Origin of the sequence: Pedobacter nanyangensis (assembly GCF_003313505.1) — a bacterium.
Taxonomy (GTDB): domain Bacteria; phylum Bacteroidota; class Bacteroidia; order Sphingobacteriales; family Sphingobacteriaceae; genus Pedobacter; species Pedobacter nanyangensis.
This window is the reverse complement of the sequence record NZ_QMHO01000009.1, coordinates 57,672-173,014: the sequence shown is the minus strand read 5'-3', so window position 1 is coordinate 173,014 and position 115,343 is coordinate 57,672. Positions and strand designations below refer to the sequence as shown.

General features: G+C 42.4%; 68 protein-coding genes (2 of these 68 cut by a window edge). 51 read left to right on the top strand and 17 right to left on the bottom strand.

Annotation, left to right across the window (positions count from 1 at the left end; genetic code table 11):
- The 17 genes from DUT71_RS14980 to DUT71_RS14895 form a co-directional block, all read left to right on the top strand.
- Positions 1 to 1,390: the 3' portion of a RagB/SusD family nutrient uptake outer membrane protein gene (locus tag DUT71_RS14980; protein WP_113663352.1), read on the top strand. The gene continues 347 nt to the left of window position 1, outside the view; 1,390 of the gene's 1,737 nt are visible here — the last part of the coding sequence; its start codon lies beyond the left edge, outside the window; the stop codon is at positions 1,388 to 1,390.
- Positions 1,391 to 1,409: 19 nt separating this feature from the next.
- Entirely contained in the window at positions 1,410 to 2,927 is a 1,518-nt protein-coding gene (locus DUT71_RS14975; RefSeq protein WP_113663351.1) for a calcineurin-like phosphoesterase C-terminal domain-containing protein, read from the top strand.
- Between the two features lie 16 nt (positions 2,928 to 2,943).
- Positions 2,944 to 4,182 (top strand): MFS transporter, encoded by a 1,239-nt coding sequence (locus tag DUT71_RS14970; RefSeq protein ID WP_113663350.1) that lies wholly within the window; start codon positions 2,944 to 2,946, stop codon positions 4,180 to 4,182.
- Positions 4,179 to 5,399: a DUF4380 domain-containing protein gene (locus tag DUT71_RS14965; RefSeq protein WP_113663349.1), complete on the top strand. Its 1,221-nt coding sequence runs from the start codon at positions 4,179 to 4,181 to the stop codon at positions 5,397 to 5,399. Before DUT71_RS14970 ends, DUT71_RS14965 begins: the two co-directional genes overlap by 4 nt.
- 5 nt (positions 5,400 to 5,404) lie before the next feature.
- Complete coding sequence (locus DUT71_RS14960) at positions 5,405 to 6,157, top strand: SDR family NAD(P)-dependent oxidoreductase (RefSeq protein ID WP_113663348.1); 753 nt, start codon at positions 5,405 to 5,407, stop codon at positions 6,155 to 6,157.
- A gap of 2 nt (positions 6,158 to 6,159) precedes the next feature.
- Entirely contained in the window at positions 6,160 to 6,891 is a 732-nt protein-coding gene (locus tag DUT71_RS14955) for an MBL fold metallo-hydrolase (protein WP_113663347.1), read from the top strand.
- Between the two features lie 16 nt (positions 6,892 to 6,907).
- Entirely contained in the window at positions 6,908 to 9,115 is a 2,208-nt protein-coding gene (locus DUT71_RS14950; protein WP_162796063.1) for a DUF6259 domain-containing protein, read from the top strand.
- A 1-nt stretch (position 9,116) separates the two neighbouring features.
- Positions 9,117 to 10,280, top strand: a complete 1,164-nt coding sequence (dgoD, locus tag DUT71_RS14945) for a galactonate dehydratase (protein WP_113663345.1) — start codon at positions 9,117 to 9,119, stop codon at positions 10,278 to 10,280.
- A 6-nt stretch (positions 10,281 to 10,286) separates the two neighbouring features.
- Complete coding sequence (locus tag DUT71_RS14940) at positions 10,287 to 12,431, top strand: beta-galactosidase (RefSeq protein WP_113663344.1); 2,145 nt, start codon at positions 10,287 to 10,289, stop codon at positions 12,429 to 12,431.
- 6 nt (positions 12,432 to 12,437) lie between these two features.
- Entirely contained in the window at positions 12,438 to 13,172 is a 735-nt protein-coding gene (locus tag DUT71_RS14935) for a (Fe-S)-binding protein (RefSeq protein WP_113663365.1), read from the top strand.
- An 11-nt stretch (positions 13,173 to 13,183) separates the two neighbouring features.
- Entirely contained in the window at positions 13,184 to 14,554 is a 1,371-nt protein-coding gene (locus DUT71_RS14930) for a lactate utilization protein B (protein WP_113663343.1), read from the top strand.
- A 1-nt stretch (position 14,555) separates the two neighbouring features.
- The gene (locus DUT71_RS14925; RefSeq protein WP_113663342.1) at positions 14,556 to 15,152 is read left to right on the top strand and encodes a LutC/YkgG family protein; all 597 of its coding nucleotides are present in this window, start codon (positions 14,556 to 14,558) and stop codon (positions 15,150 to 15,152) included.
- Between the two features lie 412 nt (positions 15,153 to 15,564).
- Positions 15,565 to 17,724: a tetratricopeptide repeat-containing sensor histidine kinase gene (locus DUT71_RS14920; RefSeq protein ID WP_113663341.1), complete on the top strand. Its 2,160-nt coding sequence runs from the start codon at positions 15,565 to 15,567 to the stop codon at positions 17,722 to 17,724.
- A gap of 1 nt (position 17,725) precedes the next feature.
- The gene (locus DUT71_RS14915) at positions 17,726 to 18,376 is read left to right on the top strand and encodes a response regulator transcription factor (protein WP_113663340.1); all 651 of its coding nucleotides are present in this window, start codon (positions 17,726 to 17,728) and stop codon (positions 18,374 to 18,376) included.
- 86 nt (positions 18,377 to 18,462) lie between these two features.
- The gene (locus DUT71_RS14910; RefSeq protein WP_113663339.1) at positions 18,463 to 18,990 is read left to right on the top strand and encodes a hypothetical protein; all 528 of its coding nucleotides are present in this window, start codon (positions 18,463 to 18,465) and stop codon (positions 18,988 to 18,990) included.
- A gap of 24 nt (positions 18,991 to 19,014) precedes the next feature.
- Positions 19,015 to 21,873, top strand: coding sequence for a T9SS type A sorting domain-containing protein (locus tag DUT71_RS14905; RefSeq protein ID WP_113663338.1), 2,859 nt, complete (start codon positions 19,015 to 19,017; stop codon positions 21,871 to 21,873).
- Positions 21,874 to 22,352: 479 nt separating this feature from the next.
- A complete protein-coding gene (locus tag DUT71_RS14895) occupies positions 22,353 to 22,562 on the top strand; it encodes a DUF6965 family protein (protein ID WP_113663336.1) in 210 nt (69 codons plus the stop codon).
- Positions 22,563 to 22,594: 32 nt separating this feature from the next.
- Here the strand turns inward: DUT71_RS14895 and DUT71_RS14890 are convergent, their stop codons facing one another.
- Positions 22,595 to 23,620 carry a winged helix-turn-helix domain-containing protein gene (locus DUT71_RS14890; RefSeq protein WP_113663335.1) on the bottom strand — a complete coding sequence of 342 codons (1,026 nt, stop codon included), beginning with the start codon at positions 23,618 to 23,620 and terminating at the stop codon, positions 22,595 to 22,597.
- A 496-nt stretch (positions 23,621 to 24,116) separates the two neighbouring features.
- On the opposite strand from DUT71_RS14890, the gene DUT71_RS14885 reads away from it, so the two are divergent.
- Genes DUT71_RS14885 through DUT71_RS14840 form a run of 10 tightly spaced genes read left to right on the top strand, consistent with a single transcriptional unit; the run spans position 24,117 to position 45,972 of the window.
- Entirely contained in the window at positions 24,117 to 27,299 is a 3,183-nt protein-coding gene (locus DUT71_RS14885; protein ID WP_113663334.1) for a SusC/RagA family TonB-linked outer membrane protein, read from the top strand.
- A gap of 17 nt (positions 27,300 to 27,316) precedes the next feature.
- Positions 27,317 to 28,885: a RagB/SusD family nutrient uptake outer membrane protein gene (locus tag DUT71_RS14880; RefSeq protein WP_113663333.1), complete on the top strand. Its 1,569-nt coding sequence runs from the start codon at positions 27,317 to 27,319 to the stop codon at positions 28,883 to 28,885.
- A 17-nt stretch (positions 28,886 to 28,902) separates the two neighbouring features.
- Positions 28,903 to 29,802, top strand: a complete 900-nt coding sequence (locus DUT71_RS14875) for a DUF5017 domain-containing protein (RefSeq protein ID WP_240186952.1) — start codon at positions 28,903 to 28,905, stop codon at positions 29,800 to 29,802.
- Entirely contained in the window at positions 29,799 to 32,414 is a 2,616-nt protein-coding gene (locus DUT71_RS14870; protein WP_113663331.1) for a glycoside hydrolase family protein, read from the top strand. Before DUT71_RS14875 ends, DUT71_RS14870 begins: the two co-directional genes overlap by 4 nt.
- Before the next feature lie 11 nt (positions 32,415 to 32,425).
- Positions 32,426 to 35,839 (top strand): hypothetical protein, encoded by a 3,414-nt coding sequence (locus DUT71_RS14865; RefSeq protein ID WP_205313957.1) that lies wholly within the window; start codon positions 32,426 to 32,428, stop codon positions 35,837 to 35,839.
- 16 nt (positions 35,840 to 35,855) lie between these two features.
- Positions 35,856 to 37,247: an SGNH/GDSL hydrolase family protein gene (locus tag DUT71_RS14860; RefSeq protein WP_240186951.1), complete on the top strand. Its 1,392-nt coding sequence runs from the start codon at positions 35,856 to 35,858 to the stop codon at positions 37,245 to 37,247.
- Positions 37,235 to 39,136, top strand: a complete 1,902-nt coding sequence (locus tag DUT71_RS14855; RefSeq protein ID WP_240186950.1) for a glycoside hydrolase family 97 protein — start codon at positions 37,235 to 37,237, stop codon at positions 39,134 to 39,136. The genes DUT71_RS14860 and DUT71_RS14855 overlap by 13 nt, the downstream gene beginning before the upstream one ends.
- A 1-nt stretch (position 39,137) precedes the next feature.
- The gene (locus DUT71_RS14850) at positions 39,138 to 41,987 is read left to right on the top strand and encodes a hypothetical protein (RefSeq protein WP_240186949.1); all 2,850 of its coding nucleotides are present in this window, start codon (positions 39,138 to 39,140) and stop codon (positions 41,985 to 41,987) included.
- Between the two features lie 11 nt (positions 41,988 to 41,998).
- Entirely contained in the window at positions 41,999 to 44,293 is a 2,295-nt protein-coding gene (locus DUT71_RS14845; protein WP_113663329.1) for an FAD-dependent oxidoreductase, read from the top strand.
- A gap of 2 nt (positions 44,294 to 44,295) precedes the next feature.
- The gene (locus DUT71_RS14840) at positions 44,296 to 45,972 is read left to right on the top strand and encodes a sodium:solute symporter family protein (RefSeq protein WP_113663328.1); all 1,677 of its coding nucleotides are present in this window, start codon (positions 44,296 to 44,298) and stop codon (positions 45,970 to 45,972) included.
- A 122-nt stretch (positions 45,973 to 46,094) separates the two neighbouring features.
- On the opposite strand, the gene DUT71_RS14835 is transcribed toward DUT71_RS14840, so the two are convergent.
- Entirely contained in the window at positions 46,095 to 46,985 is an 891-nt protein-coding gene (locus tag DUT71_RS14835; protein WP_113663327.1) for an AraC family transcriptional regulator, read from the bottom strand.
- 126 nt (positions 46,986 to 47,111) lie between these two features.
- Here DUT71_RS14835 and ppsA point away from each other — a divergent pair, with 126 nt between their 5' ends.
- On the top strand, positions 47,112 to 49,559 hold the full coding sequence (gene ppsA, locus DUT71_RS14830) for a phosphoenolpyruvate synthase (protein ID WP_240186948.1): 2,448 nt from the start codon (positions 47,112 to 47,114) through the stop codon (positions 49,557 to 49,559).
- 124 nt (positions 49,560 to 49,683) lie between these two features.
- Here the strand turns inward: ppsA and DUT71_RS14825 are convergent, their stop codons facing one another.
- The 12 genes from DUT71_RS14825 to DUT71_RS14770 form a co-directional block, all read right to left on the bottom strand.
- Positions 49,684 to 51,099, bottom strand: a complete 1,416-nt coding sequence (locus tag DUT71_RS14825; RefSeq protein ID WP_113663325.1) for a sialate O-acetylesterase — start codon at positions 51,097 to 51,099, stop codon at positions 49,684 to 49,686.
- A gap of 37 nt (positions 51,100 to 51,136) precedes the next feature.
- Positions 51,137 to 52,300, bottom strand: coding sequence for a sialidase family protein (locus tag DUT71_RS14820; protein ID WP_205313956.1), 1,164 nt, complete (start codon positions 52,298 to 52,300; stop codon positions 51,137 to 51,139).
- Complete coding sequence (locus DUT71_RS14815; RefSeq protein WP_113663324.1) at positions 52,290 to 53,219, bottom strand: DUF5017 domain-containing protein; 930 nt, start codon at positions 53,217 to 53,219, stop codon at positions 52,290 to 52,292. Before DUT71_RS14815 ends, DUT71_RS14820 begins: the two co-directional genes overlap by 11 nt.
- A 12-nt stretch (positions 53,220 to 53,231) precedes the next feature.
- Positions 53,232 to 54,809 carry a RagB/SusD family nutrient uptake outer membrane protein gene (locus tag DUT71_RS14810; protein WP_113663323.1) on the bottom strand — a complete coding sequence of 526 codons (1,578 nt, stop codon included), beginning with the start codon at positions 54,807 to 54,809 and terminating at the stop codon, positions 53,232 to 53,234.
- An 11-nt stretch (positions 54,810 to 54,820) separates the two neighbouring features.
- Positions 54,821 to 58,261: a TonB-dependent receptor gene (locus DUT71_RS14805; protein WP_240186947.1), complete on the bottom strand. Its 3,441-nt coding sequence runs from the start codon at positions 58,259 to 58,261 to the stop codon at positions 54,821 to 54,823.
- A 98-nt stretch (positions 58,262 to 58,359) separates the two neighbouring features.
- Complete coding sequence (locus DUT71_RS14800) at positions 58,360 to 60,399, bottom strand: beta-N-acetylhexosaminidase (RefSeq protein WP_113663322.1); 2,040 nt, start codon at positions 60,397 to 60,399, stop codon at positions 58,360 to 58,362.
- Between the two features lie 11 nt (positions 60,400 to 60,410).
- Positions 60,411 to 61,652 (bottom strand): sialidase family protein, encoded by a 1,242-nt coding sequence (locus DUT71_RS14795; RefSeq protein WP_205313954.1) that lies wholly within the window; start codon positions 61,650 to 61,652, stop codon positions 60,411 to 60,413.
- Positions 61,653 to 61,711: 59 nt separating this feature from the next.
- Positions 61,712 to 64,132 carry a T9SS type A sorting domain-containing protein gene (locus DUT71_RS14790; RefSeq protein ID WP_113663321.1) on the bottom strand — a complete coding sequence of 807 codons (2,421 nt, stop codon included), beginning with the start codon at positions 64,130 to 64,132 and terminating at the stop codon, positions 61,712 to 61,714.
- A gap of 35 nt (positions 64,133 to 64,167) precedes the next feature.
- Entirely contained in the window at positions 64,168 to 65,475 is a 1,308-nt protein-coding gene (locus tag DUT71_RS14785) for a T9SS type A sorting domain-containing protein (protein WP_113663320.1), read from the bottom strand.
- Between the two features lie 50 nt (positions 65,476 to 65,525).
- The gene (locus tag DUT71_RS14780; RefSeq protein WP_113663319.1) at positions 65,526 to 66,278 is read right to left on the bottom strand and encodes a hypothetical protein; all 753 of its coding nucleotides are present in this window, start codon (positions 66,276 to 66,278) and stop codon (positions 65,526 to 65,528) included.
- 70 nt (positions 66,279 to 66,348) lie between these two features.
- The gene (locus DUT71_RS14775; RefSeq protein ID WP_113663318.1) at positions 66,349 to 67,482 is read right to left on the bottom strand and encodes a FecR family protein; all 1,134 of its coding nucleotides are present in this window, start codon (positions 67,480 to 67,482) and stop codon (positions 66,349 to 66,351) included.
- A gap of 43 nt (positions 67,483 to 67,525) precedes the next feature.
- On the bottom strand, positions 67,526 to 68,059 hold the full coding sequence (locus tag DUT71_RS14770; protein WP_113663317.1) for an RNA polymerase sigma factor: 534 nt from the start codon (positions 68,057 to 68,059) through the stop codon (positions 67,526 to 67,528).
- Positions 68,060 to 68,443: 384 nt separating this feature from the next.
- Here DUT71_RS14770 and DUT71_RS14765 point away from each other — a divergent pair, with 384 nt between their 5' ends.
- The 15 genes from DUT71_RS14765 (at position 68,444) to DUT71_RS14690 (ending at position 91,074) form a co-directional block, all read left to right on the top strand.
- On the top strand, positions 68,444 to 69,013 hold the full coding sequence (locus tag DUT71_RS14765) for an RNA polymerase sigma-70 factor (RefSeq protein WP_113663316.1): 570 nt from the start codon (positions 68,444 to 68,446) through the stop codon (positions 69,011 to 69,013).
- Between the two features lie 78 nt (positions 69,014 to 69,091).
- A complete protein-coding gene (locus DUT71_RS14760) occupies positions 69,092 to 70,249 on the top strand; it encodes a FecR family protein (protein ID WP_113663315.1) in 1,158 nt (385 codons plus the stop codon).
- 204 nt (positions 70,250 to 70,453) lie between these two features.
- Positions 70,454 to 73,819, top strand: a complete 3,366-nt coding sequence (locus DUT71_RS14755) for a TonB-dependent receptor (RefSeq protein WP_240186946.1) — start codon at positions 70,454 to 70,456, stop codon at positions 73,817 to 73,819.
- Between the two features lie 20 nt (positions 73,820 to 73,839).
- Complete coding sequence (locus DUT71_RS14750) at positions 73,840 to 75,438, top strand: RagB/SusD family nutrient uptake outer membrane protein (RefSeq protein WP_113663313.1); 1,599 nt, start codon at positions 73,840 to 73,842, stop codon at positions 75,436 to 75,438.
- A 28-nt stretch (positions 75,439 to 75,466) separates the two neighbouring features.
- Positions 75,467 to 76,444: a DUF5017 domain-containing protein gene (locus DUT71_RS14745; protein ID WP_113663312.1), complete on the top strand. Its 978-nt coding sequence runs from the start codon at positions 75,467 to 75,469 to the stop codon at positions 76,442 to 76,444.
- An 11-nt stretch (positions 76,445 to 76,455) separates the two neighbouring features.
- Positions 76,456 to 79,704, top strand: a complete 3,249-nt coding sequence (locus tag DUT71_RS14740) for an FG-GAP-like repeat-containing protein (RefSeq protein WP_113663311.1) — start codon at positions 76,456 to 76,458, stop codon at positions 79,702 to 79,704.
- A gap of 97 nt (positions 79,705 to 79,801) precedes the next feature.
- Positions 79,802 to 80,659 carry a sugar phosphate isomerase/epimerase family protein gene (locus DUT71_RS14735; protein ID WP_240186945.1) on the top strand — a complete coding sequence of 286 codons (858 nt, stop codon included), beginning with the start codon at positions 79,802 to 79,804 and terminating at the stop codon, positions 80,657 to 80,659.
- A 2-nt stretch (positions 80,660 to 80,661) separates the two neighbouring features.
- Positions 80,662 to 81,180, top strand: a complete 519-nt coding sequence (locus DUT71_RS14730; RefSeq protein WP_113663310.1) for a gluconate 2-dehydrogenase subunit 3 family protein — start codon at positions 80,662 to 80,664, stop codon at positions 81,178 to 81,180.
- 19 nt (positions 81,181 to 81,199) lie between these two features.
- Positions 81,200 to 82,894 carry a GMC oxidoreductase gene (locus tag DUT71_RS14725; protein ID WP_113663309.1) on the top strand — a complete coding sequence of 565 codons (1,695 nt, stop codon included), beginning with the start codon at positions 81,200 to 81,202 and terminating at the stop codon, positions 82,892 to 82,894.
- 10 nt (positions 82,895 to 82,904) lie between these two features.
- Entirely contained in the window at positions 82,905 to 83,294 is a 390-nt protein-coding gene (locus DUT71_RS14720; RefSeq protein ID WP_113663358.1) for a c-type cytochrome, read from the top strand.
- A 71-nt stretch (positions 83,295 to 83,365) separates the two neighbouring features.
- Entirely contained in the window at positions 83,366 to 83,797 is a 432-nt protein-coding gene (locus tag DUT71_RS14715; protein WP_162796062.1) for an uL10 family ribosomal protein, read from the top strand.
- 104 nt (positions 83,798 to 83,901) lie between these two features.
- Entirely contained in the window at positions 83,902 to 84,702 is an 801-nt protein-coding gene (locus DUT71_RS14710) for a GDSL-type esterase/lipase family protein (RefSeq protein WP_240186944.1), read from the top strand.
- Positions 84,703 to 85,406: 704 nt separating this feature from the next.
- Positions 85,407 to 87,248, top strand: coding sequence for a carbon starvation CstA family protein (locus tag DUT71_RS14700; protein ID WP_113663306.1), 1,842 nt, complete (start codon positions 85,407 to 85,409; stop codon positions 87,246 to 87,248).
- 187 nt (positions 87,249 to 87,435) lie between these two features.
- The gene (locus DUT71_RS14695; RefSeq protein ID WP_113663305.1) at positions 87,436 to 87,810 is read left to right on the top strand and encodes a response regulator; all 375 of its coding nucleotides are present in this window, start codon (positions 87,436 to 87,438) and stop codon (positions 87,808 to 87,810) included.
- A 54-nt stretch (positions 87,811 to 87,864) separates the two neighbouring features.
- Positions 87,865 to 91,074 carry a PAS domain-containing sensor histidine kinase gene (locus DUT71_RS14690; protein ID WP_113663304.1) on the top strand — a complete coding sequence of 1,070 codons (3,210 nt, stop codon included), beginning with the start codon at positions 87,865 to 87,867 and terminating at the stop codon, positions 91,072 to 91,074.
- Between the two features lie 9 nt (positions 91,075 to 91,083).
- On the opposite strand, the gene DUT71_RS14685 is transcribed toward DUT71_RS14690, so the two are convergent.
- Complete coding sequence (locus DUT71_RS14685) at positions 91,084 to 93,627, bottom strand: NACHT domain-containing protein (protein WP_113663303.1); 2,544 nt, start codon at positions 93,625 to 93,627, stop codon at positions 91,084 to 91,086.
- Between the two features lie 293 nt (positions 93,628 to 93,920).
- On the opposite strand from DUT71_RS14685, the gene DUT71_RS14680 reads away from it, so the two are divergent.
- From DUT71_RS14680 to DUT71_RS14670, 3 genes are read left to right on the top strand one after another with little or no spacing between them, the layout of a single operon-like run.
- Positions 93,921 to 103,490 carry an Ig-like domain-containing protein gene (locus DUT71_RS14680; RefSeq protein WP_113663302.1) on the top strand — a complete coding sequence of 3,190 codons (9,570 nt, stop codon included), beginning with the start codon at positions 93,921 to 93,923 and terminating at the stop codon, positions 103,488 to 103,490.
- A gap of 44 nt (positions 103,491 to 103,534) precedes the next feature.
- The gene (locus tag DUT71_RS14675) at positions 103,535 to 104,530 is read left to right on the top strand and encodes a PorP/SprF family type IX secretion system membrane protein (RefSeq protein ID WP_113663301.1); all 996 of its coding nucleotides are present in this window, start codon (positions 103,535 to 103,537) and stop codon (positions 104,528 to 104,530) included.
- Positions 104,531 to 104,541: 11 nt separating this feature from the next.
- Positions 104,542 to 106,560 carry an OmpA family protein gene (locus DUT71_RS14670; protein ID WP_113663300.1) on the top strand — a complete coding sequence of 673 codons (2,019 nt, stop codon included), beginning with the start codon at positions 104,542 to 104,544 and terminating at the stop codon, positions 106,558 to 106,560.
- Positions 106,561 to 107,276: 716 nt separating this feature from the next.
- On the opposite strand, the gene DUT71_RS14660 is transcribed toward DUT71_RS14670, so the two are convergent.
- Both DUT71_RS14660 and DUT71_RS14655 read right to left on the bottom strand, forming a co-directional pair.
- Positions 107,277 to 107,822, bottom strand: coding sequence for a M15 family metallopeptidase domain-containing protein (locus tag DUT71_RS14660; protein ID WP_162796060.1), 546 nt, complete (start codon positions 107,820 to 107,822; stop codon positions 107,277 to 107,279).
- Between the two features lie 166 nt (positions 107,823 to 107,988).
- On the bottom strand, positions 107,989 to 108,660 hold the full coding sequence (locus DUT71_RS14655; RefSeq protein WP_113663297.1) for a response regulator transcription factor: 672 nt from the start codon (positions 108,658 to 108,660) through the stop codon (positions 107,989 to 107,991).
- Between the two features lie 188 nt (positions 108,661 to 108,848).
- On the opposite strand from DUT71_RS14655, the gene DUT71_RS14650 reads away from it, so the two are divergent.
- From DUT71_RS14650 to DUT71_RS14630, 5 genes are all read left to right on the top strand, one after another.
- Positions 108,849 to 109,271 (top strand): hypothetical protein, encoded by a 423-nt coding sequence (locus tag DUT71_RS14650; protein ID WP_113663296.1) that lies wholly within the window; start codon positions 108,849 to 108,851, stop codon positions 109,269 to 109,271.
- Between the two features lie 456 nt (positions 109,272 to 109,727).
- The gene (locus DUT71_RS14645; RefSeq protein WP_113663295.1) at positions 109,728 to 110,372 is read left to right on the top strand and encodes a hypothetical protein; all 645 of its coding nucleotides are present in this window, start codon (positions 109,728 to 109,730) and stop codon (positions 110,370 to 110,372) included.
- A complete protein-coding gene (locus tag DUT71_RS14640; RefSeq protein ID WP_113663294.1) occupies positions 110,362 to 111,153 on the top strand; it encodes a sensor histidine kinase in 792 nt (263 codons plus the stop codon). The genes DUT71_RS14645 and DUT71_RS14640 overlap by 11 nt, the downstream gene beginning before the upstream one ends.
- A 289-nt stretch (positions 111,154 to 111,442) precedes the next feature.
- Positions 111,443 to 114,439, top strand: a complete 2,997-nt coding sequence (locus DUT71_RS14635) for a TonB-dependent receptor (RefSeq protein WP_113663293.1) — start codon at positions 111,443 to 111,445, stop codon at positions 114,437 to 114,439.
- Between the two features lie 32 nt (positions 114,440 to 114,471).
- Positions 114,472 to 115,343, top strand: the 5' portion of a protein-coding gene (locus tag DUT71_RS14630; RefSeq protein ID WP_113663292.1) for a DUF4876 domain-containing protein. It continues 457 nt past the right edge of the window; the window shows 872 of its 1,329 coding nt (coding positions 1-872); its start codon is at positions 114,472 to 114,474; its stop codon lies off the right edge, out of view.

Below are 115,343 nucleotides of genomic sequence, written 5' to 3'. Positions count from 1 at the left end.
TATTGACAGGGCAAAAGCCAACCTTAGCGACCAAGATTATCGCAAATATATAGCTACTGCTCGATTTGTTAGGGCTTGTCAATATTCAAGAATCATTACACTTTTTGGAGATCCGGTATATTTTAATGAGGAACTAGAATTAGAGGAAGCCTTTAAAATGGGCAGAACAGCAAAGGCCGTGGCCCTACAGAAAGTATATGAAGATTTTGATTATGCCATCCAAAACCTTCCTGTTGATTTTAGTGGAAATGAGATACAAAGGGTGTCAAAAGGAGCGGCCTATGCAATGAAAGCAAGAATTGCTTTGTACATGGAAGATTGGGAAACCGCAAAAAATGCCGCCGATGAATGTATCAAGTTGCAGAAATATCGTTTATATCCCTCATACCCGGAACTTTTTTTGTCGAAAACAAAAAATTCAGTTGAATCTGTGTTTATCATTCCGCGTGCCGTGGAGCTAAGTGCCGATTTCAATGCCGCTTTAAGGGGAGGGAATATCACTGCCTACTTGCCAAGAACGGTAGGAGGAACCAGTACAGGTAATCCATCGTGGGATCTTTTCTGTTCCTATCTGTGCACAGATGGCAAACCTATTGATGAATCGCCTCTTTACAATCCACGTAAACCATTTTTAAACAGAGACCCTAGATGTACGGCAACTATTGCAGAGTTTGATAAGCCACATCTAGGTTTCACTTATTCGCCACATCCAGATTCTTCTAAAGTATGGAGCTATACCAGTGGGATCTATATCGCCAATAAAGACTCAAAAGCTGGCGATCAGTATGCTTCCTATAACGGACTGGTATTGAAAAAAGGTATAGATGGCGATTGGACCGATGATTTGCAGGCCGCACCAGATAAAATATTGATGCGATACGCAGATGTACTGCTCATGTATGCCGAAGCTAAAATTGAGCTTAATGACATTGATGCTTCTGTACTGGACGCCATTAACCAGGTAAGGGCAAGAGCCTATGGTGTAAATGTTTCGCAAACTTCAAGTTATCCGGCGGTTACCGTAACGGCACAAGCGGCGCTAAGGAAGCAGCTAAGAATGGAAAGAAGAATGGAAATGGCTTTCGAAGGATTGAGATATTTTGATATAAGACGTTGGAAACTGGCAGAAAAGGTAATGAATAGGCCCAATTATGGATTGTTGGCAGCTAATAGCGATTTGCGTACTAAATTGGTCGTACCTGGTTTATGGTTTTTTCCGGGCACTCCCGACATTGATGACGATGGCACACCAAATTTTGCTACAATGAACCAATCGTTAATAAGAAAGCTATCAACCAGGGTTTTTGATAAGAACAAGCACTATTTGTGGCCTATTCCTGCATCAGATATATTGATCAACCCTAATTTGAAGCAAAATCCTAATTATTAACCTATCAGCCGGAATAGTCATGATGAATACTTTAAAATTTAGCTTGCTGATACTTTTTTGCTGCGGCTTAACCGCCTGCTCTAAAAAGAAAGACCCAGTGGTTGAACCAACAAAGCCACTTCAAACAAATTTAGAGGGCATAGATCTTAAATTGGGAATGAACCTAGTTGGGATCATTACCGATGCAAAAACAAAGCAGCCTCTTAAGGGCGTTGCTGTAAGTGATGGTTACAGCGTAGTACAAACTGATGAAAAGGGCGTTTATCAGCTTAGCCGTTCCGCTAATGCCAGGTTTGTTCACTATGTTATTCCAGCTATAGCAAAAGTGCAGATGAAAGACGGCCTGCCCGATTTTTATGCGAAAATTGATAAGCAGCAAGCTATCTTTAGGCAAGATTTCGCTTTAGAGATGCTGGAAAACGGCATTGAAAAAGATTTCACGCTTTATGCCATTGCCGATCCACAGGTAAGAACTAACACAGATTTGGGACGTTTTCAAAAAGAGTCGATGGCAGATATCAACAACTCGGCAAAAACCCACAGCAACGTTTATGGATTGATGTTGGGCGATATCATCTATGATGCGCCTTCGTTACTGCAGCCCATGAAAACCTCAGTAAAATCAGACCATATCAAACTATTTCCGGTAATTGGCAACCACGATCATCTGCAGACCACCAATAACGACTTTGATGCAATAATGGGTTATGAGGACGTTTTTGGTCCGGTGAATTATTCTTTTGATAGGGGCAATGCGCATATTGTGGTGATGGATGATGTGTTGTACACCGGTCAGCAGAACTATACGGCAGGCTTTACAGAGCAGCAAATTAAATGGTTAAGGGACGATTTGAAATTTGTGGATAAAGAAAAGCTCTTGATTTTGGCGGTACATATTCCTTTACGTAATGGTAGCAGTGTAGCCAGGCTAAAAGATGCACAGGCACTGATGTCAGAATTTAAAGAAGTACACGTCATGTCGGGGCATACGCATTATAATGAAAATGTACTGGTTTCTGCCAATACCTATGAACACGTACATGCTGCTGCTTGTGGCGCTTGGTGGACAGGAACTATCAACGCCGATGGAACGCCAAATGGTTATGGTGTATATCAAATTTCCGATAAAACCATTAGCAATTGGTACTACAAGTCAACCAATTTCGATAAAAACTATCAGATAAGAATGTATCCTGCCTTTTCATTTGGCGATCTTTCTGGCTATGTTACTGCCAATATATGGAATGTAGACGATACATGGAAAGTGGAATTTTTTGAGAACGATGTAAAAACCGGAGATATGAGTAGAATGGAAGATTATGATAAAGCAGCTTATCAGTTTTTTAAAGGACTAGGCAAGACAGAACCAGCAACGCCAAACACTTCAACTACATGGTTTAGAAGACCAGACCATATTTTCCACTACAGACCGCAAAATGCCAGCGCAAAATACATGGTTAAAGCAACAGATCGGTTTGGAAATGTGTACCAGCAAACGCAGATGATTTCGGGTTTAAGCGCATTCCTAAACTATTAACCACCTAATATTAAAGATGAACACTAGCAAGAGATACAAGTGGGAAGTGCTTTTCCTTTTATGGATGGCATTTTTCCTAAATCAGGCAGATAGGCAGATATTCAACGTGGTATTGCCCTCTATCAAGGCCGACATGCACCTAACCGATGTAGAAATTGGATTGATAGCCACGGTATTTAATTTGGTATTTGCATTGTTTGTTCCCATTTCAGGTATTCTTGGAAATCGCTGGAGCAAGAAATGGATCATCGTTTTTAGTATCATTTTATGGAGTGGGGCAACCATGCTTACGGGGATTAGCACCACTTTGTTGATGTTCATCTTGTTTAGAAGTACGGCTACGGGACTGGGCGAAGCCATGTTTGGACCCGCAAACTATTCCCTGTTGGCGGGCTACCATAAAGAAACCAGGGCATTTGCCATGTCTGTTCACCAAACTGCTTACTATGTGGGTATTATTGCCAGTGGCTTTTTAGCTGGCTACATTGCCGAAAATTGGGGCTGGCGAAACGCATTCTATGTTTTTGGGGCTGTGGGGGTTGTGCATGGTATCTATATGATTTTTAGGTTGAAGGATAAACAGCCTGAACCAACAATCGAAGAAGAGAAACCTAAATTGACAGAAGCCATATTAATCCTGTTTAAAACCCCTACAGCACTCATTCTTACCATCGCTTTTAGCGGATTGATATTTGTTCTGGTGGGTTACCTTACTTGGACACCTACTTATCTTTATGAAAATTTTTCCCTATCACTTTCTAAAGCGGGTTTTATGTCGATGTTTTTTACACACATTGCCGCTTTTACGGGCATTTTCTTTGCCGGGAAATTTTCTGATAAACTGGCCCAACAATATCCGCAGAAAAGAATGTTGCTACAGGCAATAGGTTTGTTGGCCGCTATACCGTTCATTTTGTTGGTGGGACAGTCTACCAACTTGCTGCCCGTTTACATCGGTTTAGCAGGTTTTGGTTTTGCAAGGGCATTTTTCGATGCCAATACCTACTCCGTGCTATTCGATGTCATTCCAGAAAAGTACCATTCTTCAGCTTCGGGTATGATGCAGATGATCGGATTTTCCGTAGGCTCGCTGTCACCTCTGGTGCTGGGCTATTTAAAGCCGCACATAGGTTTGGCTTCGGGTATTTCTCTGCTGTCGGTAGTTTGGTTGATTTGCGCTATTATATTGTTTGTAGGATACCGCAGGTTTTATAAAAAGGATTTCGAAAAATTACAATTAACACTGAAAAAATGAGTTTTCGAGATTATTTCAAGGTAGTAGAAGGTGGCAATAAATGGCTTCAGGTTCAGTTTGTGCCCGAAATTGGCGGAAGGATCATGCAAATCAGCCTAGATAGCTATTCATTCTTGTTCAATAATCCATCAAATATCATTGCCGAAAACTATAGCGATAAAGCAGCTGAGGGACAATGGATTAACTATGGCGGTGAAAAGCTTTGGCCTGCCCCACAAGGATGGGGTAATAAAACGCTTTGGCCGGGTCCGCCAGATGTGGTTTTGGATGGAGGCATATTTACCTTAGAGAAAAATGGGAATGAGTTTTATCTGGAAAGTGAGATAGACACCTACACGGGGCTACAGGTTTCAAGAACAGTAGCTATCAATGATCGTAGCACGATTATTCAGGTAGATTGTGTATTTGAGAATAAAAGCGAGGAAGTGAAACAATGGGCCATTTGGCCAGTAGCTCAGTTGCATGCCGAAAATTTTGAAGATAAATCTTACGAACTTGTTTTGCCATTGGCAGAAAAAAGTACTTATCCAGCAGGGTTTCAAGTAATGCACGGGCTAGTTAACAACCCGCAAATAAGAATAGAAAATAAACACCTGAAACTCAATTTCCAATACCTGATTGGAAAGATCGCTGCCGATAGCGACCAGGGATGGGTAGCTTATTTGAACAAGGAAAATGGAAAGATATATGTCAATTTTTTTGAAACGGAATTAGGCCAATCCTATCCATATCACTCAACCGTACAGATATGGACACAGGGCCGGGGAATGATTTACTCTAGGAACACCATCAAAGAGTTTCCAAACGACACCAACCAAAATCCACCTTATCTTGAAATTGAACTCTTATCACCTCTAAAACCTATCCAACCTCGGCAAAAAGCTACTTTCTCATACCAAATTGGGGTGTCTACCATCGCTTTGGGAGACGCCATTCAACAGATCAATAAGGATAAGATTACTTGCTTGCCGCTTACTGTTTCAAGTAAAGAAGGCTTTCTGATAGTAACAGCCTCGTATGGTTTTTTTGAGGAGAAAACCATGGAATTGAATATTGAAGAAACGAGAAATAGCAAAAAGCATTATCGTGAGCAGTTTAAAGCTGATCCTAATAATCCTTTAAAAATAGATCTAAAAATTGATATAGGGACACTTGAATTAAGTGACCTATCGGTAACACTAACAGAAACAAAAGAAAGCAATAAGAAGGCTGATTAAAATATATGTACGAATTTAAAGGTAAAATCGCACTCGTTACGGGTGCATCGCAAGGGCTTGGTAAAGGCATTGCTATAGCGTTGGCCAAAAAAGGGGCAACTATTATAGGCAATTATATTGGCGATGACAAAGTTGCAGAGGAAACACTAAACGAACTGAAAGGACTAGACGTAGAGGCTATTATGATTAACGCCGACGTAAGCAGGGAGGCTGAGGTAGATAGGCTGTTCAAAGAAATTACAGGTCGCTATGGCAAGCTCGATATTCTCATCAATAATGCAGGTACCTCGCAGGCTAAAGACATTTTTGAGCTGGATTTTGAAGAATGGAACCACATGATTGAGGTTAATTTGGGCAGTGGGTTTCTTTGCTCAAAAAAGGCAATGCAAATTTTTAAGACGCAAAAATCGGGCAGGATTGTGTTTGTTTCTTCTTTGGTTGCCCAACAAGGTGCATTGTACGGCCACGCACATTACGCAGCGTCTAAAAGTGGCCAGCTGGGCTTAATGAAAACTTTGGCCAGAACGGGCGTGCCATATCATGTGACTGTTAATGCCGTTGCCCCGGGCATTATCCATACCGAGTTGCTAGAGAAAATACATGGTAAAGCAGGGGTAGAGGAATTGGCGAAAACCGTTCCCTTAGGCTTAGGCTCGGTTGATGATGTGGGCAATGTAGTTGCTTTCTTGTGTGCCGATGAATCTAAATACTTAACGGGAGTTACCATTGACATCAATGGTGGAATGTATATCAGATAGTGATGGGAAAAATGGAAACCTTAAAAGTAATTTGGTTAGGACAGGGTGGCTTTTTGTTCGAATTTGATGGGACAAAGGTGGTTGTAGATCCATATTTGTCAAATAGTTTGGCTGCAAGAGGGATAGAGCGAATGATAGCAATTCCAATTGCTCCAGAAGAATTACAGCCAGATTATGTGCTGTTCACCCACGACCATGCCGATCATTTCGACGAAGAAACAGTGACCGCATTGACGAACCAATATCCAACGTGCAAATTTATAGGGCCAAGCAGTGTAGCAGAACACTACGTTAAGTTAGGTTTTGATCCGAAGCAGTTTCAGGTACTAAATAAAGGCGAAGTATTTTATTCACGCACTTTTAGCGTAAATGCCGTACCCGCTTTTCATACCGATGCATACTCCACTGGTTTTGTTTTCAGTTATCAAAAACATCAGATCTATATTTCTGGTGATACCTTGTTAGATCCTGAACTCATTCCCCTGCTAAAAAAGGAGATGCCAGAAAACCTGTCTTTAATGATGATTTGCATCAACGGAAAATTGGGGAATATGACTGATGTAGAAGCCGTTGAGGTAGTGAAAGCATTAAGTCCAAAAACTGTTGTGCCTATGCACTACGGCATGTTCGAATCGAATACCGTAGCGCCTGATTTTTTCTATCAATCTACCACAGAACTTGGCTTACAGTGCGAGCTGATGAAGCCCGGAACTGCTAAAATATTTAATCTATAATTTAAAATATCACTTTATGAGATTTGCAACAATACTGCTATTACTGATGGGTTCGTTTTCCGGTTTTGCCCAACAGGACAGCCACTCGTTAAATACTTCCTCGGGTAAGCTTAGCTATGCAAAAGGAAAAATCCAACTGAACTTTAACAATGGTTTGCCGGCCACTTCTCCGTCAGATTTGAAATGGAAACTAAAACTGGAAGACCCAGAACAAAATTTCGACACCATCTTGCTGCAAAGCTCAGGACAAGCCCCTACCATTAAAAAAATAGCAGGAGGTTTTATGGTTTGCTATACGCAATTGAAAAAAGCATCCCAAAGCTACCAAATAGCACTTGATATTATTTTCACTACCGAAGGCCAAAAATTTAACCTGTCATCTAAAATACGCAATAACGAAAAAAAACTGGTAGTGGTAGAATTTGACGGCCCTATTTTAAGTGGTATAAACTTAAAAATGGAAGATTATAACCTGATAATGCCCAACGGTGTAGGCCAAGAATTTGTGGCCACGCCAACAGCTAAAATAGCTGCCAGGAAAGTGAGTTTTAAAGGGGGCTTATCATGGATTTCGAACAAGGCTAAGGGGAGCTATGGATTAACGGCACATTATCCATCTCGATTTGCAACTATGCAATGGTGTGCCTTTAAAGGGAAAAATGGCGGAGTTTACTTGGGGAGCCACGATGTTAAGCACGGTTCGAAAATATTCAACGTAAATTATATGGAGGGGCAAAAACAATACGATTTTTCTTTCAGTCATCAGGTTGCTATTCATCCCCAAGGCCAATATGATTTTCCTGCAATGGTTATTTATCCCTTTAAAGGGAGTTGGCACCAGGCAGCAGATGTTTATCGCAAGTGGTTTGATACTTCAATACCTTTGGTAGAAGTGCCAACTTGGGCAAAAAACGCTTCGGGTTGGATGTTGACCATCCTTAAACAGCAAAACAATGAAGTAATGTGGGACTATCCGGCACTAAATGAAATGAACAAACTTTCTGTAGAAAGAGGGCTAGATATCATTGGTTTGTATGGCTGGGCACATGGAGGTCACGATCGCTTTTATCCAGATTATTATCCCGATACTTTAATGGGTGGACACAAAGCACTGGTTAAAGCCTTAGCTGATATCAAAAAGGCGGGTAAACGTTCCATTATTTATGTTAACGGCCAGCTAATGGACCAAAATGGAACCAACTATTGGGATTCTATCGGTAAATCCATCAACATTGTTAAAAAAGATAAGCAGTTAGATTACCAAAAATGGCATAAATATAAAGATGCACCAGCAAGATTTCATGGTTTGGCTTGCTTAAGTGCCGATTTGTGGTACCAGCGGATGCTCCAATTGGCGAAAGAAGCTAATGATTATGGCGCAGATGGTATCATCTACGATCAGCTTGCAGTAACAGCACCCAAATACTGCTATGCTACCAATCATAACCATAAAACACCAGAGGTGATGTACACTGGCGATAGATATGCTTTTTTAAGAAAAATTGCTACAACCATGAAAACCATTAACCCAGATTTTATCGTGATGACTGAAGGACTAAGTGATGTGGTACTCAATGCTGTTGCTTGGTTTCATGGGTACGAAAATGGCGTTTATGTGCCTACACAAAAGGAAATTGAAGATAAGTATGGGAAAACGGCCTACAGTTCGGTATATCCAGAGATGTTCAAGTACACCTTTCCAGAAATGCTGACTACTACCCGAAATCCTTCTCCGGTAAACAACAGGCTTATTTTGAACTATGCTACCGTTTATGGTTTCCGTCAGGAGCTGGAATCAAGATATGCTGCAGATGTGCGTTATTTAAAAGAAAACCGCATTCCGGAACCCGAAGATTATGCAAATGTTATCAGCAAGCCCGATTTGGAACTGGTAACTTCTCAAGATCCAATCGCGATGAAAGCCTATACCAAAGCAATTATAGATTTTCAGCGTGAAAATGCCGACTTACTATGGCACGGCAAATACATAGATGGAAAGAAATTTGATTTTACCGGCACTCAGTTAGTAGCAAAAGCATTTGAGAATGGGAACAGATTGGGCGTACTAATTTGGAACTATGGTGCTAAGGCACAATCGTTTATCTTGAATGTTCCGGGTTACGTACTCGAAACCGTAACAGCGCCGGGCAAAGCCGCAGTGGCGGTAAATGAACCGTTGGCAGCCGAAAGTATCCGATTAATGACATGGAAAAAAGTACCATAAGATGAAGATCACAGGAATTAAAACATTTATTTGCCATTCGTATAGAACCAATTGGGTTTTTGTAAAAGTACTTACCGATGCTGGAATTTACGGAATAGGCGAATCTACCCTAGAAATGAGGGAACTTACCGTGGAAACGGCCATAAAAGAATTGGAGCGATACCTTATTGGCAGAGATCCGCATGATATAGAAGCCATTGTGCACGATATTTACAGAGATGCTTATTGGAGAGGTGGCGTAGTATTGATGAGTGCCCTTGCAGGGGTAGAAATGGCACTTTGGGACATTAAAGGCAAGCATTTTGGCGTACCGGTATATCAGTTGCTGGGCGGTAAGGTAAGAACTTCGGTACCTTGCTATGCGAACGGATGGTTTGCCGGCGCAAAACAACCAGAAGAATTTGCTGAAAAGGCAAAAATAGCGGTTAAAGCCGGCTTTAAAGCACTTAAATGGGACCCTTTTGGTAAAGAATATATGAATATCGATCCTAAAGCCTTAAAAGAAGCCTTGGATTGCATCCGAGCAGTAAAAGATGCGGTAGGAAATCAGGTTCATTTAATTATAGAGGGACATGGCAGGTTCAATGTACCCACTGCTGTAAAAATAGGAAATGCCCTTGCCGAATTTGATATTTTATGGTTCGAGGAACCCATCCCACCAGATGATAAAGCCGGAATTGCCTGGGTTCGTAAAAAAATCAGTACGCCAGTTTCGGGTGGCGAAAGATTGTACAGCAAGTACGATTTTGTAGATTATTTGAGGATGGAATGTGCCGATTACTGGCAGCCAGATGTCTCCCACGCCGGTGGAATGATGGAACTCAAAAAAATCGCATCGATGGCCGAGGCACATCATATCCCAATTTGTCCGCATAATCCAAGTGGGCCAATAGCAAATGCTGCAACCTTGCAGCTGGCGGCCTGTATTCCAAACTTCTATCTGTTAGAAACCATGTCTAACGATATTCCTTACAGAAACGAAATCAGTACAGAAAAAGTCGTTTTTGAAAATGGAGAAATGTTAATTGGCAATGCGCCCGGCTTAGGTATTGATATCCATGAAGAAGCCATTTTGAAATACCCTTACCAGGCCAGAAATCTTCGGCATTACCAAGGAAATTTAACAGACATCAGACCAGCAGACCAAACTCAGTACTTTAAATAATATGTTATGAACCATTTCCGTTTTTTATTTATTGCCGTTTTGGGCTTAATGCTTGTTGCTTTTAAGTTTAAAGAAGAGCCCCACATCTACTTTTTCAAGGGCACCGACAGGTCTATTAATTCAATTGTAGCACTACAAAATAGCATCGTAAAGTTACAAGGAAACGCACTCAATGTGCAAACAAAGCAGGAAGAAGAAGCTCCCGGAATCCAAATTAAAGGAAACTGGGATCTGTCTAAATGCAATCAGCTTGTACTTGAAATTACCAATCATGATTTGTTGGGAGATTTGCCATTGACCGTAGTATTGGAAAATAAAGGAGCAAGTATGGGCAAAAGGCGGGGAGTATTTTTAGAGCGAATATATATAGCCCCTAACCAAACTAATAAAGTGAGTATTGCACTTCCGAATGATTTTTCTAAAGCGATAGATGAACAGTTGGTGGGAATGCGGATGACACCTTTTACCAAATGGGGGCTAATTGCTAACATAGATTTGAAGGAAGTCGTTTCGCTATCGGTGTATGTCAATAAACCTCGGTACAACTGGAACTGGAGTGTCAATTATATCAAAGCCGAAGTTGGAGAAAAACAAGCTAATCCTGCTTGGATGAGTTTGCAAGAAAAAGATTTTTTCCCTTTTATAGACCAGTACGGTCAATTCAAGTACCAAGAATGGCCCGGGAAGATACACAACGACCAGGAGCTTAAAGACCAAGGGCAAAAAGAATTTGCAGATTTAGAAAAATACCCTGGCCCAATCGAAAGGTCAAAATTTGGCGGCTGGAAAAGTGGTCCAAAATTAAAGGCTACGGGTTCCTTTCGCGTAGAAAAAATAGATGGTAAATGGTGGATGGTAGATCCAGAAGGCTACCTGTTTTGGTCGCATGGTGTGGTTAGGGTAACACCACATGCCGGAATTACGCCTTTGGATGGTAGGAAACATTACTTTTCTGGTTTGCCCAAAAAAGATGACGCCTTTGCTGAATTTTATACCACTCACGACGAATTGCTGAAGCCCTATTACACCGCCAGAAATATTGACAGTACCTATGATTTCTCAGCGGCCAATATCAAACGTAAATATGGTGAGCATTGGCGTGAAATTTATGCAGATTTGGCGCATCAGCGCTTAAAAAGCTGGGGACTGAACACTATTGCCAATAGCTCGGATAAGCAGATTTTTATGCAGCGTAAAACGGTTTACACTGATAGAATTGAGTTGAAATCGCCTTATATCGAAGGTAGTAAAGGAATGTGGTGGAAGTTTAACGATCCTTTTGATCCACAATTTACCATCCACTTCAGAAAGCAACTGTTGGAAAGGGAGAAGGAATTGAACGACCCATGGTGTTTAGGTTTTTTTGTAGATAACGAAATCAACTGGGGAGAAGAAGCCACTTTGGCCGAATGGACTTTACAGTCGCCAGCTACACAGGCGGCAAAAATAGCTTTTGTAAAAACACTTAAAACCAAATACAAAACCATACAGCAATTAAATACCGTTTGGAAAACTAATTTTAAAGATTGGCAGTTGCTATTGGAAAGTAGAGAAAAAGCTCCTTTAGGTTCAAAAGTAGATTGCATTGCCTTTAGCAAAGCAATAACCGAAGAATATTTCAAAAAAGTAAGAACCGAGTTTAAAAAAGTGGCACCAAATAAACTTTATCTGGGCTGTCGCTTTGCAAGGTCGAATATTAATGCGGTTACCATAGGCGCTAAATATTGCGATGTGATGAGCTATAACATTTACGCACAAACACTCGATAATTTTAAACTGCCAAACAATCTGGATAAGCCCGTGTTAATTGGCGAATTCCATTTTGGAGCTTTGGATAGAGGGCTTTTTCATCCCAGTTTAATCAAAACTAAAAATCAAGAAGAACGAGGACAGGCCTACTTCAACTATGTGAAATCGGCTTTAAGGCATCCAAGTATCATTGGCACACATTGGCACCAATTTGCAGACCAAGCTACTACTGGCAGGTTTGATGGCGAGAATTTTCAAGTTGGGATGGTGGATATCTGTGATACCCCATATTGGGAAACCATCGCAAAAATAAGGGAAATTGGTTATCGTTTGTATGAAACAAGACAGGGTAAAACAACGCAAAAGAACAAATCGCCGTACACTGATTATATCGATTACTAAATGATGATGACCGTAGGATTATTTGTTCCCTGCTATGTAGATCAGTTTTACCCCAAGGCGGCCATAGCAACATTAGAATTGCTAGAAAAACTAGGGGTGAAAGTAAATTTCCCCGAAAGGCAAACCTGCTGCGGCCAGCCGATGGCAAATTCGGGCTTTGCCCATTTAACGCAAGCTTGCGATGAACTGTTTACTGAAAACTTTGCTGATTTCGATTATATCATTTGCCCATCTGGAAGTTGTGCACTGCACCTGAAAGATCATTTGCACTCATCAAAGTATCCAGAGAAAGCAAAACAAATACAGGCGAAGATATACGAGCTAGTAGAGTTTTTAGTAGACATATTGAAAGTACAGGACTTGAAAGCGAGGTTTCCGCATAAGGTAGGTTTGCATCAAAGTTGCCACGGTTTGAGAGGGTTGAAATTAGCGCAAATGAGCGAATTGGTAGCGCCAGCATTTTCCAAACCTTTACAGCTACTGCATATGGTAGAAGCGCTAGAAATGGTTACACTTTCTCGCAAAGACGAATGTTGCGGCTTTGGCGGTACATTTTGTGTTACAGAAGAAGCCGTTTCTGTAAAAATGGGGAAGGATAGGGTTGCAGATCATATTGCCAACGGAGCTACATACATTACCGGAGTTGATTTGTCTTGTCTCATGCACATGGAGGGGATATTAAAAAGACAGGGAAGTGGAGTGCAGGTCATTCATATCGCAGAAATTTTAAATGCCAGTTAATTAGATAATCAATGAAAGATCATTCTGAGCTGTCGGCCATTTTCAATGCTGATGAACAGCGGGTAAATTGGCACGATGAAACCCTTTGGTGGATACGTCAAAAGCGTGATAAAGCTGTAAATACATTACCAGAATGGGAGCTGTTACGAGAAAATGCTTCGCAGATTAAGCAGCATACACTCTCTAATTTGAGTGCATACCTAGAACAGTTTGAGGCAAAAGCGCTAGCCAATGGCGTAAAGGTACATTGGGCTGCCAATGCTGCCGAACATAATGAGATTGTTTTGTCAATTTTAAAGGGAAATGGCATTAACCGAATGGTAAAAAGTAAGTCGATGCTTACAGAAGAATGCCATTTGAATACTTTTTTGGAAAATAATGGAATTGAGGTCATCGATTCGGATTTGGGAGAAAGGATTGTGCAGTTGGCAAAGGAACCGCCAAGTCACATTGTCTTGCCTTGTATCCATAAAAAGAAAGAAGAAATAGGGGAACTGTTTCATGAACATTTGGATACGCCTGCTGGTGAGGCAGACCCCCAAGTATTGACCGAAGCCGCTAGGCAAGATTTGAGGAATGTTTTTTTGACTAGAAGGGCAGCTCTAACGGGAGTTAATTTTGCCGTAGCCGAAACTGGAGAGATCATGATTTGCACTAATGAGGGCAATGCAGATATGGGAGCGCACTTGGCAGATATTCACCTTGCATCAATGGGTATCGAAAAAATTATTCCCCAGCGCAGGCATTTGGGAATTTTTTTGAGGTTGTTGGCTCGCAGTGCAACCGGACAGCCTATTACGACATATTCCAGCCATTTCAGGACTCCCCGTTTGGGCCAGCAAATGCACATCATATTGGTTGATAATGGTAGGAGCCAGCAATTGGGGAGGGATCATTTTAGGAACGCTCTAAAATGTATTCGATGCGGAGCCTGTATGAACACTTGTCCCGTTTATAGAAAAAGTGGAGGCCATAGCTACCAATACACTATTTCGGGGCCCATAGGCTCTATTCTGGCGCCCAATCTGGATATGAAAAAACATGCGGATTTGCCTTTTGCTTCCACTTTATGTGGTTCTTGCACTAATGTTTGCCCGGTTAAAATTGATATTCATAACCAGCTTTATCAATGGCGACAGGAATTGGTTGGCGCAGGTTATGTAGATGCGAAGAAAAAATGGGCAATGAAAGCAATGAGCTTTTTGTTCGCCCATCCATCTTTATTTGCTTGGGTAGGTAAAGTAGGACGCAGATTGATGATGATTGGCCCATATCTTTTTAACAATAAATTGAACCCTTGGTATCATCAAAGAGAAATGCCAAGAGCAGCCAAACAATCTTTTAGGGAGTGGTACAAACAAAGAGCAAAAAATAACGGATAATATGGTTACGAGTAAAGCACGCATATTAAGAGCAGTAAAGGCAAATCAGCCTAATTTTATATCATTTGTTGATATCAATATCCCTCAGTCAGCAGAAGATCTTCCAAACAAATTTGCATTGGCACTTGGTAATGTAGGTGGGAAGTTTGTAGAGCTAGATCACCTGCAAGAAGTTCAAAGTTATATCAATGAGAATTTTGGGCAGGGAGGTCGTGTTTTATCCAGTCTAGCCGAATTGTCAAAATTAGAAGGTTTAAACGTTATTGATACCAATCCACACCATTTAGCCAATGTATCGCTGGCAGTGCTAAGCGCTGATATTGCAGTTGCAGAAAATGGTGCCTGTTGGTTGCCAGAGCGAAATATCTTGCAGCGGGTATTGCCATTTATTGCCCAACACCTAATTATATTGGTTTCGGTAAAAGCCTTTGTTGCCACGATGCATCAGGCTTATGAAACAATTGGACAGGATGCATATGGTTATGGTGTTTTTGTAGCAGGGCCCTCAAAAACAGCTGATATAGAACAGTCGCTAGTTTTGGGGGCACATGGCCCAAGATCAATGACCGTATGTTTGATTAACGAATGGAGTGCTTAAATAATTGTTGTGTAATAATAAGGATGTCGGGTTCTTTTACTTGTTGCATAACACGTCAACTTAATGGTTAATCTTAGCATTATCATTTTGTTGATAATCTCTCTTGGCAAGTGCTGGGAGGGATTTTTTGTTGCCTGAGTGGCTTAGGGCATATTTTGCCTGGCATTTGATAGACTAAAAATAAATACTTACATAAGAAAATGATGAATAGAAATGAATACCTAGGTATAAGTAAATGCAGTTTGGCCGAATGGCCGCTCCGGTTTTCATAATAGGAAAGGCCCTATTGGCATACATAAATGTCAAACTATTCAGCAACTCGCTTATGAAAATCAGAGCGCAACTTTGTTGAACGTAACTTGTACACTGAAAACTAAATATCATTTGCCTATCTTAGCTTGAACATAAATTAATGGACAGTATCTCAATGCGTGTTATTTTCAAGCTTGTCTTGTTCCTGAACCTAATACCTTCGTATACGCTCAAGGCACAGTTGCAATCAAAACATAAAGTCAGCACCCTTTCTGTACAAAAGCTAAGCGAACGAGACTCGGTGATGTTTGCCGGTAATTATGCCGAAGCCGTAAAGCTCGGTACCCAGTTACAAGCCAATACCGTCGGCAAGTATCGCGAACTAATCAAATTGACGCAGGGCCGGGAAGATAGCTTTTCGAAAAAGATCCGTTTTGATGCGCTGAACAACATTGCATCCTACTATTGGAAAACGGGCAACTACAATGAGGCCAAGGCCGTTTACAAGGAGGCCATGGCTGAGGCTGAGCTTCAGGGCGATGATAAAAAAAAAGCGATCGTGATGCTCGGGCAGGCGGTAGTTGCAGATTATCAATCAGATTTTGAAACCTCAATCAAATATAATCTGGCAGCGCTGAACTTTTTTGAAAATGTAAATGAGGCTAGGGGTATTTACATCGTGCTGGGTAATCTGGGAAATACGTATATCCGATTGAGGCAGTTTGCGAAGGCTGTAAATGTATTGGAAAAAGGTATTTCGCTCGCCAATACGAATAAGGATGTTTTAGCACAGGCAAATATAACCTCTAGCTTGGCCAGAGCCTACAAGGGGCTTGGCAATAAAGAAAAGGAACTGGAGTTGAAACAAAAGGCTTTCGGTATTTTCAGAAATGCGGGCCATCATCAAGGTATGGCCACCGTAGGCATTAACCTTGGCGTGTTCTACGCAGACAAATCCCAAATCGATAGTGCCAAGAAGTATTATTACATTGCCTTGAAAAGTGCCAGAAAAATCAACAACAAAGGCAATATCGCGTTGTTGTTCAACAATATGGCATCGATGTATATCAAGATCGATCATTTGGACAGTGCCATATACTTTACCGATTCTGCCGATGTGTATGCCAAGCGTAGTGGCGATAGATTGGCGCAAGCAGATGCCTTTGCGAATAGAGCTGATATCTACCGCATGCAGCGTAAGCATCAATTGGCAGAGAATTTTTTTAATGAATATGTAAAATTGAAGGATTCGATCTATGATGAGAAAATGCGGGACAAAGTATCTGAAATGGAGGTTAGATATGAAACTGCCAAAAAGGAAGACCAGATTGCGATATTGAGCAAAGACAACAGTATCAAGCAATTGGAACTACAGCGCAGTAGCTTAGAAATTGAAAAAAGCCAATCGCTAATTGATCATCAGCACCAAACACTTTTAATTAACCAATTACGGTTAAAAAACAGTGCTCAGCAGCTGAGGAACCAGCAGCTAGATGCCAAACAAAAGCAGCAAAACATCAAGACGTTGGAAGAGCGGTCAAAAATACAACAACTGGAAATTGCAAACAGGAATTTGGCTGTACGTCAGCGCAATTATGCCATCTTGGGGATTTTGTTTACCTGCATAGCAATAGGGCTGTTTTCATTTTCCTATTATAAACGACAGAAACTACGACAAGAAAACATCTTGCAGGCCGAAATTTTTAGACAGCAGGAGCTGGCCACTAGGGCCGTTTTCGAGGGCGAACAACAGGAACGTATCCGGATTGCCAGAGACCTCCACGACAGCATAGGGCAGATGTTGTCGGTGGTGAAAATGAACGTTTCGTCTGTTGTAGAGGCCAATAACCCGACATTGCAACTTGTAGATAGGACCATTACCGAAGTGCGCCATATCTCTCATAATCTGATACCTCAACAGCTTAATTTTGGCTTGTTCAATGCCTTGGAAGAGCTATGTGATGGCATCGCATCTGCAGGTGTAACAAAGGTGATCTTTGAAGTGCCGGTTGAAGCCAGAGAAGTGAGCTTAAGTCAGCAGCAGGAACTTTCCATCTATCGTATTGTTCAAGAAGTGTTGGGCAACATGGTAAAGCACGCCAAGGCCACGGAAATAACACTCAAAGTTTTCAGGACCTTTTCTGATATGGTTATCTTTATGGGCGATGATGGAACGGGGTTTGATACCGTAAAAATTAGCGAAAGTACAGGTTTGGGATGGAAGAATATCACCACCAGGGTTCGTATCTTGGGCGGTAGGATGGAAGTGCAGGCCAAACCAATGATGGGCACGAGAATAGAAATTGTTATACCTGTTTAGCATGAAAAACACCACCGTAAACATTATCATTGCTGATGACCATCAGATGGTGATTGATGGCATAAAAAGCATGTTGGGCAACAGCCAAGCATACCGCATCGTCGCCGAAGCCACTAATGGACAGGCCGCTTTAGATTCGATCTCCGCCGCACCTGAAAACATCCAGCTGTTGATTACAGATATCAGTATGCCCTTATTATCAGGTACTGAATTATGTAAAATGGTAAAAACACAGTTTCCACATATTCAGGTGCTGGTATTATCTATGTACAATAATGCTACTGCGGTAAAGGAAGCGGTAATGGCAGAGGCCGATGGCTATATTTTAAAAAATGCCGGCAAGGACGAACTGCTGAACGCGCTACATCGCATTACCAATGGCGGCACGTTTTTTTCACAAGACATTGTGCCCATTATCTATAACCAATACCAAAAACAGAAACAGGATGACCAAGCATTAGCCCAACTATCGCCACGCGAAAAAGAAGTGCTAGTGCTTATCGTTAACGAATTGACTAGTGAAGAAATTGCCGAAAAACTTTTCATCAGCAAGAAAACCGTAGATCATCATCGACAACACCTTTTTGCGAAATGTAAGTGTAAAAGTACGGTTGGCCTGGTCAAATATGCCATCAAACATGGTCTACAATAGGTATATGTACCTATAAGATTTAGCATCTTCACCGATTGTTAGCCTAAAAAAGGTTGAGGAAATTTGGAAGATTAAAATTAATAATCATGAAAAATTTCTTATGTGTTGCCATGATGGCGAGCTGCTTGTACTTTTTGGGTTGTAAAAAGGATGGCGGAACCAAACAAGATGTTACGGGTGCAAAGGTTAATGCCGAACGTTACGGTGTTGATGGCGCAGCTTCGGGCAAGTTTACCTCTACTAAAGCGGGCATAGTTCAAACTACAGTGGCAGGCATAAGCTCGTTTACTATTACTGCCATTAAAGATGGCAGCAACGAATGTATCACCGCAGTAGTACTCCACAAAATTACTGGGCCAGAGCGCATCAATCTCATCTATAACAATGCGGAAGGGTCTGGTATCACCTATTCCAAAGATTATACCAAGCCATCAGATGCCAATCTTAACTACAAAACCACAAATGGCAATGCAACAACAAAAGGGGGAGGCGAGCTTAACATCACCAAGTTTGATGGTAAAAATGTAGAAGGAACGTTTTATTTCGTTGCGGTTAACGGGAGCGGAAAAGAAGCCTGGGCAGAACAGGGCAGCTTCAGTGGTACAATCAAATAGTTGGTCACGTTAAATCATTTTTTTATGGGGAAATATCTACTTTTAATGCTCATTGCTATAAGCTGTGGCAATCTCGTACAGGCACAATCAGGTTCTGGTTGGGAGTGGGCATCCGCTTCAGGTACAACATCTTCGTCGCCAGGCATCGTTTCAAATGACATTGCTACCGACGCCAGTGGGAATGTCTTTGTAGTGGGGCGCTTCTACAGTACGGCAATGTCCATTGGCCCGTTCAGCTTGTCTGCGGCTACTGGATCCGACATCTTCATTGCAAAATACCATGCTTCGGGAAATGTACAATGGCTCAAACGCCACACCCCGCCAACGGGTTACAACGAGGTAAGTAAAGTAATCACCACCGATACGGAGGGCAATATTTACATCGGCGGAACAGACGATACACCTACCTTATCTGGTAGGGCATTTTTAGCAAAGTACGATACCAACGGCAACATGCTATGGAACAAATTTTATTCATTGTTCGAAGTGGGCGGTGTCAATATCGCTGCCGATGGCAACCCGGTAATCATGGAAAGCAATCAAACAGCCAAGAATATACTGAAGGTTAATAAAGCTGACGGGTCTATAATCTGGACAGTACAAAATATCAATGCGGGTTCAAATAGCACATCTGTTTACAAAGATTTTATGGATCAGAATGGCAACATCTATTACACCTGCTTCACTTCTGCGGCGGCAACCGTTAGCATCGCGGGCGAAAGCATCACAACCAATGGCTTGGCCAGTTTTATTGCTTCTGTAGATGCCAATGGACAAAAAAGATGGGTGAAAACCATCAACAATATACAAGTGGTGCTAGGTTACACTATTGACGAGACTGGAAAGAGCTATATTGTTTTTTCAGGTGGCGGTGGCGATACCTTCCAAGGAATTCAGACTACCATATTGACCAATAGGTACTTCGAATTAGATCAAATGGGTTTGGTGACCAAGCACAGTCTGGTTTCGCCCTATGCAGCAACTAGAGCAATGTTTAGGGTGAGGAACAATTATGTTTATGGGTTTTATCTAGACCAGGGCGGCACGGCACATGGGGCTTCTTTTGGCGACTATTTTTATGGAATACCCGCTACATCTACCTTTGCGCTGGGCATCATCGTAAAGTATAGCATTTCAAATGAACAGGTGGTTTGGGCTAACGCTTTCGAGGTCAACGGATCTAGCTATGTTTCTGGTAGTTTTGACGCAATCGGCTTTGCAGGCAACGGAAAAATACTGGTAGCTGGTTCTTATGGTACATCGGTAAAGTTTGGATCCGCAAACTTGACAGCAAATGGCGCAACTTACGCTACAGATTTCTATGTAGCACAATTTAATGGCGACCAGATTGCACCGCCTGCAATGACCAAATGGACAGGGGCAGCAGCGGATGGTAACTGGAGCAATGCGTCTAATTGGGATAATGGTGTTCCAGATGGTACTAAAAAAAGTGTGCTGCCTGGCGGTCTAACATCTTACCCGAATAACATACCGGCCAATGCACAAGGCGGTAAACTAGAGGTTGCCGTTGGAGCAAAGGTACAGCTGCCGCTGAATTTTTCGGCAGTTGGCGGAATAGTCAATAATGGTGCTATAGAAATCAACGAAAGTACTTCTGGGACTTTTATGGGAACTTTTGCCAACAATATCAAACCTACGGGCAGTGGTAAATTGGTATTTAAAAATGATAAGACTACGATATATCTCACGCAGCCGCTAGACCAATCTATCGAGATCAATAGCGCGGCCCCAGTGAGCACCTATGGCGGAACCATCAATGGAGACCTTGTTTTGACCAATGGAAATTTGAATTTCGTTGTCGCAATATATCCACTTACGGTAAACGGAAACATCTCCGGGGGATCTGCTTCAGGTTATGTTTCAGGAGGTGTGCTAAACAGAAAAGTAACAGGGTTGGGCAACTATGTATTTCCGATTGGTACCGCTGATCGTTATGCACCTGTAAACTTGAAGTTGGACAATGTTGTTGGTCCACAAATGATTGCTGCAAGCTATGCCAAAAACATCAACGGATCATCGCCAAACACCAATGCGGGTGGGCAATCGGTAAACGCATTATTGAACGCAGGGATATGGACCATTACGCCAGATGTTGCCTTGGCCAGCGGCAGTTACACCATTACTTTGGAAGGACGGGGCTATACCAATGGAGTGGCCAATGCGGCAAATTATGTGGTGTTGAAAAGGGCAAACTCCTCAGGAGCTTGGGGGTTTTTCGGCGCTAATGGTACGTCAACACAAGTTGGCGGCGTGGTTACTGCAACCGCAGGAAATATCAACGGCTTTTCCGATTTTGCCATAGGTATTGCCGGTGGCCAGGTTCCGGTAGTGTTGCCGGTTAAACTTACCACCTTTACCGTAAAAGTAACCCAATCTTATATCAACTTAAATTGGCAAACACTCAACGAACTTAACAATGATAAGTTCGTGATAGAACGTAGTGTTAATGGGCTTGATTTTATTCCCGTAGGCGAGGTAAATGGAAATGGAACTTCTGGCCATGTAAACCATTATGCCTGGCAAGACCGAAATCCACAGCCAGGAAATAATTATTATAGGCTTAAACAGCTGGACCTTGATGGTGCCACTGAATACAGCGAAGTAAGGCTAGCCAGGTTTACAGTGGCAGAGGGAAAAGTTCAGGTTTTCCCAAATCCTGCGAGCAGTTACATCACCCTTAGTATGGCTGGATCTGCCATTACTAAAGTTGACCTGGTAGATATTTCGGGCCGCACCGTAGCCTGTTTTGTGCATCCTTCGCAAAAAATCGCACTGCCGTCATTGGCAAATGGCACCTATATGGTGATCGTCAACCATGCTGATGGAACACAAACCAGGCATAAGATAGCAGTACAAAATTAAATCGGTTATTAATTAATTCACTAATGAAAAAATAATATTGATCATTTGGTTTGGACTGTTGGGGCAAGCTTATGTCCAAATAGCAGTTCATGAAATGGATCAGGGAGTTGCTGCATTCAAGCGAAAAGATTATCAGCAGGCCACGGCATGGTTTAAAAAAAGCGGCACATTTGGGAAATTAAAACCAGTTTTTTCATGTCTGGCACCAATGTTCGGTTTTAACCTAATGAGCTATAGTTGCGTGCCTTGGTTTACTTAATTTCAACCATATCCTTTTAACTTTGGTTGGCCCTGGTTACCGGTCAAAAGATCAACCTATCAGGCACAAGCCACCTAAAAAGATCAGAATTGTGGGACTATTACGGTATGGTTTTTTCAACGGATTAGAACCACTATTCCATACATCTTTTTCATCAATAAGCTAAGAGATAGCGGTCAATTTTTTTGCCCATGTTGGGCAGGTTTTTTATCTTCGCAGCATGTCAATCGAAGAGCTTGAAGAATGGTTTAGAAATGCCCCAGCGCCAGAAATGCCCGTATATTTGGATGCGGCTACCAAAGTGAATGATTATCAGTATTTCATTAGCTCACATTTTGAAGGGATTAAGGCTGCAAAGCATGAAAACAGCAAAGCGCCCTTATTGGCTAGGCTGCTGAAAATGAAGCTGGCCATCGAATCGAATTTATAAGATTTACAAAGGATACGAATAGGGGTGTGGCATTAAAGTGAACACCTCTTGATAACCCTGGTAGGATTTCTTTTTACCACCACTTTTTCTTCCAGGATAGCCTGGGCCACTGTTTTGCCCATCGCTTCAAAATCGGTAGAGATTACGGTAATCCCGTCTTCCAAGATCTCTTTAACGTCAGAATCGTTGTAGGAGATCAGTCCAATATCCTTACCCAGTTTAAGATTTTTTTTCCTGGCCAATTTGATCAGCATCACGTCGTCTGTATCGTATCTGCTAAACGTTACATAAGCATTGCCCCTTTGGAAATTTTTTTCGTCAATTTCCGATTGTATCAAATAAGGATGTGCTATTTCGGTGCAATAACGTAAAAAACCTTCAATCACCAATTTGGCATGCACTGCTTCGGGGTGGGCCACCAAAATCAATCGGCTATATTTTTTCAGCTCATCTTTTAATTGATGTAGGCTATGGTAAATATCGTGCCCATAATCTTGGTAAATGCTGCTGTAATTGCCCAATAAGCCCGGTTCGTTTAAATCAATGATGATACGTTTCTTATCAGGGATCAGATTTAGCACAGGGGCTACGTCTTCTTTTAAAAATGTGGCAATCACATAATGCGTATAAGCACCCAGGTTCTCCTTAATTAGGTTTTCGAAAACCTGATAATTATGGTGATGAAAATAAATATCGATGTCGGCCCTGTCTTCTAGCCGCGCAAAAAGCGTTCTGTAAAACTGCTCACGTAAAATATTCATCTTATCTAAAAGCAAAAAAACACGATAGCTGTGGTGGATCGCTTTTTTACGCACATAGTAACCCTTTCTGTATACCGATTCGATGATGCCTTTTTCTACCAGCTCGTTTAAGCCTTTCAAAAGGGTTTCTTTACTCATCCCCAAATGTTGCTGTAATTGCTTCAGCGAGGGCAGCTGGTCGCCAATATGAAGCTGGTCCAGTTCAATGAGCGAGGTAATGTGGTCAGCAAGTTGTTGGTATTTCAATTTGCTTTGAATACCTTTTTGAGGCGAATTTTTACCTTGAAAGTTGATCATACAGGTATTGGTTTTGCAACAAATGTAAGGAATAGACCATACAAACCAAACCAGTCTAGCCTTAATTTCCTATAAACACTGCATAAGAGCGCCGTAAGCGCATTTTTGTAAATTTATTTTTTTAATAGAAATAAAATGCTTTATATTTGAATAAGCAAACCAGTCCAGACCAGACTATTTGTTTTTAAACTGTATGAAATAGGATCTCTTTTATCAGTCGGCAACATTTTTTAACCAAGAAAGCGTGCCGATATTGAATAATGCAGGTGTTCTTATCGTAATAAATAAGGGGATTTCCCTGGAAATGATTTTGTATGATTCTACGATTGGTTGAACAGCTACAACCCAATGGAGTAGAAAGATGGAAATGGTGTTGAGGCGCAGATAAGCAAATATGATGAGCCGTAATTGGATAATTAGTGGGGTAACGGTCATCAGAAAAGCAATAGGGACACCAGGCCCATTGCTATAAATAGTAAGCCAAATATAAATTTATATGAAACCAACCCTAATTTTAACTGTGTTTTTGGTTTTGGGAATTCCGCTGGCCATTTGGGCCCAGGCCGTGAAAACCATAACCGGAACTGTTGTAGATGAAAGCGAGGCGCCCTTGCCGGGTGCAAAAATCATGATCCGAGGAAAAACTACTGCAGTTGTGGCCGATCCTCAAGGCAAGTTTAGCCTCCCCAATGCCAAGGAAAGCGATTTGCTGGTGGTATCCATGATTGGTTATACAACCAAAAGTGTAATCGTAACGGCTCAAAACCAATACCTTGTACAATTATTGCCTAGTAGCCAAACACTTAACGATGTGGTTATTATAGGCTACGGAGAGGTTAGGCGCAAAGACCTTACCGGTTCGGTAGGTTCCGTAAATATGAAAGACCTGGAAAAGGCCCCAGTAGTATCTTTTGAAGACGCCTTGGCCGGAAGGATAGCGGGCGTACAGGTAGGCTCTGGCGATGGACAGCCAGGCAGTACCAGCAACATCACCATCCGTGGTGGAAATTCTATTACCCAATCCAATGCTCCTTTGTACGTAATTGATGGATTTCCAATGGAAAATCCGGATAATAACATCATCAATCCAGATGACATCGAGTCGATAGAAATATTGAAAGATGCTTCATCTACGGCTATTTATGGGGCCAGGGGCGCAAATGGGGTCATCATGATCAAAACCAAGCAGGGAAAAACCGGCCCGCCGGTAGTAAGCTATAACAATTGGTTGGGCTATCAATATCCTACCAAGCAAATAGCGGTGATGAGCCCTTACCATTTTGTAAAATACCAGCTAGAGCTTAACAAAACAAGTGCTACCGCTCTGTACCTGCAAAATGGCAGGACCCTGGATTCCTATAAAGATCAGGAAGGAATAAACTGGCAAGACCATGTATTGCAGAATGCCTTTGTGCAAAACCATAATTTTTCTTTGCGAGGCGGTACTGCGGCTACAAAATATTCCTTGAGCAGTTCGTTCCTGGATCAAAACGGCATTGTGATCAACGGGGGGTACAGGCGGTACCAGGGCCGTTTTCAGATTGACCAAAACGTAGGCAAAAATTTCAGGATTGGTTTAAATACCAATTATACTTACGGGATCAAAAGGGGCCAAATTGCAAATTTGACCGGCGATAATCTGAACACAAGCTCTGCCGGAAACGCAAGTTCGTATTTATTGTACAGCGTTTGGGGATACCGCCCAATTACCGGCAGGGGCGATGAGGAAAGCTTCATCGATCAGCCGTTTGACGACGAACAAGTTGCATCAAATACCGATTTAAGGATCAACCCTATCGTAAACTCCAACAATATGTATATGTACGCGTTCAACAGATCGCTGCTGGCTAATGCGTTTGTGGAGTATTCGTTCCTCAAATACTTTAAATTTAGGGTACAGGGCGGTCTTACGGAAACCAATTTAAACTTTGAGCGCTTTAACAATTCAAAAACCGCTGCCGGAAACCCACGTACCCAGTACGGTGCCAATTATGGGATTAATGGTTCGATAGATCATTTAAACATCCGTAACCTGTTGAATGAGAATTTAATCACTTTTAACCGAACGTTTAACAAGAAACACCGCATAGATGCTGTTGGTGGATTTACCATGCAGCGAAGCAGTACCGAAGGCGATGGTTACGTATCTATCCTGCTTCCCAATGAAATGTTGGGAATAAAAGGGTTGGACCAGGGCACAATATTATCCAAAACAATGTCGGGATCTTATGCCACCTTGGTGTCGTTTTTGGGACGCGTAAACTATAGCTTTAATTCCAGGTATCTTTTCACGCTATCCTTCCGTAGCGATGGGTCTTCAAAATTTTCTCCCAGCAACAGGTGGGGATATTTTCCTTCTGGTGCATTTGCCTGGAACCTTGGCGAGGAAAGCTTTATCAAGAAAATCAAGACCATTTCTTCGGCCAAACTTCGGCTGTCGTATGGGGTAACCGGAAATAACCGCGTATCTGATTTTGCCTATTTGAGTGTTTTAGATCAGGAAGTTGGCGCCAATACGGGCAACACCAGAAGTGGTTATTATTTCAACGGAACATATATTAAGGGTACTGTACCTGTTGGTGTGGGCAACGAGAACCTCAAATGGGAGCGCACAGGTAATTTAGATATCGGGCTGGATTTCAGCTTGTTGAACAATAGGTTGAGCTTAACCACCGATTATTACCATAAACGAACTACAGATTTATTGTTGAATGCCTCAATGCCTACTTCAACAGGCTACCTCACTGCCTTTAAAAATATTGGGGTAGTGGTAAACAAAGGCCTTGAATTTACCCTCAATACGGTGAATGTTAAAACAAAGCGATTTAACTGGACCTCAAATTTCAATATCGCCTTCAACACCAATGTGGTAAAGGAACTTAATGGCGACCAGCCAAGCCTGATCACAAGGATTACAAACTGGAACTCCAACTTTAACAACTCATTGCCTTATATTGCGCTACCAGGACGACAAGTGGCCTTGTTTTATGGCTATGTGTACGACGGATTATACCAACTGTCTGATTTTAATGTTTTGCCCGGGGGCGGCTACGAGCTAAAGCTTGATGTGCCTAACAATGGTAGTTCCCCATCCCTCATCAAACCCGGTTTTATCAAGTATAAGGATATCAATGGCGATGGTGTAGTTGATGCCAATGACCAAACCATTATTGGCAATCCTAATCCAAAGCACATTGGAGGCTTTTCCAATAACTTTAGGTATGGCGCATTTGATCTGAACGTGTTTTTGCAATGGTCGTACGGTAATGATATCCTCAATGCTAACCGTATCGTATTTGAAGGTGCCGAGGCCAGGTCAAACCTGAATATGTTTAAAACTTTCGAAAACAGGTGGTCATTGGATAACCAAGATGGCACATTGCCCACAACAGGCGGCTACGGGCCAAATGTATTCTCCAGTAGAAATATCGAAGACGGATCTTTTATCAGGTTGAAAACAGTTTCCCTGGGATATAATTTTTCGGCTTCGTTAATGAAAAAATGGAAAATACAATCCGCACGAGTGCACATCTCGGCGCAAAATTTAGCCACCATTACCAACTATAGCGGCCTGGATCCGGAGGTTTCCGTTAGACATACGGCGCTTACACCAGGTTTCGATTGGAGCCCTTACCCTAGGGCCAGGACCATCACCCTTGGTATGAACCTAACTTTTTAACGATAAATGTTTTTACAATGAAAACAGTTTTATTTTATATCGCAATGGTGCTGGCGCTGGGAGCCACATCATGTTCGAAAATTCTCGACACTACTCCACAGGATTTTGTGTCGCCCGTAAATTATTACAATACCGAAAGCGAGTTGGAATCGGCGTTGGCGGGCGTTTACGACCGTTTGGGCGACAACAGGGTGTATGCCCAGGGAATGGCCTGCTATATGGTTTTTAGCGATGAGTTCTTCATGAAAAACCAAATGTCTGGAATGAATGCCAACATTGTAGATGCTTCGACCCTAGAGCTGAACAGGCACTGGGAAGCACTTTATACAGGTATTGAGCGGGCAAATATGCTGCTTGATAATATTGATAAGGCCGTGCAGGTGAACGAAACCAAACGCAATGAAATCAAGGGCCAGGCACTCTTTTTAAGGGCCTACTATTATTTCCTGCTAACGGATGAATTTGGCGCAGTGCCATTAAAGCTCAAATCAACCAAAACACCTGAGGAAGAGCCGCTCCCAGGTACACCAGTTAAGGATATTTACGAACGTATTGTGGTAGACATGAAGCAGGCGGAAACCTTGGTGAAATCGGTAGCTGATTATGGCTACAACACACGGATCACCAAAACTACCGTACAGGGGATATTGGCCAGGGTGTACCTCACCATGGCGGGCTTTCCGTTAAATGATGTAGCCAAATATGCTGATGCCAGGATTTATGCAGATAAGGTCATCAAATCTGGATTGCACGATCTAAGCCCTGATTTCAGCCTGATCTACATCAACCATGTGAAAGAAGTATTTGATATCAAAGAAAACCTTTGGGAAGTAGAGTTTAAAGGTACCGGGCAAGGAGAAATCCAGGAAGCGGGTACCATAGGAAGTTATAACGGTATTACCTGCGGAATTATTGAAATAGGCTATGGTTACGATTATGTGCATGCTACCGCGAAACTTTACAATGCTTATGGAGCAGGTGACCTTAGAAGAGATTGGACCGTTGCACCATTTCGGTATGTAACCAGCGGACAAACAGCCACCAAGACCAATTGGGCTGCTGATCAGATCTATGAAAGAAGTAACGGTAAATGGAGGCGTGAATATGAACTGGTTTTACCCAGAAACCAAAACATGACCGGAACCAATTGGCCGTTATTGAGGTACTCAGATGTATTGCTGATGTTTGCCGAGGCCGAAAATTATTTGAACGGGCCATCTGCTGATGCCTACGATGCGGTAAATAAGGTAAGAAGAAGAGGTTATGGAAAAAGCATTACCACGCCTGACGCCGTAGCTGACGCTCCCGCAGGGCTGGCTCAGCAGGATTTTAATGAATTGATCAGGAACGAGCGCTTGCGGGAACTGGCTTTTGAAGGGCTGCGCAAGCATGATTTAGTACGTTGGGGCATTTATCCTACAGTAATGCAGGCCCAGGCAAGAGAATACCAAACCAACATGCCTGTTGCCTTAAGAGATGCCGCAGTTGCCCAGGCACAACGTGTAACGGACAGGGCCGTTTTATTCCCTATTCCAAATAGTGAACTAGCTGTTAATCCAAATATTAGACAAAATACAGGATGGTAACTTTAAATTCAATACACATGAATAAGCTATTCATAGCATTTGTGTTGCTCTTATCAATCACTTCTTGCCAAAAAACCTATGATTTGGAACCCCAAGACGATTTCGCAGTAAGCACAGAAAAAACAACTTACAAAGTGGGGGAAACCGTGAGGTTTAACTTTAGCGGAAACGCTGAAAACGTGGTGTTTTGGTCGGGCGAGGTAGGCCGTAAATATGAATTCAGGAAACGAACTTTTGTTGAAGGAAATAAGGTTTCATTAAACTTTAAAACCTTTGCCCAATTTGGACTAATGCCCATAGACCAATCGGTAATCAAATTGTACGTTTCTACCGATTTTAACGGGAAGTATGATGGAATTAGTGTAAAAGCAGCTACCTGGAACGATATCACCAGCCAGGCAACACTTTCTTCTGGTGTAGACCAAACTCCATCGGGAAATATTGACTTGACCAGCTTTGCTTCGCAGAATAAAAAAATGGCGATTGCATTAGTTTACAAAACCACCGTACAAAAGCCCGAAACACAGCAGAACAGATGGGTGATTCGTTCCTTTGATCTTAAACAGGTTAACCAACAGGGCGAGGAAAGCGTATTGGCCACCATGGCCACCGCCGGATGGGTAGCCTTTAATTTCAGTGGCCCAGCCACCAATTGGAGTATTACCTCCGCACAGTTGTTAACCGTAAGAAACAATACAGAGCTTGATGATGATTGGGTGGTAACTAAACAGTTTGATCCAAACAGTACCACTCCTGATAAAGGGGAGGCCATAAAAAACATCTCCCAAAATTTAAGGACATTCAGTAAAGTGTACACTAAAGCAGGTACTTACAAGGTCACCTTTGTGGCTACCAATGCCAATTTGAAAAAGTCGGAAAGCGTAGTGAAAGAATTTGAATTGACGATTACACCATGAGCATTAACCCAAATAAAAATAACTTCAAGATAACCATCCAGTTGCTGTTTTTGGTGGCACTGGTTAGCCATGGCTATGCGCAATTGGCTGTAAAGCCCCAACTAAATAATAGTTCGCTCCGTATTGGCTGGGAAAATACCAATAAAGGGTATCAGCTTAAACAATTGCAGGTCAAGGGAGCCAAAGGTTGGGAAACCATAGGCCATTTAAATGGTGCTTATACCCTGATTTACAGTGCTGAACAGCCTCAAATGGAGAATACGCTGAAAGACGATAATGGAAAGGAGATTTTGTTTCCGGAACCTGAATATCGGTACATCATCCCTACCTGGAAGGCCAATACTTCTGCGGTTTCCTTAAATAAAGAAGGGAATGTGATTTCTTTCTATCCAAATCAATACCAAAAAATTGGTCATAAATATGTGTTTAAACAGCAAACCAATGCAGGGGCAATAGAAGCCTCATGGCAATTAGATCCGGTTTACCAGAACGATGTTCGCGTATCGATCAAGCTAACTGCCAGTAAAGATGGATATTATTCTGTGGCAAGCCCTGAATTGGCGGTAGCCGATAAGGGCGAATTTAAATGGGCTTGTATTCCAGGGGTACTTCAGGGCGGTGCTATCAATACCAATTTTGTGGATGCCTATGCTTATGGCCACGGTGTACCAAACAAGCCAGTGGTGGTAAGAGAGCGAACAGCGGCCGCACTTACTTCGATACTAACCAATAAACAAGGGATTACCATGGCGGTTACCGCAGAGCCAGGAACTGGCCGTGATCCATGGGAATACGATAAATCAACGCAATCCAATTGGAATTTGGGTTTATCGCTGATCAATAGGCAAGAAAATCTCAGCCCAACACTGTACCATCCGGTACTTGGGCAAAAAAAATCCTACCTCAAAAAGGGCGAAAGCATCACTTTTGATTTTAGGTACACGATCAATAAGGCAGATTGGTACCAAGTTTACAAGCACGTGGTTAACGATGTCTATCAATTCGATAAACTGTTGCAATTGAAACAAACTCACCAATCCTTATCAGCCCGAATGCTGCAACTTTTAGATTACGTTAAAAAAGACAGCACCTCCCGCTGGCGCACGTTCAATGCCAACGGCCTTACCATTGGCGCACAGGATTATTTGGGTGGCGTATATGAGTCGGAAAAGGATGCCGTAAAAAACGCCGATTACGGTGCCATGTGGATGTTGGCCAATCTTACCCAGGATTCAGTTTTGATGCACAAAAGATTACAGCATGCCCTGAACTTTAAATTGGCACAGCAAAACACCCACAACGGTTTTTTTAAAGGCGCTGCGGCAGGTCAATATTACCTGTATAACTCCAATCGGTTCACCGAGGAGTGGGGACCTTACACCGAACCTATTGCCACTACCTACTACATGCTGTTGGATATGGGCAATGTTTTTCTGTTCGAAAAAGATAACCAAAAGCTCAAATCGGCCATACGTTTGGCCGCCGATTGGTTGTTGGCAAAAATGAAACCGCAGGGCGATTGGGAAGTGGCCTATCATAACACCACTTACCAGCCTATGTTTACCGATCAGAAGGACTACAGGCCAACTTTTTATGGATTGTTGGTCGCCTATCAAATCCTAAAAGATGAAAAATATTTAAATGCCGCCATTAAAAGTGCCGACTGGTTTATCAAAAATGCGGTAAACAAAGGTTACTTTTTGGGGGTTTGTGGCGATGCCCGTTTTGCGCCTGATTTTGCTACCGGCCAAAGCGCCCAGGCATTGCTTGATCTTTACGACATCACCAAGGCGCCACGCTTTAAGCAGGCCGCCATTAAAACCGCACAATTTTATACCACTTCTATTTATTCGCATCCTATTCCAAACCTTGGCAATAAAAAAAATGGACCAAGACAACTTCAGGAATGGCAGATCAGTCAGGTAGGTTTAAGCTTTGAGCATGGCGGTATCTTAGGTTCGGCCAACAACAGCGGGCCTATTTTGTTGGCCAGTCATGCCGGAATGTTTGTCAGGTTATTTCAATTAACCAAAGACTCGCTTTACCTAAAAATGGCCAGAACTGCTGCGTTAAGCAAAGATGCCTTTGTGGACCCAGCTACAGGGGTGGCTTCTTATTATTGGAGTGCCATGAATAGGGGGGCAGGTCCATTCCCGCACCATGCCTGGTGGCAGGTAGGCTGGATTACCGATTACCTGATGGCCGAACTTTCCTTACGTTCTAACGGTAAAATTGATTTTCCTGCCGGATTTGTAACGCCTAAAGTGGGGCCGCACAAAACTTTTGGATTTGAGAAAGGCAAGATTTTTGACAAAACGGGAGATCTGGTATTGGTCAATCAATTGGTGTCGCTGCCAAATCCAAACATGGATTATGTGTGTGCCGTCAACAAAAAGGATCAAATATTTTATCTTTTTGTACTCAACAATGACAACCAAACCCAGGAAGGTCCGCTGCAACTGGATACCTCACGTTTCATGCAACAATTCCGCTTAAAGCCCGAAACGGTGCAATGTTTTTCGGCCACGGGCGCAAAAATACCTTATGCCGCCAATGATCAGATCAAAATATCGCCCTATGGCTTACAGGTATATACATTTAAGTACCAATAAATTTTAAGCTCATGCATTTGTTCCGAAACCCTTTACGTTTAGTCATTTTTATAAGCCTGTTCTTTAATGTAACTAAGGTCTTTGCCCAAGAGGGGAAATGCTTGGTGCTGGGTACCGATTTCCAATTTAAAGGCAAGTGGTTTACCGAAGCAAACCGAGAGGGGATTAGCGGCAATATCTTAAGGTTTTTAGATGGCGAATTGGACCATACCTCAGATGCTTTAACGGTACTTCGCATTGGAAAACCCGGACGTTATACCGTTTGGATACGCACACCGGATTTCGAAACCTCACCTCGTACTCGTTTATTTCAGCTATCGGTTGATGACACTAAATTCAAAAAAGCGGGCGGACATGGAAAAGTTGGGTATGCTTGGGAGCAGCTGGGTACTATCGACCTTAAAAAGGAGGAGGCTTTATTGAGATTGCACAATTTCAATTATGGGCGATGCGATGCCATTTTATTTACTCAAGATGACTCGGTAGATCCCAATAAGCTCGATAAAAAATTATTGCTTTCTTGGAAAAAACAACCTCTGGAGCAACAGGTATTTACCGAGCAGAAAAAGGCTACGGTTCCGGCCATACGGTTAAATGATAACGATAAAGTAATTGCCGAAATTGAAAACGGTTTAGTGCGGTTGCAGTTTTTGGCCGCGGGCGCTAATCAAAAAGCCATTGCTTGCCGTACCGCTTTCAAAAATCAAGGGAAATGGCAGGAACCCATGGGTACCAAAATGGAAGACCATAGTGTTTTTCTGCTAACCAGCAACCAAACGGCCATCCGTTACAACAAATACTATCCAACTTGGGATTCGCAGACCCCAAAATCATACTTTACTTTTAAGGATGAAAAACATGCCGTGCATAAACCAGGCGATGATTTCAATCCTTTTGAGGCAGGAAACTTGAGTGAAGCCATTCCTGTTTCGGCCCAAAAGATAGACGCTCAAACCATAGAAGTGCAGTATGTGACCCGTAATGGCTCTACCATCAAAGGATTGTGGTCGTTACAACCAGCACAACAGCATATCCGCTTACGTTTGATTTGTAAAACAGCCCAGCCAGGATATTACAGCATGGGAGTTGCCGCCTTTCAACCTATTGGCCAGCAGGAATTGGAGAACGTGTCGATGGCACCGATGTTTCAATATAAGCGTGTTTCCGATGGGCCACAGATGATGCTTACCTCGATGATGCAACAGCCGGCAGCCATTGTCTCTTCAAAAACACCTACTGGAATAGCTTCCAGTTATGTGGCGGCGGGAACAGCATTGTTGGGAAAAGACTGGGGTTCGGTAGATTATGCTCCGGCGGGTTTTACGCTTAAAAACCACAACAATCAACTACAAGCGGTCATGTTTTCGCCAGTAATGGGCATGAAAGATTCTAAATATGCCACAGGCGATTTAATTGACAGAGAATTTGCACTGGGTTTAACCGCTGGCGACTGGAATACAGCGATAGATGAGGTCTCTAAAGAAATATTAGAAGTAAAGGATTACCGCAAGCAAAAACAGGCATCATTAACAGATGCCGTGTTTAACATGATTGATTTGATCAAAGATGACAATGCTGGTGGCTGGGCACCTGAGTTAAAAGGGTTTTATGACATTGAAGGCGATCCTACTACCGCACCCACCGTGGTAAATGCTACGCCTTTGGCCAATATAGCCTTATCCGTCTTGCAAAACGATGAAGATTTTTACCTGAAACGTTCGTTGCCCACCATCGAGTTTACGCTTTCGAGAAGTGGCTACCGCTGGGCTACCGATATTGTGCCTACGGCCTTTAACGCCACCAGAAAAACCTTGGAAATGAATCCTTTCACCTCGCAGTTTACCACTTCCTATTACGTGGGCTTAGATCAACTGCTGGGGAAATTAAATCCTTGGATCAAAGCCATTGCCCTACCAGAAGATAGTTTAAGGATGGCCAAAGGATATTCAACGGATTTCCACGCATGGAACCAATCACTTTGGGCATACCAACTTACAGGCCAATCTAAATGGTTGCAACAAGCAAAAAAAGAAGCTGATCTTTTTATACAATATAAAATATATCACAACACTGATAAAGTACTGAGCCATATTCCTTTCTATAATGCCACTTTTTATGCACCTTGGTGGGATTTGGTGGATTTGTACGAAGTCACTAAAGAACAGAAATATTTAAAAGCAGCCGAATACGGAGCATATTTTACCATCGCTGGCATACGTAGTTATCCTGCAGTAAAGGATAGCCTACAGACCATACATCCTGGCAACAAATATGACGGCGTGACTCGCATTTGGTGGAAAGGCAATGCGCCCTACCGCTTAGGTTTTCCACGTAAAAAAGACGATGTATTGGAAAAGCAAGTGCCTCAGTGGTTGGTTTCTCCAGTAGGCTTAGGTTTGGAGCAGCCAAGTACCTACTTTACCCGGGTGAAAGGACAAACCGTTCACCCCGTGATGATGAGTAGTTGGGCGCCACATTTGTTGCGTTTGTTTCAATATGCGCACAAACCTATCTACGAAATTTATGCCCGCAATGCTGTTATTGGTCGTTTTGCAAATTATCCAGGTTACTACAGCACAGGCTTTACCGATGTGCCGATGTCGGCTGATTTCCCTTACAAAGGTCCTGATGTAAGTTCTATATATTATCACCATATTCCGCCACATTTGGCTTTTAGTCTAGATTACCTCATTACCGAAACCATCCAGCGTGCTAATGGAAATGTAGTGTTCCCATACAGTAAGCAAGAAGGGTTTGTATGGTTCAATAACCGCATTTATGGTGGTGCCAAGGGGAAGGTTTTTGGAGATCATGAAGTGACCTTGCGAATGCGCAAAGATTTGGTAAAAGTTCAGCATCCAGAAATTAACTATGTAACGGCCGTTTCAGCTCAAAACTTCTGGATTTTGCTCTCTTCCGAAGCAGAAAGTGCGCAACAAGTGGCAGTACATTGGAGCGAGGCTGCGAATGCCCAAAAAGAAGGTAAGGCAACCATTTACAGCAATGACGGAAAAGCTGTTCCTGCCGGTTTTAACGGCGCAAAGATTGATGTTAACGTCCCGGCAAAAGGTTTTAAAGCCATTGCCATTCCCTTGGCAACGGCACCAGTCGCGGTTAAATATCAGCCTGTTAAAGATGGGATGAAAACATTTGACCTAGGCGCACCTTGGGGTAAAATCTATCTATTCCGTATCCGTTCCCCATTTGGATGGGATAGCATTTACGGTTTTGCAGAAACAGCGCCTTTAAAAGGTTATTCGGTGACGGTAACCTGTAATCAAAAAACACAACAAATAGCTCAATATCCTTTCGAGTGGAGTTTTAACAAATTAGCCATGGATGAAAATGCAACTGTTGAACTCACCTTTAAAAGCGAGGATGGGAAAGTAAAATCAAAAAAGATAGTGCTCAATGGGAATAAGTAAACATAAAGCAAAAATAATGTCACTCGGATTACTGATGATTGCCAACCTCTTATCTGCCCAGGAAAACGTAGATAGGGACAAAATTGCGGCTTCACAATCAGGAGCCTCGTCTATCTATTTTGAAACAGCTGAAGTAAACATTCCTTTGGTTGGGCCAGGCAGTTTCCATCACGTACAAGAGTGCCAGGTTCGTGGCGGACTACCTCGCTTCATTGCCAAAGCCAAGGCCGGGCAAGAACTTAAAGTTGCCTTTATTGGCGGCAGTATTACCCAAGCAAATTTTGGCTATCGCTTACAAACTGCCAACTACTTGGAACATGCTTATCCAAACGCCAAGTTTAAATGGGTGAATGCAGGTGTATCAGGTACGGGAACCGAATTGGGTGCTTTTAGAATAAAAGAGCAAGTGCTCGACTATCGTCCAGACCTTATTTTCATTGAATTTGCAGTGAACGGCGCTTATGCCGATGGGATGGAGGGCATGATCAGACAGGCCATTACATCTAATCCCCAAGTAGAAATCTGTTTAATCTACACCATTTTAAACGGTCAAACCGCTAGCTATCAAAAAAATGAAATCCCCCAAAACATCATAGGATTAGAAAAAGTAGCGGCACATTACAACTTGCCGTCTATACAGTTGGGCATGGAAGCTGCGAGTTTAGAAGCTTCAGGAAAATTAGTGTGGAAGGGCAATGCCCAATCCGTTGGTCCAGATCAGCTATTATTTTCCGAGGATGGGATACACCCCACTACTGCGGGTGGGAATTTGTACGCTGCGGCCATTGCCAGAGCGCTCGCAAAAATGGAAATGGTAAAAGAACCGCAAAACAGTCCATTGCCCAAACCCTTAATCACTTCGGCTTGGGACAATGCCACCATGGTAGATCCCGCAAAAATGGACCTGGCCAAAAGCGGTTGGCAGCTATTGAACACCGCCGAGCAACCTAACCTTAAAAAGTTTAGCCCTTGGTTTTCCGAAGTGCTTAGCGCAAACCGTCCAGAGGCCAGTTTCAGTTTTCGCTTTAAGGGCGATATGATCGGGCTCTTTGACATTGGCGGTCCAGAAGTGGGGCAGTTGGAATGGCTGATTGATGGTAAGCCCGTAAAATTAAACCGTGAAAAGCAAGGCAGTTTTAGCTATTATCAAACCACTGAATCTACCACGCCTGATGCCTTGAATAGGTTTAATGCCTACTGCAATAATCGCTACCGTGGACAATTTGATGTACTCAAAGTACCTGATGGTATTCATGTAGTTACCGTAAAAGTATCTGCACAAAAAGCCAATAAAACGGAGATTTTACCAGCAGATAAAAGAGCCGATATTCAACAGAACCCTGCCAAATACGATCAAACAGTGATTTATTTAGGTCGAATTTTATTGAGAGGAGAATGGTTAAAATGAACGGTCTCCATCCAACCAACCTTCGTCGATCGTTACTCACCATGTTGCTTTGCTTGCTAGGCTTTGCTAGGGCTCAAAGTGCGGCGCAGCCCTTGTTGATCAAAAGTCCCTCGGGCAAAGTAAGTGTGAGCGTATTTAAAGAAAAAGACAAAGGATTTTTTTATACGATGTCTTTAAATGGGGAGCTGTTGATAAAACCTTCATCATTAGGGTTAAGCATTGCAGGAAAGCCTTTGTTGGATGTAAGCGCAGAACCTGTGCTTTTGAGCAGTAAAACGGTTAAAGAATCCCTTACACTGCTGCGTTACAATGCACAACCTCGACAGGTTACCTACAAAAAGTATCAAATTGGTATCGGCAAAAATAAGATAGAAATTGCCTTGTTCGATCATGCTTGTGCCATACGCTACCAATTACCCAACACCACAGTGCACGTTACAAGTGAGCAAACCAGTTTTGTATTGGACGGAAGCACAAGGGTTTGGTTTTTTGAGCGCAATAACCACTGGAAACTTAAATCTTACGCTGGATTGTGGCTCCAAACCCGAATAGATAGTCTCGATCAGATTTCTAAAACAGGACCAATTCAAGGGAAACCCATTGTGGCGCAATTGGCAGATCAAAGCTACCTTTTTATTACCGAAGCCGCATTGAAAAACTACAGTGGCATGCGGTTAAAAGCCAACAAGAATAGCCTTTCGGTAGATTTTACTGAAGGAAATCAGGGCTTTGTGGTACCCGCAAATGAAAACGCATTTACCCCTTGGCGTGTGATAGGCTTGGCGGCCAATTTGAATGAATTAGCCAACCAAAACGTCGTGGCGGCGCTCAATGAAAAACCAGATCAGTCGCTTTTTGCAAATACCAATTACATCGTACCTGGTAAAAGCGCCTGGAGTTGGATCACTAGAGGTAACGATTATCTGGCACCCGCCACAGAAAGGAAAATCATAGATGCTGCGGCACAGCTCAACTTTAACTATACCTTAATTGATGATGGTTGGGAAGAAAAATGGAAAAATAAATGGGAAACCCTCAAAGACCTAATCGCCTATGGCAAGGCGAAGAAAGTTAAAATATGGGTATGGAAAGACTCCAAATATTTGAGAGATACCCGTTATTGTACGGCTTTTTTAGATACCCTAAGTCGTTTAGGCGTGGCGGGAATTAAAATTGATTTCATGAACAGCGAAGCGAAGGATCTGATAGATTTCGAAATCAACTTCCTGAAAATTGCAGCGCAAAAAAAGTTGATGGTCAATTTTCACGGCTGTCACACTTCCACAGGCGAATACCGTACTTATCCTAACGAAATGACCAGGGAAGGCATCCGTGGCATGGAGCTCAACATCATGAACGAACCCATCCCTGCCTGGCACAATGCGGCACTGCCTTTTACCCGCTTCATGACTGGCCCCGCGGATTACACGCCAGCGTTTTTTTCTAACCGAGCCGCTACTACATTGAGCCATCAATTGGCTTTGCTCTATTTGTTTGATTCGCCATTTCAATGTATTGCCGAAAACCCAATCACCTTGTTGAACGATCCTATCTATCAACCTATTCTTCCTTTGATTAAAGATTTGCCTACTACCTGGAATAACACGCTGGTACTTAATGGCAGTGAAATAGGCGTTTGCGCAATAGTGGCTAAACAGCACGGTAAGGATTGGTATGTGGCTGCCATCAATGGCTTAAACACCGAAAAGAAAGTAATGCTGGACCTGTCTTTTATTAAAAAGCTGTCAGCTTATAAAGCTACGCTTATTGAAGATCAAGGGAATGGTTTTCTTTCAACCGTTAAAGCGTCCTCTCAACTTCATCAGCAACAAATTACCCTTCCGCCAAACGGAGGTTTCGTCATCCAATTAAAATCCTTAGAAAAATAATATGAAAATGACGTTGAACATCATCTATAGCCGATACACAAGCATTTGCTGTTTTTTAATTATCCTTGGTTTGCAGCACACCGTAAATGCACAAACCACCAAAGGCACCACATTTGAGGTAGTTGCCAAAGGTAAAAACTATGCTTTTAAGCCAGATTTTGTCGTGCTTTTTAATGAGAAAGATCCTGAAATTGCGCTAAAGCCCTCTGGATTAAAAAAAGTTCCTTACAATATTCCCACTTGGAAAACGACAGCTAGTAACTTGGCCGATTATAACCAACAAGCAGTAAGTGCCAGCATGGCTGGTGATGGTTTTGATGACAAGATTTTAAGGAGTGCAAAGCAAAACAGGACCGCCAATATTTATCATGCTGGAACCCCGTATTTTATTAGTGCTGTTAAAGCTCAAAAAGTAGGCGACTCCATTGCTTATACTTTTCCAGAGCATCCCATGTTTACCTTAAAAGCATGGCTGGTTCAAAAAAGCGGCTCACCTTATCCCAGCATTCGCTTTTTGTTTGTTCCTAAAAAGGATGGTTTTTACAGTGTGGGTTATGTGGGCGCTCCAGCTTTTAAAAATGAAGAGGTACAGGAATTATGGCAACCACTCATTTGGACAGAAAAGCGCACGCCACCACAACCTTACCTTACGCCAGCCTTTATGGCCACCTTGCCTACCACGTTGGTTAATGACGGCACAAATTCCATTGGTGTTTTGGCAGACGCCAGGTATTTGCCTTTTCAGCCCTTGCCACTTTTTACCAACAGTCAGTTTGGCGTTGCCCTGCTTAACCAAAAACTACAATTGCAGCCACAAGTTTTTGCGCCTATGCCTGGCGGTATCAATTCCAAAATGAAAGCAGGCAACCCTTTTGAGTTTGCTATACATGTGGTGGTTGAGCCTGAAAGCATTACCAAAACCTTCGAAAAAATGGCCACAACAGTATTTGGCTTTAAGGATTACCGAACCAATGCCACCGTTTCCATGAATACCACTTTGGATAACCTCATTGATTATTCGAAAACGAAATATGCTTGGTTCATCGACAGCTTAAAAGGATTTGCCTATTCTACAGATGTACCAGGAGCCGTAAAAAATGTATCGAGTTTAAACCCTTTGGAATTGTCCATCGTGAGGGACGACAAGGAGATGTTCGAGCAAAGAGCTTATCCTTTAATGGAATTTATGCTGTCTCGGGAGAAGTTCCTCTTTGCCATTGACAGCAACCAGAAAATCCAATCTCCCTCAAGAAAATTAAGAGGTCCCATTGCCCCGTTATCTGAATTACAAGTGCTGTATAATGTGTTTGGCCGAAATAATTCCTTTTATGCTGAAATGGCGAAGAAAGAATTCGGTACTGCACGAGTTAGAAACCTAGATGAAGAACAAAAAGGCCGAAACTGGGTAAATGCCATGTATATGTTTAAACTCACTTCAGATTCCGCTTATTTGAAGTTGAGCATTTCACTGGCTGATCAATATTTGAAAGAAAGGGTAGCCAAGAAAATTACCCAATTTGGAGATCCATTGTTCAGTTCCAACTTTTTCTGGCCAACATTTACCAATCATTGGTCGGCGCTATTAGAATTGTATGAACTTACAGGTTATACACGATATTTGCAGGCTGCGCAAGATGGCGCCAGGCATTATACCTTGTTTACTTGGATGGCTCCGCAAGTGCCCAATACCCAAGTAACGGTAAACAAAGGCGGTAAAGCCCCTATGTATTGGTACCTAAAATCAAAAGGTCACCAACAAATGTACTATCCAGAAGAAACGGTACCGGCATGGCGACTTTCTGAAGTGGGACTTACCCCTGAATCGTCTGGAACTTCCACAGGTCATCGTGGCATCTTTATGTCTACCTATGCGCCTTGGTTGCTCAGGATAGGCTATCATACCAACGACCCTTTTTTAATGAATGTGGCCAAAGCCTCCATTGTTGGTCGCTCTGAAAGTTTTCCGGGCTACCACATGAACACCGAAAGAACTACGGCCTACGAAAAAGCAGATTTCCCCTTGCACGAACACAAGGCGCAAAGTGTCAATTCGTTCCATTATAATCATATTTTACCGATGGCCTCGATGTTTATCGACTATCTGGTGTCAGATGCCTACGTGAGAAGTGCTGGGAAAATCAACTTTCCAAATGAATACATTGAAGGATATGCCTATTTGCAGAACAAGTTTTATGGCGCTAAAAAAGGAGCATTCTTTCAAGTTAAAAATGCTCAACTGTGGATGCCATCGCGCTTACTGCAAATTGACGACGTAGCCCTAAACTATGTTAGTGCCAGAAAAGGCGATACTTTGCTCTTGGCTTTCATGAACCAATCTGCTAAAGCAGTAAACACCAAGGTCACGATAGATCCTGCTCGTGTGGCCTTCTCAAACAAAGCCAGCATCAGCAACCTCAATCCTGTAGGAAAATCTACCCCGTTAAAAACAGGCGTATTCCAAGTGAGTGTTCCCGCAGGCGGCATCACGGCCGTCGCTATTTCTGGCATTAACATCCCCAATGGTTTTCAAGATCAGCTTCTTCAATGGAGCAAAGATGCGAGGACAGATTATGCCCATATCCCACAGGGAGATACCAAAGCTTTGTTGTTTAAACTGGGTGCCTATGCCGATAAGTTGTTCGTCTTCCTGCAGGAAGATGACACCAAATGGAAAAAGGCCAGCATCTATTATTCCATCAACGGAAAAGAAGAAAAACGCATTGATAAAAACGAATACCCATTTGAATTTACCATCCCGGTAGAAAAAGGAAAACCTGTGAGCTTTTATTTGGAACTGACAGGCTTGAACGGAAAGTTGGTGAAATCCCCAAAAACAGAATTAGGAAAATAAAGAAGAAATAAATGATACGTAAAGAAGCTGTAGAAAGTAGGCATTTAAAAATTGAGAATTATCAAACAGATTTAGCAATTATTGGCGGCGGGATGTCGGGCGTGTGTGCGGCAATTACTGCGGCAAGACAAGGCATCAAAGTAGTGTTGGTGCAAGACAGGCCTGTATTGGGCGGTAATGCCTCAAGCGAGGTAAGGTTATGGATTTTAGGCGCTACCTCACACATGGGCAACAACAACCGATGGAGTAGGGAAGGTGGTGTAATTGATGAGCTGTTGGTAGAAAATACTTATAGAAATCCAGAGGGGAATCCTGTGATTTTGGACATGATTTTGTTGGATAAGGTAAAGCAGGAACCCAATATTACACTGCTGTTGAACACTGCGGTATATGAAGTGCATAAAAGTAATTCAGATACCATTGAAAGTGTAAAAGCCCTTTGTAGCCAAAACTCCACCACTTACATCATCCATGCGCCATTGTTTTGTGATGCTTCAGGCGATGGGGTCGTCGGCTTTCTTTCGGGTGCAGCATTTAGAATGGGTGCCGAAACACCCGATGAGTTCAATGAGCCTATGGCACCCGATGCAAGTTATGGCGAATTGCTGGGCCACTCGCTTTACTTTTATACCAAGGATGTAGGAAAACCAGTGAAATTTACTGCACCAGCCTTTGCTCTGGATGTGCAAAAAGAAATTCCACGCTATAAAAGCTTTAACGCCAAAGAACATGGTTGCAAGCTTTGGTGGGTTGAACATGGCGGCAGGATGGATACCGTACACGACACCGAGCAAATCAAATGGGAGCTATGGAAAGTCATTTACGGTGTGTGGGATTACATCAAAAACTCTGGCAATTTTCCCGAGGCAGAAAACTATACGCTGGAATGGGTGGGTACCGTGCCAGGTAAAAGAGAAAGCAGAAGATTTGAGGGCGATTATATCCTTTCGCAAGCCGATTTGATTGAACAGAAATTACACGACGATGCCGTTGCTTATGGCGGTTGGTCTATTGACCTGCATCCAGCCGATGGCGTATTTAGCGACCGTTCGCCTTGTAACCAGTGGCATAGCAAAGGCATTTTCCAAATCCCTTACCGAAGCCTTTACAGTAAAAACGTTAAAAACTTATTCTTAGCAGGACGTATCATCAGCGTGAGCCATGTGGCCTTTGGTGGAACCCGTGTGATGGGTACTTGCGCCTACGTAGCGCAGGCAGCTGCAATGGCGGCGGCGTGGTGTGTGAAAAATAATAAACTACCTGCACAACTATATCAAGAAGGCCACATGCCAGCCTTGCAACAGTTGCTGTTCAGAAGCGGCCAGTACATTCCAAATGTAGCTTGGGCAGACCGCGAAGACCTGCTATCCACAGCAAATGTAAACACCAGCTCAAACCTGCAATTTAAAGGCTTTGATAGAACCGATGCGATCTTTAAACCACTCTCCATTGCTGCGGCACAAATGTTGCCTTTAAAACCTGGTCAAATCCCGGCTATTAACGCATTACTTAAAGCAGACGAGCCTACTACCTTAGATGTAGAATTGAGAATTAGCGCCAGAGACGGTGGCTTTACGCCTGATACTACGCTAGCGGCAAAAACCATTGAACTACAAGCTGGCGAACAGGAAATAGATATCGATTTCAATGTCACTATTGATAAAGAGCAATACGTGTTTGTGTGTTTCTTGATCAATGAAAAAGTACAATTGGCTTATGCTCAACAGCGACTTACAGGTTTGCTTTCTGTGTTCAATGGGGTAAACAAAGCCGTTTCCAATAACGGTAAACAAGTGGCTCCCGAAGGCTCGGGCGTAGATACTTTTGAGTTTTGGTGTCCACAACGACGACCAGAAGGCCATAATATCGCTTTGCAGTTTAAACAGCCTATCCATGTGTTCTCGGCAGATCATCTTAAAAATGGGCTAGATAGACCAACGGTACAACCCAATGCTTGGGTAGCCGAGCTTACAGATGCTGCCCCTGTGATTGAAGTCAATTGGAAAGAAGCGCAAACCATCGGGAAAATAGACTTGGTTTTTGATACCGATGCAGATCATCCCATGGAATCGGTGCTAATGACCCATCCCGAAACTGTAATGCCATTTTGCGTAAGAAATTACCATATTGAAGACGAACAGGGGAAAGTGGTTTATCGCAAACGCGATAACTACCAAACCAAGGATGAAGTAGTATTCGAATTGCCAATAAGCACAAAGAAATTAAGAATTATATTGGAACACCCCTCGGTTAATGTGCCAGCTTCGCTATTTTCGTTAAGGTGTTACGCCCTAAATCAAAACTAAACATGATAGATACCGTCGTAGTTGTCGTTTTTTCGGTTTTCATTATGCTGGTGGGCATCAGCTTTTCGAAAACAGGTAGAAATTTAAAATCTTTCTTTGCCGGGGGCGAATCTGTTCCTTGGTTTATTGGAGGTTTATCGCTGTTCATGAGCTTTTTCTCTGCGGGTACCTTTGTGGTTTGGGGCGCTATCGCCTATCAGCACGGGTGGGTTGCCATCACCATTCAATGGACCATGTGCATTGGCGCCTTAATTACAGGCTTTTATTTAGCGCCCAAGTGGAAAGCCACGGGCAACCTTACCGCGGCCGAGTTCATTAAAATGCGCTTGGGCAGCAGTGTGCAAAAAAGCTACATTTATATTTTTACCCTCGTTTCCGTATTTATCAAGGGCTCTGTTTTGTATTCTGTTGCTAAATTGGTTTCTGCGTCGTTGGGCTATCCTTTAACGCCAGTAACGGTAGTGCTGGGTATTTTAATGATTTCCTATACCGCTATTGGAGGCTTATGGGCCGTAATGGTGACCGATATCCTGCAATTTGTGGTACTTACTGCTGCGGTGCTCATCATTCTCCCTTTGGTTTCTAATGAAGTAGATGGCATTCAAGGTTTTTTAGATAAAGCTCCCGACGACTTCTTTAACCTCGTACACGGAGAATATACCTGGGGATTTATCTTCGCCTTTGCCGTTTATCACATTTTTTATATTGGCGGTAACTGGACTTTTGTACAGCGTTACACCAGTGTTGATTCGCCCAAAAGCGCCTCAAAAGTAGCCTATCTGTTTGCGGGCTTATATATCCTAAGTCCTATCCTTTGGATGCTGCCGCCTATGGCCTATCGTGTCATTAACCCCTCGCTTTCAGGTTTAGATGCCGAAAATGCCTATATTATGGTGTGTAAACAAGTACTCCCCACGGGCCTGTTGGGCTTAATGCTCACGGGCATGTATTTCTCCACTTCTGCCTCGGCCAATACGGCACTCAACGTAGTGTCGGCAGTGTTTACCAACGATATTTATAAAAGCACCATCAATCCACATGCTGATGATAAAAAGCTGATGTTCGTTGCTCGAGCGTCCTCATGGTTTTTTGGGATCTTCATGATCTTGATTGCCCTGATTGTACCTTACATTGGCGGTATTGTAGAGTTTACCTTAAGTGTAGGCGCCATTACAGGTGGCCCATTGCTGTTGCCGCCAATATGGGCCTTATTTTCAAAAAAGCTATCTGGAAAGGCCACCATTTACATTACCCTCATTTCCCTCTCGGTCAATTTGCTCTTTAAAATCATCTTGCCATTAACCAACGATTATAAACTGTCGAGGGCCAGCGAAATGCTGTTAGGCGTATTGTTGCCTTTCTTCATGCTGTTGGTTTACGAAATCATGATGCGCAAAAAGGCGGGCGTAAGCAAAGATTACCAAGACTATTTAGCATTTAAGGAAGAGAAAAAGCAACAAGCTTTAGTGGTTGATGAAGAAGAGGCGCTACAGATCAAAAAGCAGAATGTTTTTGGGCTAAAAATGATCAGCTTTTCACTGTTGTTTATGTCGGTATTGCTGTTGATTTTGGCCTTTATTACCGCCAAAGGAAATACGATGGTGATCTCTATTGCTGTTGCCGTGATGTTAGGCGCCATTATTCCATGGAGGGCCGCAAAACGCAAAGCGATGAGCTAAGCCATTTCAAATCTTTTAACACACCCATAGGGCTTGCCCATAATCCCGGTTGTTCCTAACGATCGGGATTTTTTGTGGAACGCTAGCACAGTTCGTGGGTTTAGGTGGCGGCCTGGCATCAGTTATTTGCGCTGCTCCTGTCTGTAGGCTAGGGGAGGCTTTCCCGTTTGCAACTTAAAATATCTGTTAAAGTTGGACAGATTGCTAAAGCCCGATTCTGTACAGATGGAAGTTACGCTATCATTGCCCTCCCTAAGCAACTTGCAGGCATGTTCTATCCGAACTTCTATTAAAAAATCGAAATAGCTCCTGCCGGTACGCGACCTAAAATAATGGCAAAAGGCATTGGGTACCATGTGCACAATGGCAGCAATGTCTTTGAGCTTAATTTCCTTATAAAAATTGTCCATGGTGTACAGGTAAATCATGGTGAGCCGAGTTTCATCTATTTTCTTGAAAGGCTTTTGGTTTTTTCCAGAAGGTTGCTTTGGTGAATGGGTAGGTGCTTCACTTTCGGCAATCTCATTCAACAATTGCAGTAATAGAGGAAGCTGGTTGTAATTAGGGCAAGTTTCTAATTGGTTAAAATATTGGATTACCTGTGGCTTGGTTTGCTCACTAATTATTATTCCTTTTTTAGCTTCTGTCAACAGGTTAATGAGCATCGCGTTTTCCGGTAGCGATAGAAAATCGTTTCCCAATTTATTCAAATTGAAATGAAGAGTGTGTAGCCGCAAAGGGATCGGAGTTTTTCCATGCTTCATTGCATAGTCATAGTAGCGGTTGATTTCAAACTTGAGCATGTGGGGTACATTGGAGCCAATTAAGATCATGGTACCTGAAGAAATCCTTTTAGATTGGTCGTCTATCGAAAAAGTCCCTTCTCCCGAATATATATGTAGCAGTTCCACCTCTTGATGGGTATGGAAACTGTTCAACGCATGATATACTTCGGCCGTTGCCAAGGTGAAAGTAGATCCTTTTACTTTGATATGCTGCCCGAAGTAGTCCATTATTTGTACAATATGAATAACAATTTGCTAAAATTTATATAAAGTTATTAATATAATATTAGTTTGTCTTAATATTTAACAAGTTAATTGCTGTAAAGCTCTCTACCTTAGCTTTAAATTTTAAAAATGATGAACAGAAATAGATTTACAATGGAACTGATCGAAGCCTCAATAGGAGATATTGATCAGGTTGGGGGAAAAAATGCCTCCTTAGGAGAAATGCTGCAGCAACTTACACCGCTAGGCGTTAAAATACCGAACGGCTTTATTCTAACCAGCTATTCCTATTACCAGTTCATCAGTGATAACCAGTTAGCCCAGCAAATCAGGGAGATTTTAGAAGGCGCCGATATCGAAAATCTGCAAGTGCTGGGCAGCTGTGGCCGGCAAATCAGGGAATTGATCCAAAATGGCGTGTTCTCCCAGGAAATGGAGCGGGAAATCTTGGAGGCTTATGAAAAGCTAATTGGCAAGGAAAATATCGATAATTTGGGCGTAGCGGTACGTTCATCGGCTACGGCAGAAGACCTCCCAGATGCTTCTTTTGCCGGACAACAAGATACCTACTTAAATATCAGGGGACAGCAAAATCTACTGTCAGCAATCAAAAACTGTTTTGCTTCCCTGTTCACCGACAGGGCGATCAGCTACAGGGAAGCCTTTGATTTTGGACATTTCAATATCGGCCTTTCCGTGTGTGTACAACAAATGGTCAGGTCTGATCTTGGCGTTTCTGGAGTTGCTTTTTCTATTGATACCGAAAGCGGATTTAAAGATGCCGTGATCATCAACGGTTCCTACGGTTTAGGGGAGATGATTGTGCAAGGTACCATTAATCCCGATGAATTTATTGTACACAAACCGCTGTTAAAAAAGGGATTTGCGTCTATCGTAGAGAAAAAATTGGGCAAAAAACAGCAGATGATGATCTATGGAGTGCAAAAAGGCCAAACCGTTGAAGTGATCGCTACTCCTGAAAAAGAAGCTGGAAAATTCTGTTTGAATGATGAACAAATCCTATTGCTGGCCAATTGGGTAATGATTATCGAAGATTATTATACAAAGCTTAAAGGTAAATGGTGCCCCATGGATGTGGAATGGGCGGTAGATGGATTGAGTGGCCAACTTTATATCGTGCAGGCCAGACCAGAAACCATTCACTCTTTGAAAACTTCCAACAGCATTACTGAATATGAGATTTGCGATGATAGCCGATCAGACAAGGTATTGCTTAAGGGAATTGCTGTAGGGGATAAAATTGCTTCGGGCAGGGTTCGTAACCTTAAAGGAGTAGAAAAGCAAAATATCCATGAAATTGATTTTCTGCCTGGCGATATTATGGTTGCTGAAATGACAGATCCCGACTGGGAGCCGATCATGAAAAAAGCCTCGGCAATCATTACCAATAAAGGCGGCAGAACCTGTCATGCGGCCATTGTAGCCAGAGAGTTGGGCGTGCCAGCAGTGGTGGGCTGCGATGGAGCAACAGAAACCTTGGTTACTGGCGACGAAATTACGGTTTCTTGTGCAGAGGGAGAAACAGGGATGGTTTACAAAGGCCAAATTGCCTTCACCAAAAGCGAACACGAGCTCTCCAACCTGCCAGAAATTACAGTACCTGTGATGATGAACATAGGATCGCCGGACATTGCGTTCCGCTATGCAAGTTATCCAGCTAAAGGCGTTGGCCTTGCCAGAGAGGAGTTTATCATCAACAACTATATTAAAATTCATCCAATGGCATTGTTGAAACACCAAATGCTGAATGATCAGGAGTTGAGCAATTACGTGCAAACGCTTATTTCTGGCTATAAGGACGAAGAAACCTATTTTATCGAAAAGCTTTCGTATGGTATTGCCAAAATTGCTGCGGCTTATTACCCAAACAAAGTGATTGTACGTTTCTCGGATTTTAAAACCAATGAGTATTATAATATGCCAGGAGGTAAATATTTCGAACCTGGCGAAGAAAACCCGATGATTGGTTGGAGAGGAGCCTCAAGATACTATTCAGAAGCTTACCAAGAAGCCTTCGGGATGGAATGTAGGGCCATCAAAAAGGTGCGCGAAACCATGGGGTTAAGCAATGTAGTAGTCATGATTCCTTTTTGCCGAACCGTTGGTGAACTTTCGCAAGTTTATGGGGTGATGGAGCAATTTGGCCTAAAACGTGGCCATAATGGATTGGAAGTTTATCTCATGGCCGAAGTACCTTCGAACGTAATTTTGGCCGATCAATTTGCCCAGCACATTGATGGCTTTTCTATCGGTTCAAACGATTTAACCCAATTGGTGCTAGGCTTAGATAGAGACTCGTCCCTAGTGGCAGGTCTTTATAACGAACGTAACGATGCCGTAAAACTGATGATATCTAACCTGATCAGGTCGGCAAAGAAAGCGGGCGTAAAGGTAGGTATCTGCGGACAGGGACCATCTGATTATCCAGACTTTGCGCAGTTTTTGGTGGAAGAAGGGATAGATTCGATTTCCGTTACGCCAGATTCATTTATGAAGACCGTAAAAGCAATCAAAGAAATAGAAGATAAATTAATGGCCGATGTGGTAGAAATATAAAAGGTATAAACCTATTTAATAACGGATTAAAAACCTGTTTCAACAAAATGGCTGGCTAATAAACCAGCCATTTTTCATTAAAAAATGCCACTTAAAGTTGTTGCCCAATGGTATAAAACTCCACTTATTTATCCCAATTATCCGTACGGAATGACGAAGCTGGAAGCCCGTATTTATTGTATAAATTGCCTTTAACCCAGCCTTTGTAGGCATAGCGTGCAGCTATGGGCTTGGGTACTTTTGGTGAACTAAGTACCATTTTGCCCTTGCTAACACTTACTGTTGCAGGATAAAAAACCTGATCAACGCCAGCAACTTCAAAGGTATTGTTTTCTGGTTCAGTAAGATATAGCCCATCGGCAAACTTAAAGGTTAAGAACAATCGGCTACCTTTTATTTTTAGGTGATGAAATTCAGGTCCCTGAGCTTTTACTTTGGTTTGCCCATAGGTTTGCTGAAGAGCCAAATAAGACAGGCGTTGGCCCACCGTTAGTTTATCGGGCGGATGGATCGTATTTTCCATTCCAATGTCGGTGAGTACCGCCATACCCGCATTTGGAATTTCCTTTAAGCTATTCAATTGTACTTCACGTAGCCAAGCGGCCTTCTGATTGGCACTTTTATAGTCCCACGGGGCAATTTGTGCGTAATAAAAAGCGAAGTTTTGCCCCCATAGGCTGCGCCAGTCCTTTACCATTAAAGGAAAAAGCCTGGCATATAATTTGGGATCGCGTACATTTTGCTCGCCCTGATACCAAATAGCACCTTTGATTCCATAACCGATCAACGGACTAATCATGCCATTAAATAGCCCGGCAGGCGTATTTTTGTCTTCAAAAGCTACATCATTTTCTGGGAGTAGTTTCACTTCTGGAAATGCTTCTAGGCTTTTTGCGCTCATCCACGATTGGATGAATGTCCCTCCCCAAGCTACCTGGATAATTCCCACCGGAATTTTTAGTTTTTGCTGTAGCTCACTAGCAAATGTATAGGCCACGGCACTGAAATTTTTGACCGTAGTTGGATTGGCAGTTTGCCATTTTGTTTGCCTGTATTCTTGCATAGGTTGTGCCCACGAGGTTTGGGGAGCAATAAAAAACCTGATCTGGTTGTTGGTAGCGGCGGCAAGGATACTATCGCTATGTAATACGGGCTCTTTTGCTGATAAACCTTTCATAGGCATAGCCATATTGGATTGGCCTGACGCAAGCCAAACTTCGCCGATAAGCACGTTGCCAAGCGTTATTTTTGATTGGTCATCTTTGATCAGCAATTGATAGGGGCCACCAGCTTTTGGAGTAGCCACGTTAATTTTCCAGGCCCCTTGCTTATCACTATAGGTGGTGTATGTGTTATTGTTCCAGGAAGTAAGTATCTCAACCTTTGTATTGGCCGAAGCTAAGCCCCAAATAGCCGCTGAGCTTTCCCGCTGTAGTACCATGCCATCATTAAATATCGAAGGGAGCTTTAAATTGGCAAGTAAGGATATTGGATAGCCTAACGTAAATATGGAAAGTGCTGCAATAACGATTTTTTTCATTTGCTTTGTCGTAAGGTTTGGATGAACGAAAGGGGGCTTATTTGAGCTTTCTAAATTTTTTAATGCGATGGAAAGTCATGTAATTGCTATTGTGATAATCAGCGGCACCACTTAAACCATCATTAAATGCGGTTCTGGATAGGGCAATGATGTCGTGGCCATCTATTAACCAATTGATGTACTGAAAACCGTGGTGCTTATAGTCGTCATTACGCAAAACAATGTGGTTTACGGTCCAATCCTTTAAGTTGCTTGACGAGCATAAAGCAAGGGTGTTTCGAATACGGTCAAGCTGCATAATACCTTGATATTGTGCGGGCACGTAGTTCACCAGGCTCCAATACTTGCCTGATTTTTGATCGTATTTAATGGTGAATTTCTTGCTACCACCGGGCATGTCAATAAAATCTTGTTTTGGGTTAAACGAAATGCTTTTTCCATCGTCACTTACCCTGGCAATGGCCGCATATTCCTGGTGCTGATCTAGCGTATGTACCCTTAAAATGTTTAGTATTTCGTTGTTTGGTCCAATTACCACGTTGCCTTCCAGCCAACCTAAAAACTGCTGGTTAAGTGCCGTACTGTCATGCTCCAATCTGTTGGTGGCTGTCCAGTTTTTGGCCTCCAGCAAATTAGCATCGGCAGGGATGGAAATGACCATTGTCCGGTATAGGCTAGGCCATTTTTTTGGAGTACTGGAATCTTCTAAAGCCCGCCATAGCCTGCCATGGTGGGCAACTACAGGCGTAGGGGCACAGTGGTACTTTCCTTTTAAGATTAGTCCGTTATGTTCATTGGTAGGATTGGTCCAGGTATAGCCTCCATCTGTGGATTTCCTGATGACAAAATCGCCGTTGGCTTTAATTGGGCCAATAAAATACACCGCATTGTTGTGCACAAAAAGCTCGCTCCAAAATTGTTCAAGTTGGGCAATTTGCTTCCAGGTTTTTCCTTTATCATTTGAGCGGTAAATTATGCTTTGGTTTTCTGTAGTTTGTTTGCCAAAAAAATCATGACTGGCTAAATAACTTCCATTGGGCAGTACACATAAACTTGGTGATCCTACGTACGATTTACTGGAAGATTCTTTAAAGGCCACAATTGTTCCGGGTACTTTTTGTGCAAAGGTAGCTGGGGTAAATAGGGCTAAAAACGATAGACCGGCAAATATGCCTTTGCGTATAATTTGATTAGTTTTCAATGTTGATGGGGATTTGTTTAATGATTGTTGCTTTACCTTTTACAGATTGGTTAATAGCTTTAAAAGTGACCATATATTTGCCTGCTTTGGCGTACGCTTTTTGATAAAGCCTTGGCATTTTATCAGCTACGCTTTTAACTCCAACGGCAAGGTCAGGCCCCATATCGGTTGATGGGCTAATGTTAATTGCTTGGCTTACGGCCCAATCTTCGGTGTACTCTGTAACATAAGCGGCACCAAATCCGTTTCTGAGGGTCAATTGAGTAGCCTCTACTAACGCTCTGCCCGGCATTTTATTGGGCGTCGAAAACAATTCCCATTGACTAGCGCTTGTGTGCTGGAAAAGCGTGGTTTCTCGTACGTCGTTTGAAGCCAGCAATTTAAAGGCTTTAACCCTGTTGATGTTGCCCGTGCCGTAAACGTTTTGATTACGAACGATTTGTTTAATGGCAATATTTATGGTGCTGGGCTTGCTGAGGTCCAGATACTTGGAAATATCGCCAAAGCCACTGTTTACAAATACCCTGTTGTCTGAAGGCTTGGCAAATCTAAAATTACTCGAAATATCAATGGTATCAGCGGCATAAACGCCTGCTAGCGAATTAGTGCTTTTATAGTTTTTGAGGATATAAACACCTACCTGGTTAAGCTGGGTGCCATCTAAGGTTTGAGATTCGAAATTGGCCAGGAAATTGGATGGCATAATCCGTCCGTTAACATGGTCGTAATCATTTCCAATTTCACCGGAGTAGAAAGTAACAATATCTGCATTCCCGGAAAAAGTGAAATCAACGTTCTCGTTAATTTTATAGCTGGTTTTAGAAGTGGTGACACTAAACGCTGGCTCAGACACGTCCTCCAGTTTTTTACAGGCAACATTTAGGCTGGCTATGAAAAGTAAAAACAATAATTTTTTCATCTTTTATCTGTATTAATATCCTGGGTTTTGGGTTAATTTGGGGTTTACGCCAATTTCATAACTCGGTATTGGCCATAACGCATCACGTGCCGAAGCATTTTCATAGGCCGACTGGGCTCTTAGCAAACCCGTAAAAGTGGGGGCTATTTTCGCATCGGCCAAGGTCGATTTCATTTTTTGGACAAAAATTCCCCATCTGACTAAATCGTGTTTGCGCATGTTTTCAAAAGCCAATTCTCTTGTCCTTTCGGCCTGTAGTTGTTCTTTAAAGGTTTGATAGCTAAGGTTACTTAAATCAGAAGCGGTATTGGGCGTATTTTGGTCGAAACCGTAGCCACGCCTACGTACTTTATTGATCGCCTCGTAAGCTTCTGGGGTTGGTGCATGGTTCACTTCGTTGTCCGCTTCGGCAAACATCAGCAATACATCCGAAAAGCGCAGCAGCGGATAATTTTGATTGGTTCGGGCCGATGTTTTTGCGGTAGAAGTTTCTGACTCCCGCCTAAATTTACCTGGGTTCCTGTTGAAAAGGTTTTGTGCCGGCCAATTGCTTTTGGTGGTTACATTGTTTGTAGTGGCGTATTGAAAGGGAGCAATGGCCCAATCTCTCCTTAAATCGCCCGTGCCAAAGCTGTTGTAGGCATAGGCCGTGCAAAGCAGATAATCATAGGCATAACCAACATTCACATCTGTACATCTAATGCCATTGTTAAAGCCTACAAAACCACCCAAATTGGCGTACAGTCCTGAACCATTGCCGTAAAATTCAATTTCGAACAGGCTTTCGCCGATGTCGTATTTGTCGTTGGCGTAGTTTACAAAAACCTGCTGATAGCTGGGATTCAATTTATGGATGGGATTTTCCATCACTTTTTGTGCCCAAACTTTGGCCTCCGCATATTTGCTCGTATCGTTAATGGGAAGGCCAGCCATGTATAAACATACGCGGGCCAGCATACCATAAACCGCCGATTTATTGATACGCCCGCCGTTTCCAACAATGTTGATGTCCTGTACCAATGCCGAAGCTGTTTTCATATCGGCGATAATTTGCTCATAAACTTGTTTATTTGATGCTCGTGGCACCTGTAGTTCGTTAGCATCGGAGGTTTCAATAGATTTTAGGATCAACGGAACTCCGCCAAAGTTGGAAACAAGCTGGAAATAGAAATATGCCCTTAGAAAAAGTGCTTCACCTCTTACGATATCTCGCTTGTTTTGTGGTATTGCGGTGTTTTTGTCAACATTTGCCAAAAGCTTGTTGGCCCTTTCTATGCCAGCGTAGTATTCTCGCCAAAAGCTCAGTATTTTGGTATCGCCTGGCGAAGTGAAATAATCAGCAACCTGGTTTTGCTCCCTCCAGTTGAAGGCCTCATCAGCGTCGAGGCCCATACGGCTCAAGTTGTTTAAAAAAGTGCCGCCTTTAATAAAAGTGGAATAAACCCCTGAAAGCGCTGTTTGTAGCTCGGCTTCATTGCTGTAGTATGATTCTGGGGAAATAGCGTCCTTAGGCGTGATATCCAAAATGCGTTTACAGGCATTTAGCCCTAGCGTAGCAATTGCTATAATGGTTAGTGTAATTTTCTTCATGGTATGGGCAATTAAAAAGTGGTTTTTAGTCCAAAAACAAACATGCTCATTTGGGGATAGGAGGAGTAGTCCAGGCCTGGGGTTAGGGTGCTATTTCGGGTAGAAACTTCGGGGTCCATACCCGAATATTTGGTCCAGGTATATAGGTTTTGTCCTGAGATGTAAACCCCCAAGTTTTCCATTTTCAGCTTTTTGGTTATAGAGGCCGGAAAATTATAGCTCAGCTGCACGGTTTTAAGACGGATATAGGAACCGTTTTCCAGCGTACGGGTACTGTAGAAGTTGCTAAGGCCTTGTCCGCCAGCTCTTGGGATATTGCTGTTCTGGTTTTCGTAGGTCCATCTGTTGGCATAAGTGGCAAACTGATTTAGGGCCGACCTACTGGCATCGTTTCCTTCCAAATAAATCCTATTGGCATTCATGATATCATTTCCGTACGACCACTGGAATAGTACGTTCAGACTGAAATTTTTATAGGAGAAATTATTGTTGAAGCCTCCCGTGTGAATGGGCAAGCCTCTGCCAATAACTACATTGTCTTGTATGTTGATGGTGCCGTCGCCATTAACATCTACATATTTAACATCGCCAGGTTTAATGGTTGAGGCACCGTTTTTGGGAACGTTTGCTTTAAGCGCATAAGTTCTATTGGCATGGGCAATGCTTGGGTCACTGTTGTTTTGCCAAGTAAAATCGCTAATCTGATATAGCCCATCAAACAGCAAGCCGTAAAATTGGCCTACGGGCTTGCCAATTTCGGCAATGTAAAGATTGGTTGAGCCGTAATTCCCCCAGCTTACCGTACTTAGCAGCCTGGTTTCATCATCGGCCAAGGCCAAAACTTTATTTTTGTTGAAACTGATGTTAAAATCAGATTCCCATTTGAAAGCTTTGCCTTTAACATTAACGGTAGAGAGACTAAATTCAAAACCCTGATTGCCTACTTTGCCGATATTTTTGTAAATGTTGGGATAGCCGCTGGAATAGGGTACGTTTGCTCTTAGCAATAAATCTTTGGTTGTTTTTTTATACCAATCGGCGGTGATATTGATCCGCTGTTTTAGCAAAGACAGATCTAGACCGATATCCATTTGTTCTGTGGTTTCCCATTTTAGGCTTTTGTTCCCAAAGGTACTTAGGGTAATGCCTTGGCTTACTTTGTCGCCAAAAGAATAGTAGGCACTATACGGCAAAGTCATTTGCGAGAAAATAGCATAAGGATCTATTCTGTTGTTGCCCGTTAGCCCGTACGAAGTTCTTAATTTGGCCTCATCAACAAAGCTCAGGTTTTTCATGAAGTTTTCATTGGTGATTTTCCATGCAAAGGCTGCCGAGGGGAAATAGCTCCATCTGTTGTTGCGGGCAAATTTGCTCGATCCATCGGCCCTTAATGATGCGGTAAACAGGTATTTGTCTTTCAAGGAATAATTGATTCGGCCCAGGTAGGAGATGAGCATGCTCTCTTGCATGGTGGCAGTGTTTGCACCGGGTGTTCCTTCTTCCAATCCATAAATGTTCAGCGTTTCGTTGGGCAGGTTTTCCCCGGTTAATCCAAAGCGGTCGTATTTGTCGCCCTGTATGGTCCAACCAACCATGGCGTCAAAAGAATGTCCGTTTTTTAGTCGAGGTTTGTAGGTTAAGGTATTTTCGTTTACCCAATTTATGTAATCGGTGTACCTCATGCCGCCATTAACACCTTTGGTATTTGAAGCCAACAGGGAAGTGCCTCTAGAAGTTTTAGAATTGTAGAAGGTCACTTCCTGCAATCTTCGGCTATTTAAGCCTCCCCGTACCCTTAGGGTAAAGTTGTTTGATAGTTTATAGGAAAGATTTCCGCTGGTGTTAAAGTTTTCGTTGATCCTTTCGTTCAGCGAGTTGCTATAATCAATGATGGGGTTAAATCTTTGGTCGTTGCCATCCATATCAATAAGCTCTTCTTCAAGATCAGTAGTGCTTCCGTTGCGGTTAAGCGGTCGGTAGCCCCAAACACGGTATAACAGATAACTGGCATAAGGTTGGCTGGTAGAGGTATTGGACGAAGCCAAATCGCCATAGCTTTTATATTTGGCATAGTTGGCCTGGATGTTGAAACTCAGGTTTTTATTGACATTGTGGTTTAAAAAAGCCCGTCCCTGATAACGGTTAAAGCCTGAATTGATAATAGCTCCTTGATGATTGGAAACGTTGGCCGAAATGGAAAATTTGGTGGTGTTATTGCCACCGTTTACTGATAAATTGTGGTTTTGCGTTAAGCCTTGCCTAAATAATTTATCTTGCCAGTCTATAGTGGGGGTATTGCGGTAACTCTCTACGGTGGCGCCATTGTTTAAAAAGGCGGGCTCGGCATAAATGGGGTCAAATTCGGCCTGGTATTTCACAAACTCATAGGCATTCATCAATTCCATTTTTTTGGTGACGGTTTGTGTACCTACATTGGCATCGTAAGCAATACTTGTTTTACCAACTTTTCCGTCTTTGGTTTCGATCACAATTACCCCATTGGCCCCTCTAGATCCGTAAATTGCCGTTGCCGAAGCATCTTTTAAAATACTGATAGATTTGATGTCCTGGGGGTTGATGGCTAGCGTATTGGCATCTTCCATAGGAAAACCATCAATCACGTAAAGAGGAGTATTGCTTTGGGTTAGGGAATTTCCTCCACGTATCACAATGTTGGCTACACTCCCTGGTTGGCCTTCACTGGTTGAAACCTGTACACCTGCAATCCGACCGGCCAAAGCTTGGTCAAAAGAAGCCACGGGGGATTTTTGCATGTCCTCTATCTTTACCTGGGCTACAGATCCTGTTAAATCTTTCCGATTTACGGCTCCATAGCCAATGATGACGATTTCGTTTAAATCGCCCGATTTTGAGGATAATTTAATGGCTTCCTTCACGTTGCCGGCTGCTACATCCACGGGAGAGTAACCAATATAGCTAAAGCTCAACAGGTCTGATTTGGCTACTCTCACGGAAAAATTTCCGTCCTTATCTGTAATGGTTGATCTGCTCCTGTCGCCTTTTACCATTACAGACACGCCCACTAAAGTCTGGTTGGTTTCAGCGTCAACCACTTTTCCCTTAACCAGCAACATCTCATCTTGTTTAGGTGAGGCCGAAACCGGTTTGCTGTTTAGTACAATAACTTTATCTCTTCGTATCTCGTAAACAATGCTTTTTCCTTTTAAAAGGGTGTTAAGTACCACATTTAAGCTGGTGTTTTTTAAATCGATGCTTGTTTTTTCGCTATCGTTAAGCAGTTGGTTGTTGTAAAATACGGTAAGGCCGGTTTGCTTTTTGATTTGCTGAAAAGCTTGTGCAAGCGTAATATTGGTTCCTGTAACGGTTAGTTTAATTTCAGTGCCCTGGTTTTGCGCATAAGCCGAAGTAAAAAGAATTAAAAGTGTAACAACGATAATGCCCCATCTGGATATTTGGGCAATATGGTTCATACTAAAAGGTTTTGTTAGTCCCATTCAATTAGGTGTTATTGGTTAGTTTAATTAAATACCGTTTGTTAATCAGTTTGGGTGAATAGAATAATGAAGATTTATTTTTGAAGAACACGTTGAACAAGCGGTGTAAAGGCATCCAGCAGCGTTGGTGAAATTTCGACACTGCCCCGTGGTAAACGAGCATCTTGTATCCTTTTGGCAGTTTGTTGCTGCCATTGCTCAGAAAAGACATTGTCGGCCTGTTTTTTATCTTTTTCCAGGTAAGATATCATGTCCAGAGCTATACCTGACAAAGCTGCCAAATGAGTTGATATTATAGAAATTTCATGCAACGAAGGCGATTGATTGATAATGGGCTGCAATAAACGATCGTTATTTTGCCAAAGTAACAATAATGTTTTTAGCTCGATGGCGGTTTCGCCCGTGGGACTGCTCACAAACGTTTTTACGAGTTTTTCAAATTTACGGGCAACTTTGCTGTCGGGTCTTGCGGCATCTGCAATCATGGTGAGCGGAGTGTAGGTATAATAGGTAGTTCCCTGTTTTCGCCTGCTTAAACCTTTCATAGGCTCAATAACATCTGTTAAGGTTTTTAGTGCACTGATATCCCCGCCGTTGGTGAGTCGTTTTAGTAAAACATCACGATTTTTTTGGTGGGATAATCCCAGATACTCCAACTGCGTCTCTATGCTGGCCAAACGCTCGTACATGTCTGCCACGTTATTTACGCTAGCCGCCGACCATAAGCGCTCGGCAATGGCGGCGGTACTGGGCCAAATTCTGGAATCGATGGTTTCTGCGGTAACAAGTTCGGCCCACATGGCGGCTTCACCTCCTAAAATATATTGCTGTTCTTCGGCAGTTAAACCATGATTGGTAGGTAGGGGGTCGTTTAAATAATAGTCCTTGGCCGAATAAAGTAAATCGATGTAATAGCCATGGGAAAGTATTACCGGATAATGTTGTTTGGCCGCCTCAAATAAAGTTTTTTTACCTCGCCACGACTGTATGACTATATCGTTTGACGTTCCAGGTTGGAAAATTTCGTCCCAGCCCATCATCTTTTTACGGTTTTGTACCAGTATTTTACGAACCTCTTGGTTGAAATAGCCCTGCAACTGGTGATTGTTGGCCATATTGTGCTGCTTTTTGAAATCTTGTATCTGCAAATTGCTATTCCATTGCCTGCCATTATTTTCGTCGCCACCAATGTGCATGTACTCATCAGGAAACAAAGCGGCCATTTCGTTAAAGAAAGCCTTTAAAAACGTGTAGGTTTCTTTTTTGGTTGGATCAAAAGTTGGTGCATTGTCCAAACCGGCTAATTTGGTTTCGATAGGATAGGGGCCCGGAGCGCTTGCAAATTGGGGATATCCGGCAAACCAACTGGTCGCATGCCCCGGAATATCAAATTCGGGAACTACGCGTATTCCCCTGTTGGCAGCATAAGCGATAATTTCTTTGATCTGCTCCTGCGTAAAAAATAATCCATCAGCGCCCAATTGGTGTAGTTTGGGATAGGTTTTGCTTTCAATCCTGAAGCCTTGGTCGTCGGTTAAATGCAAATGTAGCACGTTAAGTTTAACCATGGCCATCCCATCAATGTTGCGTTTAATGACATCAATAGGAATAAAGTGCCTGCAAACGTCAATCAATAAACCACGCCAGGGAAAACGAGGCCGGTCGGTAATCTCTACGTGAGGAAAATAATAGCCATCCGTATCGGCCTGCAATAATTGGAGCAAGGTTTCTAATCCACGGATGGCACCTATATCCGTGGTAGCGGCTAACACAATCTGTTTGTCTTTAACCGTAAGTTGATAGCTTTCATCCTCGTGTAAAGCTACTTTTGCTGGTTTGGTGATGTGTATTTTAAATATGGCATTTTTGTCGCCAATTTGCTTTGGGTTTAACACCAATAAGGTTTGTTCGCTCAAACGTTTTAGCCATCTGGCAGAAGCACCGCGAATTCGTTCATCAAAATTTCCGGCAATGGTGAGGTTGAAATGTTGATTTAAGCGGAACTGGCCCTGTTTAAAAACCACCGAAGTGGGCATGGGCATTAGCTTAGGCCTGCTTGCATGTCCATGCAGGCTCAACCCTAATACGAGTAGTAGGCAATAAATTATTTTCATGGAGTTGATATTTATTTTAGTGCAGCGGGTAAATAGGCACTAAAGTTTTCGATACGGCCAAAGGTGATATAGTTAGAATCATGATAGCGGGGAACACCCGGACCATAGGCGGTACGGGATAGGTAAATAATGTGGTTGCCATCAAATTGCCAATCGGGGTATTGGAAACCAGTTAATGCAATAGATTGTTTTTCGCTCAAGTCCAGGTTATCTTTTATCAAGGTTTTGGCATGATACCATTCCCTAAGGTTTTTGGAGGCGTATAGCGATAGTACATTTCGTTGTACTGCTTCCTTACCATTGGTGTTGTTGTTTACCAAGGCCCAATAGATTTTAGTGCTAGCATCTTTTCTGATTACGAATTTACTTTGTCCCCCAGGGAATTTAATGAAATGATCAGGAGTAAAAACAGCTTCTTGACCATTGTTTTTAATTTCGACCATAGCGGCTCTGTCAAAAAAAGGCGTGGAGTTTACCCGCAAAATATTCCAAAGCCTGCCATCAGTTCCCTCCACCATATTACCCTCCAGCCAGCCTGTGGTTGGAAAAGATTTAGGCGGGTCCCAGGCTGCGGCATCAAAAGCTAATTGGTTGCTCATGGTCCATTTCGATGCATCAAGCAGATCATCATTTTCGTTGATAGAAACCACCAAAGCCCTGTAGCCACGCATCCCCCTCAGCGTGTGGTCTTCTACATTTTCAAAGGCCCGATACAAACGGCCACGGTGTTTAACTACTGGTGTTGGAGCACCATGATAGCGTGGAGCGGTGCCATTTTCACCTGCCCTAAACAGTAGACCCGTTTTTTCGTTGGCAGGATTTGTCCAGGTTTTACCGCCATTATCTGTACGTCTAATGGCTATGCTCCCATTGGCCGAGGTTGTTCCCAACAGGTAAATCTTTCCCTTGTGCGCAAACAAATTGGACCAGTACATGCCATCTATATCGGTCAGGTGCTTCCATGTTTTGCCGTCATCTGCCGATTTGTACACACTGGTTCTGTTGGAGCGTCCTAAGCGGTCTTTAGGCCTGTTGGTGCCAAAATAATCTAAGGTAACCAACAGTTCTTTTTTACCTATTCTTAAAATAGAGGGGCTTCCCAAATAGGTTTTAGTGGCAGGGTCTTGGTATTTTACTTCGCTGATCCATAAACGCTTTTTGAGCGAGTCGATATTGTTTTGCGCATATAGGGTTGAAGTGTAGGTAATGAAATTAATCAAAAGGATAACGAGACTGACGTAGGTACGGTTCATTTGTTTAAAAGTTTTATTTGCCATACCGCTTAGGTAGGACAAATGAGGATGGTAATGAGTTAAAATTTAAAAGAATACGCTTGCTTATTGACGAGCACTTGTACCACATAAAACCCGCTCTTGCTTGGAAGGCTCACCGAGTATTTGTTGTAGCCGCTATTAACGGTTATTTTTTGTTTAGCGATGAGCTTTCCGCCCATATCAATAATGGAAAGGTAAGCTGTAGAAGGGTTTTCTTTCCAAAAGAAGTTGATTTCGGCGTTGTTTTCTTTTTGGTAGGCACTTAAGGAATTCTCTTTGGTTTCGGTATTCACCCTTACCACTTTATCAAGGGCGGTTAACTTCCCATCGGCATCTTTTAATGAGAGCTTATAGTAGTTGTTTCCAGCGAAGGGCGTGCGGTCCGTATATTGGTAATCGGTTTGAGAATGGGCATTAGTAGTGCCCACCAATTCAAAATCCTGATGGTCAGTAGAGCGATAAATCATAAACGAAGTTGTTTTAGCATCCTTTGTCTGCCATGCCAATTTAACTTGATTGCCTTCCTTGCTGCCCGTAAAGGAGATGTTTGGAGCAGAAAGCGTGCTCAGCAATTCAGAAGGGATATCGTTGTTGTAGTTTTCGACTACACCAAAGGTGATAAAATTAGAGTCATGTGCCCGGGGTACATCATCGCCGTAGGCTGTTCTGGATAGGTAAATGATGTTGTTGCCATCAAATTGCCAATCAGGATATTGAAAGCCAGTATAAGTGATGGACTCGGCTGCAGTATAATTTTGATCGTCGGCGATTAATGTTTTGGCTAAGTACCAGTTTGTTAAATCTGTAGAAGCGTATAGTGCCAATACGTTTCGCTGATTGGGCTCCACGCCATTGGTATTGTCATTAAGCATGGCCCAATAAACACCCGAAACGGTATCTTTTCTGACCACAAATTTGCAGGATCCGCCGGGGAACGTAAAAAAATTAGACGGACTAAAAGTTGCAGTGCTTCCGCTAGAAGAGATCTCAATTTTGGCTGATCTGTCAAAAAATGGCGTTGAATTTACCCTTAGCATATTCCATATTTTGCCATCGGGGCCTTGCACCATATTTCCTTCCAGCCAACCAGTTGTTGCCGCTGATCCGGGTGGATCCCAGGTGCTGTTAAAAGCAATTTCGTTGGTTTTTGTCCATTTAGAGGCATCCATCAAGTCATCATCTTCATCTATCGAAATGGCGAAAGCCCGGTATCCTCTATAGCCTGATAGGCTCGTATCTTCGATGTTCTCAAAAGCTCTGTACAATCGGCCGTTGGCTTTTAAAACAGGAGTGGGGGCACCATGGTACCTGGGAGCGGCTCCAGATGTACCTTCGTTAAAGAGCAAGCCTGTTGTTGCCGATGTGGGCGCTGTCCAAGTAAGTCCGCCGTCGGTACTTTTCCTGATGGCTATACTGGCCGTTGCGGCGGTAACTCCCAACAGGTACACATTACCCTTATGCTCAAATAAATTGGCCCAATACATTCCCGAAATGTTAGTAAGCAGGCTCCAGCTTAGCCCATTGTCCGTAGATTTATAAATGCTGGTGTAATTGGACCTGCCCTGGCTGTCTGATGGCCTGTTGGGACCAAAATAATCGTTACTTGCAATGATATTTCCGTTGGCCAGTTTGAGTAGGCTAGGGCTGCCCAAATACATGCCACTTGAGGGAGCCTGGTATTTGACAATACTTTTCCATAATGAAGGCGTTTCAAAAGCATTATCGGTAATACTGATATCGTCAAAATCGAGAATGGCATTTGGCGCACCGGAGGGGCAAATGAACTTAAATTTCTGGAGGGCAACGTTGGCCGTGGTGGCCGCACCTTCATTAATCACCTGCTCGTTGCCTACCCAAACATCAAACTTGCTGTGGGCAACCATTGCCTTTTTACCATTTGGGGTGGTATATATTTTAGGAATGGTATCACCAGTATTGTTTACAAAAAGCGTAATGGTTTGTACACCGCTATATTCCTTACCGTTAATGGCAAACTTGGCCGAACTGGCCGATACCAACAGCTTGATGTTAAGTTTGGTGTGTGTACTGGCATTAACTGGCGCAGTTACCTGCGAAGGGTCGGAGAAACCTACATCAGTACCATCACCAATGTATAGGGAGGCGTCGTAACTTTGATTATTGTTTAGTGTAGTGGGTATTGCTACATTCAGTTTAAACTGGAATTTGATGAAATTAGGCGTTGCGGTACCTAGCGATGTGGTACGGACAAAAAATGCCGAAGAAGCCCCATTTTTTGCGAAACGTAAAGCATCACCGGTGATGGTAGATGGGGCGTTGCCAAAATTGCTGATGCCATCAAACTTGTTGGCTGACGAGCCAATGTAGTCTGTTCTGACGGTTGATGTGCTAAACGACTGTGAGAAAATTTGTCCCTGACTTACTTGGCTTAACAAGAGCAGGGGCAATAGGTAGCCTATTTTTTTGAAAGATACAATCATACTAAATTTATGAAATGGTTTCTGCCTAATGATGGTTAATACGCAAATTTGGTGTTGGTTTTACCGGTAGCACTTTGTAAAGTGGCTATGTAAATGCCTTTGCTACGTGGTGCGGGTACATCTGTATCATTATTGCCAGCTGTTAGCCAAAGCCATTTACTGGAAATAATCTTTCCGTTGGTATCAGAGATGGTAAGCTTAGCTTTTCCTGCTTTGCTACCGCTGATGAGAACATTTACAGAATGGTTTGAAGCTGGACTTACCGATAATTGAATAGGCTGCTGGTTAAAGGTAAGCACCACCAAATTTTCATAAGTATGTATGGTTCCATCAAGATCAACCTGTTGCAGTTGGTAGTAAACGTTGCCTGCTAAAGGGTTAAAATCGGTAAATGTATAATTGGTAAATGCAGAGGTATTTTGCCTGCCTTTTACTTCGCCAATTTTCTCAAACTTGCCATTTGCACCAACCCTTAATAGGTTAAAGTGAGCGTTGTTGTTTTCTGACGCAGTTTGCCAATTTAGCAGAGCCGAAGAACCCAGTTTTTTGCCCGTAAAGGAAATAAGGTTTACCGGTAAAACGCTAACATTATCATAGATATTGATGTCATCGATATCGAATTTTACATTGGCATAATTGGAGGGAATTACCACTTTGAACTGGTTATAGGTAGTTTGTTGGTAATTGGCCGAAATAGTTCCTCCAGAGATTACTTTGGTGGTGCCAATCCAAATGTCCTGCCTGCCCGTGGCCAAAGTAGCATTGGCTCCCAATGGATTTTTATAAGTAATACTTGCGCCTGATTTATTGGCGATATAAAGTATATCCTGCCAATCTTCAAAATAGGTTGTAGTTGAACTGATGAAGAATCGGTATTGGGCTGCACTAACTTTTTGAACTCTTAAAAGAAGTGAGCTGAACATGTTCGCATCAGGCACTGCAGATACATTATCGTTATCAAAGGCCGCCGGGAGCGGGCTGCCACCACCTAAGTACAGCGTAGCAATATTATTTGGCGGGGTTGGTTCCTCTATATCCGGAGCGCTTATCCTTAACCTAAACTTAATTACTGCTACGTTTTTGGTAGTACTGGCGTTTAGGTCGGTTCTTTTGGTAATGATCGAAGAAGAAGCCCCTGTTTTACTGAATCTTAGAAAATTGTTCGGGCCTTCGGTTTCAATAGAGCTTGGCGAGTTGGCAAAGCTCGAAAGCCAGTCAAATAAATGGCTTGAAGCATGGAGATAGGTAGATTTATCAGTGCTCGACTGAAAATCCTGTGAAAAAAACTGCCCGTAACTTTTAACGGACATTAAAAAAAATAGTAAAAGTAGCGTTCTTTTCATCGTAAAAAGGTTTTAATGTTTTCTGAAAAAGCCAAACGGCATAAATTCGGTTATTTGGTAGAAATCACGTTGCTGATCATCAAATCATCAAGGTCTACTTTCACATTGGCGTAATCTGCCGGAAAACGTAGCTTAAATTTGCTGAAGCCCGTTTGCGCACCATTTAGGGAACCCGAGCCAATTTGCAGCACGTCGCCTACCCAAATGGCTTGCTTGTTGTTTTGCAGGGTGAAATTTTGCCCATTTGGTGCCAAAAAAGTTATCGGAGCCCCAGTTTTATTGGCCACCCAGGTAATGTTCTGCCAACCGGTGTAGCTGTTCTGCGGAACCGAGCTGATATAAAAACGGTACGCCTTGCTTTCGTCCTTTAAAATCCGAAGGCCTACAAAAGCAAATAGATGATCGTTGGTAACTCCTGCGGTATTGCCGTGTTCAAAGGCATCGGTATCCCCATCGCCCAAGTAAAAGCCAGCCAACTGGTTTGGAGGGGTCTCCGTATTTTCAGGGGCTGATATTCTTACCTTAAATTGGACGAAAGCCAAGTGGTTACTGCCTGCCAAAGGGGTATTTTTCGAAAGAATGATTGATGAGGGGCCTATTTTGTCGAAACGTAGGAAACTGTTGCCATTTTCCGTTTCAATACTGCTTCTGGAGTTTTTAAAATCCGTTATCCCATCAAATTGGTTTGTTCCGCCACCAATATAAGTTCGCTTGTTGTTGGAGCTGCTAAAATTTTGTGAGAAGATTTGCGCATGGGCATAGTTTGCGCATAGCGCAAAAATAATAGGTAATAGTTTCTTCATGATGTATTTAATATTTGGTTACTTACCTTAAATACATCGGCCTGGTTAAAATGGGTGAACTAAATAAAAATTATTTAATGTATAATTTGTTGTTGGCCAGTTTGGTTTCAATATCGCTGGCGCTCTCCAAATCTTTCAAAAAAGCTGCTAATTGTTGTTTTTCCAACATACCCGACAAGCGGAAGTTTGCCAATTGCGGATTTTCGAAAACAACTTCAACATCAAACCATCGGTTAATTACCTTGGCAATTTCTTTTAGCGAATTGTTTTGGAAATAGTAAGTCCCGTTGATCCAGCCCAGGGTTTGGTCTTGGTCAAAGGCAGTTACCGAAAAGCCTTTGCCAGTGCTAAAGTTGCCTTGTTGGCCAGGCATCAGTTTTACTGATTTCTGATCAGAAGTTAAGAGTACCGCTCCTTCCACCAAAGAGGTTTTGGTCAGGTTCTCATCGTAGGTGTTAAGGTTAAACTTGGTGCCCAATACCTTTATAGCTGTTGTTCTGGTGTGCACAATAAAAGGTTTATTGGCGTTTTTGGCCACTTCTAAATAGGCTTCTCCTTCCATATAGATTTCTCTTAATGGCCCAGTAAAGCGAATAGGGAACTGTAGTTTAGAGGCGGAGTTGAGCCAAACTTTGGTTCCATCTGATAAGGTGATGTGGTAATCCTGTTTGGCCGGGACATATAAAGTGGTTTGTGCATCGGCGTTGCCGCCATTTATAGCTTCTATTCCTTTTTCAGAAGTACGGATTTTAACATCATGAACATCAATGAGCCCATTTTTGTCTTGCTTGTTCAGTGTTAATATTTCGCCGTTGTCCAACTGCAATTGAATGGCTTTATGGTCAAGTGGTGGTGTTTTTTGGGTAGCTGTTTCAAGGGAGTTGTTTTTATCATGTGGCAGGTTAATCCATACGGCCGCACCTACGGCCATAAAAATAGCCGCTGCGGCCACATATTTCCACACAGGTAATTTACGGGTAGGCAACTGCTGTTTCAAGGCTTTTAAAGCTGCGGCTTCATCCAAATCAGCAACAAATTGCTCGGCATTAAGTTGTTTGCGCTGTTCATTAAGCGAATTCCAAAACGCCTTATTGACCTCATTTTTGGTGATGAGCTGCTGTAATATCCTGTCATCTGCGGGGCTTATCGTCCCAGCAAGCTTTTCTAGAAATAATTGGCGAATATATTCGTGTTCAGCTATCATTTGTTTTTAATACACCAAAAAGGCGATTACAGGTTAAGAGTTTTCAAAATAAATTTAAAGCTTCACGAAGATTTTTAAGCCCTATCTTCAAATGGGTTTTTAGTGAATTGAGGCTAATGCCCATAATATCAGCGGCTTCCTGGTATTTTTTGTTTTGTAAATATACCAACTTTAGGGCTTCTTTGCGTTGGTTTGGCAATTCGCCTATGGCATGGTCCAGCTTTACATAGGTGTGTTCAATATCTTCATCGGTATCGGAAGCAGCATTTTCCGTGACTTGATAAACCTCCTGTCTTTTTTCCAAGGTCTCTCTTTTCTTCAGGTGGTTTAAACAACGGTTTTGTACCGACCGATATAGATAGCCTTTAATGTCACCGCTCAGGCGCATGTAGATTTGCTTTTCCCACATTTCCAAAAAGAAAGCCTGGACCAAATCTTTGGCTTCCTGTTCATCATGCAGGTAAAAATAGGCGTTCACGCAAAGCAGTTTATAATACTTTAAGAAAATAGCATCATAAGCTCGCGATTCACCTGTTTTTAGCCGTTCTAACAACTGCTCATCAGGTTGATGGTTCATACAATTCAACAATCTTGCCCATTCTAAAATTGGTTAGGGATAGGCTTAGTTTTTACAAATTGGTTATCGACGTGGGTTAATATACAAATATGACGGATGATTAGGGAGAGTTGTTGGCTGTTTTTATCATTTTTATATATGATGTTATCTTATATCGAGCGTTATTTAAAATAAAATTTTCTGCTTTTGCTTGAGCGCTAGAACCAATCAATACGTTTAAACTGTTGTAAAACAGGATGTGGTGGGCCAAAATCGGCACCCGCCCCGTTAATTTTTATTGCTCTTTTTGGTGTGTTCCTAATGATAAAGTAATATCATGTCTAATTGCCTATCAACTTGTTTTCTTTGCCAGGAATAATATCTTTGCTAGGAAGAACAAACCAGATGTACAAGTATGAAAGCCAAAGCAACGAAGAGCTGCTCCATCATTTAAGATTGGGTAGAACCGAGGTAATGGACGAGATATATCGACGCTTTTATGGGCTTTTGTACAGTCACGTTTATAGAAGGCTGCCCGATAGGGAAGAGGTACGCGATATTATACAGGAAGCATTGGTTACCCTTTGGAACAAGCGTACCCAATTGGCAGAAGATACCAATTTATCGTCCTATTTGTACACACTGGTGAGAAATAGGGTACTCAACACCTATCGAAACCAGAAAGTAAGGGAAGCTTATCTGGCGTCTCTACAAACTTTTATGGACCGGGGAGTTAGCCTAACAGATGAAAAGCTTAGGGAAAAGGAATTGATTGCCTTGGTTGAAAAGGAAGTAGCCGCTTTACCTCCCCAAATGAAACTGATTTTTGAAATGAGCCGTAACCTGGAAATGAGCCATCAGCAAATTGCCGACGAGCTCCATATAAGCCCCCACACCGTACGCACCCAGGTACGCAGTGCCCTCCGAATATTGAGGACAAAACTGGGCGCTCACATTTTTTCCATTTTTTTTTAATTCATATACCCTCTGCCCCTAAGTTGCGTGTTTAGTATATAAATAGCCAAATATACTGACCACATCGCATATTAATGTATGAAGAACGCAGAAGAACTGCTAGAGAAATATAATGCCGGACTTGCTACCCCCGAAGAAAAGGCCGTGGTAGAAAGTTGGTATCTTAACTATAAAACACCGCCTTCTGATTTAACCTCTGAGGACTTACTTTATGAGGTAAATATTGGGTTTGCCCAATTGCAGCGTCAACTGGTAGAAAAAAAGACTGTCAAATGGTGGCCTCGAGTGGCGGTAGCCGCTTCATTATTGCTTTGCGTGGGGGTTGGATTGGTATGGTTCAAAAAACAGGAAGCCAAAAATAACACAAATGTAGCTGTAAAAACATCCCATGAGATATTGCCTGGCAGTAATAAGGCCATGCTAACCCTTTCCGACGGCCGAAAGCTTGTGCTGGATAGTGCAGAGAACGGCAATTTAGCAGAACAGCAGGGGGTAAGTATTATTAAGCATGGCGATGGCCAATTGACCTATCTTGATCATGGGGCAACTGGTAACGCTATTTCCACGAATACTTTGGAAACCCCCAGGGGCGGACAATACCAGGTGCAATTGCCAGATGGAACAAAAGTTTGGCTCAATTCTGCTTCCAGTATTAAATATCCATCGCATTTTTCGGGCGATAAGCGAATGGTAGAATTAACGGGAGAGGCTTATTTCGAAGTGGCGTCATTGAACCTTAAAGGCCGGAAAAAAATGCCTTTTATAGTAATCACCAATACTTTAGGGAATGGAAAAGGACAACAGATAGAAGTTTTGGGTACGCATTTTAACATAAAGGCCTATAGCAACGATAGCGAAATAGCAACCACCTTATTAGAGGGCAGTGTTAAGGTAACCCCGTTACATCAACCGTTAAAGGCAATGATCATCAAGCCAGCACAGCAGGCCATTACAAGTCTTCATAACCCTTTAATGATTGAAAAAGTAGATGTAGAGGAAGCCTTAGCATGGAAAAATGGCTATTTCGTATTCGAAAATGAAGATATACAGTCGATCATGAACGTACTCTCACGCTGGTACGATGTAGATGTCAGCTATAGGGGAGAAATAACCAAGCAAAAATTTGGTGGAGCTTTTCCACGTAGTGCTAGCATTAACGATTTGTTGAAACATATGGAAAGCTTCGGTAACGTGAGCTTTAAAGTTGAGGGAAGGAGGATAATCGTGATGCGGTAAAATAAACACCCTTTCGATTACCAGAAAACCAGAGGCGTTGGCCCGCCCCTGATTTTTGTTGCCATATAGAGGCAAAACAGGTAATCGTCCATTTGATAAGAGAACCAAATATTAACTAAACCTGATATTCAAATGTATAAAAAAAATACTGCAAATATTTGCAGCGGTTTTTGTCATGCTTCTTTAAAACCATATCTATTAGCTATGAAGATGATTTTGATTTTAATGTTGGCCGCCTTTATGCAGGTAAGCGCATCAACCTATGCGCAATCTGTCAATATCAAGGCCAATAATATCAGCCTTAAAGCCTTGTTCAAAGAAATTAGGAAACAAACAGGCTATGGCTTTTTATATCAAGAAGATGACCTTAAAGACACCAAAAACGTTAATGTGAATTTTGTAAATGAAACTTTAGAGAATGCACTTAAGCACAGCCTGGGTGGCCAGCCGCTTACTTATAGTATAGACAAGAAAATTGTGGTAATTAAGCCCAAACAACACACGGTTGCAATTAGCTTACAGAAAGAAATTGTAATACAGGGTAAGGTTACCGATGAAAAAGGCAATCCATTTATTGGAGTTGGCGTAAGGCTAAAAGGTACCAGCACGGCTACGGTTACTGATGCCAATGGGGCGTATAAAATTAGAAGTTCTACAAGTAGTGCCGTATTAGTTTTTTCCTATGTGGGCTATGAAACCCAAGAAAGAGCTGTGAGCGCCAATGCTACTTTAAACCTTGCTTTAAAGCCACAGCAAACTGATTTAAACCAGGTGGTAATTATTGGCTATGGCGAAGTAAAAAGAGGGGACCTCACGGGTTCGGTTGCCGAAGTGAAAGTTGCCGACCTACAAAAAGCTCCTGTAACTACTTTCGATCAGGCTTTGGCCGGACGGATTGCTGGGGTACAGGTTAGCTCAAGCGAGGGGCAGCCTGGCGCTGAAATGAATATTGTAATCAGGGGCGGCAATTCGTTAACACAAAGCAATGCCCCTTTGTACGTAATAGATGGATTTCCCATGGAGGATTTTTCCAGCTCCGCTATTAACCCCGAAGAAATTGAAAAAATATCGATCCTGAAAGATGCCTCTGCCACGGCTATTTATGGTTCAAGGGGTGCCAACGGTGTAATTATCATTGAAACCAAGAAAGGCAAAGTGGGGCCGCCACAAATAGCTTACGATGGTTATTTTGGTGTGCAGCACGCCACCAAAAATATGGAGATGATGGATCCCTATGAATTTGTTAAATATCAGTTGGAAATGAGCCCAGAGGGAAGCAAACAGCTTTATTTGGACAAACCAGGAATGACATTGGACAATTATAAAACAGCCAATGATATCGATTGGCAAGCTCTTTTGTTTAGGCAAGCAATCATGCACAACCATAACCTTTCGATAAGAGGTTCAAACGATCTGACCAAATACTCGTTTTCTGGTTCGTATGCCAACCAAAACGGGATTATCATTAACTCGGGTTTTAACAGAATTCAGGGACGAGCAACCGTAGAGCAAACCATCAGCAAAAAACTCAAGGCCAGTATCAATATTAACTACGCAAAGGATAAGAATTATGGCTCCAAGGCGTCGGAAATGAAATCCAGCTCCAATTCGTATGCTTCTTATCTGCTCTATCGGATTTTGGGTTACAGGCCAGTAAGCAGCACCGCTGATATTGTAAATGAACTAATTGATCCAGAAGATGAAAATGCGTTGTTTTTAATGAACCCCCTGATTTCAACCAAAAATGAAATCAGGCAAGAAACCAGGTCAGATTTGTACATCAATTCAAGTTTAAATTATGACATCAGCAAAGACTTTAGCTTTAACGTTAGGGCAGGTTATAACCAGAGGTTTACCAAAAGCCAAACATTTAATAATTCAAGAACATATAAAGGTATTGTATCAAATTGGAACCCCAATGGTGCTAATGGCACCTATGGAGATATCGAGTTGGGCAGCTGGGTAAATGAGAATAGGCTGGCCTACAAAAAAAGAATCAACAAAGACCATTATTTTGATGCCATAGCAGCCTTCACACTGCAAGGAACCAGTATTGAAAGCTTTGGTTTTGAAACAGATAGGGTTACCAATGAAGAATTAGGGATAAGAGCACTTGATTTCGGGATCCCAAAAAGCGTAAAATCAGAACTTTTTAAAAATACCTTAGCGTCTTTTTTAGGAAGGATAAATTATAATTTCAAGTCCAAATATCTGTTTACCGCCTCCCTAAGGACCGATGGTTCTTCCAAATTTTCACCGTCAAATAGATGGGGATTTTTCCCTTCTGCTGCTTTTTCTTGGCAAATGGGCAGAGAAAATTTCCTGAAAAACTTAAAAATGGTTAACGAGGCCAAATTGAGGGTGAGTTATGGCATCACTGGAAACAACCGAATAAGTGATTTTTCGAGATTTCAGACCATTTTGATAGGCGATTATTATTCTTTTGGGAATGAAGAACCCAAATATGCCGCAGTTATTAACAGTATGGGCAACCAAAACCTAAAGTGGGAAACTACCGCCCAACTTGATATTGGCTACGACATTTCTTTGTTCAAAAACAGGATAAACCTAACGGCCGACTATTACAACAAAAAAACCACTGACCTGCTATTGAACGCAAATGTGCCATTAGCTACGGGTTTTGGTACGGTAATGAAAAATGTAGGTGCCGTTAGGAATACCGGATTTGAAATTTCCATTAATACCATCAATATTCAAAACAAGGATTTTTCTTGGGAAACTTCATTCAACATCAGTTTTAACCGAAACAAGATCTTAAAACTTGCCGAAGGACAAACCAATATGCTTTCGTGGGTAGCCTTTACCGGCGATTACAACGGATCGTTTTCCTACATTGCCAACGTAGGCGGGCCTGCGGCAACGTTATACGGGTACAAATGGGACGGAAACTACCAATACAGCGATTTTGACCTCATCGGTACTTCCTATGTGCTAAAGGCAGGTATTCCTACCAATGGCAACACCAGTGTGCAGCCAGGAGATATCAAATACGTTGATTTCAACAAAGATGGCGTAGTAAACGAAAAGGATATGGTGCCCATTGGCAGAGGATTGCCCGTGCATTATGGAGGTTTTAACAACAATATCTCTTATAAAGGATTTAGCTTAAACGTATTCTTTCAATGGAATTATGGTAATGATATTATCAATGCTAACAGATTGGCTTTTGAGGGTAACATGGGCAACCGACTCAATTTAAACCAGTTTGCTTCCTATACCAATAGATGGACACCCCAAAACCCAACAAATGAAAACTACAGGACGGGAGGTTTTGGCCCCAAGGGTAGATATTCGAGCAAAATTATTGAAGACGGTTCTTACCTCAGGTTAAAAACAGTTCAACTATCTTATGCCTTTCCCAAAAAGTGGCGCGGAAAATTAAAGTCGCTTGAAGTTTATGGCGCTGCCCAAAATTTATACACCTGGACCAGCTACACGGGCTACGACCCAGAAGTTTCGGTAAGGAACTCTACGCTTACACCAGGGTTTGACTATTCGTCCTATCCCAGAAACCTCACGGTTACCGCAGGGGTAAAGGCAAATTTTTAATGCTATAAAACTATAGACAGATGAGAAAAACACAAAAGATATTATTGTTGCCATTTTTTGCTTTGGTTTTAACATGTACTTCGTGTAGTAAGTTTTTAGATGTAAAACCAGATGCTTATGTGGTATCAACGGAAAATTATTATAAAAATGCCGAGCAGTTGGATATCGCTCTTAGGGGGGTGTACGCTATTTTGGCCGAAACATATACCTACGGAAACAGTATGCAGGGCAGGATGGGGCTGGAGGCCGACGAAGGTTTTATGCATTTTCCAACCGATAATGGTACCATGTCATATTACGTGGTAAACACTACCGACGACAAGTTGTTGAACCATTGGCGAGCAATATACAGAGGGGTAAGCAGGGCAAATTTATTGCTTAAAAGTATAGATAATTCAGCCATAGACATTGATGAAACCAAAAGAGCCCAGATCAAAGGCCAGGCACTCTTTTTACGCGGGTATTATTTTTTTATGCTCGTTTCCAGATTTGGAGGCGTTCCATTGGTGTTGGATCCGCCCATTTCCAGCGAAAACGAGGTTATTCAATTGCCCCGATCTTCTGCCAGAGAAGTTTATGCACAAATTTTGCTAGACATGGAGCGTGCCGCAGATTTGGTGCCCGACATCACAGCGGCAGGATCTTCCGGACGCATATCCAAATCAACCGTTTGGGGCATCCTGGCTAGGGTAAATTTGTACATGGCGGGCAACCCCTTAAACGAAACCTCCCGTTATGATGAGGCTGCAAAATGGGCCAAAAAGGTAATTGATTTAGGCTATCATCAATTAAATTCTTCCTATGGCCAAGTGTTTATCAATTATGCAGAAGATAAATATGACCTTAAAGAAAGCATTTTTGAAGTGGAGTTTTGGGGAAATGGTACTGGAGTTTACAATACCACGGGTGGCGCCGTAGGTATCCTTAACGGAATAGCCTATTCGGCAACTGGTACGGCAAACTGGGGGTTTTCGCAAGGTATCGTACGCCCGCATCCTTGGCTCTATAGGTTATATGATACCGATGATTTACGTAGAGACTGGGCCATTTCTGCCTACAGATATGCCGATAACGGCAAGGTCGACTTTACTTCTGCCAACTTAATTATCGAGAGGTTTTGCGGGAAATATAGACGAGAATATGAAAAAGTCCAGCCCAAAACCAACACCCAAACACCCATCAATTTTCCACTATTACGCTATTCGGATGTGCTTTTAATGTATGCCGAAGCCATTAATGAAGTAGAAAAAAATCCCAATAACGCCTATAAATATATCAATCAGGTGAGAAGGAGAGCAAAAGGGCTCGACATTAATTCAGTTGGGGCTACTGCAGCAGATTTAAATGGAATGGATTATTTGTCGTTTAAAAACGAAATAAGGAATGAGCGGGCCAGAGAACTATGTTTTGAGTCGTTGCGTAAAAATGACCTGGTACGTTGGGGAATATTTTACGATAGCATGAAAGCCCGATTGACCGAAGCGCCATCAGGTACCAACACCCTGTACGTTTCGATGACCAACTACTATAGAAATGCCACTCAAAGAGATGTAATATGGCCAATTCCAGCGTACGAAATAGGCGTTAATCCAAAATTAATCCAGAACGAAGGTTGGTAGATAGTTCAACAATATTTCAAAATATAAGATGAAAAATTTTAAAACATACATGGCCTTACTTGTGGTTCTTTTGCATGCGGCATGTTCAAAAGATTTGGCCGTAAACGAACCAGAATTTAATGTTTCGGTAACAAAAACTACCGTAAAATTAGGCAATCCAATAATCTTTAGCATGAAAGGAAATCCTGATATGATTACTTTTTATTCTGGCGAATTTGGCAATCACTATGGTTATGCCAACAGGGATAGCATAGTTGCGCTCAGCCAGCTCAATTTGGCTTTCCAAAACCAGGTGCGTAGCCAGGGAGGTACAGCACCGCTTTGTCAGGCTAACCAGTTTAGTGTTATGGTTACCAGTGATTTAGATTTGAATAATTTAACTTCAAAGGCTGATTCGTTGCAAAGGATAAAAACAGCTACCTGGACAGATTTGTCAAGTAAGTTTAGTTGGAGCCCACTAACCTGCACAAGTACCAATCCTTACATATCTTCCGGAACAGTCAATATTGTAAACGAGATCAGGAAGAATAAGCAGTCGTATATTGCTTTTTGTTACACCAATAGGCCAAATAACAACACAGTTGGCAAGTCGTCTATCTGGCGCTTTCAGGCACTAACACTCACTGGTGTATCGCCCAAGGAAAGCCAGTTGCTCATGAGCTCAGCCACTGCTGGTTGGAAATCTATTTATGAAGGAACAGTTAACGAATGGGGAACCAATGCCTTCGATTTGTCCTCTTCAAGTGCCGTTACCATGCGTGGCCCGCTCACCGTTGCCAACGAATACAGGCAATGGTGCATCAGCAAGCCTTTTATTATTACCGATACCAATATTGGTAGAAACCCCGGAGTTGGCATCAAAACATATAGGGACGTACCGTTGAACACCTATAGTTTCACGTATAAGGCTGCTGGCATTTATGAAGTAGTGTTTATTGGCATAAACGCTAATAGTAAAGATAAAAAGGAAGTAATCAGGAAATTGAAAATAGAGGTGCAACCATAAACTTTTATAGGATGAAAAAATTGTTATTGTTATTATGTGCTACCTGTCTTTTGTATTCATTTAGCGCTAGGGCACAAAGTGATTTGCCTCAACCGTTAAAATTTGCCGACACCACCATTGCTGATTTTGGTTTTGGACTGGATCTTGTGCCCATTATCTTGCCAAATAAAAATCTCCTGGTTAATATAGCCCTATTGGGAAATGGTTTTTACGAGTGTAAATATTTAGGGAAAACAGCGGATGGCTCATTGCTGTACGACAAGCCCATAAGAAACGAGGAATTTAGCAATAGATTTAATGCAGGAAAGGCAATATGTGTAAATAGCAGTACACCAATGTACTTTTTTTCGGAGAAGAGCAACAGTCAGTGGGTAAATGTTGAGCTGGCCAGCGGAAGTAACCTGGCCATTGCAAACACCACACCGCTGACTGTTGCTGGTAGTCCTTTAACCGGAGAATTTACTATTTTAAATAATCAAGAAGGTATTTTTTTAGTGAAATACTCTGCCCTAAACGAAGGAAAATCTTATTGGCCGGGAGGCATTAGTCCATGGGGATACCCACCTAACCCAGAAATAGGTTTTAATAAAGGCTATGATGCAAATGGTAATTGGAAGGGCGATAAAACCAGAACGCAATTTAGCTATGCGATATTAAACAACATCAGTACCTGGGAATTTGGTATCTATAAAAAAGTGCAGTATAACAGGGCGGCGTTAACGCTGGAATATTATCAAAGCCCGTCAAAAATAGCTTCGGTAAATTTATTTGGCAGCACCGATTGGCAAGCAATGATTACTTGGGATGTTGATAGACTTGGCTTGTTTGATGTAGGATTGGTAAATGGTAACCTGACTTTTTTTGACAAGACTTTGCCCGCAGGTATCGCCGCAATTACGCAGGAAATCTATAGTGGTGCCTACACCAGTCCCACAAGTCCTATTTATGCCGGCTTAGGCAGCACTAACGGCTTTGTGATGGGTGGTAATCCAGGAATTTTAATAGAGTATTACTTTGATGATCAGAACCAGTTATGGAAACAACGTCCAGTAAAAATCAAAGGGGGCGACCTGCACATCCAAACCTTGGCCGCCCCACAATGGGTAGATTGGGACGGCGACGGCATTGCCGATATCATCGGCGGAGATTCATCGGGTTTTATCTGGTTCTTTAAAAATTTGGGAACTGATGAACAGCCCATTTGGAAACCTGCGGTAAAATTAAAATCAGGTACCAATACCATACATCATCAGGCGGGTTTAACAGGTTCTATTCAAGGACCAAATGAGAAAAGATGGGGCTATGTGCAGCCATTGGTGGTTGATTGGGACAATGACGGCTTATTGGACATTGTTTGTAACGACGTTACGGGAAATTACGTGGTGTACAAAAACGTAGGTACGAACCAACAACCTCAATTGGACCTAGCCATACCGTTGGTTTTTAATGGGCAATCGTTTAAAGCGGCATGGAGAAGCAAGCCAGCTGTGGTGCCGAGATACTTTTTTCAAAATACCACGCAGGCTGAACCTATGTTGGCCATTAGCGGAAATGGCATTTTAAACCGCTACACCAGAAACACCGATCCAAACCAGCTCGTTAGTGAAATTCCACTAAAATGGGCAAACGGAGATTCTATCCGCATTGTTGGTTTTGCAGGAAACGAAGGCAGGGCTACCTTAAGTGTTTGCGATTATAATAAGGATGGTAAATGGGATATACTTTTTGGCCAAGGGGTGCACATGTATTCTTCAAAAGAGGTGATCGAAGCCAAATCTTATGCCACAGCTTACATATTACTAAACGTGGGCACCAACAACGAGCCTTTGTTCAGCCGCCCTAAAACACTTTATCAAGAAAATGGCAACGCCATAAACATGGATAGACATGGCTGTTGGGTGAGCCCTATCCTGTCGCCAGAAGGGTATTTGGTCCACCTACTTGCAGGGGGTGAAGATGGCAGGTTTTACCTGTTCCGTAACCCTCAGGTTTTTGATACACCAGTACCCGAAGAAACTGTTCCTGGTACCACGCAAGGTAATACAGGAAACATTAAGGTAACCTACGGCGGGAACCAGGTTACCTATACCACGGTTAGGGCAAAAGATGGAAACGTATGGCTGCAGCAAAACTTGGGATCATCAAACGTGGCCACCACCAGAACCGATGCTACGGCATGGGGCGATTTATTCCAATGGGGCCGTTGGGATGATGGACACCAGCGGCGTGTAGGAGCAACTACCTCGGCCGTTTCTCCAGCTCCAAACAATCCAAGTGGACTAAATAAAACCGGTACAAATCCATTTTATTATAATACAACAGCGGCCAATAGATGGTGGAGTGCGGGTACAGCTACAGATAAAGCCGAGGCAGAAATACCGGGCGATATTTTAGCGGCCAACGGCTGCGATCCCTGTAAAAAACTACTGGGGCTACAATGGAGATTGCCCACGATAGCCGAATGGGAAGCCGTAAGGATTGCTGAAGGTATCACAGAATATACCACGGCGTTTACCTCTAACCTGAAAATCCCTTCAATTACCTTTAGGGATGGCACTACAGGAAATTTGAACACCAATACCAATACTACTAGGCTATGGTCATCTACGGCAGGTTCTTCTGGAGGCGCATACGTATTCCATCTGGTAAGTAATGCCGCTAGCACAACTAACAACATCAGTAGGGCAAACGGATATCCCATCAGATGCATTAGGGAAGCGCTGGTAACCCTGCCGCTAGGCCTCATCAATTTCAAGGGCAAACGCCAAGGAAATGCAACTGAGCTGGAATGGTCGGTATCTTCTGAACTGAACAATGCCAGGTTTATTGTTGAGCATGCTGTAGATGGAAAGACATTTAAAGCCATCAGTACCGTGGCAAGCAAAGGAAGCATTGCTGGCTCGCACACCTACAGGTATCAATACCAATATCCAATGGTTGGCAATAACTACTATAAACTTAAAGAAGTAAATGTTAACGGTATCGAAAACGAACTTTCAACCATTGTGGTTCCACATACGCTGCCGGGCATGGAAGAAATGACGGTAAGTGCTACAGATCAATCCGTTAAAATACTGCTGGCAGGCTTTAGTCAGAAAGCAAAAAAAGTAATCATTTTATCCATTTTGGGCCAGGTGGTTTACCAAGATCGCGTAGCAGATAATGACATTACGCTACCTTTGGCGCTAAAAAAGGGCTTGTATATCGCCCAAGTTGAATTTGAAACCAATACCGTTAAGGCGGTTAAATTTTTAAGATAAAGGGTTTGTTGCTCCAAATGGTATATTTAAATAACCTAAGGAGACAACTTTCATTGGCCATTAACCCTTTTCGCTACTGAAACTGTAATACAAATAGATGAAAACAAATAGCATGATAATGATGATGTTGGTTGCAATGGTACAACTGGCATGCAAAACCCAAACCAATAAAGTAAATAACCACCCCGAAACTGCATTGGGCTGGAAACTAGGTGCACAGGCTTACACTTTTAAACTGTTTAGCTTTACCCAAGCCTTAGACAAGATTGATAGCTGCGGTTTGCGTTACGTGGAGGCCTACCCGCAACAGGTAATTGGCGGCGGTATTAACGAAAAAATGGACTTCCGCATGTCGGCGGCAAGTAAGGCCTATGTACAACAGCTGCTAAAAGCAAAAGGAATACGTTTGGTCTCTTACGGAGTAATCAAAACTAAGGACAGCAGCGACTGGGAAAAAATATTTGCCTTTGCTAAATCGTTGGGTGCAGAGAACATTACCTGCGAACCAGAGGAAAAAGATATCCCCCTGGTATCCCAACTATGCGATAAATATGAAATGAACGCCGCTATACATAACCATCCCAATCCTTCATTTTATTGGAACCCCCAAACCGTACTCAATACCATTAAAGGGAAAAGTAAACGAATGGGGGCCTGTGCCGATATTGGTCATTGGGTACGTTCAGGCTTAGATCCTGTTAAAGCATTGCAACAGCTCGAAGGCCATGTAATTCAACTGCATGTTAAAGACCTTAACGAATTTGGAAACGTAAAAGCACATGATGTGCATTGGGGAACTGGCTTTAGTAACGTTAAAGGCGTAATCACCGAGTTAAAGCGTCAAAACTTCAAAGGTGTATTGTCCGCAGAATACGAATACAATTGGGAAAATAACATTCCTGATGTAAGCACAAGCGTAAATAATTTTAGAAAAATAGTTAAGGAAATCCAGTAATAATGGAAAGACGTACCGCAATTAGGCACATGGCTTTGCTGTGTGCTTCAGCTATGCTTTTGCCCTCATGTTTCAATCATCAGCAAGAGGCCAGCATACCACTACAGCAAATTGCCATTAGCGCCAAACAAGAGCAGCTACTGGCGGAGCTGGTAGAAACCATTATCCCTAAAACTGATACCCTTGGGGCCAAGGACCTGGGGCTACATCTTTTTGTACTGAAAATGGTTGATGACTGCCTGCCCCAAAAAGAACAGCAACAATTTATGGATGGATTACAAACCTTTGAAGATAAAACCATAGGCGGTACAAAATTTGCCGAGAGCTCCAACCAGCATAAAATCAATCTGTTGAAGGAAATTATGGAGCCCAGATACAAAGAAAGCAACCTGCAGTTCTTTTTAAAAGAAGTGAGGAAACAAACGCTAAAAGGCTACCAGCAATCGGAATATGTGATGACCAAACTAAGGCCCTACATCCTGGTGCCTGGTCATTTTTCGGGCAGTGTAAAAAGAGCGTAGTTTAAAATCAAATACACAAATGAGCAAAAATAAAATAACCAATTTCGACGCCATTGTCATCGGTTCAGGCATTAGTGGTGGCTGGGCCGCAAAGGAACTTACCGGGAAAGGCCTAAAAACATTGGTGATAGAGCGTGGCAGGGACGTGCAGCATATCAAAGATTACCCAACCACTAACCTAAGCCCTTGGGAGTTTGAGCACCGAAATGAACTTACCGAAGAAATTAAACAAGCCAATCCCATTATCAGCAAATGTTATGCGTTTAGGGAAGATGCCATGCACTTTTTTGTAAAAGATGCCGAACATCCATACCTACAGGAAAAACCTTTTGATTGGATAAGAGGTTATCAGTTAGGAGGAAAATCGTTAACCTGGGCCAGGCAAACCCAACGTTGGAGCAACTACGATTTTGAAGGACCAAAACGCGACGGCTTTGCGGTTGATTGGCCTATTCGCTATAACGACTTGGATAAATGGTACAGCTATGTGGAGAAATTCATCGGCGTATCTGGCAATAAGGACCATATCCCCCAGTTACCAGACGGTGATTTTTTACCGCCAATGGAATTAACCAAAGTGGAAAAATTATTGCAACAAAAAATAGCAAGCAATTACCAGGACAGGCAAATGATCATTGGCCGTTGCGCCCACATTAGCCAGCCAAAAGATATTCATTTGGAGCAGGGAAGGTCCAGCTGCCAGTACCGTAATCTTTGCCAACGAGGTTGCCCTTTTGGAGGATATTTTAGTAGCAACGCCTCTACACTGCCTTGGGCAGCCAAAACAGGTAAGCTAACCATCGTTACGGATAGCGTTGCACATAGTATTATATACAACGAAAAACAGCAAAAGGCAACCGGTGTAAAGGTAATTGATGCCAAAACAAAAGCCGAAACCATTTATCATGCTCCCATCATCTTTGTTAACGCAGGCGCACTCAACACTAATTTACTGCTGTTAAACTCAAAAAGTAAAAGGTTCCCCAATGGCCTAGGGAACGATAACGGCCTATTGGGCAAATATTTGGCATTTCATAACTACAGGGGCTCGGTCACTGCGGAGTATCACGCAGAACTGGAATACACCATTGAAGGCCGAAGGCCAACATCAGGCTACATGCCCCGATTTAGGAACGTGTTTAGGCAGGATACCGATTTTTTACGTGGCTATGCCGTGGGGCTTGGTGCCTCACCTAGTGATCAAGCTTCGAAAAACTGGGGCGCCGAGCTGAAAAATGACCTCTTGAACCCCAAACCAGGACCATGGAAAGTTAAGTCTCATATCATGGGCGAAACCATCCCAAAAGAAACCAATAAAGTATGGTTAGATGATCGGGAAAAGGACCAATGGGGCATTCCAAAACTGCGCATCGACATAAGCTACGACGAGAATGATGAAAAGATGCTGGCCGATTATTTTGAGCAGGTTACGGAAATGTTTACCAAGGCCGGATTTACCAATATCAAAACTAAAGACAGTAAACAGGCTCCAGGGCTGGATATTCATGAAATGGGAGGCGTTAGAATGGGGAAAGACCCCAAAACCTCCTTGCTTAACGAGTGGAACCAATTGCATTTATGCAAAAACGTATTTGTAACGGATGGCGCCTGCATGACATCAACCAGCACGCAAAACCCTTCGTTAACCTATATGGCACTTACCGCCAGGGCTTGCCATTATGCCGCAAATCAACTCAAAAACAATAAACTTTAATGCTAAGCTTATGGTACTTCATGTAAATAAAAACCTTGTTACGCTCTTTTCGCTCTTTTCGCTCGCTTTGCTAGCCGGTTTAACCAGTGGCTGCGGTACCAGCGGTGATCAGAAAACCGAACCTGCCGTGATGGAAACCGTTGTACAAGAAGGCAGGAACCTGGTTTCGCAATCAGACTGTTTGGGCTGCCATAAAGAAGATGCCAAATTGGTAGGCCCCTCTTATCTGGAAATAGCTAACTATTACGAAGCCAGCGAAGCAAATATCAAAATGTTGTCTGAAAAGATCATGAAAGGCGGTCAGGGAGCCTGGGGAAGTGTTCCCATGGCGCCACACCCCACCGTTTCCGAGCAGGAGGCGCAAAAAATGGTCAGGTATATCTTATCGCTCAAAAAATAAGATGAGCATAAAAAAAATTGTCGGCCTAGTTTATTGCACCACAGCATGCTGGGCACTAGCAAGCATTTGAAATGAATAATACATTGGTGCCCAACTACTTCTTGCTACAGCCAAACTGCTCAAATAGGGAGATGTTGAATATTGCGAAAACGGCCTATAGCCAAGGTAAACGAACGGTACTTTGTACAGTGCCCGAAGAAAAGATCAGGAGGAAATTGCTAAGATACGTGTCCATAGCAGTGTTTAACGAATTTCAAATGGGCAAAGCCACAAAAGTTACCATTGATGGGCTGCCTAGCGTAAAAACCGCCACGCTCCGACTGTATGGCAGGGGAGTAGAAACCATCATCGTAAAAATGAACAATGGCGGCACCCTGATTTTTGCCGATGAAAACTTCCAGCTTTTAGAGGCCCACCAAAACAAAGCAACTGCGCTAGGCGGAGCCATTACTCCTGAGCTGAAAATGATCATGGAAATGATAAATAACCACACAAAACCGTAAGAGCGCCAATTGCTCCTTGCCTCCTGAATAAAAGCCTCCCATTTAATTTGGGAGGCTTTTTAGGCCCAAACAAACATGGCCTAATAACCTTGGACATTGTTTAAATGTACCCAATTGGGTATATTGTGGCCGTGAAAATGATCCCTAACCTTTATCTGTTTGCCTGCCTGATCTTAAGCATGGGCGGTAGCTATGCACAACAGCAAAAAAAAGACCTTAATATTGTTTTTATAGGAAATAGCATCACCTTTGGTGGCGGTTTAGCAGATCGTGGAAAAGATGCTCCTCCAAACCAAGCCTGTGCCTGGCTAAGTAATCAGGATGGTGTAGGCGAAGTTCGTTTTTCGAACCAGGGCGTGAGCGGGCACACCAGTGTAGACGTATTGCCGCAAACCGGAACTGATTTTCCAAGGATTTTAAAAGCGGCCAAATCATTTGCCAATCCCAATGCCCTACTGGTTTTTTCCATTAAATTGGGGACCAACGATAGTGCGGTAAAGGGGCCTAAAGGCGCACCTGTATCCAAGGATGACTATTATCACAACCTCAAAACCATTACCGACAGCCTAATGTCGGCTTTTCCGGCCTGTAAAATTATTTATCAGCAGCCCATTTGGTATAGCCCAAATACCCATAACCGCTCAACCTATATGCAAGAAGGCCTTAGCAGGCTGCAAACTTACGGCCCGCAACTGCAAAAATTGGTTAAAATGTACCAAAAAAGCCATCCGGATAGGGTATTTATGGGCGATGTTAGGGCGTTTAAGTTTTTTAAGAAACACTATCAGCAATACCTTTCGCCCGAGGAAGGAAAATATGGTACTTTTTATTTACATCCTAATAAAGAAGGAGCCCATTTGTTAGGAGATTTTTGGGGCAAGGCCATTTATAAAGCATTATTTTAAACCTTTGCCAAATATAAGGCACTCGTCATGCTGAATATATTTTACTTCGTAGCCTTCCGGGGCATTCCGTCATGCTAAGTGAATAGTAATGCATTCCGTCATGCTGAATTTATTTCAGCATCCGTTTTAGCTTGCCGCTACAGTTCAGCACGTGCTTTAACGCCCAGCTTGCCGCTTTAAATAATGGGGCTCAGGTTAATAATATGCCGATGCTGAAATAAATTCAGCATGACGAGCGCCCTAACGTCCGGTTTAACAACCTTAGCTTACATGTTTTAAGCCCGAAACAGGCCGTTTAAACTCCATGATGCCGCTTAAATAGCTGATCTGGCTGCTCACCCAAAGCCTGATCGAAATGCTCAGAAATTATTTTGTTAACCCCGCCAATTGCAAGGCAATATCCTTGACTGGCCTTGGATGACAAATAAGGCCAAAACAAACCCAAAAAAATCCCGATAGGATAAACATATTTCAACTGATCAGCCATTTTAAGTGATGAAGCGTTTTGATTTTGTATAATGCTTTGTAATACAGTGTTTTATTTATAATTAAAAATAAAATTTAATTATATGTTGTAATAAATTAATAAAATTTAATTTCTATTTCAATCGGAATGATTACCTTCGTTATTGGCTGTTGTAGCCAATATTTTGGGCAGCAAAAACCCAACTGCTCATCAAATCAAATCAAAATAAAATACGTTTATGGAGTTTTTAAACGGCGTTAATGCGCTCACCTTGGTTTTTGTTGCCTTATTGGTTTTTGCCATAGCTTATCGTTTCTATGGTATTTTTATGGCCAACAAAGTGTTAAAGCTCAATGCCGCCAATGTAACGCCCGCAATAGAGTTTGCCGATGGTAAAGATTATGTGGCTACCAATAAAAATGTGCTTTTTGGGCATCATTTTGCAGCTATTGCAGCAGCAGGACCATTGGTGGGTCCGGTACTGGCCGCCCAGTTTGGCTATTTGCCCGGTACCTTATGGATATTAATTGGTTGTGTGTTGGGCGGAGGAGTACATGATATGGTGGTTTTATTTGCTTCGGTGCGCCATAAAGGTCAAAGTTTAGCTACCATTGCGAGTAAAGAAATAGGCAAAGGTACTGGTGTAATTGCCGGCTTCGCTATTTTGTTTATCCTTATCTTAACCCTAGCGGGATTATCCCTAGCCTGTATCAGTGCCATGCACGAAGCTTCGTGGTCATTATTTACCGTTATTGCCACCATGCCCATTGCTGTAATGATGGGGCTCATCATGCGCTATCGCAAAAACAGCGTAACCTTGGCCAGTATCATTGGTGGGATAATGCTGATAGCAAGCATTATTGGCGGCCATAATCTGATGCAGGTAAAGGAAATTAGCGATATTTTCCACTGGAATATTAAAACCATTTCTATTGCAATCACGGTTTACGGTTTTTTGGCCTCAGTGCTACCCGTTTGGTTGTTGTTGGTGCCAAGAGACTACCTGTCTACTTATTTAAAGATAGGAACCATCCTAATGTTAGCCGTTGGGGTCATCTTTGTGCATCCTACCTTGCAAATGCCCGCCATTACGGATTTTGTAAAAGGCGGCGGCCCAATTATCGGCGGTCCGGTACTGCCGTTCATTTTTATCGTAATTGCCTGTGGGGCCATTTCAGGTTTCCATGCGGTAATAGCTACAGGAACCACCCCAAAAATGTTGAACAATGAAAAGGAAATCCTTTTTGTGGGCTATGGAGCTATGTTGGTTGAGGGCTTTGTAGCCTTAATGGCTTTAATTGCAGCTTGTACCTTGGTGCCAGGTGATTACTTCGCAATCAACACCCCCAAGGAACTTTACGATTCGTTTATTGCCCAAAACCCCGGAATGCAGCCGGTAGATCTGGCTCATTTCAGTGAGAAAATTGGGGTAGATTTATACGGCAGAACGGGTGGGGCCGTATCACTGGCGGTAGGAATGGCACATATCTTCAACAAAATCCCGTTTATGGACAATGTAATGGCCTATTGGTACAATTTTGCCATCATGTTTGAGGCGGTATTTATCCTAACCGCTATTGATGCCGGGACCAGAGTTGGCCGCTTTTTCCTACAAGAAATGTTGGGAAGTGTTATTCCCAAGTTTAACGATAAAAACTGGATGCCCGGTATCATCATCAGTAGTTTGATCTTTACTTTTTCCTGGGGCTATTTAGTATATACAGGAAACGTGAGCAGTATTTGGCCACTATTTGGGATCAGTAACCAGTTATTGGCCGCATGTGGCTTAATTGTATGCACCACCATGCTGATCCGGATGAACCGCAGGAAATATGCCCTGTGCTCGGCCATTCCGGGAGTATTTATGGCGGCCATTACCTTTTGGGCGGGATATGAACAGGTGCTAAACGTGTATCTCCCAAAACAGCAGTACCTGTTGGCATCATTAGCGGCATTGGCCATGGTGTTAATGCTTATCGTATTTGTGAACACCTTCAGAAGATGGAACAAACTTCTAAAAATGGAAGGCGAGCATATCGACCATTATGGTGATCCAGTTAAAGAGCTGGTTGAGCGGTAGCAGCCCGGGCCATCCATTTGATAAACCCCAAATATACAGGCTGTTTTAAGGTGTATTTGTTTTTTTTGCCGTATATGCAGCCAAGGCGTGTTGGAACAGTGCATACTTGGTGTATTCGATTTAATGCTAATCCCGTTGTTTTTAAGAGATAAAATCGCTTTATTTGAACTGATCTAAACTTTGCAACATGGAAAAATATTCGAAATTGGTAGCGGTATTCGACGATGATCAAGACTTACTGAATATTTTTCGTTTTTTGTTTGAAGATGAAGGTTTCGAGGTTCAAACATTTCAAGATTGTGATAACGTGACCGAAAAAGTTAGGGCAATCTCTCCTGATTTGATCTTGATGGACAATTGGATCCCCAGCACCGGGGGAGAAGTTGCTGTTCAACAGCTGAAAAGCCAGGCCGATTTAAAAGATATTCCCGTGATTTACGTCTCGGCAAATAACGATGTGAAGGATATTGCCGCCAGGGCAGGCGCCGATCGCTTTCTGGCCAAGCCTTTTGAGTTTGATGACCTGCTGGCATTGACCAATGAACTATTGCACTTAAAATAATTGATATCCTCCCTAACATTAACATTTGATCATTGTTATACTAAAAAAGTATCTATGTCAATTTTGTCTGTAAACGCTGCCGAACTTGCTTTTCTTCAGGGAGGTGGTATTACAACTGATTTTATTTTAACTCATGATTGGAGTTCTTCTGTGTTGTCATATCCCAATGGCTGGCCTGAAAACCTGAAACAGTCTTTAGCGTTTATATTGCCCAACGGTAGTCCGGCATTGCTGTTTTGGGGAAACAGTAAACTGTTTTTTTGTAACGACGCCTTTAAAGGTACCACAGCTGCTGCAAGCATGCCGGTAATAGGCGAGCCATGTGCCCTGGCGTGGCCAAACTTAACTGCTGATTTGGAGTACGTTTTTAAAGGCGAAACCACCTATTCAAAGCAACTTAACGCCAATTTAAGTCCAATTAGGGATATCAACGGAAATATTAATGGTGTTTTGGGGATCTGCCATGATCAATATCGGGGTGCAAATGTTACGGCAAGCGTATCCTCACAACATTTGCTGCATCAAATTGTGGCCCAAGCACCCTTTCCCATTGGCGTGTACGTGGGACGTGAAATGAGAATTGCACAGGCCAACCAAGCCATTATTGAAGTTTGGGGCAAAGGACCCGATGTAATTGGGAAAACCTATAGCGAAATATTGCCAGAACTTAAAGAACAATTGATTTTTGAGCAGTTGGACAACGTGTTCACCACCGGCAAGGCTTTCCACGTTCGTCATCAGAAATTGGACCTTACCGTTAATGGAAAACCAGATACTTTTTATTTCAATTATAGCTTTACGCCTTTGTACAATGAGCAAGGGAATGTTTATGCCATCATGAATACCGGCGCCGATGTTACCGATTTGGTGACCGCCAAACAGCAGGTAGAGCTAAGTGAAAGGAATTTTAGGAGCATGATTTTGCAAGCGCCGGTGGCCATGTGTTTACTCCTGGGGCCTTCGCATGAAATTATCTCGGCTAATGCCGCTATGTTAAAAATTTGGGGCACCCCAGCAGATGAGGTAATAGGAAAGCCCGTTTTTGAAGCACTGCCCAACGCAAGGGAACCCTGGCTGGAACAGGCCATAGCCAAAGTTTACCTTACCGGCGAGCCGTATCATGCCGTTGAACATCCATTGAAAATGCAGCGCAACGGTAACCCAGAAACCGTATATCAAAATTTTGTATGCCAACCCTACAGGGGAAGCGACGGGAAAGTGATGGGTATTTTGGCTATTTCCATAGATGTTACCGCACAGGTAATTGCCCGTAGAAAGCTGGAAAGGCTTTACAAACAGGTAAGCTTGGCCAAAGAAGCGGCTGAACTTGGTACTTTTGATATGGACCTGGCTACCGGGGAATTGGAATGGGATGCCCGCTGCCGCGAATTATTTGGTATTAAAGATGACAGACCCATAGATTTTGAAAGAGATTTTGTGCAAGGTTTGCATCTGGAGGACAGGGCCAGGGTATTGGCCGCCATAGATGAGGCTGTGGCCAAAAACGGCAATGGCGAATATGATATAATTTACAGGACCTTGGGTGCCGATGACGAAAAGCTGAGGTGGATAAGGGCAAAAGGAAAAGTGTACTACGATGAGCAGGGCAGCGGCGCTCGTTTTATTGGTTCTGTACTGGATGTTACCGATCAGAAATATGCAGAACTGAGATCAAGGATTGTATTTGAAAAGCAAGCCAGGCTGGCCGCAATTGTGGATTCCTCCGACGATATCATCATTAGCAAACAATTAGACGGTACCATTACCAGCTGGAATGCCTCCGCTGAACGTACCTTCGGGTACACCTCCGATGAAGCTATTGGACAGCATATCTCGCTCATTATTCCCCAGAACAGGCTATCAGAAGAAAATTTCATCATTTCCAGAATAAAACAGGGAAATAAGGTTGACCACTTTGACACCACTAGAAAAGCTAAAAACGGCGCCGAAATTTTCTTGTCCATTACCGTATCGCCAATTGTGGATGAACAGGGAAATGTAATTGGAGCTTCCAAAATAGCACGTGATATTAGTGCACAAGTGGAGGCAAAGGAAGCTAGCAGGCGCTATACCCAACGGCTAGAAGTACTCAATATGGTAATTGAGGACATTTCAGAAGAATTGGACCTGAACAATATTTTACAAAAAGTAACAGATGCCACCACCCAATTAACGGGCGCAAAATTTGGGGCCTTCTTTTATAATAAAACCGACGAGCACGGAAACTCTTACCTGCTTTACACACTCTCGGGCGCATCTAAAGAAGCTTTTGAAAAATTTGGGATGCCTAGGGATACGATGGTATTCCATCCTACTTTTTCGGGAGAAGGGGTGGTGCGGCTCGACGACGTAACCAAAGACCCCCGCTATGGTAAAAACCATCCGCACCAGGGCATGCCAAAGGGACACTTGCCTGTGGTAAGTTACCTGGCTGTACCGGTGATATCCAGATCGGGCAGGGTAATTGGCGGATTGTTTTTTGGACATCCCAAGCCTGCCATATTCACGGCTGAGCACGAAAGCTTGGTAACTGCCATTGCTGCACAGGCCGCTATCGGGATTGATAATGCCTTGCTGTACCAAAAGGTGCGTGAACTTAATGATAAAAAAGACGAATTTATTGGCTTGGCCAGTCATGAACTGAAAACACCCCTGGCCAGTATTAACGGCTACCTCCAAATCCTTAACCGTTTGATAAAGGATTTGAATGCGCAGAAATTTTTAGGCAAAGCTTCTATGCAGGTCAGAAAACTAACTTCCTTGGTAAACGATTTGTTGGACGTTTCCAAAATAGAAGCCGGCAAACTAAAGCTGACAATTGCCAATTTCGACCTAAGGGAAGTAGTTGATGAGGCTATCGAATTGATTCGGAATTCAACAGAGTCATACGAAATTATCTTGGCCGAAAGTCCTGAAACCTGTAGGGTAAACGGCGATAGCCAACGGATTGAGCAGGTAGTAATCAATTTATTGAGCAATGCCATTAAATACTCTCCAGGTGCCAACAGGGTTGAAGTAAAAATCACCCAGCAGATGGACAGGGTATTGGTAGCGATCAAAGACCAAGGTTTGGGCATTGCCGAAGATAAAATAGGTAACCTGTTTTCCCGTTTTTATCGAATAGATGAAGCTACCCCAAATATTTCGGGTTTGGGCATTGGACTGTATCTTTCGCACGAAATTATTGCTCGTCATCAGGGAAACATCTGGGTAGAAAGCCAATTGGGCAAAGGCAGTACTTTTTGGTTCTCGCTGCCATTATAGGTAAGCGGGCTATTTAACATTATGAAAGATAGCGGCATTTACCATCTTCTGATCAATTAGGTTCAGTTTTTGGTGCATATATTCATTTTTCTTTTCATAATTGTCCATTTCATCGTAAATACCGATCAGCAGATTGTACATTAAAGTTTGGTGAAGGGCCAACCGGTTTCGTTTAAAGATTTCTAAACATCTTTCGGCACAAATAATAGCCGTGTGGTAATCTTTACTGTTCTTGGCTTCGTAAGCTTTTGATGCTAAATAAACGGTTTGGATATAAGGTGTGGAGTTGCCTATGGAGTGGATTTGGAAAATTTTTATGCTTATTTTCTCGGTTAGGCCTTTTTGCTCGTCTTCCAAATGTGCCAAAGCTCTTATAAAAGCCATTGCGCAAAATAGATAGGCAGAATCGATACTGTCAGAAAACATCATTTTAGGAAAATAACAGGCCATGGCGTTTAATATTCGCAGGGCTTCTGTTGGCGTACCCGTAAAGCTGTTGTGCAACCTGATTAAAATGAACGAGAGCATCTCCCTAAAATCCGGGAGGGTTTCGGCGTTAGCGCCTGATACCTTAATCCCTTGCTTAAAAGCTTCAATTTCTGCATCTAAAAGCTCGTTTTGGTAGCTTTCACCTGTTAGGGCCGCATAAATACTTTTCAGCATCTCCAACGGACTGATGATCCAGTCTTCATCTTTAAAAGACAGGCTCTGCATTGCTTTTATACGTTGCCGGAGCTGTTCTTTGTCAAAGGCAAAACAATCAAAAATAGCCAATATGAGCTGATAGATGTAGGAATATTTGTTGTTTCTGGAGATACTTAATAGCGAAACAACAGCATCCTTATAGCAGGAATCGGCAAAATCGAAATGGATAATATTCTCCATCATCATCTGGTGCAATTCCTCTTCTTCCAGGTAAGCTGCCAACGAAGGTTGTTTGCGTTGCCTGTAGTTTAAATTTTCGGCAATAAAATAGATCAGGTAGGTTTTTTCGTAATTGCTAAGCCTAAGTTTGAGCAGGCTGTTTAATGCAGCAAACTCGCCCTTTATGATCAATAACCTGGCCGACCACTGCAAAATCTGGAATTTGGTTGCCTTGCCCGCATACTTCTCATTAACCTCTTCAAAAAAAGAGCTGTTCATTTGGGTATTTGCAGCATTAAGCAGCTCTACAAACAAAAAATATTCGAAAACATGAGGATGCACAAATCTCACCAAATCAATAACAAAACCGTCATCTTCCTGCTTTTCTTCCATTAATATGCCCTCGGCCAGTAATTCCATATAGGCATTTTTGAAATTAGAAAGATCAGCAATAAACATGGATTTTGGGACAGACTGTTGGCCTTTCCCAAAATCACTTAAATGGATGAGCTTTTTGCAGAAAAGTACTTTTTCTGTAGCATAGGAGGAGTTGTAGATCTTTTCGTGAATAAACCTGTCAACAATTTCGAAAGAAAGAATATTCGTGAAAAAATCGAAATTAGGAAACTCTTCTTTCAGTAGATAATACCATTGGATATAAAATGGGTACTTGAGCTTGGCCTTAAATGAAGGATCAATTTCCTTGGAACGGTTGGGATCTATTTTCTTTAAAATCTCTTCCACTTCTTCGGTAGCCAACGGCGGAATGTTGGATTGGTGCTTAAGGTTAAAATAAGTGCCAGTAAACCATTTTTTCTTGATGAACGACATGCTCTTGATCAGATCGTAAAATCTGTTCCACATCGTAGATCGCATGCTGAAAGCTATTTTGATACAGTTTTCATCTTCAATAAGGGAAATCAGGTTAATTAATTTGTCAAAGATGATGGGTTTGGAAACCTTATTGGTCACCAGGTCCGAAAATCCGTCGATAATGATGACGAGTTTGCTGGCATGTTTTTCATATCTTTCCTTAAAGTAGGCAACTAAACTGGTTCGGCTATTTAATCCAATTTTGGCTTTAATTCTATTTTCAACGTTCGAATATTCATTTTGATCGTCAAATATGTCTCTGGCATTTACGAATAGGATAGTATCCTTGCTATATTTTGCCTCATGTTCTAAAAATAGGTGTTGAACAAGGTGGCTTAGTAAGATACTTTTTCCATATCCAGCTTGGGATACAAAGGCGGTAAAACTATAATTGCTTTCATAAAAGTATTCGAAATCCAAGCGTGCAAAAGACCTGGGGGAAGTGTATTGATAGGGGACGGTGCTCCTGCTTTTGATGGCTTTTAAGGTAGTTAGGCTAATATCGGCGGCATTGGCTTTAATATTGGAAAACTTTTCATTGATGCCCGTGTGATGAAGCAGTTCCCGTTCTACCAGATGATACTCGCCACTTTTTTCCACGTATTCTAAAAGCGCATTAATGGTGTATTTGGAAAATTTATTTTTAACCTCTGCGAAACCGAATAACCGTTTCAACGTGGTTTCACTAATGTTCTTTTGTGTCTCTTTTTGTATCAACAGGGAAATTGAACGACAATCAGAGGGGCTGATCGTTTTTATCCCGGTTTTTAATAAGATGAGGCGCCTAATTTTATCTAAGATGATGGTTTGAGGCATGAGAGAGCTTCTTTTATTGTTATTCACTAAAATAATAAAAAAAACAGACCGATTTTTTTTAAAATAAAAATATTGAACAGGAAAACTATGGTCTGCTGGTATTTTTCCCGCATGCTTAAATGTTCAATCAAGCTATAACATAAGAAGCAGGGTTATGTTTGATCATTTAAAAAACGAACAAAATGAACAGCAATAAAGTCTATCTGAACGGTAGATGAATAAAATGAACAGCCAAAAACGGGATATGCTTAATTAATATTGTTGTGAATTAACATTATCAAATCCCCAGGCTTATGGAAGTAACCTCTACTCAGTCAGCAAGAAGGGCTCAATGGTTGGTCTTTTTCTTGCACTTCTACCTAATAACGCTTTTGGCTAGCTCATCGTATGCACAAACTAAAATTTTTGCCGCTTCTGCAACGGTCATGTCTAGCCAGGTTGACGGCAAGGACAATGCCACACGAGACGACAACGACTATGCTTCGGTAAAATCTTATGGCGGCGCATTATTAGGTATTGGCAGGTACAGTGGTGAGCTGCAATTGAATTTTGCACAAAATGTTCCTGCTAACCGAACCACTTTTATCCGAATAGGCTATGATCAAACCTTATTGAACGCATTGCTTGGAGGTAATTTGGGTTCCAGTTTAGCCAGTGTTTTGGGAAATGTTTTGCTGGGCGATCATTTTTTTACCGTAGGCGCCAGAAATGCAAATGGAGACAATGTACTTACGGGGTCCAGCAACGCTGCCTTTGCCACTACAAATATCAAATTGGTGCGTGATGCACAAGGGAATTATTATTTGGCGGTTACCCCAACGGTAGAATACCGTAGCGTGTTCATTAAGGATGTTACCAATACACTTTTACTCAGTACACCTAATGAAATCAGGGTGTACAACGCTTTCTATGTCTCGGGTACGGGTAATTGCGATCCACCTTTCGCTACCGACTACGAAGGTACCGGGGCAACCTTAAGCTTACTTAGTTTGGGTGCTGCAGGAGTAACCAATATCGAATATGCCATCGACGGAAATCCTGTAACTTCATCCAACATCAGTTTAGGGCTTATTGCCGCGGCAGGTACCATTAGTCAAAATATTTATTTCAATTCTCCATCAAGGGTAGGTGATGAACTTAACATTAGGTTAAGCGTATCACAAGCACTAGCCAACGTAGGTTTACTGGGAAATATCACCGTTGAAGCCTATAATGGCAATACATTGGTTTATACCCGAACAGGAGTGGCCGGCCTACTCAATTTGGATTTACTTGGCCTGTTAAATAGTGGGCAGCCTGTTACCATTCCTTTTTCGCCTAATGTATCTTTCGACAGGGTTAAAATTACACTGTCGGCGCTCTTAAATATTTCTTTAACGCAATCTTTAAATATCCACGAAGTAACCCGTTCGGCACCAAGGCCAACGTTTACTGCCCCATTATCTAATAGTTTAAACGCCTGTTACAATACCACTGCTACTTTGGGAGCTACTACTGCCGCTACCAACGAGTTGTTATGGTACGAAGCTTTGGAAGGTGGTAGTCCTTTAGCAACCACACCTTACAATGGAACTTATACTACGCCGCAACTTACCGCAAATAAAACTTATTATGTAGCTGCTAGGCAAATAGGCTGTGCAGCTGAATCGGTAAGAGTACCTGTAACGGTAACGGTAAACCCTCAAATTACTTTTGCGGCAACCACGTTTGCCAATGCAACGGTTGGTTCAGCTTATAGCAAACAGCTCACTGCCGCTACTGGTGGTACACCAAGTTACACCTATGCACTGGCTGCCGGAAGTACGTTGCCCCCCGGATTGACTTTAAGCGCTGCCGGATTGCTGGGTGGAGTACCTACCCAAGCCGGCACATACAATTTTTCCATCACCGTAACGGATAGCAAGGGGTGTAGCTTAACTGCTGCCCAAACGCTCGTGGTAACTGCCACTTTAACGCTCACAGCTGCAACCTTGCCTGATGGTACGGTAGGTGTAGGATACCCAACACAAGTTATTCCACCTGCTGCAGGAGGTAGTACACCATATACTTATACGGCGGTTAATCTTCCTCCAGGACTTGGTTTTAACCCAACTACACGAGAAATTACCGGAACACCCACGGTAGCAGGACCCTATGTAGTAACCGTAAATGTTAGTGATGCCGATGGTAACACTGCAAGTATGAATTACACCATCAATGTCAAAAATGCACTGGTTTTGCCAAACGCTTCTTTGGCCGATGGTACTGTAGGTATTGCTTATCCAACGCAGTTGATTCCTGCTGCAACAGGCGGCACCCCTGGCTATACTTATATCGCAACTAATTTGCCTCCTGGCTTAAGCTTTAACCCTGCAACACTTGAAATTACAGGTACGCCAACTACTACGGGAACCTTTACAGTTAACGTACAGGTAACTGATGCCGCTGGCGTAACCGCTAATAACAATTACACGGTTAGGGTAGTAGCGCCATTGGCCATTGCAGGCAAAACATTAGCAGACGGCACCGTAGGCGTTGTTTATGCTACCGAAATTTTGCCGGCAGCCACGGGTGGCGTAGGTCCATATACTTATGTAGCTACCAATGTGCCAGCCGGATTGTCTTTCAATCCAACTACTAGGGCATTAACTGGAACACCCACGGGTGCAGGTAATTTTACCATTACCTTAACGGTAACTGATGCAGAGGGTAGGCAAGTATCAAATACTTATGCTTTGAAAGTAAATGGCGCTTTAACGCTAGCTACAGCAACTTTGCCCGACGGAACGGTAGGTGCAGTATATCCAGTGCAAACTTTGCCGGCAGTAAGTGGCGGTACAGGTCCATACGTATATGAAGCACTAAATTTACCTGCTGGGTTAAGTTTTAACACCACCACAAGGGAGTTAACAGGTACCCCAACCACAGGTGGTAGTTATACTTTTGCAGTTAAAGTAACTGATGCCGCTTCCAATACGGTAACTACTAACTATCAAATTAAGGTAAATGTAGGCGCCCCAGTGGTGGCGGCAGTTACGGTTTGTAGCGGTACAACCGCAACCCTTACGGTAACCAATACACAGGCCGGAGTAACCTACAACTGGTATGGTGCAAGTGGTAGTACGCCATTGGCAACAGGCAATAATGGCAACTTTACTACAGGCAATATTGCGGCAAACACCATTTTTTATGTAGAAGCGGTGTCTGGCACTGCGGTGAGTGCACGTACCGCCGTAAATGTAACCGCCAACCCCGCACCAAATCCAGCGGTAATTTTAACCAATAACCAAACAATTAACGCTAACCAAAGCACTACAGTTAGGGCTTCGGCCGATGCCGGCAATACCATCAACTGGTATTCGCAGCCTACCGGTGGCACAGTTTTGGGAACTGGTACAGATTTTACCACCCCTAGCTTAACGGTAACCACTACTTACTATGCAGAGAGCGTAAGTGCACAAGGATGCGCCAGTACGGTAAGAATGCCAGTGGTAGTTAACGTAATTACGGGTGGCGTTGGTGCAGATTGTAATGCTGCAAATGCACAAGTGAGCGGTACTACTGGCTTATTATGTGCGCTTTGTAATGTAGCTAACCCAGGTGCTTCGGTAGATGCCGATAAAAACAACTTTACCCGTATTACTTTATCCGTTGGGGTAGGTGCTACCGGTTTCCAAAGGTTAATTTTCCCATCCACTGGAGGATTGGCCACTGATAGTATCCGTTTAGATTTAGCCACGCCAACCGGCTTGCTGGATTTGTCGGTTTTAGGTGGCATTACGGTGAATGTCATGAAAAATAACGCTGTAGTGAGAACACTTCAGCTGAACTCCTCATTAGTTTATCTACAATTATTGGGAGGTAATAGATTTGAGGCTACATTTGCGGCAGGAGCTGACTTTGATAGAGTAGAGGTTCGTTTTCAAGCAGTTGTTGCCGCTCTTAGTAGCCTCGATATTTATGGTGCACAAATTGTGTATCCTAGTCCAACAATTACAGGTAATGGTCAAACCATTTGCTATAATACCAATGCCACCATTAGTGCAGTGGCAAATGGCAATACACAAATTGCTTGGTTTGCTAACGCCACTGGCGGAACCGCCTTTGCTACTACATCTTCTTATACCACGCCAAATCTTACGGCTTCAACTACTTATTATATTGAAGTTTCAAGAAACGGATGCGCAAATACAGCCCGCATACCAGTAGTGGTAAATGTAGTACCATTGCTTGATGTGCCTACTTTTGCCGCACCAACCCTTACGGCTTGCGAAGGCTCGCCTGTTACCTTGGCCGTAGAAAATCCTAATCCGGCAGTTACCTATAGGTGGTATGAAGTTTCTACTGGAGGAACAGTAGTTCATACCGGGGCAACTTATACACTTTCAAATGTAACTGCAACTAAAAACTATTATGTAGAGGCTTACCAACAAGGATGTACCAGCTCAGGCAGAGGATCTGTTCAGGTAGTGGTAAATCCTCGCCCAATCCTGCCTCAAGTACAAGCTTCAGTTTCAACCATTAATGCTGGTCAAACTGTAGTGATTACCGCAAGCTCAAGCGAAACTGATGTGACCTTTAACTGGTTTACTTCGCCTACAGCTGCAACTCCTATTCACGCAGGAGCAACTTATGTAACCCCACCACTAAATACAACGACCTCTTATTATGTGGAAGCCAGATCGAATACCACTGGCTGCGTTTCGCCATCAAGGGTGATGATTACCATTACCGTAAATACAGGAGCTCCAAATCCAACCCCATGTGTTTCGCCAGTTAGCGAAGAAAATGGAGTGGTTGGCGTAGCGCTACTTGCTGGGGTTTCGAACCCTGGTTTGGCTGTAGACAATGATACGCAAACGGCCTCTACATTGTCATTACCAGTAGGTGCTTTGGGTGCCTATGTTTATCAACGTTTAAATTTTCAAGGTGAAAGTATTGTAGGTGACACGCTTAGGGTATTGATTAGCTCACCAGGCCGCTTGCTTTCCCTGAACCTGTTAGGTTCTGTACAGCTATCTACCTTAAGAAACGGAACTTCAAACAATGACCTCATCAATCTAAATAACTCGCTCATTAATTTAGAACTGTTAAGCGGCGGCTCTCAGGCGCTATTAACCTTTGTTCCAACACAGATTTTCAACCAAGTAGAGATACGCCTCAATGGCGGTGTAGTTGGTGCGTTGAACTCCATTAATGTAAACTACGCTCAACATGTGGTAACGGTTCCAACAGTAACCAGTGCAAATGTTGTGGCTTGTAGCGGCCAACCAGTAACATTGAGCGTTCAGGACAAAGGTTTAACTTACACTTGGTACAACGAAGGTGGGGCAGTGGTAGGAACTGGTGCAACGATTACCACACCGGCAATTACAGCAGCAACCAAGTTTTACGTTACCGCATCTGCCAACGCATGCGAAAGCTTAAGGGCATTGGTAAATGTAACCTTGGCCCCAATACCCGATGACCCCGAATTGTTGGCCAATAATGTAACTACTTGTACTGGCGGTAGTGTTGTGCTACAAGTGAAAAACCCGGTAGCTGGCCTTACTTATAAATGGTATGACAGCTCAAACACCTATCTTGCTGATGGAACTACTTACACCGTAAACAATGTAACCGGATTAACCACCTACACGGTAAGAGCGGAAAATAGCTGTGGAACACTATCTGCTCCAACTGGCGTACAGGTAAATGCAGGAACTTTAGATGCACCAATTGTGGGCACACCTAACGTAACCATCAGAGCAAATTCAAGAGCATTGCTGTCGGCAACTTCTAGTACACCTAACGCAATCATCAATTGGTATGCTAACATGGCAGATGTTTTGCCTTTGGCCGCTAATAGTCCATCTTATTTAACGCCTACGCTATCGGTTGGAACTTACACCTACTATGTAGAGGCAGAGGTTTTGGGAGGATGTAAATCACTTAGAATTCCGGTAACTGTTACCGTAACTGCCGACGGGAATAGTCCGGTACCGTGTACATCGGCAACGCTAGATCTCGATGCCGGTGTGTCGGGTATAGCCTTGCTTGCAGGTGTATTTAACAGGGGATTAGCCGTTGATAATAATGCAGAAAGTGGATCATCATTGGTGATGCCTGTAGGTGCGGTAGGTTCATACGTTTATCATAGAGTTGGTTTCACTTCTCTATCTCATGTGGGCGACACCGTAAGGGTCCGTATCACTTCACCGGGCAAATTATTGTCGTTGGCTGTAATTCCATCCATCAGTGTGTTAACCTATAATGGCAACACGAGTAACAACGATGTAATGGAGGCCAACAACCCCTTGATTAATTTAGCGCTGCTGAGCGATGGTAGCGCCGCTACGTTAAGTTTTGTGCCAACACAGGCATTTAATGGTGTAGAGCTTCGTTTAAATTCTGGTTTAGTGAGCGCTTTCACCTCGGTAGATCTTAATTATGTTCAAAGGGTAGGTGTGGCACCTCAGGTAGAGGCAGCTACCGCAAACGCCTGTGAAGGTGGTTCAGCTTTACTAAGTGTTAAAAATCCAGTGTCGGGCATTACCTACAAATGGTACTTGGGTAATACTTATCTTGCTGATGGAAATACTTATGCTACACCAATAGCTTTAACTGCGGGCACTTACGTTTATAATGTTAGGGCGGTAGCAGATGGTTGCGAGAGTGTTGGCACTCCGGTTCAGGTAACCATATTACCAACGCCAGCACCTCCAACACCATTGGCTGGTAACCCCACCGAGGTATGCTTTGGAACTGCTGCAACTTTAAGTGTAAATCAAATTGCTGGGGTAACTTATAACTGGTATGCAAATGGAGTTGCGGTAGCGTTGAACAGCGCTACATACACTACTCCGGCAAACCTAACGGTGGGTACCCACACTTTCTTGGTAGAAGCCGTGAATGCAAATTCTTGTGCTAACGGAAATCGTACTCCAATTGTTATAGAAGTTAAAAGAAGGCCTTTGGCATCAGATATTCAAGTATCTGGTAATCCAAATGTTTGTGCCTCTACTACAGCAACCTTAACAGCAAGTAGTACTACAGTGGCTAATCCCACTTTCAAATGGTACTCAGATGCTGCATTGACCGTGCTTGAATGGACTGGGCCAACATTTACTACGCCAACGCTTACCGCAAGCACCACTTATTATGTTACCGTATATGGCGATAATAATAATTGTGAAAACGGTGTTTTAGATGCGAAGCCTGTAACCATCAATATCAATCCACCAGCTACCAATACTGATTTGATGTTGTCTCCATCAACGGAGCGCTGTGGTTCAGGCAATGTTACGCTTACGGCCAGTAGCAGCACGGTAACTAATCCTATATTTACGTGGTATACCGATTCAAACTTAGCCACTCCCGTATTTACAGGACCAAGTTATAGCCCTAACTTAACCTCAACACAAACTTATTATGTAACGGTAAAAGGAGATAACAGATGTGAAAGTCCAGCATCGCAGGCAAAAAGCGTTACGGTAATTGTTAAACCAATTGCAGTAGCTGCAGATGTAACCGTAACTGGAAATAACACAGTTTGTATCAATAACGGTACTTCCCTTACCGCAACAAGCTCAACGGTAAACAATCCAATCTTTACCTGGTATGATGATGCCGCTTTAACCAATGTGGTTTTTATCGGAAATACCTTGGTAACCGGTAATTTAACGGCCAACAAAACCTATTATGTAACTGTAAAAGGCGATAACAGATGTGAAAATCAGGCTGGTGATGTACGTTCGGTAACCGTAACCGTAAACTCAAGACCTACTGCTGCAGATCTAACCGTGTCGTCAACTACAGAGCGCTGTGGCCCTGGAAGCGTAACTTTAACGGCTAGTTCTGCAACGATTACTAATCCAGTATTTACCTGGTACAGCGATGCTAATTTAACTACCCTGGCAGGCACAGGTGCAAGTTTCAGTACACCGATTTTGGCTGCCAGTCAAACCTATTATGTAACGGTAAGGGGAGATGGTAAATGCGAAAGTTTACCAGCTGATGCCAAAGCCGTAAGTGTAGTGGTTAAGCCATACGCTACCGCTGCTGATCTATCGGTTTCAATACCGGCAGAAATATGCGGTTCAGGTAATGTCACCCTTACGGCAAGCAGCACAACGGTAACTAATCCGATATTTACCTGGTATGAAAACTCAAATCTAACTACGGTTGCCCATGTTGGAGCTACATTTGCCACAGGTACACTTAATGCTACCAAAACCTATTATGTAACCGTAAAAGGAGATAATAGGTGTGAAAGCCCTGCGGCTGATGCACGTACCGTAACCGTGGTGGTTAAACCAAGAGCGGTGGCATCTGATGTGACCCTTACCGGAAATATTAATGTTTGCGAAAATAGTACAACAACACTTACTGCCACCAGTACTACAGTAACTAATCCGGTGTTCACTTGGTATGAAAACGCTTCACTAACTACGGTAGCCCATATTGGCCCAATATTTATCACGCCTCAGCTAAGCGCTAACAAAACTTATTATGTAACTGTAAAAGGAGATAATAAGTGCGAAAACAATGCTTCAAGTGTGGCTAGTATCAGCATTGTTGTTACCGCTGCTCCTTTGGCGCCGGTGGTAGATGTTGCTGGCACCAGTATTTGTAATAACAGTAGCACCACACTTACGGTAACCAATCCTCAAGCTGGCGTTATTTACGAGTGGTACAACAACTCGGTGGCAGGTACTTTGTTGCACACCGGAACAACTTATACTACGGGGACATTAAATGCAACAACCGACTACTACGTACAGGCGGTAGGTACTGTGGGTTGCACTAATGCGTCGGCAAGGGTAAAAGTAACCGTAACGGTAACGAATAGGCCAACTACACCAACCGTTGTTTCTGCCAACGTTACAACATGCGGCGGAACGGCAACTTTATCTGTAAGTAATCCAGTAACTGGCGTAACCTACACTTGGTACACCTTGCCAGTGGGAGGCACTTCGGTAGGCTCGGGTGCTATGTTTACCACGCCGGCCTTACTGGCTAATGCCGTGTATTACGTAGAAGCAAGCGTGGGTAGCTGTACTTCAACGGCTAGGGCCCAGGTAAATGTACAGGTAGGTTCTGCACCAAATGCGCCGGCAAATGTTACTGCTGCTAACGGCCAAATTTGCGCTGGAGCCACTACGGCGTTAACGGTAAATAACCCCGATGCTGCCGTAACCTATAAATGGTACACTACACCTAATGGCGGTACCTCACTGTATGAGGGGATCAATTATACCACCGCTGCGCTAACGACTACCACTACTTACTACGTGGAGGCCGTGAGTATTGCAGGTGGATGCGTGAGCGGTACCAGAACCCCGGTAGTGGTAAATGTATTGCCAATCATGGCAACACCGGTGGTAACCGTTGGAACTATTACCACCAACAGTATCCAGTTTAATTGGAATGCCATAGCGGGCGCTACCGGCTATGAAATATCAATAGACGGAGGAAATACTTGGACTGCCGTAACCACCAATACCTATACCGTGATGGGCTTAACACAAGGACAAACGGTAACCATTACCGTTAGGGCTAAGGCCGCATCCGCTTGTCAAACTAGCGCCAACGCCAATGCGGTAACGGCCACTACCAATGATCCGTTTAAAGATGAGCTTTACATCCCCAACACCTTTACCCCTAACAACGACGGTAAGAATGATTATTTCCTAGCTTATGGCAACCATATTGGCAAGTTCAGGATGCGTGTTTACAATCAATGGGGAGAGTTTGTTTTCGAATCACAAAACATTTTACAAGGATGGGATGGTACCTACCGGGGTAGAGCACAGCCAACAGGTGTTTACGTTTATTATATAGATGTAACCTTCAATAGCGGTGCAAGTAAAACCTTTAAAGGAACAATTACACTACTAAGATAAACGCCCATATTAAACTACATGGTTTTATTTAAACAATGGCACCAATGAAAATGAAAAAACTAATAGTTGCAGTAATGGGCATGTTAGCGGTTATTGCAAATAATACATACGCACAGATCGATCCACATTTTTCTCAATATTATGCAAACCCATTGTGGTTAAACCCGGGCTTAACCGGTGTAACCGATGGCGCATACCGTGCAAATATTAATGCTAAACAGCAATGGAGCAATTTAAACGATGGATATTTAACCGTAGGGGCGTCTTTTGATGCCGCCCCTACCAAAAACCTCGCCTTTGGTGGTATGGTCATTAACCAAAGAGCCGGATCAGTAAATTATAACCAATTGAATGCTTTGGCATCGGCTTCATACCGTATCCGTTTTGGCCAGGCAGGCGATAAAATTGTAAATTTCGGATTGCAGGCGGGTATTATTAATAAAAGCATTGATATATCTCGTATTACTTTGGGTAGCCAATACAACCCAACCGTAGGCTATGATGCCGGATTAGGTTTCAACGAAAATTTCGAGGCCCAAAATTTTACCGCACCTGATATCAATGCTGGCGTAATGTTTTTTGATGCCGCTGACTATAAAAGGATCAATGTTTTTGGAGGAGTTTCGGTTTCGCACCTTAATAGGCCCAAGGATAAATTTGTAGGCGGCAACGCAAAAATACCCATGCGCTACACCGCTCACGGTGGGGCAAGGCTAAGGATCAACCAGTTGTTTGATATTACCCCTAACGCCTTGTTCCTCCGACAAGGCAATGCTCAACAGGTGGCCGTTGGAGCCTATGCACAAATGATGCTGAATACCCAAACGGATTTGTTATTTGGCTCCAATTATAGGGTAGACGACGCCGCAATTGCTTTTTTGGGCTTCCATATCAAAAGCATGGTTTTTGGCGTAAGCTACGACTTTAATACTTCGGCACTAAATAGGGCAACAGGCAGCAAGGGAGGTTTGGAGCTTTCTATCTCCTTCAGCAGCAGAAAAGGTATAGTAGGCCCCAATTTCTTTTGTCCCCGACTTTAAAAAATTAAACGATGAAACTTCTAAAAATATTAACCGTTTTTTTGTGTTTGGCTAGCGTAACCAAAGCACAAATGGGTTCAGGTAGTAAGCGCATTGCTGATGTTTATTTCTTGAACAAAGAATATTATGCTGCGGCAGAGTACTATAAACGAATGCTTCAAATATCACCAGATAGTGCTGGTTTTGTAGTGCCTTTTGGCTTTGAACAAAAAATAAAGGAAGCTAGCCCCAGAAAAGACGATTACGAATATGCAGTTTACCAGCTTGCAACTTCCTTAAGATTGTACAAAAACTTTAGGGATGCTGAAAAATGGTATGCGGTTTCCAATAAGTTTAACAATCCAAAATATGCACAAAGCGAATTTTGGTACGCAGAATGTTTGCGGGCCAACCTAAAATACGACGATGCCATTAAAGCCTTTGAAAATTTCATTTCCCGTTACAAGGCTAATGATGACTTATTGTCGAAGGCGAGGCTGGAAATAGCTTCCTGCAAATATGCTTTGGCCGAAATGAAGTATCCGCGATTGTTAAGGGTAAACCGGTTGATGAACAACATTAACCAGGCTGGCTCAAATTATGCTCCAACCATCAGCAATAATGCTGAATTTATTTTTACCTCCTCCAGACCTATAGGTAGCGAAGGTAAAAATCAGATATTGGAGGGAAGTACCTCAAATGTAAAAGTGTACAAAAAACAAACCCCGTACGTAAATACCATTTATGCGGTAGATGGCGAAAATCCAGCAGGCCAAAAGGTAAGTATCCAAAAAATCAATATTGACCTTAAAAAAATGGAAACTGCTGCGGCAACCATTCATCCAAATGGCCAAATGATGTTTTTGACCGCTTGGGCGGCGAATAAGGAAAATGATAAGCGTAACATCTATATCAGTAAAAAAGAAGGTGATACCTGGAGCTCCCCAGTATCCATGGTTGGTGAAATCAATGTAAATGGTTACAATTCGATGCAACCTTCGGTAAGTAGAGACGGGAAATACCTGATTTTCTCGTCTGATAGGCCAGGGGGCATGGGAGGTTATGATTTGTGGTATGCTATTTTAAGGCCTGATGGGTCTGTGGGCAATGCCATTAACATGGGAAGCAAAATCAATACCAGCGAAGACGAACAAGCGGCCTATTATATGCCTGCCAACAAAACATTATTGTTCAGTAGCAATGGCAAAATTGGGTTGGGAGGTTTTGATTTTTACGAAGCTGTGGGTGATTTTACGGATTGGTCTGAGCCGGTTAACCTCGGATATCCATTTAATTCGGCCAAGGATGATATCTATTTTACCGCATTGGACGAAGAAGGCAGGGAGGGCTACATCAGCTCCGACAGAGAATCAGTTTGTTGTTTGGAAGTATTTCATGTGGTACGCGAATATTTGAATGTACGAGGCACCATCATCGATTGCGTTACTCAAAAACCGCTTGCAGGCGCTATAGTTACCGTTACCGGAAACGAAATTTCAGAGCAGGTTTCGCAAACGGATCATAACGGAAACTATCATTTTCAGGTTGGAAGCAACAGGGATTTGAAAATAAATGTAATGCGAGACAAGTACTTTGCAAAAAACATCAGCTACAATTATGCACAGCTGGTACAGGTTGATACCTTGTTGAGCTCAGCGCTGTGTTTGGAACCAATGATTATCAACAAGCCTATTGTACTGGAAAATATTTTTTATGAATTTGATAGCGCCGACCTTACCGAACAATCAAAAGTTACGTTGGATACATTGTATCAAATCATGGTCGACAATCCAAATATTGAAATTGAACTGAGCGCACATACAGATAATATCGGTACTGAGCCGTATAACTTGAATTTATCAGATAGAAGGGCAAAATCATGTGTGGATTATTTGATAAGCAAGGGGATTACTGCTGATCGAATGACCTCAAAAGGCTATGGCTTTAGCAAGCCAGTGGCACCAAATAAACTAGCCGATGGAAAAGATAATCCAGAAGGTAGGGCCTTAAACCGCAGGACCGAATTTAAGGTCACGAAACAGAAAAATTAAGTTGGTTAAATAAATTAAATGCGGAGCGGTGAACGGAAGTTTATCGCTCTTTTTTATGGCATGATGTTAGGCTTATGAAGTTGCCAAAACTTCGTAGAAATTCCATTTCGGTTTAAAAGGTGTGCTTGTAGCTTCGTTGTTTTAAACGCTATAGGCAGGGTGAACCGGGATTTTTTTGGCGCAAAAGATGGGGCCCGGCTCGTTTAATGCGCAGCAATTGCTGGCCGAACCCATATTTTTTATGCAGGGGAATGCAAGGCTTGGTGTTATAACCCGGTTAACCAAAATGCTACGCCAAGGAAATAGTGGTACTTTTTTCTGAAAATCAGTTGCACTACGGCTATCTGCCGAAAGCCCTTCTTTTCCGCTATAGTCCAGGGCGCGTAAACTTGCCCTGGAGCTGCCGCTCCAATAAGGTTTAGCCAGCAATATCCCTGCTACTTGGGGCAGCAGCCCAAAACCTGCGAGCTTGGTTAAATAAACCTGATTGGAACGGGCACGAGCGCAGCGAGTAAAGTGTAAAGCAGGACTATCGGGACCTAAGCATTACTGCATTTGCTTTTCAAGATTTTAAACGCGTTAGATAGTTTTTTTTTAAAGGCCCGGTAACAAGTTTTCCTATCGCTAAACGGCATAAAAAAGAAAGCCCCGAAGACATCCGGGGCTTAGGTTTGTTCACATCGCATGAACCAAACTGATTGAGAGCTAATTCAGTATTAATTATTTTCGGCCGAGGCAAGTAAACTTACATTGGCTTGTTTTCTTCTATAAAGTTCATTCATCATATCTCTATCATTTAGGCCTTTTGCCCAATGGGGTTTTAATTCAAAATATCTTAAGTGCCTTAGAGACTGGTGTTTGCTTGCCCAGGTAAAGCCAAGAGACTCGCCTAATTTGCCAACCTTGTCGTAAAGTACTTCGTGGTCAAGGTATTTAAGCTGTCCAAGGGCCGAGCACTCGTATATGCCCACGCCAAAAGCTAGCCCAAAGTTGTGGTAGGAAAGGCTCAGTGAATCCTTTGTGGTTTCATAGGCGGCAATGAAATCGAAGGCTAGGTCGTTCATCAGGCTTTTGCGGATCACTGTTGATCTGCTCAGGATCTTGATAAAGAAACCATGTTCCTGACAAAGCGTAATAAGTTTGTTTACAAGTGGTATAATCTCTTCGGAGATATTGTATGAATCGCCTTGATGAAAAGAGCTAAAATGTGGATCAACATCCTCTACATCATTGCTCACCTGGTACGAAAAAAATTGGTTCACTTCTTCTCCTTTTTTTTGTTTGAACTTTTGTGGTTTGAGAGTCGCTAATCCGACACTGCTAAATGACAAAAATTGGCTGAAATGAAGTAGGGGGCTTTTGCCTGTACTTGCAAACAGGTAAAATTACGTATGTAACCAGGTGTTTTTACGTGGTTGTTTAAATTGGTTAGCTTGGGAAGTGGTCTGTTTCTATTAATTTATGCTTAAGGGCATATAAAACCAGGCCAGCGGTGTTTCTGCTGCCGGTTTTTAACAGCAGGTTATTCCGATGTCCTTCTACCGTACGATTGCTCAAAAAAAGCTTTTCTGCAATTTCTACACTACTAAATTGTTTACAGATGAGCTGGAGCACCTCTTTTTCCCTTGGGGTAAGCAAGCTCTCTTCTTGATCAAGATTAACCGCTTGAGGTTTTTTGGTTAGCCCTTTTCGCATAATCTCCAACATGGGAAGGGTAAAATAAAAATCGTTTTTATATACTTCTCTAATGGCTTTTTCCACTTCTTCTGGCTCAGCATTTTTAGCCAAATAGCCGTTTGCACCGGCTTGGATGGTGGCTAAGATGTGGTTTTCTGCTTCGTGAATAGTAAGAATAACCACACCAATGCCTGCATGGGTTTCCTTGATGATCTTTAAAGCCTCCAATCCGTTCATTTCTGGCATGGAAAGATCCAACAAAATGATGTCGGTTTTTACCTCATCGGTTGCTAGGCGGTCAACAAGTTGTTTGCCATTTTCTGCTTCAAAAACGATGTGCATATCGTCAAAAGAGTTTACAAGGGCAATCATCCCTTTTCTGAATAATTTTTGATCATCGGCAATCGCAACGTTGATTTTCATCTCAAAATTGTTTTACAAGTATGGTTGTTTAGGTGATTTCCTTAAAAAATACCCAGAAAGTCAGTGGATTTTCTGGTGATTTTAATGAATACATCTCTCTGGTGTACAGAGTTAAAGAAATAATCCCATTTTGAAGCGTTTACAAATATCTTTTTTTTATTAGATTCGACAAAAAAAATAAACTTAAGATGAAGTCAAAAATTAACGTACCAACGATCTCGGTAAACGATGCTGTGGACCGAGTTACACGCTTTCGTGATCAATTACTTAAACAAGTTCCTGAAACTAACATTCCAAGAGCAGTGTTTATTCCAATTAGTGATTTATTAGCTATTGTAAATAGTTTTGATATTTTACGTGCTGACGGAACCACCATTAACGAGCTACAAGGCGTAAGGGCCTATTTTGCGGTGAAAGAATCGGATATGGATCTTGATGATGATGTTACTGCAGTAATTGTACCTGTTGACAAGGACGGTGCCGATATTATCTATAAAAATCAGCTAGGCGGTACAGTTGAAGGTGATGACGACGATGATGACACAGAAATTTACGATTTTACCCAACCTTGTCCTGATAAGTGCGACCCTAAGAGCCCATTATTTGTTTAATGCTATGCACTAGGTGCGATGGCGGAAAAATGAGGTAGAGAGCTTTTTTGCGATTTTACCTTTGCAAACTGCGATCGATATAATTTTTTCGCAAGTTATTTTCGGGCTATCCAGATAGCCCGAAAATAAAAATTTATTAAGGACCATTATCTTAATATCTACACCATATTGTTGTAAGTATAACAAGTACGCTCGCTTTTATACCCCAACATTATCTTTATCGAAGTGACATTGTTAACAACTGGCCCAGTTTAGCCAAAAGCTTGAACGATGGCATTGTAAGCTACTTTGCAATAGCCTTAATCATTTTAACCTCTCTAATTATTTCACTTTTGCCGGTCGTAATACAGAAGCGACACGTCTTATTTGGTAATGCATGCCATTTTTTTCGTGTTAACACTGCTGATTTTTGGCCCTATGCAGAAGCAAACAAAATGATCGAATATAAAAACATAAATGAAAGATATATTAACAGCAGTTTTGGTGCCTTTAAGCATTCTTATTCCAATTGGAATATTTTTATTTAAGTACAAAATAGCTGGAAAGGAAAGCAAAACGCTGTTTTACTACTTGATATTTGCCGGATTGGTAAATGCAGCAGGTATTTATTTAAGTAATAGAGGTATTAGGAATTTGCCTTTGCTGCATCTTTATACCATAGGCGAAACGATATTTTTACTCACTTATTTTTTACTTATTTTCGAAAATAGAGCGATAAGGAAAGTGCTGTTTTGCGCCATTATTTTACTGCCAGTTGCTTTTATTCTCAATTTTCTTTTTTTTCAGAGTATTTATGAGTTTAATACTTACGCCAGACCGGTGGAGGCCATACTGATTACCGCTGTTTGCCTAATATTTTTGTATAATAGTGGTTTTGTGGAAGATTTTTTGAAACAGCCCAAAAGTTGGATCAATATTGGTATATTAATTTATTTTCCAACGGCTACAATCATTTTTATTCTTTCTAATTATTTTGTATTTGTGAGTTCTAATCGTACATTAAACAATATTATCTGGGATATACATTCCATTTTGGTTTTGGGAATGTATCTAGCCTTTGCCAAGGGCTTCTCGCTAATAAAAAAGGAAGATGATAGATAACGTTTATTTGCTGGTTTTTTATGGGGTGTTGCTTTTGTTTATCATTGTTGCAGCGTTCCTGCTGTTCTACATCCGTAATCAGAACATGGTTTGGAAACAGCGAAGGGAGCTGCAGGAAACTCAAATAACGCAGCAAAAGGAGCTTTTAAATGCGGTAATCGATTCGCAGGAAATTGAACGTAAAAGGATTGGCCAAGATTTGCACGACGAGATAGGAGGGACCTTATCGGCCATTAAGCTAATGCTCAATTCTTTAAGGAATAAACTTGATGCAGCGCAAGAAGAGGTACTTGCCGATGCCAAGGAATTGATCGATAAGATGATCGTAGATGTGAGACATATTTCACATGATCTTTCGCCACCTGGTTTGGCAGTTTTTGGTCTTTTTACAACCATCGAAGCTTTTGTGAACCTGATCAATAACACCGATCAGATCAAAATTACTTTGGTGCATGAGAATGATTTGGAAGAGGTTGAACTGCCCGAAAAGACTTCGCTGGCGCTATTTAGGGTACTTACGCAATTGGTTGATAATACCCTTAAACATGCGCAAGCAACTGAAATCAAAATGCTTTTTGGTATCCAAGGAACCAACTTGTTTATTGCTTATCAAGATAATGGAAAAGGTTTTGACATGGAAGTACTTAAACAGCGAAGTGGTATCGGCATGCAGAATATCCAAAGTCGCTTACAAATGATCAATGCTGAATATCAGATTCAGTCTAGTGTTGGCAATGGTTTCCACGTAGAAATCAAATATCCTTTGCATGCCAGCTCTTAAATTACTCCAAACATTCGTGCCGCTTTCTTATACCTCTTTAGGTATAGGTGTTAACGAGGCCGTAAACAAAAATTGGTTGGTCAACTGAGCGCTTTCGCCATAGGACTTTGTTTAGTCCAAAGAGAAAAATGAGGCTGTTCACTTTTGGCTTGTTCCTGTACACTACATATTTTTTACAACTTATAGTTGTGTTTTTATTTTGACTTAGTCTAAATAACGTTATATTTGCGGCAATTTGCTAGATGGCTGTTCGCTCTTCTGTCGGCAATATAAGGTGCAATTTAGTCTAATGGGTATATTTTCAGTGTATTTGTTGCAGTTTAGAGGAAGCTTAAAAATTATTTTGCTTTTTTTTGCGGTTTTTTTGGGTTTTGCAGAAACTTCGCATGCGCAATACACCATATCGGGTAAAGTACTTAACCGACGTAACCAGGAGCCAGTAGAATTTGCCATTGTTTCTGTTCCTGCCAGTGGCCAATGGGCTACTGCCAATGCCAAAGGCAATTTTACCCTTAAAAATATCCCCTCCGGAAAAGTTAAAATCAGCATTCAGTACCTGGGCTTTGTAAAAAAAGAAACGGAATATGTAATGAGCAAAAGCCTTACCGAACTGATTTTCTTGATGGACGAGGACAACCTTACCCTTTCGGAAGTTGAAATTACCGCAAAAAAAGGTACTGATTTGGCAACCTCTTTTGTGATGGACCGTAAAGCACTTGATCATTTACAGATGCAGAATGTAACCGACGTAACGGCGCTGCTTCCGGGAGGTAAAACAGCTGGTCAACTTCATTTGGCCACTACGGTTCGACAGTATTTTCAGATTAATGGAAATGCTGGTGAACGAGGAAACCCTACTTTTGGAGTGGGTTTGGAAGTTGATGGTGTACGTATTACCAATAATGCACTAAGGGGCGCAAACCTTGATTACGATGGCCCCGATACCAAGAATATTTCTACGAGTAATGTCGAATCTATAGAAATTATTACGGGTATTCCCTCTGTAGAGCATGGGGATATGACTAACGGTATGGTGAAAATAAATACCCGTAAGGGCTTGTCACCCTATTTGTTAGAATTTCAAACCAGGCCTAATACCAAACAGGTTGCCTTAAGTAAGGGTATTAACTTGGGCGATAATGTTGGTGTACTTAATTTTAATGTGGAACATACAAAGTCCGTAGCTAGTTTGGCTTCTCCCTACACTACTTATCAGCGTAATGGCTTGTCGCTTAATTATACCAACACATTTAATAAGAAGAATGGCCAGCCTATTACCCTAAATTTTGGTGTTACGGGCAACATAGGCGGATATAATTCAGAAAATGACCCAGATCTGTTTGGCAATACTTACACAAAAGTTAAAGACAATGTTGTTAGGGCAAACTTTTCAGCTAAATGGCTGCTGAATAAACCATGGATTACCAGTTTAGAGGCTTCCGGAAATGTAGGTTACAATGATAAGCTCAGAGAGAACAATGTTCTTAAGTCAACCACGGCCTCTGAGGTATCTATTAGAACTAAACAAGAGGGTTACCATGTAGGCCAGCTTTATGACGTTGATCCAAATGCACCAATTATTCTTATTCCAAGGGGATTTTGGTATGAAAAGGAATATATCGATAACAAATTGGTTAATTATAATGCCCGCTTAAAAGCAAATTGGTTTAAGCAAATGGGAATACTAGGAAATAATTTGTTACTGGGTGCCGATTTTACCGGAAGCGGCAATAATGGAAGGGGCAATTATTACGATGATTTGCGTTATGCGCCAACCTGGCGTGAATATCGTTATGACCAAGAGTCTTTTACCTACAACTACGCCGCTTACGTGGAAGATGCCCTCAACATCCCTATTAACAAATCTAGTTTACAGTTAGTGGCCGGCGTAAGGTCAGAAATTACAGCCATCAATGGTTCTGAATACGGCAATATTATGAACTGGTCTCCCAGGGCAAATGTAAAATATACTTTTTGGGAACGACAAAAACTGCTGGTAGAAGATCTTAGTATTAAAGTAGCTTGGGGTAAAACAGTGAAATTGCCGGGGTTTGATGTCTTATATGCTACACCATCATATAGAGATATTTTGACGTTTCCACCTGCAACCACAGCCAATGGCGATACATTTTATGCCTATTATACGCTGCCTAGAACCAGAATATTTAACCCCGATTTGAAATGGCAAAGTAACACGCAATATGAAATAGCCTTGGGAATAACCATTGCCGGCAACCGATTGTACATCACTGCTGCGCAGGATAAAACAACTAATCCTTATGTTGCCGTTACCAGATACGAGCCTTTTTATTATAATTTTACCACCCAAACCCATTTAGAGGCTTCTACCATTCCCTCGGCAAATAGAATATATTCTGTGGATCAGCAAACCGGAATGATTACCGTAACGGATAAAACCGGTGCACAGCCAGCACAAACACTTTCTTACAATTCAACCTACGCTTTCATGTCTAACGGAATTACCACCAATGGTTCTCCAGTTACCAGAAATAGGATCACATGGACTGTAGATTTTAAACAGATCAAGGCGCTAAAAACCACCTTAAGGGTTGATGGAAACTATTATTATTATAAAGGACTAGAAGAAACGGTATCTGCTTATACACCAAGTTCTAACGTAGCGATGGCAAATGGCCAGCCTTACAAGTACATTGGTTTTTTTATCGGAGGCGCAAGATCAGCCAATGGCGAGATATCTAAATCGATGGACATGAACTTAACCATCAGCACCCATATTCCTAAACTCAGGCTTATTTTTTCGGCTAAACTAGAGGCTTCTTTATATAAATATTCTCAAAACTTGAGTGAGCGGAAAAATGGAAGCAGGGGAATTGTACTAGATAGCAAAGATGCCTATGATCCCTCGGCAAAATCATCAGATATTTATGGTGGAAACCGTTTTGTGGGATTGTATCCAGATTATTATACCAGCCTCGATGATTTATCTGCAAGAATCCCATTTGCAGAAAAATTCCTTTGGGCCAAAACCAACGATCCTGCCTTGTACAACGAATTGGCTAAACTGGTGGTAAAAAGTAACACCAACTACTATTTTAACCGGGCTACACTTTCAAACTACTATTCGGCAAATTTTGCAGTAACTAAGGAAATTGGAAGGTTCGCAACCATTTCTTTCTTCGCAAACAACTTCTTTAATAATATGGCAAAGGTACGATCAACTTGGGCAGGTACCGAAAGCTCGTTGTTTAACAGTTCATATATCCCAAGTTTTAATTACGGAGCTACCTTAAAACTGAAATTGTAAAATATTTACTCACCATATAAAAATCAAGTATTATGAAAAAAATAGCATACTTAATGCTTTGTACCATGATCGTCCTCTTTTCTTGTAAGAAAGAGAAGAACTATAAAGTATATGCGGTAACGGTACAATTAGAATATCCTGTTGGCAGTGCATTATCAGCTGTAGATGGCGTTAAAGTTAAGGCAACCGGCCGTAATACCTCTTTTGAAGCAGTTACAAATAAAGAAGGAAAAGCCGTATTTAATTTACCAGCCGATTTTTATGAAATTTCTGTAACAGATAAGAGAACAACTGGTTTGTCTACGTTTAACTATAATGCGATAAAAAGCAATGTAGGTATTTCAGAAGGCTGGAATAGCGAACAAGTTGTAAAACTAGAGCTAGAGGCATCTGCAATATCTCAGGTTATTGTTAAAGAGCTCTTTACAGGTGGAACTCCTACTGATAATGGTTCGGCAGCGTTTAAGCACGACAGGTATGTGATCCTTTATAACAATTCAAACACCAATGCTAGTTTGGGCAACATCTGTTTGGCTACATCTATGCCGTACAATTCTACAGGTAGCAACAATTATTATGGTGCAGATGGCAGTTTAATTTACCTAAAAGAAAGATGGATGCCCGCAGGACAGGGCTTTTGGTACTTCCAACAAGATGTAGTACTTAAACCAGGTGAGCAAATTGTTATTGCCTTGAATAATGCAGTTAATAATTCGTTAACACATAGTAAATCAATCAACTTCAATAATGCAAGTTACTACTGTACTTTTGATGTTGCTACCACCAGCTATCCAAACGCAGCAACCTATAAAACACCGGCCGAATCTATCCCTACTTCGCACTACCTGAAAGCGATAAGATATGGATCTGGCAACGCTTGGACGCTAAGTAATGTGTCTCCCGG

Bases quoted from the DNA above. Each gene is read 5' to 3' on its own strand.
- DUT71_RS14950 (WP_162796063.1), top strand. From the start codon at position 6,908: ATGAGATTTGCAACAATACTGCTATTACTGATGGGTTCGTTTTCCGGT.
- DUT71_RS14765 (WP_113663316.1), top strand. From the start codon at position 68,444: ATGTACAAGTATGAAAGCCAAAGCAACGAAGAGCTGCTCCATCATTTA.
- DUT71_RS14835 (WP_113663327.1), bottom strand. From the start codon at position 46,985: ATGGACTACTTCGGGCAGCATATCAAAGTAAAAGGATCTACTTTCACC.
- DUT71_RS14795 (WP_205313954.1), bottom strand. From the start codon at position 61,652: ATGAACCGTACCTACGTCAGTCTCGTTATCCTTTTGATTAATTTCATT.
- DUT71_RS14845 (WP_113663329.1), top strand. From the start codon at position 41,999: ATGATACGTAAAGAAGCTGTAGAAAGTAGGCATTTAAAAATTGAGAAT.
- DUT71_RS14925 (WP_113663342.1), top strand. From the start codon at position 14,556: ATGGTTACGAGTAAAGCACGCATATTAAGAGCAGTAAAGGCAAATCAG.
- DUT71_RS14880 (WP_113663333.1), top strand. From the start codon at position 27,317: ATGAAAACAGTTTTATTTTATATCGCAATGGTGCTGGCGCTGGGAGCC.
- DUT71_RS14790 (WP_113663321.1), bottom strand. From the start codon at position 64,132: ATGATTGTATCTTTCAAAAAAATAGGCTACCTATTGCCCCTGCTCTTG.
- DUT71_RS14680 (WP_113663302.1), top strand. From the start codon at position 93,921: ATGGAAGTAACCTCTACTCAGTCAGCAAGAAGGGCTCAATGGTTGGTC.
- DUT71_RS14865 (WP_205313957.1), top strand. From the start codon at position 32,426: ATGCATTTGTTCCGAAACCCTTTACGTTTAGTCATTTTTATAAGCCTG.
- DUT71_RS14805 (WP_240186947.1), bottom strand. From the start codon at position 58,261: ATGAACCATATTGCCCAAATATCCAGATGGGGCATTATCGTTGTTACA.
- DUT71_RS14645 (WP_113663295.1), top strand. From the start codon at position 109,728: ATGAAAGATATATTAACAGCAGTTTTGGTGCCTTTAAGCATTCTTATT.
- DUT71_RS14725 (WP_113663309.1), top strand. From the start codon at position 81,200: ATGAGCAAAAATAAAATAACCAATTTCGACGCCATTGTCATCGGTTCA.
- ppsA (WP_240186948.1), top strand. From the start codon at position 47,112: ATGATGAACAGAAATAGATTTACAATGGAACTGATCGAAGCCTCAATA.
- DUT71_RS14800 (WP_113663322.1), bottom strand. From the start codon at position 60,399: ATGAAAATAATTTATTGCCTACTACTCGTATTAGGGTTGAGCCTGCAT.
- DUT71_RS14970 (WP_113663350.1), top strand. From the start codon at position 2,944: ATGAACACTAGCAAGAGATACAAGTGGGAAGTGCTTTTCCTTTTATGG.
- DUT71_RS14920 (WP_113663341.1), top strand. From the start codon at position 15,565: ATGGACAGTATCTCAATGCGTGTTATTTTCAAGCTTGTCTTGTTCCTG.
- DUT71_RS14760 (WP_113663315.1), top strand. From the start codon at position 69,092: ATGAAGAACGCAGAAGAACTGCTAGAGAAATATAATGCCGGACTTGCT.
- DUT71_RS14810 (WP_113663323.1), bottom strand. From the start codon at position 54,809: ATGAAGAAAATTACACTAACCATTATAGCAATTGCTACGCTAGGGCTA.
- DUT71_RS14825 (WP_113663325.1), bottom strand. From the start codon at position 51,099: ATGAAAAAAATCGTTATTGCAGCACTTTCCATATTTACGTTAGGCTAT.
- DUT71_RS14710 (WP_240186944.1), top strand. From the start codon at position 83,902: ATGTACCCAATTGGGTATATTGTGGCCGTGAAAATGATCCCTAACCTT.
- DUT71_RS14735 (WP_240186945.1), top strand. From the start codon at position 79,802: ATGAAAACAAATAGCATGATAATGATGATGTTGGTTGCAATGGTACAA.
- DUT71_RS14655 (WP_113663297.1), bottom strand. From the start codon at position 108,660: ATGAAAATCAACGTTGCGATTGCCGATGATCAAAAATTATTCAGAAAA.
- DUT71_RS14740 (WP_113663311.1), top strand. From the start codon at position 76,456: ATGAAAAAATTGTTATTGTTATTATGTGCTACCTGTCTTTTGTATTCA.
- DUT71_RS14915 (WP_113663340.1), top strand. From the start codon at position 17,726: ATGAAAAACACCACCGTAAACATTATCATTGCTGATGACCATCAGATG.
- DUT71_RS14875 (WP_240186952.1), top strand. From the start codon at position 28,903: ATGAATAAGCTATTCATAGCATTTGTGTTGCTCTTATCAATCACTTCT.
- DUT71_RS14870 (WP_113663331.1), top strand. From the start codon at position 29,799: ATGAGCATTAACCCAAATAAAAATAACTTCAAGATAACCATCCAGTTG.
- DUT71_RS14770 (WP_113663317.1), bottom strand. From the start codon at position 68,059: ATGAACCATCAACCTGATGAGCAGTTGTTAGAACGGCTAAAAACAGGT.
- DUT71_RS14635 (WP_113663293.1), top strand. From the start codon at position 111,443: ATGGGTATATTTTCAGTGTATTTGTTGCAGTTTAGAGGAAGCTTAAAA.
- DUT71_RS14720 (WP_113663358.1), top strand. From the start codon at position 82,905: ATGGTACTTCATGTAAATAAAAACCTTGTTACGCTCTTTTCGCTCTTT.
- DUT71_RS14860 (WP_240186951.1), top strand. From the start codon at position 35,856: ATGTCACTCGGATTACTGATGATTGCCAACCTCTTATCTGCCCAGGAA.
- dgoD (WP_113663345.1), top strand. From the start codon at position 9,117: ATGAAGATCACAGGAATTAAAACATTTATTTGCCATTCGTATAGAACC.
- DUT71_RS14940 (WP_113663344.1), top strand. From the start codon at position 10,287: ATGAACCATTTCCGTTTTTTATTTATTGCCGTTTTGGGCTTAATGCTT.
- DUT71_RS14715 (WP_162796062.1), top strand. From the start codon at position 83,366: ATGAATAATACATTGGTGCCCAACTACTTCTTGCTACAGCCAAACTGC.
- DUT71_RS14965 (WP_113663349.1), top strand. From the start codon at position 4,179: ATGAGTTTTCGAGATTATTTCAAGGTAGTAGAAGGTGGCAATAAATGG.
- DUT71_RS14755 (WP_240186946.1), top strand. From the start codon at position 70,454: ATGAAGATGATTTTGATTTTAATGTTGGCCGCCTTTATGCAGGTAAGC.
- DUT71_RS14750 (WP_113663313.1), top strand. From the start codon at position 73,840: ATGAGAAAAACACAAAAGATATTATTGTTGCCATTTTTTGCTTTGGTT.
- DUT71_RS14905 (WP_113663338.1), top strand. From the start codon at position 19,015: ATGGGGAAATATCTACTTTTAATGCTCATTGCTATAAGCTGTGGCAAT.
- DUT71_RS14675 (WP_113663301.1), top strand. From the start codon at position 103,535: ATGAAAATGAAAAAACTAATAGTTGCAGTAATGGGCATGTTAGCGGTT.
- DUT71_RS14695 (WP_113663305.1), top strand. From the start codon at position 87,436: ATGGAAAAATATTCGAAATTGGTAGCGGTATTCGACGATGATCAAGAC.
- DUT71_RS14975 (WP_113663351.1), top strand. From the start codon at position 1,410: ATGATGAATACTTTAAAATTTAGCTTGCTGATACTTTTTTGCTGCGGC.
- DUT71_RS14730 (WP_113663310.1), top strand. From the start codon at position 80,662: ATGGAAAGACGTACCGCAATTAGGCACATGGCTTTGCTGTGTGCTTCA.
- DUT71_RS14960 (WP_113663348.1), top strand. From the start codon at position 5,405: ATGTACGAATTTAAAGGTAAAATCGCACTCGTTACGGGTGCATCGCAA.
- DUT71_RS14685 (WP_113663303.1), bottom strand. From the start codon at position 93,627: ATGCCTCAAACCATCATCTTAGATAAAATTAGGCGCCTCATCTTATTA.
- DUT71_RS14745 (WP_113663312.1), top strand. From the start codon at position 75,467: ATGAAAAATTTTAAAACATACATGGCCTTACTTGTGGTTCTTTTGCAT.
- DUT71_RS14785 (WP_113663320.1), bottom strand. From the start codon at position 65,475: ATGAAAAGAACGCTACTTTTACTATTTTTTTTAATGTCCGTTAAAAGT.
- DUT71_RS14815 (WP_113663324.1), bottom strand. From the start codon at position 53,219: ATGAAAAAATTATTGTTTTTACTTTTCATAGCCAGCCTAAATGTTGCC.
- DUT71_RS14955 (WP_113663347.1), top strand. From the start codon at position 6,160: ATGGGAAAAATGGAAACCTTAAAAGTAATTTGGTTAGGACAGGGTGGC.
- DUT71_RS14670 (WP_113663300.1), top strand. From the start codon at position 104,542: ATGAAACTTCTAAAAATATTAACCGTTTTTTTGTGTTTGGCTAGCGTA.
- DUT71_RS14690 (WP_113663304.1), top strand. From the start codon at position 87,865: ATGTCAATTTTGTCTGTAAACGCTGCCGAACTTGCTTTTCTTCAGGGA.
- DUT71_RS14885 (WP_113663334.1), top strand. From the start codon at position 24,117: ATGAAACCAACCCTAATTTTAACTGTGTTTTTGGTTTTGGGAATTCCG.
- DUT71_RS14840 (WP_113663328.1), top strand. From the start codon at position 44,296: ATGATAGATACCGTCGTAGTTGTCGTTTTTTCGGTTTTCATTATGCTG.
- DUT71_RS14855 (WP_240186950.1), top strand. From the start codon at position 37,235: ATGGTTAAAATGAACGGTCTCCATCCAACCAACCTTCGTCGATCGTTA.
- DUT71_RS14850 (WP_240186949.1), top strand. From the start codon at position 39,138: ATGAAAATGACGTTGAACATCATCTATAGCCGATACACAAGCATTTGC.
- DUT71_RS14910 (WP_113663339.1), top strand. From the start codon at position 18,463: ATGAAAAATTTCTTATGTGTTGCCATGATGGCGAGCTGCTTGTACTTT.
- DUT71_RS14775 (WP_113663318.1), bottom strand. From the start codon at position 67,482: ATGATAGCTGAACACGAATATATTCGCCAATTATTTCTAGAAAAGCTT.
- DUT71_RS14895 (WP_113663336.1), top strand. From the start codon at position 22,353: ATGTCAATCGAAGAGCTTGAAGAATGGTTTAGAAATGCCCCAGCGCCA.
- DUT71_RS14930 (WP_113663343.1), top strand. From the start codon at position 13,184: ATGAAAGATCATTCTGAGCTGTCGGCCATTTTCAATGCTGATGAACAG.
- DUT71_RS14780 (WP_113663319.1), bottom strand. From the start codon at position 66,278: ATGAAGAAACTATTACCTATTATTTTTGCGCTATGCGCAAACTATGCC.
- DUT71_RS14935 (WP_113663365.1), top strand. From the start codon at position 12,438: ATGACCGTAGGATTATTTGTTCCCTGCTATGTAGATCAGTTTTACCCC.
- DUT71_RS14700 (WP_113663306.1), top strand. From the start codon at position 85,407: ATGGAGTTTTTAAACGGCGTTAATGCGCTCACCTTGGTTTTTGTTGCC.
- DUT71_RS14640 (WP_113663294.1), top strand. From the start codon at position 110,362: ATGATAGATAACGTTTATTTGCTGGTTTTTTATGGGGTGTTGCTTTTG.
- DUT71_RS14890 (WP_113663335.1), bottom strand. From the start codon at position 23,620: ATGATCAACTTTCAAGGTAAAAATTCGCCTCAAAAAGGTATTCAAAGC.
- DUT71_RS14650 (WP_113663296.1), top strand. From the start codon at position 108,849: ATGAAGTCAAAAATTAACGTACCAACGATCTCGGTAAACGATGCTGTG.